Annotated in this window: 64 protein-coding genes, 1 tRNA gene and 2 pseudogenes; 41 read left to right on the forward strand and 26 right to left on the reverse strand. The window is 49.8% G+C overall.

Annotated features, from left to right (window positions below; all coding sequences use genetic code 11):
• Positions 1-57: 57 nt before the first annotated feature.
• A pseudogene (dhaR, locus tag BZJ21_RS06010) lies at positions 58-1,413 on the reverse strand (dihydroxyacetone kinase operon transcriptional regulator DhaR); the annotation flags it as partial.
• A gap of 330 nt (positions 1,414-1,743) precedes the next feature.
• Between dhaR and rluB the strand changes: the two are divergent.
• The 3 genes from rluB to BZJ21_RS06025 all read left to right on the forward strand — a co-directional run bounded on the left by rluB (position 1,744) and on the right by BZJ21_RS06025 (position 6,001).
• Positions 1,744-2,721: a 23S rRNA pseudouridine(2605) synthase RluB gene (gene rluB, locus BZJ21_RS06015; protein WP_021023931.1), complete on the forward strand. Its 978-nt coding sequence runs from the start codon at positions 1,744-1,746 to the stop codon at positions 2,719-2,721.
• Positions 2,722-2,862: 141 nt separating this feature from the next.
• Positions 2,863-3,786, forward strand: a complete 924-nt coding sequence (locus BZJ21_RS06020; protein WP_077461044.1) for an AraC family transcriptional regulator — start codon at positions 2,863-2,865, stop codon at positions 3,784-3,786.
• A 196-nt stretch (positions 3,787-3,982) separates the two neighbouring features.
• Entirely contained in the window at positions 3,983-6,001 is a 2,019-nt protein-coding gene (locus BZJ21_RS06025; protein WP_236719523.1) for a TonB-dependent siderophore receptor, read from the forward strand.
• A gap of 47 nt (positions 6,002-6,048) precedes the next feature.
• Here the strand turns inward: BZJ21_RS06025 and BZJ21_RS06030 are convergent, their stop codons facing one another.
• Entirely contained in the window at positions 6,049-6,792 is a 744-nt protein-coding gene (locus BZJ21_RS06030) for a YciK family oxidoreductase (protein WP_021023934.1), read from the reverse strand.
• Between the two features lie 125 nt (positions 6,793-6,917).
• Between BZJ21_RS06030 and sohB the strand changes: the two genes are divergently transcribed.
• The 3 genes from sohB to BZJ21_RS06045 all read left to right on the forward strand — a co-directional run bounded on the left by sohB (position 6,918) and on the right by BZJ21_RS06045 (position 12,069).
• Positions 6,918-7,970 carry a protease SohB gene (gene sohB / locus BZJ21_RS06035; protein WP_021023935.1) on the forward strand — a complete coding sequence of 351 codons (1,053 nt, stop codon included), beginning with the start codon at positions 6,918-6,920 and terminating at the stop codon, positions 7,968-7,970.
• A 410-nt stretch (positions 7,971-8,380) separates the two neighbouring features.
• Positions 8,381-11,011 carry a type I DNA topoisomerase gene (topA, locus tag BZJ21_RS06040; RefSeq protein ID WP_077669351.1) on the forward strand — a complete coding sequence of 877 codons (2,631 nt, stop codon included), beginning with the start codon at positions 8,381-8,383 and terminating at the stop codon, positions 11,009-11,011.
• Between the two features lie 134 nt (positions 11,012-11,145).
• Positions 11,146-12,069 (forward strand): TIGR01212 family radical SAM protein, encoded by a 924-nt coding sequence (locus BZJ21_RS06045; RefSeq protein WP_077661206.1) that lies wholly within the window; start codon positions 11,146-11,148, stop codon positions 12,067-12,069.
• 18 nt (positions 12,070-12,087) lie between these two features.
• Here the strand turns inward: BZJ21_RS06045 and BZJ21_RS06050 are convergent, their stop codons facing one another.
• Positions 12,088-15,216 (reverse strand): efflux RND transporter permease subunit, encoded by a 3,129-nt coding sequence (locus BZJ21_RS06050; RefSeq protein ID WP_077661207.1) that lies wholly within the window; start codon positions 15,214-15,216, stop codon positions 12,088-12,090.
• On the reverse strand, positions 15,209-16,357 hold the full coding sequence (locus BZJ21_RS06055) for an efflux RND transporter periplasmic adaptor subunit (RefSeq protein WP_077669352.1): 1,149 nt from the start codon (positions 16,355-16,357) through the stop codon (positions 15,209-15,211). The genes BZJ21_RS06050 and BZJ21_RS06055 overlap by 8 nt, the downstream gene beginning before the upstream one ends.
• Before the next feature lie 788 nt (positions 16,358-17,145).
• Here BZJ21_RS06055 and BZJ21_RS06060 point away from each other — a divergent pair.
• The gene (locus tag BZJ21_RS06060; RefSeq protein ID WP_077669353.1) at positions 17,146-18,159 is read left to right on the forward strand and encodes a porin; all 1,014 of its coding nucleotides are present in this window, start codon (positions 17,146-17,148) and stop codon (positions 18,157-18,159) included.
• 71 nt (positions 18,160-18,230) lie between these two features.
• Positions 18,231-19,049 carry a DUF2057 family protein gene (locus BZJ21_RS06065; protein WP_077669354.1) on the forward strand — a complete coding sequence of 273 codons (819 nt, stop codon included), beginning with the start codon at positions 18,231-18,233 and terminating at the stop codon, positions 19,047-19,049.
• On the opposite strand, the gene BZJ21_RS06070 is transcribed toward BZJ21_RS06065, so the two are convergent.
• Positions 19,046-20,470, reverse strand: coding sequence for an aminotransferase-like domain-containing protein (locus tag BZJ21_RS06070; protein WP_021023941.1), 1,425 nt, complete (start codon positions 20,468-20,470; stop codon positions 19,046-19,048). The genes BZJ21_RS06065 and BZJ21_RS06070 overlap by 4 nt on opposite strands.
• Before the next feature lie 150 nt (positions 20,471-20,620).
• Between BZJ21_RS06070 and BZJ21_RS06075 the strand changes: the two genes are divergently transcribed.
• The 8 genes from BZJ21_RS06075 to BZJ21_RS06110 all read left to right on the forward strand — a co-directional run bounded on the left by BZJ21_RS06075 (position 20,621) and on the right by BZJ21_RS06110 (position 28,460).
• Positions 20,621-21,985, forward strand: a complete 1,365-nt coding sequence (locus BZJ21_RS06075) for a cytochrome ubiquinol oxidase subunit I (protein ID WP_077669355.1) — start codon at positions 20,621-20,623, stop codon at positions 21,983-21,985.
• A gap of 9 nt (positions 21,986-21,994) precedes the next feature.
• Positions 21,995-22,996: a cytochrome d ubiquinol oxidase subunit II gene (gene cydB / locus BZJ21_RS06080; protein WP_077669356.1), complete on the forward strand. Its 1,002-nt coding sequence runs from the start codon at positions 21,995-21,997 to the stop codon at positions 22,994-22,996.
• On the forward strand, positions 22,996-23,130 hold the full coding sequence (locus tag BZJ21_RS06085; protein WP_077669357.1) for a DUF2474 domain-containing protein: 135 nt from the start codon (positions 22,996-22,998) through the stop codon (positions 23,128-23,130). Before cydB ends, BZJ21_RS06085 begins: the two co-directional genes overlap by 1 nt.
• Positions 23,131-23,370: 240 nt before the next feature.
• Positions 23,371-23,898, forward strand: a complete 528-nt coding sequence (locus BZJ21_RS06090) for a GrpB family protein (protein WP_077669358.1) — start codon at positions 23,371-23,373, stop codon at positions 23,896-23,898.
• Positions 23,899-24,006: 108 nt separating this feature from the next.
• Positions 24,007-24,093: transfer RNA gene (locus BZJ21_RS06095), tRNA-Leu, on the forward strand.
• A 312-nt stretch (positions 24,094-24,405) separates the two neighbouring features.
• Positions 24,406-26,355 (forward strand): methyl-accepting chemotaxis protein, encoded by a 1,950-nt coding sequence (locus tag BZJ21_RS06100; protein ID WP_158075507.1) that lies wholly within the window; start codon positions 24,406-24,408, stop codon positions 26,353-26,355.
• Between the two features lie 86 nt (positions 26,356-26,441).
• Positions 26,442-27,320: a LysR family transcriptional regulator gene (locus tag BZJ21_RS06105; protein ID WP_021023944.1), complete on the forward strand. Its 879-nt coding sequence runs from the start codon at positions 26,442-26,444 to the stop codon at positions 27,318-27,320.
• Positions 27,321-27,533: 213 nt separating this feature from the next.
• Positions 27,534-28,460, forward strand: coding sequence for a YeiH family protein (locus BZJ21_RS06110; protein ID WP_077461055.1), 927 nt, complete (start codon positions 27,534-27,536; stop codon positions 28,458-28,460).
• Positions 28,461-28,481: 21 nt separating this feature from the next.
• On the opposite strand, the gene BZJ21_RS16290 is transcribed toward BZJ21_RS06110, so the two are convergent.
• Positions 28,482-28,628 carry a hypothetical protein gene (locus BZJ21_RS16290; protein WP_158011433.1) on the reverse strand — a complete coding sequence of 49 codons (147 nt, stop codon included), beginning with the start codon at positions 28,626-28,628 and terminating at the stop codon, positions 28,482-28,484.
• A gap of 270 nt (positions 28,629-28,898) precedes the next feature.
• On the opposite strand from BZJ21_RS16290, the pseudogene BZJ21_RS06115 reads away from it, so the two are divergent.
• Positions 28,899-29,531 (forward strand): annotated as a pseudogene (locus tag BZJ21_RS06115) (cation transporter); the annotation flags it as partial.
• Positions 29,532-29,687: 156 nt separating this feature from the next.
• Here BZJ21_RS06115 and ubiT read toward each other — a convergent pair.
• Entirely contained in the window at positions 29,688-30,194 is a 507-nt protein-coding gene (gene ubiT / locus BZJ21_RS06120) for a ubiquinone anaerobic biosynthesis accessory factor UbiT (protein ID WP_158075508.1), read from the reverse strand.
• Positions 30,195-30,413: 219 nt separating this feature from the next.
• Between ubiT and ubiU the strand changes: the two genes are divergently transcribed.
• The 6 genes from ubiU to yqfB all read left to right on the forward strand — a co-directional run bounded on the left by ubiU (position 30,414) and on the right by yqfB (position 37,311).
• Positions 30,414-31,409, forward strand: coding sequence for a ubiquinone anaerobic biosynthesis protein UbiU (gene ubiU / locus BZJ21_RS06125; RefSeq protein WP_077576595.1), 996 nt, complete (start codon positions 30,414-30,416; stop codon positions 31,407-31,409).
• Positions 31,410-31,418: 9 nt separating this feature from the next.
• On the forward strand, positions 31,419-32,294 hold the full coding sequence (locus BZJ21_RS06130) for a U32 family peptidase (protein ID WP_077669362.1): 876 nt from the start codon (positions 31,419-31,421) through the stop codon (positions 32,292-32,294).
• Positions 32,295-32,584: 290 nt separating this feature from the next.
• Positions 32,585-32,983 (forward strand): VOC family protein, encoded by a 399-nt coding sequence (locus tag BZJ21_RS06135; protein ID WP_021023952.1) that lies wholly within the window; start codon positions 32,585-32,587, stop codon positions 32,981-32,983.
• Between the two features lie 194 nt (positions 32,984-33,177).
• Positions 33,178-35,361: a catalase/peroxidase HPI gene (katG, locus tag BZJ21_RS06140; protein ID WP_021023953.1), complete on the forward strand. Its 2,184-nt coding sequence runs from the start codon at positions 33,178-33,180 to the stop codon at positions 35,359-35,361.
• A gap of 174 nt (positions 35,362-35,535) precedes the next feature.
• A complete protein-coding gene (gene dcuC / locus BZJ21_RS06145) occupies positions 35,536-36,903 on the forward strand; it encodes an anaerobic C4-dicarboxylate transporter DcuC (RefSeq protein ID WP_021023954.1) in 1,368 nt (455 codons plus the stop codon).
• A 93-nt stretch (positions 36,904-36,996) separates the two neighbouring features.
• A complete protein-coding gene (gene yqfB, locus BZJ21_RS06150; RefSeq protein ID WP_077461063.1) occupies positions 36,997-37,311 on the forward strand; it encodes a N(4)-acetylcytidine aminohydrolase in 315 nt (104 codons plus the stop codon).
• A 79-nt stretch (positions 37,312-37,390) separates the two neighbouring features.
• Here yqfB and BZJ21_RS06155 read toward each other — a convergent pair whose 3' ends face one another.
• From BZJ21_RS06155 to budA, 3 genes are read right to left on the reverse strand one after another with little or no spacing between them, the layout of a single operon-like run.
• Positions 37,391-38,149, reverse strand: coding sequence for an SDR family NAD(P)-dependent oxidoreductase (locus BZJ21_RS06155; RefSeq protein WP_077461064.1), 759 nt, complete (start codon positions 38,147-38,149; stop codon positions 37,391-37,393).
• Between the two features lie 26 nt (positions 38,150-38,175).
• On the reverse strand, positions 38,176-39,858 hold the full coding sequence (gene alsS, locus BZJ21_RS06160; protein WP_077669363.1) for an acetolactate synthase AlsS: 1,683 nt from the start codon (positions 39,856-39,858) through the stop codon (positions 38,176-38,178).
• A gap of 41 nt (positions 39,859-39,899) precedes the next feature.
• The gene (gene budA, locus BZJ21_RS06165; RefSeq protein ID WP_077661217.1) at positions 39,900-40,676 is read right to left on the reverse strand and encodes an acetolactate decarboxylase; all 777 of its coding nucleotides are present in this window, start codon (positions 40,674-40,676) and stop codon (positions 39,900-39,902) included.
• Positions 40,677-40,856: 180 nt separating this feature from the next.
• Here budA and BZJ21_RS06170 point away from each other — a divergent pair, with 180 nt between their 5' ends.
• The gene (locus BZJ21_RS06170) at positions 40,857-41,750 is read left to right on the forward strand and encodes a LysR family transcriptional regulator (protein ID WP_077669364.1); all 894 of its coding nucleotides are present in this window, start codon (positions 40,857-40,859) and stop codon (positions 41,748-41,750) included.
• A 28-nt stretch (positions 41,751-41,778) separates the two neighbouring features.
• Here the strand turns inward: BZJ21_RS06170 and BZJ21_RS06175 are convergent, their stop codons facing one another.
• Both BZJ21_RS06175 and BZJ21_RS06180 read right to left on the reverse strand, forming a co-directional pair.
• Positions 41,779-42,834 (reverse strand): hypothetical protein, encoded by a 1,056-nt coding sequence (locus tag BZJ21_RS06175; RefSeq protein WP_077576601.1) that lies wholly within the window; start codon positions 42,832-42,834, stop codon positions 41,779-41,781.
• A 122-nt stretch (positions 42,835-42,956) separates the two neighbouring features.
• The gene (locus tag BZJ21_RS06180) at positions 42,957-44,006 is read right to left on the reverse strand and encodes a hypothetical protein (protein WP_077576602.1); all 1,050 of its coding nucleotides are present in this window, start codon (positions 44,004-44,006) and stop codon (positions 42,957-42,959) included.
• A gap of 332 nt (positions 44,007-44,338) precedes the next feature.
• Between BZJ21_RS06180 and BZJ21_RS06185 the strand changes: the two genes are divergently transcribed.
• Entirely contained in the window at positions 44,339-45,121 is a 783-nt protein-coding gene (locus BZJ21_RS06185; RefSeq protein ID WP_077669365.1) for a transcriptional regulator, read from the forward strand.
• 339 nt (positions 45,122-45,460) lie between these two features.
• Positions 45,461-46,951 (forward strand): aerolysin family beta-barrel pore-forming toxin, encoded by a 1,491-nt coding sequence (locus tag BZJ21_RS06190; protein ID WP_077669366.1) that lies wholly within the window; start codon positions 45,461-45,463, stop codon positions 46,949-46,951.
• A 75-nt stretch (positions 46,952-47,026) separates the two neighbouring features.
• On the opposite strand, the gene BZJ21_RS06195 is transcribed toward BZJ21_RS06190, so the two are convergent.
• The 4 genes from BZJ21_RS06195 to BZJ21_RS06210 form a co-directional block, all read right to left on the reverse strand.
• Positions 47,027-47,584 (reverse strand): sugar O-acetyltransferase, encoded by a 558-nt coding sequence (locus tag BZJ21_RS06195; protein WP_077669367.1) that lies wholly within the window; start codon positions 47,582-47,584, stop codon positions 47,027-47,029.
• A 105-nt stretch (positions 47,585-47,689) separates the two neighbouring features.
• Positions 47,690-50,152: a M9 family metallopeptidase gene (locus tag BZJ21_RS06200; RefSeq protein WP_077669368.1), complete on the reverse strand. Its 2,463-nt coding sequence runs from the start codon at positions 50,150-50,152 to the stop codon at positions 47,690-47,692.
• 124 nt (positions 50,153-50,276) lie between these two features.
• Complete coding sequence (locus BZJ21_RS06205) at positions 50,277-52,076, reverse strand: Na/Pi cotransporter family protein (protein ID WP_236719524.1); 1,800 nt, start codon at positions 52,074-52,076, stop codon at positions 50,277-50,279.
• Between the two features lie 198 nt (positions 52,077-52,274).
• Complete coding sequence (locus tag BZJ21_RS06210) at positions 52,275-54,293, reverse strand: M4 family metallopeptidase (RefSeq protein WP_077669369.1); 2,019 nt, start codon at positions 54,291-54,293, stop codon at positions 52,275-52,277.
• A gap of 211 nt (positions 54,294-54,504) precedes the next feature.
• Between BZJ21_RS06210 and BZJ21_RS06215 the strand changes: the two genes are divergently transcribed.
• The 5 genes from BZJ21_RS06215 (at position 54,505) to udp (ending at position 60,846) form a co-directional block, all read left to right on the forward strand.
• A complete protein-coding gene (locus BZJ21_RS06215) occupies positions 54,505-55,260 on the forward strand; it encodes a DUF2927 domain-containing protein (protein WP_269087436.1) in 756 nt (251 codons plus the stop codon).
• Positions 55,261-55,397: 137 nt separating this feature from the next.
• Positions 55,398-55,814 (forward strand): CBS domain-containing protein, encoded by a 417-nt coding sequence (locus BZJ21_RS06220; RefSeq protein WP_025744667.1) that lies wholly within the window; start codon positions 55,398-55,400, stop codon positions 55,812-55,814.
• A gap of 400 nt (positions 55,815-56,214) precedes the next feature.
• A complete protein-coding gene (gltS, locus tag BZJ21_RS06225; protein ID WP_077461076.1) occupies positions 56,215-57,441 on the forward strand; it encodes a sodium/glutamate symporter in 1,227 nt (408 codons plus the stop codon).
• 156 nt (positions 57,442-57,597) lie between these two features.
• Entirely contained in the window at positions 57,598-59,856 is a 2,259-nt protein-coding gene (locus tag BZJ21_RS06230) for a zinc/cadmium/mercury/lead-transporting ATPase (protein ID WP_077669371.1), read from the forward strand.
• Positions 59,857-60,084: 228 nt separating this feature from the next.
• Positions 60,085-60,846: a uridine phosphorylase gene (gene udp, locus BZJ21_RS06235; protein WP_077461078.1), complete on the forward strand. Its 762-nt coding sequence runs from the start codon at positions 60,085-60,087 to the stop codon at positions 60,844-60,846.
• A 103-nt stretch (positions 60,847-60,949) separates the two neighbouring features.
• Here the strand turns inward: udp and BZJ21_RS06240 are convergent, their stop codons facing one another.
• The gene (locus BZJ21_RS06240; protein ID WP_077669372.1) at positions 60,950-62,119 is read right to left on the reverse strand and encodes a Card1-like endonuclease domain-containing protein; all 1,170 of its coding nucleotides are present in this window, start codon (positions 62,117-62,119) and stop codon (positions 60,950-60,952) included.
• A gap of 236 nt (positions 62,120-62,355) precedes the next feature.
• Positions 62,356-64,617 carry a YccS family putative transporter gene (yccS, locus tag BZJ21_RS06245; protein WP_077669373.1) on the reverse strand — a complete coding sequence of 754 codons (2,262 nt, stop codon included), beginning with the start codon at positions 64,615-64,617 and terminating at the stop codon, positions 62,356-62,358.
• Between the two features lie 243 nt (positions 64,618-64,860).
• Here yccS and helD point away from each other — a divergent pair, with 243 nt between their 5' ends.
• Positions 64,861-66,936: a DNA helicase IV gene (gene helD, locus BZJ21_RS06250; RefSeq protein ID WP_077669374.1), complete on the forward strand. Its 2,076-nt coding sequence runs from the start codon at positions 64,861-64,863 to the stop codon at positions 66,934-66,936.
• A 65-nt stretch (positions 66,937-67,001) separates the two neighbouring features.
• Here the strand turns inward: helD and BZJ21_RS06255 are convergent, their stop codons facing one another.
• The gene (locus tag BZJ21_RS06255) at positions 67,002-67,457 is read right to left on the reverse strand and encodes a methylglyoxal synthase (protein WP_025744664.1); all 456 of its coding nucleotides are present in this window, start codon (positions 67,455-67,457) and stop codon (positions 67,002-67,004) included.
• Between the two features lie 314 nt (positions 67,458-67,771).
• Between BZJ21_RS06255 and BZJ21_RS06260 the strand changes: the two genes are divergently transcribed.
• Positions 67,772-68,257 (forward strand): hypothetical protein, encoded by a 486-nt coding sequence (locus BZJ21_RS06260; RefSeq protein ID WP_077669375.1) that lies wholly within the window; start codon positions 67,772-67,774, stop codon positions 68,255-68,257.
• Between the two features lie 29 nt (positions 68,258-68,286).
• Positions 68,287-69,402 (forward strand): endonuclease/exonuclease/phosphatase family protein, encoded by a 1,116-nt coding sequence (locus tag BZJ21_RS06265; RefSeq protein WP_101494556.1) that lies wholly within the window; start codon positions 68,287-68,289, stop codon positions 69,400-69,402.
• Here the strand turns inward: BZJ21_RS06265 and BZJ21_RS06270 are convergent.
• Together BZJ21_RS06270 and BZJ21_RS06275 are read right to left on the reverse strand one after the other, a co-directional pair.
• Positions 69,399-70,271 carry a (2Fe-2S)-binding protein gene (locus BZJ21_RS06270; protein ID WP_077669376.1) on the reverse strand — a complete coding sequence of 291 codons (873 nt, stop codon included), beginning with the start codon at positions 70,269-70,271 and terminating at the stop codon, positions 69,399-69,401. The two genes, BZJ21_RS06265 and BZJ21_RS06270, sit on opposite strands and share 4 nt — an antisense overlap.
• 193 nt (positions 70,272-70,464) lie before the next feature.
• A complete protein-coding gene (locus BZJ21_RS06275; RefSeq protein WP_077461083.1) occupies positions 70,465-71,067 on the reverse strand; it encodes a YitT family protein in 603 nt (200 codons plus the stop codon).
• A 229-nt stretch (positions 71,068-71,296) separates the two neighbouring features.
• Between BZJ21_RS06275 and BZJ21_RS06280 the strand changes: the two genes are divergently transcribed.
• From BZJ21_RS06280 to BZJ21_RS06300, 5 genes are all read left to right on the forward strand, one after another.
• Positions 71,297-72,010, forward strand: coding sequence for a GntR family transcriptional regulator (locus tag BZJ21_RS06280; protein ID WP_077661231.1), 714 nt, complete (start codon positions 71,297-71,299; stop codon positions 72,008-72,010).
• Between the two features lie 90 nt (positions 72,011-72,100).
• Positions 72,101-72,970 (forward strand): methylisocitrate lyase, encoded by an 870-nt coding sequence (prpB, locus tag BZJ21_RS06285; RefSeq protein ID WP_077661232.1) that lies wholly within the window; start codon positions 72,101-72,103, stop codon positions 72,968-72,970.
• Positions 72,971-73,084: 114 nt separating this feature from the next.
• Positions 73,085-74,236 carry a bifunctional 2-methylcitrate synthase/citrate synthase gene (gene prpC / locus BZJ21_RS06290; RefSeq protein WP_077661233.1) on the forward strand — a complete coding sequence of 384 codons (1,152 nt, stop codon included), beginning with the start codon at positions 73,085-73,087 and terminating at the stop codon, positions 74,234-74,236.
• A gap of 43 nt (positions 74,237-74,279) precedes the next feature.
• On the forward strand, positions 74,280-75,731 hold the full coding sequence (locus BZJ21_RS06295) for a bifunctional 2-methylcitrate dehydratase/aconitate hydratase (RefSeq protein ID WP_077669377.1): 1,452 nt from the start codon (positions 74,280-74,282) through the stop codon (positions 75,729-75,731).
• 46 nt (positions 75,732-75,777) lie between these two features.
• Positions 75,778-77,682 (forward strand): propionyl-CoA synthetase, encoded by a 1,905-nt coding sequence (locus tag BZJ21_RS06300; RefSeq protein ID WP_269087437.1) that lies wholly within the window; start codon positions 75,778-75,780, stop codon positions 77,680-77,682.
• A 156-nt stretch (positions 77,683-77,838) separates the two neighbouring features.
• Here BZJ21_RS06300 and BZJ21_RS06305 read toward each other — a convergent pair whose 3' ends face one another.
• Both BZJ21_RS06305 and BZJ21_RS06310 read right to left on the reverse strand, forming a co-directional pair.
• Positions 77,839-79,026, reverse strand: a complete 1,188-nt coding sequence (locus tag BZJ21_RS06305) for a class I SAM-dependent methyltransferase (protein WP_077661236.1) — start codon at positions 79,024-79,026, stop codon at positions 77,839-77,841.
• A gap of 185 nt (positions 79,027-79,211) precedes the next feature.
• Positions 79,212-80,585: a methyl-accepting chemotaxis protein gene (locus BZJ21_RS06310; protein ID WP_077576614.1), complete on the reverse strand. Its 1,374-nt coding sequence runs from the start codon at positions 80,583-80,585 to the stop codon at positions 79,212-79,214.
• 81 nt (positions 80,586-80,666) lie between these two features.
• On the opposite strand from BZJ21_RS06310, the gene yccX reads away from it, so the two are divergent.
• Positions 80,667-80,939, forward strand: a complete 273-nt coding sequence (yccX, locus tag BZJ21_RS06315; RefSeq protein ID WP_077461090.1) for an acylphosphatase — start codon at positions 80,667-80,669, stop codon at positions 80,937-80,939.
• 150 nt (positions 80,940-81,089) lie between these two features.
• On the opposite strand, the gene BZJ21_RS06320 is transcribed toward yccX, so the two are convergent.
• The 3 genes from BZJ21_RS06320 to BZJ21_RS06330 all read right to left on the reverse strand — a co-directional run bounded on the left by BZJ21_RS06320 (position 81,090) and on the right by BZJ21_RS06330 (position 83,774).
• Positions 81,090-81,419: a TusE/DsrC/DsvC family sulfur relay protein gene (locus BZJ21_RS06320; protein WP_025672953.1), complete on the reverse strand. Its 330-nt coding sequence runs from the start codon at positions 81,417-81,419 to the stop codon at positions 81,090-81,092.
• Between the two features lie 201 nt (positions 81,420-81,620).
• Positions 81,621-82,289 (reverse strand): Bax inhibitor-1/YccA family protein, encoded by a 669-nt coding sequence (locus BZJ21_RS06325; RefSeq protein WP_046073363.1) that lies wholly within the window; start codon positions 82,287-82,289, stop codon positions 81,621-81,623.
• Positions 82,290-82,496: 207 nt separating this feature from the next.
• Complete coding sequence (locus BZJ21_RS06330) at positions 82,497-83,774, reverse strand: NRAMP family divalent metal transporter (protein ID WP_077661237.1); 1,278 nt, start codon at positions 83,772-83,774, stop codon at positions 82,497-82,499.
• 581 nt (positions 83,775-84,355) lie between these two features.
• On the opposite strand from BZJ21_RS06330, the gene BZJ21_RS06335 reads away from it, so the two are divergent.
• Positions 84,356-85,564, forward strand: coding sequence for a NupC/NupG family nucleoside CNT transporter (locus tag BZJ21_RS06335; protein ID WP_077461092.1), 1,209 nt, complete (start codon positions 84,356-84,358; stop codon positions 85,562-85,564).
• Positions 85,565-85,821 lie beyond the last annotated feature (257 nt).

An 85,821-nucleotide genomic window follows, 5' to 3' on the forward strand; every position in this document is an offset into this window, starting at 1 on the left:
GATCTACATAACAGCATCAGGTGCTAAGGTCGGACTCAGCATCACCAAACTCACCGGAACAGAGGTAGCTAACCTCAACTCCAGGAGAGATACAAGGTCTGGCGATAGGTATTCCACTTTTTCTAAAAACAGAGTTCCGCCGTGAGCTAACTCAAACTTAGAAGGCATGCCCTGTCCTTCATCATAGCCCAAGGTCTCTTTCACCAGTTGTTCCGTATTGATCGAGCGGCAGTTGAGCGTAATGAATGGCCCATCTTTATAGCTACTCTCATTATGAATCGCCATGGCTAACGTCGCTTTTCCCACACCTTCCTCTCCAGTAATGAAGATCGGTGAATTCGATTTTATCGCCCGCTTGGCCATGGTAATCACGTGTTTCATCTTGCGTGAAATAACAGGCAACGTATTGAATGTATATCGTGCACTGCCTCCGATCTGCTGTTGAGCTAGTTCGCGAATTTTATCAATGGGGTGCAAGAACAGTAAATGGGTGCCGTCATTGAGCGCACGCAGCGTGATAATCGCTTCAACAAACTCGCCGCCGACTTCTATTGTGGTCAATTTACGCTTAATTGTTGTGCCAGACTCAATACTGTTGAGTACATTAGGTGGAAAACGAAAAACACAGAACACATCTTTTTCTAAGATATCGCTCGCCTCAATATTCAGTAACCGCTCAGATTGATGGTTAACCATGGTGATGTGATTGTCTCCATCCCATGCCAGGAGACCATCATCCATGGACTCTAGTGTGGCGTTGTGCGCGCAGGAAAGACGGTTAATATTCTCTTGTTCAGAATGAATATGTATCTGCAAACTGATTTCTCTCGCACTTGACGCGATGATGACTAAGCTATCTTTCTGGTAGTGTTCTGCGTTTTTGATCAAACACGTTGTCCCACGTAGCTTGCCAAATTGATCGAAAACAGGTGCTGCCACGGAGGCATAAGGATGTAAGTGACGATTAAAGTGTTCTGCGGCAAATACTTCACAAGGCATATGGGTGTTGATACAGAGATTGACTGCATTGGTACCAATCTTCCCTTCAGAAAGAAAGCAACCGTGTTTTATACCAAGCTCGTTCATCTCCTGCTTTATTACGTCATGCCCGACGAGAGAAAGAATGCAGCCATTGTTGTCAGTCACAATCAATAGCAAATTTTCTTCGCCTAACATATCGTAAGTATCTTCAAGCACTGTGGTGGCACATTCGATAAGATGCTCGTTGCGCTTCATCAAAGACGACAAGGTAAAACCAGAGGCAATGTGTGGTTTTGACCAAGTGTAGGGATTACATTGCTTTATACACCGCTCCCACGACTTAAGTACGGGGGTACGTGAGAATTCATGAGACACCCAGTGGTGTTTTTGGAAAAAGTCCCATTTGGTTTTATTGTCTTCGATCGAAAGCATGCTATACCGCTCTAGCACAAGTTATGGACTGTCGGCATGTTACAGGTACTTTAGCCCAGCAGCTGTGAGAACTTTCACGCCTCAGCACAGAGAGACGAAATGAGCGAGATAAAAGACGTATAAAAACTGACCGTTTTATCCAGTGGTCAGGGTGTATTTTTCTATGCGTGCGTGATGCGGTCGTGTATCATTAGGCACCTGTTATAGCGCCGCGCTTTATCTTGTTGGAGATGTTTCAACAAGTTTTACTAGGGGCGTATTATAACCAGCCATAACGTAGAGTTATTCCGTTTTTGACGCCTGTGAAGGCGACAGTAAGGTAAGACAAACATGAGCGAAAAATTACAGAAGGTGCTAGCGCGTGCTGGCACGGGGTCACGCCGCGAAATGGAAAGCTATATCCAAGCCGGCCGAGTGAGTGTCAATGGTGTGGTGGCCAAGCTGGGCGACCGTCTTGACGATCCGAGTGCGCTGGTGCGTGTCGATGGCCATGCAGTGCCGCTCAATGCGCCTTCTGAGTCAGTATGTCGCGTGCTGGCTTACAACAAGCCAGAGGGCGAACTATGTACGCGTAGCGACCCAGAAGGTCGTCGTACCGTGTTCGACCGGTTGCCAAAGCTCAAAGATGCTCGCTGGGTCGCTGTTGGCCGCTTGGACGCCAACACGTCCGGTCTCATGCTGTTTACCACTGACGGTGAACTGGCAAACCGCTTGATGCATCCAAGCCGCCAAGTGCAGCGTGAATATATGGTGCGCGTTTTTGGTGATGTGAACGAAGACATGGTGCGCAACGTGGTGGCCGGTGTCGAGCTTGAAGACGGTGTTGCCCGCTTTGAGGACGTGGTTTACGCGGGTGGCGAAGGGATGAACCACACCTTTTATGTTGTGATCACCGAAGGGCGTAACCGCGAAGTGCGTCGCCTTTGGGAAACTCAAGGTGTGACTGTGAGCCGCTTGAAGCGAGTGCGTTACGGTGACATTTATCTTGAGAAAGACCTGCCACGTGGTGGTTGGCGCGAGATGGAACTTAAAGAAGTTAACTATTTGCGCGAGATGGTGGAAATGAAGCCTGAATCGCAAACAGTGATCACGCCAGAAGACCAAAAGCGTAAAAAGTCGCGTCAGAAAATTCGTCGAGCAGTGCGCCGCTATGAAGAGCGTATCGACTCGAACGATAAGCCAAAGAAAGCCCGTCAAGCTCGCCGTGGTAATGCCCCGGCAGCAGGACCAAAAGGGTCGGGACCCAAAAAAGGTAGCCCACGCCCTGGCGCGCCAAGAGGGAAAGGGAAGCCTCGGACGCGTAAATAAAACGCTTTCAGCATTAATGAATGAAAACCCGGCCTTGTGTCGGGTTTTTTATTCAAGAGAGAAGAGAAGGGTATACATGATAACGATTATTATTTGTGTTATTGTCAGCTCAATTTATAGAACTATCGATATACGGAAATAATGACGATCGCTGCTGAGCCTTATCAAGCTGCCACCCGTTTGAATCGGATTGAACGTGTATTAGCCTACATCCATACCCATTTAGATCAGCCACTATTGGTTAGTGAACTTGCAGCAAAAAGTTGCTGGTCTCGTTGGCAACTGCAGCGCGTGTTCTCTGAGCAAACGGGGATGAGTGTTGCGCACTACGTGCGGGAGCTTAAATTGAGTGATGCCGCTAAGCAGTTACTGACTGGCCAACGTCGTATCATTGATATTGCCTTATCCTGTGGGTTTACCTCTGAGGCTAATTTTTCCCGCGCATTTCGACAGCAATATAATATGACGCCTCGAGAATATCGTCGACGAGGCATTATGGATGGTATTCGTACACCGTTACAAATTACCACTTTAACCACACCACAACCTCTGTGGTTATCTGTGCAGATTAAAACGCGACCTCAAGCCACAATCGCGGGAGACGTTGCACCGATATTGGGATTATTTGCGCCAGAGCCTGATTTTAATGATGTTGTGCCAGCGCTTTGGCAGCGAGCCTATGCGCGCGGCGTGATTGATCTAAACCAGCCAAGTATTGGTGCCATTGATGTAGCTAGCGCGGATACACTGCAATCACCGTTGCCATACCTTGCGGGACAACAGGCATTAGCAGGCTTTCAACATGACACCACAAGCTGGATCATTCCGGAAACGACCTATGCCGTTATCACGCACTCCGGGCCGGTGAGCGGGCTCCCTGATACATTGCAGGCGTTTATTTACGCTTGGCTACCAGACTCTGGCTATCAATGCACCGATGGTATAGAGCTTGAAATCTACCCCAGTGGTTACCAGCCCCACTCGAATAGCGCAGTAATGACATATTGGGTGCCACTCAATCCCGTGCATCGTGCTATCGATCCCGTGCATCGTGCACCAAAATGAACAGTATTTCCTCTATGTATCCATAAAATACGAATGATTCCGTTTTAGATTTATTGGTTCGTCATTAGAGGAAATCATGATGCATACAGGTTTTTCGTGCCCACGGCAGGCTATTGGGCGATTGTCGCCGTTGACCTTAGCTGTGATTAGCAGCGTGGTAACTGTGTCGGCTTACTCTGCTCCCCAAGAAGCCAACATGGAAACCATACAAGTCCTAGGTGACACGTACCGCAATACCGCCACCAAAACGGTATTGGCACCCGAAGAGACACCACAAGCGGTCACAGTGATTAACCGCGACACTTTGGAGCAGCGCCAAGCAAGCTCATTAAGCGAAGCCGTCCGCTACACCCCGGGCGTAAATACCGAACTTCGCGGTGGGGCCGTGACCCGTCTCGACCTTTTCAATATTCGTGGTTTTATCAACTATCAAAATTTTTACGACGGGTTAGCGATCCCTTATAACACCTGGAATTTACAGCCACAAATTGATCCGATCGCGATTGAGCAAGTCGAGGTTTTTAAAGGGCCTACATCCGTGTTGTACGGAAATATTCCACCGGGTGGCATGGTGAATATGATCGCGAAAACGCCACAGCGTGAAGCCGCGCATCGGGTTGGCGTCAGTACTGATACAGAGGCGTTGCGAGAAATATCAGTCGACAGCACCGGAGCGATTCAAGATACCTCGTTAGCCTATCGGATGGTGGCGCTGGCACGGCAAAAAGACGGGCAAGCCGGGCATTCAGAAGAAGAGCGTTATGTCGTGGCTCCGTCGCTAGATTGGCGTATCTCGCAAGATACCTTAGTGAATTTTAATCTTTATTATCAAGCGGACCCGGCTGCGGGCATTTATACGTCGCTACCAGCAAAAGGCTCAGTGCTGCACAGTGACCAAGGCAGCCTTTCCAGTGACAGTTTTTCCGGTGACAACAACTGGAATACCTACGACCGAGAGTTTTTAATGCTGGGCTATAAGGTGCAACACCAACTCGCTTCTGATTGGTCACTACTGCACACCGCACGATACACCGATGCCGATTTACTGCAAAAGAACATGTACCATCAAAAAAGCAGTGATGGCAGACACTATCCGCGTAATGCATACCTGACAGATGAAACCATGGAATCGTGGGTGGTTGATACTCAGCTTTCTGGCGATTTGCGCTGGGGGGCAGCGCAGCATTACACCTTGTTCGGCTTGGATTATCAAAACATGTCGTCCAATGTTGGCTATGACGATACCCTTGCAGGTGTGGTGCCGGCTATTGATATCTTTGAGCCCAATAATAACCAGGTTGACCCAAGTTCACTTAGCTTCGTTTATCAGGATCAGCATGACATTGAGGTCACGCAGACCGGACTCTACGCCCAAGATCAGATCCTTTGGAATCAATGGGTCTTTCTCGCTGGCGCGCGATACGATGAATATGAGTTAAAAGATAATCAGCAAACATTGTTTGCTGGGTCACCGAGTACCTCTGATAAAAACATTCGCCACTACAATTTGGCGTTTCGCGCCGGAGCCATGTACCAATTTGATAACGGTATTTCCCCTTATCTCAGTTACTCCGAGAGCTTTGAGCCGACAGACATGGATAATCGAGGTAATGTCTTTGATCCATCGAAGGGCGAGCAGTGGGAAGCAGGCTTGAAGTATTTATCGTTGGATGGGACGACAGGGCTCAACTTGGCGTTATTTGAGCTGACTAAGCAAGATGCCTTGGTCAACGATCCCAATGATTCTTACGCCAAAATTCAAACGGGTGAAATCCGTTCGCGAGGCGTAGAAATTGAACTGAATCATGCGCTGAGCCTAGATACCAATGTGGCCTTAACCTATAGCTATATTGATATGGAGATCACCGACGATCCTAACCTTGATGGCAAGACACCGGTTTGGGTGCCCGAGCAAACGGCCAGTGCTTGGGTGAACCATCAGTTAACCTCCGGATTAGAAGTGAGCGTGGGGGCGCGTTATGTGGGCGAGTCACAGGGTAACGCGAACAATACCTTTAAAGTGCCTGATTATACCCTGTTTGATACCGCTCTAAACTATGATCTTGCTCAGCTAGATACGTCGCTATCAGGAGCGAAATTGTCACTATCTGCAACGAACGTGCTGGATAAAACGACCTATAGCTGCTTCGACGAGCTGAACTGTTGGTATGGTGATGAGCGGAATGTAAAAGCAAAAATTACCTTTGATTTTTAAACCGCGTTTGTGAAAAACAACGCCCCCGTCAATGGGGGCGTTGTTGTTTATCGTTTGGGTTGCGCATCAATGCACTGGCCATGCACTTCAACACCTTCCGGGGCCATGAGGTAGACGTAGAGCGGAATAATATCGAGTGGCGTTTTTAATGTGTCGGGATCCTCGCCTGGGAAGGCGCTGGCGCGCATGCTAGTTCGCGTGCCACCTGGATTAATCGCGTTCACTCGTACCTTGGTGTCTGACATTTCATCGGCCAGTACTTGCATCATTCCTTCCGTGGCGAACTTAGAAATCGCGTAGCTGCCCCAGTAAGCACGGCCTTGATGACCCACGGTAGACGTGGTAAACACCACCCGCGCATCATCAGACTTTTTCAGCAGTGGCAGCAAGGCTTGTGTCATCAACATGGTGGCTTTGACGTTCACTTGCATCACATCGTCATGCGATTTTTCATCGATTTGATCGAAAGGGCTTAGCACACCGAGCAGGCCAGCATTATGGAGTACTCCGTCTAAACGACCAAATTGCTGGTCAATGGTATCCGCCATGTCGAGATAATGCTGCCGGGTTGCCCCCAGCATATCTAAGGGAATAATGGCAGGTTGTGGTGCGCCCGTGGCAGTAATTTCATCGTACACAGCTTCAAGTTTTTTCACGGTGCGGCCGAGCAAAATCACCGTCGCGCCTTTTTCGGCATAGCTCAGTGCCGCTTGACGACCAATACCAGCGCCGGCGCCGGTGACCAAAATTACACGCCCTTGAAGCGCGTCGGAGGTTACTTGATAGTCCACAGTACAAATCCTTATTTATTGTTAAACGTAGATTATTGTAAGGTTGCGGGTAATGTGTGACAACCAAGTGCGTGATGCACTGGGCTGAGGCATTGCAAACTCAGAGATAAAAAGAGGATACAACATTGGAATTCATTGCGGATTATGGGCTTTTTTTAGCGAAAGTCGTCACCTTTTTAATGGCAGCGGTGGTGTTAGTGGCACTGCTACGCGCGGCGAATGATAAAGGCGGACAGAAAGGCAGCCTGAAGCTTACCGATTTAACCGATAGCTTTAAGACCTACCGGCAGTCGCTCGAACATCATCTTTACAATGAGTCATCGTTAAAGGCGCGCGATAAAGACGAGAAAAAGGCGAAAAAGAAAGAAGAAAAGGCACAAAAGGCCGCAGCGAAGAAGCAAACGGCGCAGCCAACACAGCGCGATCCACAACTTTTTGTTCTGACTTTTAAAGGCAGTATTGATGCCCGCGAAGTCGAGGCATTGCGTGAGGAAGTGACCGCCATTTTGTCGGTAGCGACCGAACAAGATGAAGTCTTGGTTAAACTGGAAAGTGGCGGCGGCATGGTGCACGGCTATGGGTTAGCCGCCTCGCAACTGGCACGCGTTCGTAAAGCCGGCGTACCGCTGACTGTCGCGGTTGACAAAGTCGCGGCTAGCGGTGGCTATATGATGGCATGTGTGGCCGATAAGCTGATCGCTGCGCCTTTCGCAATCATTGGTTCGATTGGTGTAATTGCCCAGCTCCCTAACTTTAATAAGTTGCTCAAGAAAAACGATATTGAGTTTGAGCAGCTGACCGCAGGGGAGTTTAAACGTACCTTGACCATGTTTGGTGAAAATACCGATAAAGCGCGTGAAAAATTCAAAACCGAGTTGGAAGAAACGCATGGTCTATTCAAAGCGTTTATCACCGAGCACCGCCCTTCGTTAAATGTTGATGAGGTCGCAACCGGCGAGCACTGGTTTGGCAACCAAGCATTAGAACTTGGCTTGATTGATCAAGTCTGCACCAGCGACGAGTATCTTTTTGAGGCGGCCAACAAGGATCGTAAAGTGCTATCGGTCTCTTATCAGCAGCGCAAAAATATCGCTGAGAAATTAGCAGGGACCTCCGCTGAGGTGGCCGATCGTGTGTTACTTAAATGGATTAGCCGAGGCCAGCGTCCGCTGGTGTAAGCAAGCGCGCGTGCATGATACCGGTATATTGCACATAAAATAGGGCATCGTCGCATTGACTGCTGGCATGCCTTTGGCTTGGCGAAATCACGCTATGATGGGATAAATATCAAGAATAATGTGAGCCAAGCCAAAAATTACCGTATCCACTTAGCTATTTTACAGGCGGCAATGGTAATGATTAGCGCGCTTTTTGCCGAAAAGTGGCATAGCGAATAACCGATACACTACTATCACAATTGGTTAACAATTGTGGAAGGTACGAGCAATCAGCGTGTTTTACTGCGAATTTAGTTGATATTCGGCTAGACTCGCTCAATATTGTAAAACAGATAGCGGCATTCCAATATCGGAGTGCAACGCAACGAATTTTCGACAGTTTTAGCGCAAAGGGCGTCAATTAGGTCATTATGGGCAAATCTCTCGTTATCGTGGAGTCCCCTGCAAAGGCGAAAACGATCAACAAATATCTCGGCAAAGATTTCATTGTGAAGTCGAGTGTCGGGCATGTGCGTGATCTGCCTACTGGAGCGACCCAGGGCGGTAAAAAAGCTGCACCTGTGTCTACGAAAGGGCTCAGCGCCGAAGAAAAAGCGCAAATTAAGAAACAAAAAGAAAAGAAGGCGCTCATCAATAAGATGGGCGTCGATCCTTACAACGGTTGGCAGGCGAAATATCAAGTGCTGCCGGGCAAGGAAAAAGTCGTTGCCGAACTCAAATCACTGGCCGAGCAAGCTGACCATGTTTATCTCGCAACGGATTTGGACCGCGAAGGGGAAGCTATAGCTTGGCACCTGCGGGAGCTGATCGGTGGCGATGAAGATCGTTTTAAGCGTGTTGTGTTTAACGAGATCACCAAAAATGCCATTACCCAGGCGTTTGAAGCGCCGGGAGACGTCAACATTGATGGCGTCAATGCACAGCAAGCCAGGCGTTTTCTCGATCGTGTGGTGGGCTTTATGGTGTCACCGCTGCTTTGGAAAAAAGTGGCGCGCGGTTTGTCGGCAGGGCGTGTGCAATCGGTCGCGGTGAAATTGTTGGTCGAACGCGAGCATCAAATTAAAGCGTTTATTCCTGAAGAGTTTTGGGATGTGCATGCGGACACGCTCACCCCTAACGAGCAGGCGCTTCGATTGCTCGTTGCACAGCAAAACGGAAAAGCCTTTAAGCCGAAAAACAGCGATGAGGCGATGGCCGCGGTGGCCGCGTTGGAAAACGCGAGCTACGTGGTACGTGATCGTGAAGATCGCCCCTCAACCAGTAAGCCATCTGCGCCCTATATCACCTCAACACTTCAGCAAGCCGCCAGTACGCGGTTAGGCTTTGGGGTGAAGAAAACCATGATGTTAGCGCAGCGTCTTTATGAGGCGGGTTACATCACCTATATGCGTACCGATTCTACCAACCTCAGTAAAGAGGCGGTGGACGCAGCGCGGGGACATATTGCCAGCGAATACGGTGAACAATATTTACCTGAGTCGGCGAACGTCTACGGGGCAAAAGCCAATGCGCAAGAAGCCCACGAAGCGATCCGTCCATCGGATGTTGGCGTGACGGCGAGCGATTTGCAAGGTATGGATCCTGATGCGCATCGACTGTACGACCTGATATGGCGTCAGTTCGTGGCGTGTCAAATGGTACCGGCTAAGTACGACTCCACCACATTGACCGTAGAGGCCGGTGAGTTCTCTTTGAAAGCAAAAGGGCGGATTTTACGTTTCGATGGTTGGACGCGCGTACAGCGCCCGACGGGTAAAAACGAAGATCAAATCTTGCCTGCGGTGGAAGTGGGACAATCACTGACGTTGAGTCAGCTTGATCCGAAACAGCACTTCACTAAGCCACCGGCGCGATTCACGGAAGCGGCTTTGGTTAAAGAGCTGGAAAAAGCGGGTATTGGCCGTCCGTCCACGTATGCGTCGATCATTTCGACCATTCAAGATCGTGGTTATGTGCGCGTCGAAAATCGTCGTTTCTACGCAGAGAAAATGGGAGAGATCGTCACCGATCGTCTGACCCAGAGCTTTGCAGACTTGATGGATTACGACTTTACCGCCCGGATGGAAGCGTCGCTGGATAAAATCGCTGAAGGTCAAGCCGATTGGAAAGGCGTGCTTGACGACTTCTTTGCCGACTTCACCGCAGAGCTAGAGCAAGCGGAACAAGACGAAGAAGAAGGCGGGATGAAACCGAACAATATGGTCATGACGGATATCGATTGTCCAACATGTGGCCGTAAAATGGGTATTCGTACTGCATCAACTGGCGTCTTTTTGGGCTGCTCAGGGTATGCATTACCGCCGAAAGAGCGTTGCAAAACCACCATCAATCTGATGGATGAAGACGGCATTGTTAATGTCCTAGAAGAGGATGTTGAAACCGCGGATCTTCGTGCCATGAAACGTTGTCCGATTTGCGAAACGGCGATGGATTCATACCTGATTGACCAACATCGTAAGCTTCATGTCTGTGGTAATAACCCAAGCTGTGAAGGTTATGTGGTCGAAAAGGGTGAGTTTAAACCGAAAGGCTATGACGGTCCGGTCGTTGAGTGTGACAAATGTGGTAACGATATGGTGCTGAAAAATGGCCGCTTCGGGAAGTACATGGGTTGCACCAATGATGAATGTAAGAATACGCGCAAGATCTTGAAAAACGGTGATGTTGCACCACCGAAAGAAGATCCTGTGCATTTCCCTGAACTGCCTTGCGAAAATTCGGACGCCTATTTTGTGCTGCGAGACGGCGCCTCGGGGCTGTTTATGGCGGCAAGTAACTTCCCTAAATCGCGTGAAACTCGCGCGCCGCTGGTGGAAGAGCTCGATCGCTTTAGAGATCGTATCTCGGAGAAATTCCAATACCTTGCGGATGCACCACAACAGGATCCTGATGGACGACCGACGGTAGTTCGTTTTGCACGTAAAACCAAAGAAAACTACGTGCGAAGTGAAGAAGACGGTAAGCCATCCGGCTGGTCAGCTTTCTTTGTCGATGGTCAGTGGGAAGTCACTGACAAGCGCAAGAAGAAGGCCAAAGCCTAATGAGATTCAACCCGCCATCACGGCGGGTTTTTTTTCGTCGTTTTTAGCGGCCGTGATACCGACGTTTGATCTCTACCAAAGTGCCACTGGTTTGTGCTGCTAAGATGCGACTTTGTATTGAGCCACGAGGCACCATGGAGCTGCACCAGTTAGTTAATACACTTGGCCAAGATCTCAAGCACCGCTATGGCGAACGGGTGCATAAACTGACGTTGCACGGTGGTTTTAGCTGCCCAAACCGCGATGGTACGTTGGGACGGGGCGGTTGCACGTTTTGTAATGTGGCCTCGTTTGCGGATGAAAAAGCGCAACATGCATCGGTCAGTCAACAACTCAGTCAACGCGCCAAAGAAGTGGATCGTGCCCGCCGTTATTTAGCGTATTTTCAGGCTTATACCAGCACCTATGATGAAGTCGCCCGTTTAAAAGTGTTATACGAGCAAGCACTGGCCCAAGAGCACATGGTGGGATTATGTGTGGGAACACGTCCTGATTGCGTGCCGCATGCCGTGCTCGATTTGCTTGCAGATTATTATCAACAAGGCTTTGAGGTGTGGTTAGAGCTTGGCTTACAAACCGGCCATGATAAAACGCTCAAACGCATTAATCGTGGGCATAACGTCGCGGTATACCAACAGGTCGCAACAAAGGCCCGTGCCTTAGGGATCAAAGTGTGCACCCATTTAATTGTCGGCCTGCCAGGGGAGGAGATAACGGCCCATCAACAGACGATTGATACAGTGGTAAATACGGGCACCGATGGGATCAAGTTGCATCCGCTGCACATCGTTGAAGGAAGCACCATGGCAAAGGCGTGGCGAGCTGGGCGACAAAGGAAAATTTCGTTCGACGATTACATCGCTAGCGCCTCGATGATGATTCAGCGAACGCCACCAGAGGTGGTTTACCATCGGGTGTCGGCAAGTGCACGTCCACCCACATTGTTAGCACCTGCCTGGTGTGAAAATCGCTGGCTTGCGATGACAGCGATCGCCGAGACACTCACACAAACAGGCGCACAAGGGGCCGCGCTGGGCCACCCCTTTGTAGGGCGCTAGCCGATTGAATCTTTTGAACTAGCGGGGTTGATCCTCTGATGCCGTTGGCAAGACGCGTTGCATTAGTCTTTGCAACACTCTGCCAATATCTTGCAATATCAGGTACAAGCAAGGCACAAGAATCAGTGTGAGCAAGGTTGCGAACATCACGGCAAAGCCTAACGCCACTGCCATGGGGATCACAAACCGTGCTTGTAAGCTAGTTTCAAACATGATCGGCAGTACCCCGGCAAAGGTGGTGATGGAGGTGAGAGTGATGGCACGAAAACGCGCGCAGCCGGCGTCAATCACCGCTTGTTTGACTGCAACGCCCGCTTGCCGAGCCCGGTTGATGTAATCGGTCATTACCAGTGAATCGTTGACCACCACACCTGCCGCGGCAATTAAGCCAAAGGTCGACATCAAGCTCAAATCGATATCAAACCAATAATGTCCCCAAATGGCGCCGGTGAGACTAAATGGGATCACCGACATAATGATTAATGGCTGGGTGTAACTTTTTAATGGTACGGCAAGCAATGCATAGACCACGATCATGCCAGCGATAAAAAACAGCAGTTGCTCACTTTGCTGAGCTTGTTGCTCCTCAATCGAGCCACTGAGCTCACTGGTGACTTCAGGATAATCGGCCAACACATCAGGTATTATCGATTGTCGAATCGTTTCAACCACTTGGTTGGGTTCTACTTGCTCTTCATCAATGGCGCCATAGACGTAGACAGTGCGAAACCCTGCTTCACGGCGAAGGCTACTGATCCCAGGCTGTTGCTCAAAGTTGACCACATCACCCAGCATCACTTGTTGCCCCGTTGGCGTCGTAATCACGGCATAGCGTAGCGATGAGAAGGTTTCTCGCGTGCGCTTTGGATACCGCACCATGACTTTGATTTCTTCACCGTCTCGGATCAATCGCTGTGCTTCACCGCCATAAAAGCTGCCCCCAACTTGCTGGGCAATGGTCGTCAGATCCAGTCCCAGATCATGGGCGACGGGAGTGAGCGAGATCAGAATTTCCTGACTGCCAGAATCCATCGAAGAGGATATATCGAAAAGCCCTGGTTGCTGATTAAGGCGTGACATCAGCGCCCGCCCAGCGGCATTGAGGGTATCAATATCGGGGCCGAATAACAGGTAACCAAATTCATCACCTTGTTCTCCGCCGTTGACATCGTCTTGAATGGTGAGCTTTTTCACCCCCGGAATATCAGGCATGGCATCGCGCCAGCGCCGAGAGAGTTCAAAAGTGGTAAAGGGGCGAACGGCATCATCCACCAAGGGGATCACCAGCTGCCCAGCGGTTCGGCCCTCATTAAATACCAAGGTTTCTTTGATCATGGCTTGGCCGGTTTCCGCTTGAGTGTTGTTATCAACGTCGTAGACCATACGCTCGATAGCTTTTAGGGCAGCGATGGTTTGTTCGCTCGATGCGTTGTTATTCATCTCTAAACGAATATTGGGGAAGTCATGTGGTACTTTCGGCGTCGGCACCATACGAACGTGGCTGGCCACCACCAAAGCAATACTGATAGCCAATAGGGCAATGAATACGGTAAGTACAGACCAACGCCAGTGTGTGGCTCGGGTGACTGTACGGCGATAAGGGCCGTGAATGAATTGCTGAAAACGGCGGTTAAAGCGTTGGCGTAAGCTATTTGGTTTAGGGGTAGAAAAGTGGGTATGAGCAAGGTGTGCTGGAAGGATGAGTTTGGATTCAATCAAACTAAATACCAGACACAAGATGACAATGGCGGCGATACCAAAGAAGAAGGCACGCTCTGGTCCACTAGACATCAAAAAAGGGGCAAACACTGCAATGGTCGTTAATACCCCAAAGGTAGCGGGCGTTGCAACCCGTTGAGCACCGGCAACCACGTTATTCACACCACCGCCCTTATGCTCGACTTCGGTATAAACGCTTTCGCCTATCACAATGGCATCATCAACGACGATCCCCAACACCATAATAAAGGCAAATAACGACACAATATTAATACTGACCCCTATCACTGGCATCAGCATAACCGCGCCAAGAAAACAAACGGGCAGTCCAACGAGCACCCACATTGCTAGCTTGAAGCGTAAAAAGAGGGTCAGTAACAACGCGACGAGCACTGCCCCTTGCAGCAAGTTTTTGAGCATCATGTCCAAGCGCGCGTTTAAGTAGTGGGTCATATCAACCACGGACTTTAGCGCCAAACCGGCTGGAAGCGTGTTGTTTTTCGTCTCGATGTAATCTTTGACTGCGGAGGCGACGGTAACCATGTTTTGCGACGCTGTCGCGTTCACCGAGAGAAAGATGGCATTTTGCCCAGAGTATTTAAAATAGCGCTCACCTTCGGTAAAGCCATCTTTAATGGTCGCGATATCTTGCAGTCGTAGCCGGCTACCATTTGGACCAATTTTAATCGGGATCTGTCGAAATTCGTCGCCGCGATAGCGTTGGTTTTCCACGCGAATGGCGATCATACCGCTATCGGTGCGCACTTCACCGGCTGAGAAGTTGGCTGAATAGCGGGCTATGGCATCACTGACTTGACCCAGAGTGAGGTCGTATTTTCTTAATTGTTGGGGTGCAACTTCAATGGCGATTTCGTAGTTAGGGGCACTGAGCTCGACTAATGTCACATCGTTAAGTTGAAGTAACTCGTCTTCGATGTTTTGTGCGACGGGTTTTAGCTCGGTCAGTGGCTTGTCGCCCACCACCGCCATGCGTATCACTGTTTGTCGAAACTCAACTTGCGACACATTGAGCGGCTCCATAGACGCGGGCAGATTAGAAATGGCATCGACTTTCTGATTCACCCGATCCAACACCACATTGAGGTCTTCGCCAACATCCACTTCGATTTCGACACGGCCAAAGCCTCGGCGTGCTGTCGATACCACAGACTCAATGCCGGTGACATCTTTAATGGCTTCTTCCACCTTTACGAGGATGCTCTCTTCAACCTCTTGTGGCGAGGCGCCTGGGTAGTCAGCAGTGATATGGATATAATTAATTTCGATGTTGGGGAACATCTGACGTTGAATAAAGAAGTAGCTCGCGATCCCCATGATCAATACAAAAATCATGATCAGATTCGCCGCGACAGGGTTATGTGCAAAATACGCAATGAGACCACGAGGTGGCGTAGGGGCTTCATTCATCGTCGTCGTTCTCCTGCGCAACCTGCGATGCCACGCGTACCGTCATTCCCGCTTCAGGAAACTCGGGGGGCGTTGTCACAATCTGGTCATTGGCACTTAGCCCTTGGTCCGCATAAAGGTATTGCCCTTCGGCACGGACAATATTCAAGGCGCGAGATGAAAGTTGGCCCTTGCCATCGACCACCCAAACTTGTCGATTATTTGCCAAGGCTTGGGGAAGTTTAAATACTGCGTCTAATGTGGTGCCGTTAAAGGCCACCTCAACATAACTGCCGAAGGGCAGAGTTGGTTTAGGCGAACTGATACCGTAGGGATCATCAAGACGCACCACCACACGCATCATCCGTGTACTTTGTTCCACAATCCCTAAATCACGCACCACGGTGCCTTCGCGATGAATCGGCGATGTGCCATTTCGTGTCAGCGAGGCCTGAATACCTTCGAGTTGTTCGGGCAGAAATGCACTGTCAAACCCAGCCACAGGTACGTGGACTTCCGCCACTTCAACATTGTTGATCGTACCCACAGTCGTGCCTGCGCTAATATATTGACCCACACCGATATCGCGTGAGACCACTAGGGCATCATAGGGTGCAGTGACTTGACAGTTATCAAGATCGCGTTGAGCGCGTTTTAATGTCGCTTGGGCCGACTTCACCCGCGCCTTGGCTGTTAATAGTTGTGGTTTGCGTAAATAGAGATCGGTGACCTGTGTCGGAGGCAAGCTTTTTGCTTGGCGCTTTGCCACTGCGGCTTGCGCTTGTTCTTCAATGAGAGCGGCTTGCGCGCTGGCGAGATCGGCCTCTGCACTGAGCACCGCCGCCTGATAATTATCCGCCTCAATAGAGAAGAGCACGTCGCCACGTTTTACGATGCCACCGGCGACAAAATTCGGGTGCCAATCCATGACTTCTCCCGATACTTGCGCGGAGATTTGCGTGGTTTCCAGCGGCATTAATTCACCATGCCCCGTGATGACTACTTGATGTTGCGTAGGCGTGATGAACTGCGTATCGACGATCGGCGGAGGAGGAGCGGGATTATCGACCTGTGTCTCTGATTCCGTTGCCGCAATAGCAGTATAGCCAAGGTAGCCGAGCCCTAATACCACTAAGGGCAGAATCCAACGTAGTCCTTTCATTAATGATGAGTCCTTTCTGTGCGTCGCCATGTGTCGTGTGACAGCCGATTCGGGTTATATGTCTATTAACTAATTTATCATGTAACGTCAGTACTGTGATGACACGCTAACTGATCTTTTGAATTTCATCATTTTTTGTTGCACTCAACACGTTACGACTGAGTGTGTCCTCCCGATCGCCTCGTTTCGCTCATCCGGCATGTGTCTTTTGCTAAAACGCAAACCTGTTCTTTTTTTTCAATAGATAATTACATAGTTAGTTTTTATCTCACTTATTTTTACGTTTTTTACGTGATTTCTCTGAATTTGTTGGTAAAAAACAAGCGATCCACGCGGCTATAATCTTGTTATTTTCCACAATAAAAAAAGAAAGGGGCTTTTTTACGATTTTAACGTAGCGGCACAGGGTTTTATTGAATAAGAGAGGCTGTTTTATGTACCTATGGGAATAAAGATGGTTACGCTTGTTTTAAGGTATCCTTGTGAGATATAAAATAAAAAAATATAATATTCAAATACTTATGTTTTTAGTGTTGCATTTTGATGTCAGATCTATGTCATAAAAATGCCTAAAATATGCTCGCCGTCATATTATTCGTATTAAAAATTAAGTCGTGATTGATATTTTTCTCTGCGTATTTAGTCTGGAGATGTGGTTACACGAAATGTGTAAGCAGCGGGGTGAAAACATGACATGAATGTTTATGTTTTCGAATCGGTTTTGCACTCGATAAAACTTAATAACCCAACGGGGCAAGACCTCATCTTGCAGGCAGCAGGAGTATTTCATGAACAAAGTTTTTAAACACACACTTTTGGGCACACTGGTCGCTATTGGTTCAACAGGCGCGATAGCAGCTGATCATGACAATGTGGTTGGCGTGTTGAGTGATTATAATGTTGATATCTATGGTGTTGCTGCAATTTCCGCATTTTATCAAGAGGATAACAACGGTTACGATTACGAGAATGAGTCTCGAATTGGATTCCGGGCGGGAAAAGACTTCAATGAAGATGTTTATATCTTTATGCAAATTGAGTCAGGTTATGTGGGTGAAGATGGTACAGGCTCGACACTTGGCGGACGTGATACCTTTATCGGTATGAAAGGCGATTGGGGTCAGGTGCGCTTTGGTCGAATGCTTACGCCTTTGTATGAAGTGGTGGACTGGCCCTATTCAAACCCAGGGTTAGGCCGTGTCTTCGACTGGGGTGCGGACACTAAGTCGCATTATGATCGTAAAGGCGATATCGCACGCTATGACTCACCAGACTTCGATGGTTTTAGTTTCGATGTGTCTGTTGGACGTGGCGATAAAGATGTCAACGGCTCAAACCATTTTGGCGCTGCGGCACACTATACTGTGGCAGAGGCCTTTACGTTGCACGGCGGTTACGAATACAACTCGAACTACTCTGATGACATTGATACTCAAGCCTATTTAGCCGGGGTTGAGATCCCACTTCCTGGCGGATTTAAGGTGTCTGCAGCCTATAAATACAATGATGGTGTATACAAGACAGATGGTGTCAACAAAGATACTGAGGCAGAACAAGAACAAGTGTCAGTAGTCGGTGAATACTGGAGTGGTCCATGGGGCTATCGTCTTGGTTATGCAGCGAATGGTGACTCCGATCTTGATAATAACGCGAATGTTGATGACAGCGAATCAGTGATTGCGGGTCAATTAATGTATTCTCATAACGGTTTCTTACCGTATTTACGCGTTGGTCAACATGATGCCTATAACGCCGACGAGAAAAGTGCCTTTGCCCGTGTGGGGATTGAATACAACTTTTAGTCTACAGCTTTGCCTTTCTATTTTTCGCCGGCCAGGAAGGCCGGCTTTTTTGCTTCCAATAAGGGTGGTTTATGAACACTTATTTACGTCTGATTACTGCTTCTAGTTGTTTATTGATGGTTGGTTGCGCGAGCTACGATTCGTCTAGTCAGTTTGACGATGTGGTGAAATCAATCAAAGAGCGGCACCACTATGTACAAATCGCAACAAAATCGATCACGCCAGATACACAAGCGTTGGTAGGTGCCGATATTGTTAAAGCAGCGTCCCATTATGTGGGTAATTACGCTACCGGCGATGTGGATAAAGCTGAACTAGCTTCTTCAAAACTCATCACAGAAGTATCTTTTTTTAAAAATTATCAAGAGTTTAATTCGGTAACGATCAACGGAGAAGCCATTCAACTAGAAAATATGCGTGTAACATCAGAGTCTTGCACCGAACATTGTGTAACCACGCAATATGTTGCGTTCCCATTGTCTCCCGAAACCGTGGTGAACTGGCCTGAGTCAAACGTACGCTTTATCTTTAACAGTTCAGGCGGTGGTAATCGTGTGCAGTTTTCTATCCCTAAAGCGTATTTTACCGCCGCGAATCAAGAAGCGGCGCGGGTAGTGGGAAAAAGGATTAATCCGTCCTTGGTTGCTAGTGGTGCTGAAACGAGCGAAAAAGTGGCACAGCAGCCTGAAGCGATGATTGATTATTGGTATCAAAAAGCCAATGAATCTGACCGTAACGCATTTGCCGATTGGGCGTTTGCTAATCGTGATGGTAGTGGCACACTGCCAACCACCCAGAGTCAGCCTTTGCAGATGATGGGGTACTGGTATCAACAAGCGACACCCACCTCACGCAAAGCGATCCTCACTTGGTTGCTTAACCAGTCTTAGCTTTTTATCAAACCTTGAATGTGCTGTGCAATCAAATCGCACAAGGTTGCCAGCGCATTTTGATGAGCATGATCGAGCGGGTAAGACGCATTGAGCCGAAAGCAATGCGCAAACTGTGCGTGCGTGGCAAACATATTACCCGGTGCGATACTGATATGATGTTTGAGCGCAAGGTGGTACAGCGCGGTGGTATTACTGCCTTTGGGCAATGCAATCCATAAAAAGTATCCGCCTTGACTGTTGACTACCTCAACATCTCGGGGCAAGTGGTCAATAAGAAATTGATATGTCGCTTTTTTTCGCTTGGCGAGTGTGCGGCGCAGTTGCTTTAAGTGGTGCTCGTAGTTTCGGTTGTGTAAGTAGTGCGCGACGGCAAGCTGAATCGGGACGCTGGTGGTCACTGTGCTCATCAGTTGGAGCTTTTGTAGCTTCTGGGCTTGATCACCTGCCGCAACCCAGCCGAGGCGAAAGGCATCGACCAGCGTTTTTGAAAACGATGAGCAGTGCAAGACATGGCCACTGCTATCGAATGCTTTGGTGGGCAGTGGTTTGTGCTCACCCTCGTAGAGCTCGCCATATACATCATCTTCGATTAAGTAAACCTGATAGCGTTTAACTAGATCGGCTAGACGCGCTTTCTTCTCGTTTGACAGCGAATAACCCAACGGGTTTTGATGATTGCTCATTAACCAGCAAGCGCGAATCGGGTGAGTTTGCAAGACGCGTTCTAAGGCATCAAGGTCAATGCCTTCGGTGGGATGCGTTCTGATCGCCATCGCTTTCAGCCCCCTATTTTCAAGTGCTTGTAACGCGCCGTAAAACGCGGGGCTTTCTACCGCGACCCAGTCACCAGGCTGAGTGACCGCGCGTAAGCTAAGGTTGAGTGCATCTAGCCCGCCGGCGGTAATCACTATCTCATCGGGAGAGACTTGCATCCCCTGTGCCGCATAGCGCTGGGCAATCAGGTGGCGCAGTTGAGCATTGCCCGGAGGGAGATTATCGACCACGCTGTGAATGGACATAAAGCGTACCGCGGTGGTGAGCGAACGGTTTACTTGGTGGCGGGGAGCAAGCAGGGGATCGACATACGCATGCCCATAACTCGCCATGCCGGGGGAGCGGCTGGCTTGCAACACATCGAAAATGTAGTCATTAATATCCACCGATTCAGTAGGATGGATGGCACTGTCTGACCCATTCTGGGTAAGCTCGGCATGGGGGGCGACGCGGTAGCCTGAGCGGGACTGAGAAACAATCCAACCTTGGCTTTCTAGCAGTTGATAGGCTTGTAGCACTGTCATCATACTCAAACCTGAATAAGCGGCCTGTTTTCTAAGAGAGGGGAGCTTTTCTCCAACGTGCCAAATGCCGGTCTGAATTTGTTGTTTTATCTGTTCACTAAGCTGTTGATACTTAGACACGTTTTCACCATAGGGACGGCTGACTTACTGAGACTATAACACTGCATAAAGTAGACTGTTATAGTTTAATCTGATTCGTCTGTATATGGGCACATTGATCGTGGGCTTCTACCATGCGCGTTAGTCTAATCACTAAAGTGGACTTCACGTATGTTTGGTCTTGATGCATTTATGTTGGCCCGTATTCAATTTGCGTTTACGGTTTCTTTTCACATTATTTTCCCCGCGATTACCATTGGTCTCGCCTGCTATCTCGCGGTGCTCGAGGGGTTGTGGCTTAAAACGCGCGAGCGTGAGTATAAAACGCTTTACCTTTTCTGGTCGAAAATCTTCGCAGTAAATTTCGGGATGGGCGTGGTGTCTGGGTTGGTCATGGCGTACCAATTTGGCACGAACTGGAGTGGCTTCTCGGAATTTGCGGGCAGCATCACCGGCCCACTGCTGACCTATGAGGTGCTGACGGCTTTCTTTCTCGAAGCCGGCTTTCTTGGTGTCATGCTATTTGGCTGGCAGCGTGTTGGCGATCGTTTGCACTTTTTTGCCACCTCGATGGTCGCGCTGGGGACCGTGATCTCTGCCTTCTGGATTTTAGCCTCCAACAGTTGGATGCACACCCCACAAGGGCATGAAGTGGTTAATGGTCAAGTAGTGCCTGTGGATTGGTTCGCGGTGGTCTTTAATCCCTCTTTTCCTTATCGCTTGGCGCACATGGTCGTCGCGGCGTTTTTATCCAGTGCGTTATTTGTTGGCGCGTCGGCGGCGTGGCACCTGCTCAAAGGGCAGCGCAGCCCAGCCGTGAAGCGGATGTTTTCGATGTCGATGTGGATGCTGTTATTCACCGCGCCCATTCAAGCCTTTATCGGAGATTTACACGGCTTGAATACCTTGGAATATCAGCCCGCTAAGATTGCAGCGATGGAAGGGCATTGGGACAACAGTCATGGAGAACCCACGCCTCTCATTTTGTTTGGCCTGCCGGATATGGAAGATGAAACCACCCACTATAAAGTGGAAATCCCCTATCTGGGCAGTCTGATCTTACAGCATAGTTTGACCGAGCAAATTCCTGCGCTAAAAGAATTTCCTACTGAAGACCGGCCTAACTCCCCGGTAGTTTTCTGGGCTTTTCGCCTGATGGTGGGTTTAGGGCTATTGATGATCACGCTTGGCATATTAGGGGCGTGGCAGCGCTATAAAGGACACCTGTTTGAACATCAGGGATTGCTTCGTTTCGCGTTCTATATGGGGCCAGCAGGCCTAATCGCCATTCTTTCCGGCTGGGTGACCACCGAGGTCGGACGCCAACCTTGGGTTGTGCATGGTCTGCTACGCACCCAGGATGCGGTCTCTGCGCACGGTGATTTGCATATGAGTATCAGCTTGATCAGCTTCTTTGTTGTGTATGGCTTAGTCTTTGGGTTGGGGTATATCTATATGATCCATCAAATTAAATTAGGCCCGGATCAACATGATGACACGCCCCATGAACCGTTAACTGTCTCTGGCCGTGTGTAAGGGGGAAACATGGATTTAGCAATGATTTGGTTTGGCATTATCGTGTTTGCTACCTTGATGTACATCGTGATGGACGGGTTTGATCTGGGTATCGGGATTCTGATGCCGTTTGTCAGTTATCGAGAAGAGCGCGACTTGATGGTGAATAGTGTAGCACCCGTGTGGGATGGTAATGAAACCTGGCTGGTTCTGGGAGGCGCCGCACTATTTGGTGCCTTCCCGTTGGCGTATGCGGTCATTGTTGACGCATTGACGATTCCGCTGACCTTGATGCTGGTGGCGCTCATTTTTCGCGGCGTGGCGTTTGAGTTCCGTTTCAAGGCATTACCTGGGCATCATGGCTTTTGGGATACCGCCTTTATGGCTGGGTCTATTTTTGCCACCTTCTTTCAAGGGGTAACCGTTGGTGCTGTGATTGAAGGTTTTCCCGTTGAAGGGCGCGCCTTTGCCGGCGGCGGACTCGATTGGTTGGCTCCTTTCCCAATCTTCTGTGGCGTTGGACTGATCATTGCATACGGTTTATTGGGTGCCACTTGGTTAATCATGAAAACTGAGCATCAACTGCAAATGCGTATGTACCACTTGAGCCGTCGATTAGTGGTGTTGATGGCATTATGTATCGCGATAGTGAGTGTCTGGACACCGTTAGCGTATCCCGGCATTGCAGACCGTTGGTTTAGTATGCCGAACCTTCTTGCGCTGTCACCCGTTCCTTTGTTGACTGCTTTTTGTTTGCTGCATCTTTGGTGCACTCGTCCTGACCATGCCCATCATCGACCTTTCTTAATGGCGTTGTGTGTCACGTTGCTGGGATTCATTGGCCTGGGAATTAGTATTTGGCCGCACATTATTCCACCCAGCATTACGATCTGGCAGGCAGCCTCACCACAACAAAGCTTGCAGTTTATGCTAGTCGGCGCGGTGTTTATCATCCCTGTTATTTTGATGTACACCTACTGGAGTTACCGCGTATTTAGCGGCAAAGTGAATCCCGATGAGGCTTATCACTAATGGCTGACACCACAAAACCCACTTGGCAGCGATGGCTTTGGTTGGTCGGCATCTGGGTAGCAAGCGTGGCTGCGCTCGGAGCTGTTTCTTGGTTATTTAGGGTCTTGATGCAAGCGGCAGGATTCCAAAGCTAACGGCTCAAGGGAACTACCATGCAGCGAACCAGGGTGTTCTGCACCTTATAAACAGCACTAGAGAGCAACCAAGATGGTTCTAATTCGCCCTAGGCTGAAGGTACACATGGCACAGTGGGATGATTTGTGTGTACGAATGCCGATGGTACTATACGCGAGTAGCTTGGCACAGTGACTCGTGAGGCTCCGGTGCCAAGTTACAAGCGTTCATCGGCTTTTCTTTCTTCGCTAAGGTACATTATGATCACACTCGAGCCTTACCAATTAATCGACGCCAACTTCTTCCCATGGAGACCAATCTATTTGGACGTAGCCCAAGCGCTCTCTACCCAGATTTCTACATCTCGTATTGATGTGCTGCATTTTGGTTCAACGTCTGCCAAAGTTGGCGGTAAAGGGATCATTGATTTATCGATTCTGTATTATCAGGGAGAGCGCGAGAACACTGTGGCTCACCTCTACGCGTTAGGCTTCCAAGATCAGCACAGTGATCAGCCTTTTCCAGCGCACCGTCCTCGTAAAGATGCGTCAGTGACTTATCAAGGTGAACGTTTTTTGATACATGCACATGTGATTGAAAAAGACAGTGAAGAGTATCATCGCCAACTCGCGTACAAGCAACACTTGCTCGACAACCCAGATGTCCGGATTAAGTACGAAAACACCAAACATGCAATACTAGCCCAAGGAGTGCGCGATCAAGATGTTTATGTGAAGCATAAAGCACCCTATGTCAAAGATGTATTGGCTAAGTTAAACGTAAAGTGAGTGAAATTTAACCGGCTTGGGTGAATTGTCTACACTTGACACGGCACAAGAAAAAAAAGATTGATTTATATTGGAAAATCATTAAATTAAACCGCGTCTATGAGGTGCGCCCCGGTGGTGGAATTGGTAGACACAAGGGATTTAAAATCCCTCGACGTTCGCGTTGTGCCGGTTCAAGTCCGGCCCGGGGCACCATAGCACTCATAGCCTGTGACATCATCATGTCACATCCCTTCCAAGTTCCATTTCTGTTTTATCGAAGCACTCATTCATATTAAGCAACCAATCAGCCGTATAGCCATAATGTTGGTAGGCCATTAATTGTGCTTCTTATTCGCTTTTATCGTTCCTTATTGCTCCATTTTCTCCCATAAACTAGTTAAAAAGAAGCCTCATACGCTCATTAAGCGATATATTCTATTTTTTCTATCATAATCGGCACCGCTGTCTAGATTGCTGACTAATATTGATATGTTGGTTAGTAGTGATAATAAAAAGGGACAGTGTATGCGTTGGCAAACTCTTTCAATCAGAAAGCGGATTTATATCGTTCTCTCCACCATTTTAGTGCTCAGCACGCTGATTGCGATGGTGCAACAAGCGATGTTATCAGCAAACAAACAGCTTGATGATTTAAAAAATATCATTCTGCCTAGTCAGTTACGTGGGTTGGCATTTGAGATCAGTAATGAACTGCAGCCAGCAATTACGGGCTCTAACTTTCTTGCTCACCATTCGGGGCTAATCGATTGGGTGGATAATGGCGGAGACTTATCTAATCTCGCGCCAATTCATCAGGCACTTTCCAACGCGAAAACGCGTCTTGGTGCAGATAATGCGTTTGCGACGATAGACACAGAGCAAGGCAAGTATATTTTTACCTATGATGGTGAGCATCGGAGCAGCTCGATGCAGACCTACCCTTATCGTGATTTCTACCCCAATTTTTTGAATAAAAATCAACCTTATGAGCTGAATATGAATCGCGATGTGAATAACAGCGAGTATGTGATTTTTATTAATTATCGGAGTGTCCCTGTCAACGCTGCTACCGGTCAGCCTTATGTGGTGGCGGGTGTCGGCTTTAATGTCAGCAGTTTGGTTAATCTCGTGCAGGGTTTTCGCATTGGAGAGCAAGGGCGTGCGATGTTAGCCGCGCGCGACGGCAGCGTAGAGGTGGCACCAACGGACTCCGCACTGAATGCAGACAACGCCAATCGCTTTCAGCAAGCGGTGACGAAAGGAGCCAATAAACCGGTTATTAGCGAAGTTACTATTGATGATAAAGCATTTTTTGTTGGATCTTACTGGCTAGCAGATTTAGATCGCTTTGTGGTGGTTGAAATCCCTAAAGCACAAATAACGGAACCCATCTTGAATCAGTTTATCCAGTCTTTGTTAGTAACCTTGGTGTTTATTGCCATTGCGTTGCTTGTCACGCACTGGGTGATCAGTAATTTGACCCAACCGATCAAGCAACTCTCAACTGAAGTCGATGAAATTGCCAATAAACTCGATTTGGGTCATCAGATATCAGTAAAAGATCAAGCCGAAGTCGGACGTCTTGCCAATAAAATTAACGGTCTATTAGCGCGTATTCGTGACGCATTGCAGGCAGTGAACCATACCGTTGACGAGTCGCAATCCGCATTTGGGGTACTAAAACAACAAGCCCACGAAGTGAATCAGGCAGGGATGGTGCAGCAACAATCGCTGCAAACTATCTCTGCGGCCAGCCAAGATATTACTGAAATTACCACTGAGGTGACGGATTCGGCAAATCACGCCGGCGAGCTGTCCCAGGCTGGGAATGCGGCGCTTAAAGAGGCCTTAAGTGGTATGCATACCAGTTTGCGGCATATTGAACAACTGGGTGAAAACATGACCTCGAGCCAAACTAGCTTGGATGAGCTCAACCACCATATTGAGAATATTCTTCGAGTGCTTGAAGTAATTAGTGCCATTTCCGAACAAACCAATTTACTGGCACTTAACGCGGCGATAGAAGCCGCACGGGCGGGGGAGCATGGCCGCGGCTTTGCGGTGGTTGCTGATGAAGTGCGCTCGCTATCACAACGTACCGGTGAGTCGACCAGTGAGATCCAAGAAATCATCAATCAGCTTCGTGCCGCATCCGACAATGTAACCGGACAAATTAATCAAGTGAGCCAAGATAGTCAGAATAGTCTTGATACTCACCAAAAAGCGGTTGCGAATATGGACACCTTGGATAGCAACCTACAAAAATTATTTGAGCACAATGCGCGGATCGCTGATGGTGCTAATCGACAAAGCAGCGCCGTGAGTGAGATTAATCAAAGTATTGAAGAGTTAGCGCAGCAGGGAAGTCGCACCCAAGAGGTATTTGAACAAAGTGAACAAGCAGTGACCAGCTTTGATCAACGCATGAAGGAGTTAACCAAAAAAGTCAGTGCTTTTAATGGGTTGAGCAAGTAACTATACGAGGTGTCGCACACAAATGCTAACGCCTTTATTGCTTGTGTCTTTGCCGTGCTCCGGTAGGATAGCGCGAGGAGGGCGGCATGAATCTAACCCAAATTGATGCGTTTTGTGCAGTGGCAGACACCGGATCAGTGTCTGAAGCAGCACGTCAACTGGATGTGAATCGCTCACGTTTAAGTATGGCGATTAAAGCGCTAGAACAATCACTTAACGCCGAATTGTTCTATCGCACCGGTAACCGTCTAACACTGTCGGAAATCGGCAAAGCTGTGTACAAAGATTTCGAGAGCATATCGGTCACGGCGGCGCGTATTCGCCGTACTTGCGAGCAAGCGAACGCGGGATTTAATGCCGAAGTATGGATCGCGCGTGATGATGCCATTCCCGATCAACTTTGGCAGGATTGGGCCCATCAGCTTAACAAGCGCTTTACCGCGACCTCCTTTAACCTTGTGCTGGCCTCGAGCGGTGATTTGGCCAACTTGGTTGAAACCCAACAAGTCGACTTTGCGTTTGGGGTCGATTACGAGCGTATTGACGACCCACGTATCAACTACCAACCGCTGGGTAAAATTCGCATGATGTCTGTATGTAACAGTGAGCATCCGTTGAGTCGACTACGTCGGGTCAGTGATGATCAACTACGTAACGCCATGCAAGCGGTAATGGTCTACCTCAACGAAAAAGACAATCCCGAGCTTCAACCCTTCTCACGCCGCTATATTGGCTTTTCTAGCTTTGAATATATGCTCAATACCATTTTGCAAGAAGAGGCATGGGGCGTGCTACCTGAGCCGCTGATCCGCAAACACCTCCGCGAGCAGCGCTTGGCTGTGATCAAGCATACTTACGGCCTCACGCAAGAAGACTATTGCCTGTTTACGGCGTCTGGTATGGCCGAACACCCTGGGATCCAATGGCTGAACGATAGCATTACTAACTATTTGTTTGATTTCTAGATCTTGTTTAATTTCTAAATCGTCTATTAAAAGTGATTTATATCATTGTCTTAGGCTGCTTTTTCGGGCGTTTTTAACTGACTCGAAAAAGTTTAAGATTTTCTGAGCGCACACATAGCGCTAGAATGCTTGCACTTGATTTCATCAACCCGGCTGATTGTCATCGAGCCTACTTATTTTCATCTAGCCCACTTATTGTCATCGAGCCTAATTATGACTGCCTATCTTCGTTATCTGCCTTTTTCTCTCGCGGTCCTCGCGTGCTTAACCCCCTGGGTCACTTCGCCCATCGCTTTAGTACTCGGTTTTTTACTTACGTCTTTGGGCGGGGTACCCAGCGGATTACCGCTCACTAAGATCACTAAAAAGCTCCTCGCGTACTCTATCGTTGGACTGGGGTTTGGTATTCCTTTGCAAGAGGCGTTGGCGGTTACCGGCGATGGGATAGGGCTGATTATTGCCACCATTACGGGCACTCTGGTGTTTGGCACGATACTGGCCAAGCTGATCGGGTTGGATCGAAAAACGGGTCATTTAATTGCCTCGGGAACAGCTATTTGTGGCGGCAGTGCCATCGCGGCCGTCTCGCCCGCCATCAATGCCGATGATGAACAAATTGGCCTCGCGCTGGGCACCGTGTTTGTACTGAACTCGCTAGCGCTGTTTGTATTTCCGATGATTGGGCATGCGTTAGGGCTTGATCAGCATACCTTTGGGACTTGGGCGGCGATCGCGATTCACGATACATCATCGGTGGTGGGGGCGGCGTCTGCCTATGGTGAGCAAGCATTAACCACCGCCACGACACTCAAGCTTGCACGTGCATTATGGATTGTGCCTGTCGCCTTTGTCAGTGCACTGATGTTTCGTAGTCACGCCAAAAAAATCACTATTCCATTTTTTATTGTCTTTTATTGCTTAGCTATCGGCATCAGTGATGTGTTTGTGCAAGCACAACCGATTTACGATGTGATTTTCGCGGTGGCTAAGCAAGTGTTGGTGGTGTGCTTGTTCTTGATAGGCTGCAGTATCTCTATCGCCCAGCTACGTGCCGCAGGCCCCAAGCCCTTGTTTTTTGGCATTGCGCTATGGGTGATTATCTCTTGCTCGTCGCTTGCTTGGCTGCTCTTTGCTGCTTAGTTGTCCGGTTTTGCTTCAGGATCACTCGTGCGGTGTGTCCTGAGGCAAACGGAGTACCGCGACCAATAAAAAAGCACTGAGTGCCGCAGCAAACTGCCACCATCCCGTGCTGGTCATTGCGAGAAAAAGCTGCAAGGTAATGGCAGCAAGCAAAATACCTTTCCTCATCTTCTTAGTCCATAAAGAATCTAAATATGCGTTTAGTATGCGCAATAGTTATATAAGAGCAAAATGCGATTTTGCGCTATCTCATAACTAAAATGTGTTTGGTACACTGAGTGTCAGAAATGCTGACAGCTGATTTGTGTTATAAATTATTGAAATTAAATGCTTTTCATTTTCCACTTAACGGGATGATGAAAACGCCAGCAAGTTCGCATTTGTAAAGCGGCGCAGTAGCACCAAGAATGTGTGCGTGTTTTCTACTTTTGGTGTTTTATGTCTCCTCAAAACGTGATCAATGAAAAGTCAGTCTTAGTGTTTTCAGCCCTTTTAGCATTAGGGTTTGCCATCACCGGCCTGGCCGTAGGGTGGTTTGCTGGCTCTTTAGTGATTATGTTCGACGGTATCTACTCGTTGATTAGCCTAGTGTTAACTTTGTTGTCACTGGGCGCGTCATGGTATATCCACTCGCGCTATGCAAGGCCGATCACACGTGCGCTGCTCACTCCGCTTGTTGTCGCCATTAAAGGTGCCGTGATTATGCTGTTGGTGAGTTATTCCCTTTACGAAGCGGTATCATCCTTGGTCGAGGGCGGACGTGCGGTTAATCCGTCATTGGCGGTGTTATTTGGTATCGTCAACGTGGTGGGTTGCGGTTACGGATGGTGGATGATTGCGCGTAAAAATCAAGCAGGGCAAAGCCAGTTGGTGGAGGCGGAATCGCGCCAGTGGCAAATGGACACCTTATTAAGTCTCGCAGTCACCTTAGGCTTTTTAGGTGCTTGGTTAGTGGCGCATTCACCTTGGTCGGATTATGCGGTTTATGCGGACCCTATGATGATGGTATTGATGTCGTTCTACTTTATCAAAGTGCCGTTCATCATGGTGCGTAACGCGTTAAAAGAGCTCGCACCTGTCACGGTAAAGTGGTATCGCACCCGAACGATGGCGTAATCACTGCAATACATATGGCGGCAATTAGCCGCCTCTTTATGCCATCTAGGCGGTATATCTATCGCACCGTTATCAACAGCCTGTCGTGCACCCGTCCGAATAGCCAAGTCACTACAACGCGAGTTTAGTGAGGTAGTGATGGCTTAACGTCAGTGAGCGTGCCAGCGGCTTGGGTAGGGTGTCGATTTCGAGGCTATCGAGCAGGTTTTTCACATGCAGCCCGAGTTCGGTATCACCACTGATACTGAGTTGGCGCTGGAAAAACAGCGTATCCGGATCGCAATAGTGAGTCGCCATTTTCAAAAACGCTAACCAATCTCCCTCGATACTGGCGTCTTCCTCCCCAGACAAGCGCACCAATAATTGGTTGTCTTCGTTCAGTGACACGAACCAATTGGCGTTGAGATCGCGTAAACCAATCCGAATGGTACGGCCAGCAAGAAAGTCGAACTCTTCCTCCGCCAGCGGCACGGCAAAAGCGGTATTCATCAATTTAGTCAACACTTGGGCCTGTAGCCCTTGTGGCAACTTAGTGATCGCTTTTAGGCCTGGTGTAATCAGATTGGGCTGAGGCAGTGGCAGAGCAAGGGGTTGTTGTGTGATTGGGTTAACGAGCATTTGGCTTTCCTTTGGTGCCAATGGTTGAGTGCCACTAGAGTAGCGAGGTTGGAGGCGCTGCCATTGGATCCGAGTCAAAAATGAGGAGGATTTTTGTGGCAACAGCGTCATTTATCGCGATTTTTATCCTCATGGGGAAGTGAGCTTGATACATATCAACCCCCCACACTGGCAACGCCCTTATCTTAGCCGGACAATCATAAAATGGAATGCAATGTTATGGAGCTCCTTTGTCCGGCGGGCAATATTCCGGCGGTTAAAAAAGCGATCGAGCATGGCGCCGATGCGGTGTATGTCGGCTTAAAAGATGATACCAATGCGCGCCATTTTGCTGGGCTGAACTTCACCGACAGCAAATTGCAGCGTGCCAGTCAGTATGTGCATGACCACGGCAAAGACTTGCACGTTGCCATTAACACCTTTGCTCACCCCGATGGTTGGCGCCGCTGGCAATATGCGATTGATAGCGCCGCCGGAAATGGCGCTGATGCACTGATCCTTGCTGATATGGCCTGTTTAGATTACGCCGCCAACACCTATCCCGATTTGGATATACACCTTTCTGTTCAAGCATCCGCCACTAACGCTGGGGCGATCCGTTTCTATCAGCAGCAATATGGCGTTAAGCGAGTGGTATTGCCGCGGGTGCTGTCTATTCATCAGGTTAAACAACTAGCACGCGATACCGATGTTGACTTAGAGGTATTTGCCTTCGGCAGCCTGTGCATTATGGCCGAAGGGCGCTGCTATTTATCGTCTTATCTTACCGGCCAGTCGCCCAATACCGTGGGCGCTTGCTCACCGGCGGCATTCGTGCGCTGGCAAGATACTGAGCAAGGGCTGGAGTCGCGCTTAAATGGTGTCTTGATTGATCGGTATCAAGCCGACGAAAAAGCGGGGTATCCCACCCTCTGCAAAGGTCGTTTCTGTGTCGACGGCAACCGCTATCACGCACTGGAAGAGCCCACCAGTTTGAACACCTTAAGTGTCCTGCCTGAGCTTTATCGCGCCGGGATCAAATCGGTCAAAATCGAAGGTCGTCAGCGCAGCCCTGCATATGTGGAGCAAGTTGCACGGGTATGGCGTCAAGCGATTGATCGCTGTGTCGCAAACCCCGAGGCGTTTGATATTGCACCGGATTGGGCGCATTCGCTCGATAGCCTTTCTGAAGGGGTGCAAACCAGTTTGGGTGCTTACCATCGCAAGTGGCAATAAGGAATTATGATGCAATTTTCTCTCGGGCCAATCCTGTATTACTGGCCCAAGGCTGAGGTTGAAGCCTTTTATCAAGCGGCGGCAGACAGCCAAGCCGATGTGATTTATCTCGGTGAAACCGTCTGTGCTAAGCGGCGAGAGCTGAAAACCAAAGACTGGATCGGGCTCGCGCGTGAGCTGGCTGAGTCTGGTAAACAAGTGGTGCTCTCGACCATGGCGCTGATTGAAGCGCCCTCAGAGCTGACCATGCTAAAACGCTACTGTGATAATGATGATATTCGCATTGAAGCGAATGACGTGAGCGCGGTGCAATTTTTAAGCGAGCGTCGGCAGCCCTTTGTGGTGGGGGCGGCCATCAATTGCTATAACCCGCAAACATTAAAGCAATTTGTCGACCTGGGTATGACACGCTGGGTGATGCCGGTGGAGCTTTCGCGCGATTGGTTGGTGAATATGTTGAACGGCTGCGATGCACTGGGTATTCGCGATCAGTTTGAGGTGGAGGTGACTGGCTATGGTTACTTACCACTGGCTTATTCGGCACGCTGTTTTACCGCGCGCTCAGAAAACCGTGCCAAAGATGACTGCGAGCTGTGCTGCCTCAACTACCCCAATGGACGGTTAACCGAGTCACAAGAGGGTCAAGCGGTATTTGTGCTGAACGGCATTCAAACCCAGTCCGGGCAATGCGCCAATCTCGTTAACGATTTACCGTCGATGCAAGGGCTGGTGGACGTGGTGCGGTTAAGCCCACTGTCGCTTGACACCTTGCACTGGATAGACAAATTCCGTGCTAACCAAGCAGGCACCCAGCCGCAACCGCTCAACCACGATTGCAATGGCTATTGGCACCATTTGGCGGGCATGACACAAGTCATCGGGTAGTTGACTTTTCCTTTCAAGGTGCGGGATGAATCACTTCATCAACATGGTTTTTAAGGCATTGTCTACTATTATCGCTTAGCTAAATGGTTGCATCGGGCTATCGGGAATTAGGGCGACTCAACACTCGGATAGGAACACAAGGATGCAGGTGGGGCGTACCTCGGTTGAGGGCTTGGATGTAAATTTTGCCTGAATGTCCAAATTGGTGACATGCATCATCAACATGCGCCGCATCTGTTTGCAACGCCTGGCCAAGTAGTCGGGCGTTTTAAGCCAAAGGAGCCAACATAATGATTGATAAACATACCGTGATGCGGGTTGCGCGGCCAACTGATAACTTAGCCGATATTACGAATATGTATTGTGAAGGATTAGGTTTTGAGTTGCTCGGGACCTTCTCTGGCCACAATGACTTTGATGGTGCCATTATCGGTCATCCGCATCACAATTATCACCTTGAGTTTACCCACCACCGCGGCACCCATGTTGGACCAGCCCCCTCACAAGAGAATTTATTGGTTTTTTATTTGCCGGATCACTCGGCATGGCAAGCGGCGTGCAAAAAAATCGAAGCGGCCGGATTTACACCGGTTTCGAGTTATAACAGTTATTGGGATAAAGACGGCTGCACCTTTGAAGATCTGGATGGTTATCGTGTGGTGCTTCAAAATCGCGAATGGGCATGGTGAATGTGAGTTAGCGCGTCTCTCATCAGCTCATAAGTTATTGGCTATTAACATTATTGGCATAACAGATTAGCACTTTGTGTGATTGTCTATTAACGTTACTCATGTTTAGTTAGCAATAACTAATGATAGCGTCAGTGCGGCCTAGTCAGGTGTTTTAGCGTTCGCACTGATGGATAAAACATAAGGAGAAAGCAATGTCTCAGCAACGCTCAACGTCGGGCGGTCAATGCCCCGTGATGCATGGTGGCGCAACATCGGAAGAGATGGCACACAAAACCTGGTGGCCCAATGCACTTAACCTCGACATTCTTCATCAGCACGACACAAAATCAACGCCGTTTGATAACGATTTTGATTACCCGTCAGCCCTAAAAACCCTCGATATTGACGCACTTAAAAATGACGTTAAGTCGCTACTTACCGACAGTCAGTCTTGGTGGCCTGCAGATTGGGGACATTACGGCGGATTGATGATCCGCATGGCATGGCACTCGGCAGGGAGCTATCGCATTGCTGACGGTCGCGGTGGCGGCGCAACAGGTAACCAGCGTTTTGCACCTTTGAACTCATGGCCGGATAACGCCAACCTCGATAAGGCCCGTCGCCTTCTATGGCCGATTAAGAAAAAATACGGCAACAAAATTAGTTGGGCAGATTTGATCTTGCTCGCGGGCACGCTGGCGTATGAATCGATGGGGCTAAAAACCTATGGGTTTGCGTTTGGGCGTGAAGACATTTGGCATCCAGAGAAGGATACTTATTGGGGCGCAGAAAAAGAATGGTTGGCCCCAAGTGATGCAGAGAACAGCCGTTACTCTGGCGCACGCGATCTCGAAAATCCACTTGCCGCAGTGATGATGGGGCTGATTTATGTTAACCCTGAAGGGGTAGATGGCAACCCAGATCCGCTCAAAACTGCCCATGATATGCGTGTCACGTTTGAGCGCATGGCGATGAACGATGAAGAAACCGTCGCGCTAACTGCCGGTGGCCATACCGTGGGTAAATGTCACGGCAATGGCGATGCGAGCGTATTAGGACCTGAGCCTGAAGCGGCCGACGTTGATGAGCAAGGCTTAGGCTGGAACAACCACCAAGCGCGTGGCATTGGTCGCGATACGGTCACCAGTGGCATTGAAGGGGCTTGGACTACCCATCCCACGCAATGGGATAACGGCTACTTTTATCTCCTGTTTAACTATGAGTGGGAATTGAAGAAAAGCCCTGCGGGTGCCTGGCAGTGGGAGCCTATCGACATCAAAGAAGAAGATAAACCTGTTGATGTTGAAGACCCCTCGATTCGTCGTAACCCCATCATGACCGATGCCGATATGGCACTCAAAATGGACCCGGCCTATCGCAAAATCTCTGAACGCTTTTATCAAGACCCTGACTACCTGGCAGACGTCTTTGCCAAAGCCTGGTTTAAATTAACGCACCGTGATATGGGGCCCAAGTCACGTTACATCGGCCCAGATGTGCCGAGTGAGGATTTGATTTGGCAAGATCCCGTGCCTGCAGGACGTACCGATTATGACGTGGCAGCGGTAAAAGCAGATATTGCCAATAGTGACCTGACGTTGGCAGAGAAAGTGACCACCGCATGGGATAGCGCACGGACTTATCGCCAATCCGATAAGCGGGGTGGGGCGAACGGCGCGCGGATTCGCCTAGCACCGCAAAAAGACTGGCAGGGGAACGAGCCTGAGCGTCTGGCGAAGGTAGTCAACGTGCTGAGTAATATTGCTCAGAAACACCAGATTAGTCTCGCTGACACCATTGTGCTGGCAGGAAACCAAGGCATTGAAGAAGCAGCAAAAGCGGCTGGTGTGGTCGTCGACGTACCGTTTGCGCCGGGCCGTGGTGATGCCACGCTTGAGCACACTGATGTGGATTCATTCGAAGTACTAGAGCCGGTCGCAGATGGGTTCCGTAATTGGCTGAAAAAAGATTACAACGTTCAGCCCGAAGAGCTCTTGCTTGATCGCGCCCAATTGATGGGACTCACCGCACCTGAAATGACAGTACTACTGGGTGGTATGCGTGTGCTTGGCACCAACTATGGTAGTGCCCCGGAAGGCGTATTTACCGATCGGGTCGGTGAGCTGAGTCATGACTTTTTCGTCAACCTGACGGACATGGCGTATCAGTGGAAACCTGTCGGCCGTAACCGCTATGAGATCATTGAGCGTAATTCGGGGGCAGTGAAGTGGACGGCGAGCCGCGTCGACTTAGTGTTTGGCTCTAACGCCATTTTACGCGCCTATGCAGAGTTCTACGCGCAAGATGATAACCAAACCAAGTTTGTGCACGATTTTGTTGCAGCGTGGGTGAAGGTGATGAACGCTGATCGTTTTGATCTGGTCGCTAAGCAATGATTTAATCGTTACAAATTGTGGTCACCAAGCCGCCTTTCATTGATAGGCGGCTTTTTATTTGTCTTAAATCAAGTCAGGGCTTGGTTGTTGTCGTGCTACAGGCAGGGTTTTAGTACAGTGAGCTGAGTAAATTCCATCCAATTCTTTTATCTTTACCATCTGACGGAGTGAATTATGCTAGAACTTCTCATTGGGCTAGTTGTAACCGTGGCTGTGGGTTACTTTATTGTCAAAGGTTATCGTCCTGCAAGCACTTTGCTGACCGCAGGGATTATATTACTGATCATCACAGGGATATTAGGGCACAGTGTTCTGCCGGCTAAATTAACGTCGACGGGCAATCTTTTTACTGATTCGCTGGAATATGTGAAATACATGCTGCAATACCGTGGTGGCGGCCTCGGGATGCAAATCATGTTGCTGTGTGGTTTTGCGGCCTATATGTCGCATATTGGTGCCAACAACGTGGTGGTGAAGCAGTTCTCTAAGCCGTTGTCGGTGATCAAGTCGCCCTATGTGTTGTTGGTTGCAGCCTACATTGTCGCTTGTTTGATGTCACTGGCGGTCAGCTCTGCAACTGGCTTAGGTGTGCTTTTAATGGCTACCTTATTCCCGATGATGACTGCGATGGGCATTTCTCGTCCCGCCGCGACTGCAGTGTGCGCGTCTCCTGCAGCGATTATACTTTCACCCACCTCGGGAGATGTGGTGATTGCAGCGGAAAAAGCAGGCTTACCGCTCCACGTGTTTGCGGTCGAAACCGTATTGCCGGTCTCTATTTGTGCGATTATTGTGATGGCCGCCGCGGCGTACTTTTGGAATAAATACCTGGATAACAAAGAAAACACGCCGATGGAGCGTGTGGACGTCTCCGAGATAGAAACTCACGCGCCAGGTTATTACGCCGCCTTACCTTTTCTGCCTATCATTGGAGTGTTTTTATTTAACGGTGAAACCATTCCGGGCCTCTATCTAGATATCTACACCATTGTGGTGCTCTCTATCTTTTTAGGTGCGCTCGTCGACTTCGCCACCAAACGTTTTAATGGTCGCAAAACGTTAGAAGATCTGGATGCGTGTTATGAAGGGATGGCGGATGCCTTTAAAGGCGTGGTGATGCTGTTAGTCGCTGCAGGGGTATTTGCACAAGGCCTTATGTCAATTGGTGCGATTGACAACTTACTCGGCTTAGCAGAAAGCGCTGGGGCAGGCGGTATTGCATTGATGATGCTGCTTACTTTACTCACCGTCGCAGCCGCTGTTGCCACTGGCTCTGGAAATGCACCTTTCTATGCGTTTGTTGAATTAGCACCGTCTTTGGCAGCGAAAATGGGCCTAAATCCGGCATTTTTGATTATCCCTATGCTGCAAGCCTCTAACTTAGGCCGAACCATATCGCCGGTGTCTGGAGTGATTGTGGCGACATCTGGGATGGCAAAACTCAGCCCGTTTGAGGTGGTTAAGCGCACCTCGGTGCCGGTCCTGTGCGGGTTAATTACCGTGATTATTGGTACCCTTGTATTGGTGCCGATGATGGCGTAACGTCGCAAGGCATGAAACGCCCGCGTGCAAGTGCTCGCGGGCGTTTTTAATCGTATCGCGCCATAGACCAATACAGTTTTGGAAGCAAACAATATGACTGCCCCGACCAAAATCACCTTTTTCTCCACCTTGACGCCCATGGTGGCCGCCGGTGTTAAAACCATCACCATTCGCGATGAATCTGAAAGTCACTATCAACCCGGTTCGCGCGTCGCGGTACATCAGCTAGAAACTGATCATTATGTATGTGACATTGTGATCGACAGCGTTGCTCCGCTAGCGTTCGAGGACATTAATGCCCGTCATGCTGAACAAGAGGGGATGTCACTTACCGAGCTGAAGGCGCTGATTTTGCAAATCTACCCAGCGCGTCCCCCGTTGTTTGTGATTGATTTCCACCTTGCTTAAACACCCGCTATTTTACTGAGCGGCTCGCCTATAAAAAAACGCCCGATAATACGGGCGTTTGACTACTATGAGTGGTTGATTAAACAATTTTGGGTTGGCCGTCTGATGCTGTTGCACCACCGTCTACGGGCAAATTGACACCAGAGATAAACGACGCATCGTCACTGACTAGAAATGCCACGGCAGAGGCAACTTCCTCTGGTTCTGCTGGGCGTCCCAGAGCGATACGCTCATTAAACTTTTCTCGAACTGAGTCAGGCCAGCCATTGGTCATGTTGGTTTTAACCAAGCTTGGACAGACCGCATTGACACGTACTCCTTGTAAACCGTGGTCCAGTGCCATGGCACGCGTTAGATTCGCGACAGCGCCTTTTGCAGCACAGTAAAAAGCAGCGCCCCAATCACCGCCTAAACCCGATACGGAGGCCGTGTTTACCATAGAGCCTTTTGTTTTAATCAATTCAGGCATTGCATATTTTGCGCAAAAGACTACGCCATCAATATCAACACCAGACACTTTTTCCCAATCGGCTAGAGTGCCGTCAATAACAGAGCCAGGAGTATGCACGCCTGCGTTATTTATCAGTATATCAAGTTGCCCGAAGTGGTTAACAACGTCTTGTATCATTGCTTCTACTGCTTTTGGATCTGACACATCGACAGAGAGTTTCAAGACGCGATCAGCATCGTATTTTGCTGCTGTGTCATCTAGAGCTGTCTTGTTCCAGTCTGCAATCGCAACCTTTGCACCTTCTTGATAGAGGCGGTCGGTAATCGCTGCACCAATACCGTTGGCTGCGCCAGTAATTAACGCCACTTTTTGGTTAATACCTTTCATTGTGTTCTCCGTTTTTGTCTATTGAATTAAGCAAATACCGGATCCATGCTGCCGGCTTCTCGGGGGGCCATCAGCTTAAAGTTGTCGCTGTAGTCCACGGGAATGGCGATAACAGCTGGGCCTTGGGTATCTATGGCTTGTTTAAGTTGGGTGACTAAATCTTCTTGTCGTGTGACCGCATAGCCCTTGGCGCCAAAGGATTCGGCATAGGCTTTAAAATCAATCGGACCAAATTTCACCCCTGAATAACGCTGGTACTTTTTAACTTCCTGCATTTCCACCATGTTATAGGCGTTATCGACCCAGATGATGTGCAGCAAGTTACACTTGAGACGCACTGCCGTTTCTAGCTCCATACTGGATTGCATAAATCCACCGTCTCCGGACACGGACACCACTTTACGGTCGGGGTTGAGCAAGCTCGCGCCAATTCCCCACGGCAAGGCGACGCCCATGGTTTGTTGGCCATTAGAGACCAATAATTGCCGAGAGCGGAAGCAATTAAGATAGCGCGCAATCCAAATATGGAAGCTGCCCATGTCTAAGCACAAGGTGGTGTCTGGAGTGATCACATCCTGCATGGCTTTAATCAAATGCAGTGGATGCATGGCAAAATCTTGGTGTGAACGACTGTATGCTCGAATGGCTTGGCGCTGGTGGGCGACTTCCTCAAGTAAATCAACTGTTGATGCGGGCATCAGCCATTGATGATCGAGCTGCTCGGTGAGCGCATTAAGGGTGGGCTCAATCTGGCCAACGAGCTCCACGCTAGGGCGGTAATAGTGCTCAATTTCTGCTGGTGCCACATCGATATGGACAATATCGGTGTGTTGGGTGTTCCAAAGCTCTGGATCATATTCAATTGGGCCAAAACCAATGGTGACGATCAGATCAGCGTTCGCTAACAAGAGATCACCGGGCTGATTATTAAATAAGCCGACCCGACCCGCAAAGCGCTGATAGTAGGTGATGTCGACGGTACCAGCAGCCTGATAGGTCCCGATGACGGGAAGCTGAGTACGATTGAGTAGAGCGCGAATAGCTGCGGCATTTTCAGGACGGCTGGCTTGTAACCCTAGTAAGAATACCGGATTATGCGCCGCTTTGATTTTGTTGGCCGCTTCGCGGATAGAGCGCGTATCAGCCATCCCTAATGGTGCCGGGAATGAAGGCGCGAGCACGCCACTGTCGACCGGTTGGTTAAGAATATCCATAGGTAAACTCACAAACGCGGCACCCGGGCGACTGCTTTCCGCTGCACGAAAAGCGTTGGCAATGATTTCAGAGGTCGCTGAACCGGCTTGGACTTCGGCACTGTATTTGGTAACCGAATTGAAAATGCTGACGGTATCTAGGCTTTGGTGGGTTTGTTTTTGTTGATCGGCACGTTTCACCGCACCACCTAAAGCAACCACAGGATCGCCTTCAGAATTAGCAGTCGCCAGTCCAGTCACCAGGTTCGTGCAGCCCGGGCCGGACGTTGCCATGGTGACGCCCGCTTTACCGGTTAAGCGGCCAATAACACCGGCCATAAAGGCGCCATTCGCCTCATGGCGGACCGGGATCATTTTGATATTGGTATCTTCAATCGCATCAAAGAGGCGATCAATTTTTGCGCCCGGTATACCAAAAATATACTCGACGCCTTGGCGTTCTAAGTGGGTTGCGACCAGTTGTGCGCCTGTGTCCCAATGCGTTGTTGTTGTCATGTTGGGCTCCTCGTGAGGTTAGCTCCCTATGGGAGGTGATATTATTTTTCTGCTTGTTCGATAGCGGCGTGAATATTGTCTGGTGTTAAGTTCGCGCCCAAAAATTCCGCATTGGTGGGGAGGTCAATCACCAACTTGGAGACGCGGCCGATTTGCAAGGTGCCGCATGCCAACTCGTAGTCTTGGACATGGCCGCCGCCTGCGCGAGTGTCAGTGATAAAGTGCTCGTGATAGCCTGCAACATTGATGCCCTGGGTATATTGCGGGCTACGGAAACCAGCAATTACGCCATTAACGTGATCAAAACGAAATTCTGGCTGGGCACCGATGGCCTCGAGCATGGGCTTGTATGGCGGTGTTTGCTTGGGCACGGTGCGCGTACGCACATGCTCGAAGGCACCATCAATTCGAACGGCACAGAACAGATTGTCACTTGGTACCAGTGTGTCGATTACGTCGTGTAGCTCTTGGCGCGACATGGGATGATCAAACTGTTGTGTAATGTCTGGTTTGAAAAAGGTCATAACGGCGAATGGTGTTTTTTGCTCAGGATCCGCGCGCCTTGCCGAACCATCGCCGCGTAGTTGAAAAATCGTCTGATCAAAGGCGATGAGTTCACCGTCCAATTGGTTAAAGGTCCCTAGGCCAAAGTCGCCATGCTCGAGCAGGTCGGCCATGGTGGTCTCGCCCTCATACACGCCATCAATTAAGGCACTCATCAATGAGGTTTGATAAATCTCACCTTCTCCTGTTTGTTGGTGATGCTTGAGATAGGCGGCGGCGACATGTTCTGCACAGTGGCAGGTTTGGGTGCTCATAAAGCGTCCTTATAAACCGAAGTCAGTTAGGTTAAAACCGAGTCTTGATGATGCGAGGTTGAAGAAGGAGACACCAATACAAATAACGTTGGTTTTGATATCTAAAAGATATGGCACATGGAAAACGTGGTAAGATATTGAATCCAAACAGTTGATAATGCGCAGCATTAAGGCATGACGATGGAGTTTAGGTATTTACGGTATTTCGTCACAGTGGCCGAGTGTCAGCACTTTACGCGCGCGGCTGAGAAACTGGGTATTGCTCAGCCGCCACTGAGCCAGCAAATTAAAAAGCTAGAACAAGAGATAGGTGTGCCCTTATTAGAGCGCCTACCGCGAGGTGTGTCGTTGACACCAGCAGGAGCGGTGCTTTATCAAGATGCGGTAAAAATTCTCAGTCAGTTAGATCAAGCCGTGCAGCGCACAAAGCAGGTTGCCCGCGGGGAACGTAATCAAATACGCCTCGGTTTTGCCAGCTCGACGGTCGTCAGCCAACAAGTGTTAGCGCTGGTGCGAGGGTTACAAGAACATCATCCCGATATCGATTTTCAGCCGGTCGAGCAGCCCATGCCATCATTAGTGGAGACACTTCGTCAACAAGAGGTGGATTTAGCTTTCTTACGTTTGCCTTGTTATGCCAGTGAACATGTGGCGCATACCGCCTTATTTGATGATCCCTTTAAACTGGTTGTCGCGGCTGACCATCCTCTCGCGACATGTCACAGCGTGACGTTGTCACAGCTCGGCAATGATCCGATCATTCTCTTCCCTCGTGATATCGGGCCTGGGCTCCATGACGCGTTATCTGATGCATTAAAAAGCGCAGGATTGACACCATCTTCTGCATCGCTTGCGCCACAACTCCATTCCGCAACCGCAATGGTATCCGCGGGTTTTGGCGTGGCCTTGGTTCCCGCTTCGCTAACCACCCAGTTGAGCGACCACGTGTCTGTGCTGTCGCTGGTAGAGATGCCTTTGAGTAGCCAAGTGGTGCTGGCTTGGCAACGCACGAATACTGCCCAAGTGGTGCGTCGCTGTATTGCAACGGCACGCGAATGGGCGAATGCTCAGTAAGCCACCCAGATCGTCATCGCGTTCAACGCTAACGTGCGGCGTGTTGTAAAAATTCGAGTTGCATACGCTCTTGCTCGGACATTTGATAGGGTGTGTCCGATAATTGGTCAATGTCAAAGACGCCCAATGAATAGGTGTCTTTCGGAGTGATACCAAATTGTGCTCGCTCGCCGGGGGAGCCTGACATGCGTTCAATCACGATATTTTTTAGCTGCCACTGCTTATCGAAGCCGAGTAACGTTTGCTTAAACGCTTTTAATTCAACAGTGTGATCGCCTTCCTGAAGCCGTTTTTTGGTGGTGAGAAACGCAACGGGTTCGTCGTTTTGGGTGAACAGATTGGCGCGAAAACGATAGATTCCGCCCTTATCGACATTAAGTTGTAAAGGGATAATCATATCGGCATCACGACCAAAGACGGGGTTTATTTGCGCTAACTGGGCAATCGGCTGATATAGCCTAAAATCGGCAGTGAGCACATCATGCCCAGAATCAAAGTCTAGGATCGCCTTGAGACGTAACTCCATCGGCCAGCTTTCGTCTGGCTCAATCTGCCATGTGTCTCCCGACACGGTCTTTGTCTCAATCACCTGGTTGGTCCTGACATCAATAATCTCTAAGACGGTTTGATTAACAGGTAAAGAGGCAACCAATGACGCTTGGATCGGCTTGGGATAAAAATAGCGGTATTGACTTAATTTGAGCGCTGCTTTCTCGGTGCCATCAAGTATAGGAACGGGTGTACTGATATGCCGATTCCAGTGCAAATAAGGGCTTTGCGGCGAGGCGATGGGCATTGAATAAGGCGGATGTTGGATTTTTTCTGCATAATCCGATGCAATGTAGCTAAGCGAGTTTCGCATGCTAACCGGTACAATATCTGGCTCAGTGAGTTGGGTTTGTTGTGCGAACGTTGTGACCTCTTCGTCTGTTGTTTGGCTCGATGATGACGCACTCTGTTCGTTGGTACGCACTATCGTGTTGGTCGCCAGCGCCATAGACGCTGGTTCTGGTGTATCAAGCCACAAATAGCCGGTAATGCCGATAGCACTTATCAGAGTGACTGCCAGGATCAGTCTTGTCATTGCAACCCCTAATTAACGTGTAACGAACAAACTATCATGAGTGAGAAAAGTGAAGAAATCCGACAAGCTGCTTCCTCACCATAAAAAAGCAGCTTTGCCGATTTTGTCACAGTGTGTTGTGCTTATTGCGGTAGGGCGTACACGATCTCTGACAATGTGTCACGGTCCGAATCACGGACATATCGATATTTTTTGCCAAACCAACCATCCTTATCAAAGGTTTCAACTGAGATGCGTGATTGATCGCCAAGCTTGAGCTCTGGATCGGTGGCGGTAACTTTACCTCGATGCGCTGACTTAAAGATCGTGAGGTGGCTGTATTTATTCCCCATTAGCAACGGGTAGTGCATGGGGATAAAGCGTCTCACTCCTTTATGGACATAATCTAACTTGCCATCGAACTCAATCGCGGTCGAACAGCTATCAAATGCATCTACATCGGCAGCGCCACATGCAGAATGCGCGGCAACCACACCGTCATCACTGCCTGGAATAAAGGGAGATGTCGCCCCCAAGAAGTCAGAGCCATTGCCAACAAAGCGAATACGAGGGACACGGTTGTCAGGCCAGTTCGATAATTGGCGTGCGTTGGCGACTTTTAAATCGTTCAGAACGCCAATATTGTCTTTGTTCGGTAACTGACCCATCCAAAGCGATACCGCTTTTTTCATTGTGTGATTAAGCCAACCGCCTCCCTGTGCCACATTGACAGCAATGTCTGCCATTTCGACACCACCACCGGCACCGGCAAAATCGAAAGTCCCTACAATATTGAGCGGCTCAAGACCTGCGTTAATCAGCCAATTTTCTTGATTATCTAACAGGTAGCGTGCAACCAAATCGCCGGTAGAGTGGGTGACTAAAAGGCAGCCGGACAAACAGGTTTCTTGCTCTGAAAGGGTTTTTAGCGCAGGCCAAAGATAATCGGAGGCGATTTTTCCTTCAATACGCTCATTGGCCGGCCAATCTATACGTGCATCGGCGTACTGCAGCCAGTAATCTTGCCAATAGTTAGCGCCATCTTGCACGACTTGATCGTGATCGGGGCGGCTTTGTAGTTGATCAGGCTGAAAACCGTGAATCAGTACCACCTTATAGGGGCCGATTGCGGCGAAGGCTGAAGCGGAAAATATGGCCGCCAGCATGAGTAATGCGCGATATATATTTTTCATTGTTGTAGCCAACTTGTTTTGAGTAAACACTCAGTATTATATAGCGGATTGTACAATAAGTGCCACAATGATAATTTTTTCATTAATCAGTAATTTGACATTATTGAAAAATATTTGTCTGATTTATTTGTCTGTTTTGTATAGAGAATAGACACTTTTTGGCTATTTATTATCGTTTTTATCCATTCAATGGCTTGTTTTTAGTGTGGTTATTATTTTTTCTATTAATAGATTGGATCTCACTTTTATGTAAAGTGTGATCTTGTTTCTAATTAAAACGTTTACTATCGCAATGAATTATTGAGTTTTTTATAATCAAAAGAAAAAGGCCTATGATTTACTTCGATGCCGTTGCTAGGAAACTCCATCAAGACCACAAATCTACTCGACTTGGCTTCCGAGAAGCCTTGGTACTGGAATGCCTGCTGTTGCATGCGCCTGAGACCGTGTGTAAGCAAACCTTGATTTGTTATGCGTGGGGAAATGAATACATTGGTCAAACATCGTTAGCCAAATCGATCAGTGCGCTAAGACGAAGCCTCATGGCGATTAGCGCGGATCCGACTTTGGTAGTCACCGTACCCAAGCAAGGCTATCGCATGGTCGCTGGCATGGTAGAAACCAAGACTGTCGGCGAGTCACTAACAACCGTAGAGCAAACTAAGATAGCCCCCGTCACGACGAATGCGATAACGGGTCTCTCTGCTGCTGAGTCGAGGCATGATGCTGACAATAAGGCAGTATCGAGTAAACCGATACGCCAGTGTGTCATGATGGCGTTGATGTTATTGGCCTGTGTGGCGAGCAGCGTGTTTGTGGTAGGAAAAATCAATGGCTGGCGTTGGAGTGATGTGGTTCAGCGAGGCGGGCTGATACAGAAACGTGTCGGTAGCCTTTATGTTTTTTACCCTCAAGAAACACGGCTTGACTTTCCTATGGAGCAGTTTTTGAGCCACAGTCAATGTGATTGCCTTATATATGTAGAAAACAGGCACAAGATAGCAACGATGGTTTTTGTATCAAGAAAGACCAACCGTAGTGTGTTTATCCGCTATTCGCCTTTTAATATCAAGCATGCCACTAGTAAAATTGAGCAATTTCTTGCTGAGGCATAAAAATAGAGTATTTGCTTTATTTTTATGAGCCTTTTCGAGTGTGTTTTGCGACATCTTATTATTTAGACTCCCTCTCATAGATATTCTTAACCAAATAATAGAGCCTTAACTCTAATATATATTTTTTTGCTATGTTTTGCGTGATTTTTAGTTCTGAATAAACATCACGTTTTACTTTATGAGAATAAATATGAATTTAACCTAAAGTAATGAACTATAAGGGGAATTTAAATCATCGTTTTTCATTTTGTTTCTATTGTTGGCTATGGAAAGGTCAAAAAGGTCAGCTTTCGAATAGCTGGCAGACTCTAATAACACCTAACAAAAGGAAGACGTCAAATGGCGACAATCTCACGTACAACAACCTTGACTCTCTCTACCATCGCAGTGCTCGTCAGTGCGGGAGTTGCACAGGCGAGAGTCTATCCTGACCAAATTGTGCTTGATACCTTAGGCGATGACCAATGCCGGGCCAACTATCGGCCCTTAACGGCAGACGAGGCGAGTACCCACCGCCACTTTTTGAACGATCGTATGGGGAAATGGCAAATCGCTGGGCTCGAAGGCGATTGGGCGATCATGGGTAGCGGCTATAACGGTGAAATCAAACACTACGGTCAAACGAAAGATACATGGTGTTATCCCATCAATGATAAGGGCGATATTCCGGATTACGCCGCTCAAAGCGTACCAGAAGGGACTGAGCTCGATGTCCAATATTCTCTGGTCAATAATCGCAGTGAATTTGTCAAACCGCTGAGCTATCTCGCGCATTACCTTGGTTACGCATGGGTAGGTGGTAATCACAGTGATTACGTCGGTGAAGATATGAACGTTTGGCGTTCTGGCGACCAATGGTTGATTCAGGGCAATAATGATGGCGGGTGTGATGGCTACCGCTGTGGTGATAAAACCACCATCAAAGTGGATAACTTTGCTTATACCTTAAATGACAGTGATTTCTGGCATGGTGATGTGGTTGAGTCCGATAAACAGTTAGTCAAAACGATTTCTGCTGTCGCCCGCAACAACCTCGACGAGCCTCAACAAGTGGTCGTTGATCTCAAAGTCGATGAGGCCACTAATTGGTCGAAAACCAACACCTATGGTTTTGCGCAAAAAGTACAAACAGAAAACGAATTTAAATGGCCATTGGTTGGCGATACCAAGCTCACTATCTCGTTTGAGGCGAATCAGAGCTTTGCCAACAGTAATGGTGGATCGAGCAGTGAGCAGGTGACCTTACAGGCGCGTCCATTTGTTCCGGCGAAATCAGAGATCCCTATTCGCGTTGAACTTTATCGGTCGAGCATTTCTTACCCGTATCGTTTTGGCGCCGATATCAGCTATGACGTGATGTTTGACGGCTTCTTGCGCTGGAGCAGTAATGCGTGGCATTCGCACCCTGACAATCGTCCTACTTCACGACATACCTTTACCATAGGGCGCAGTAGCCAGCCTGAGCACGATATTGCTTACCAGTGGCATCACCGCTACATTCCTGGCGAAGTAAAATGGTGGGACTGGAGCTGGGCGATTGAAAAATATGGTCTAGAAAGCATGCAGTGGGCAACAGGGAAAAGCCTACGTCCGTTCTATTCCTACGTGTCGGGTGATTTTTATGCGGAATCCCAGTATGCAGGGACCATTGAACTTGGCCAAGCGAAGCCGATTGGCAAAACGGCTTCCTCTCGCGTCAAGCGCTCTATTTCGCCAATGACTACGACGGGCGAAGCGAATGGGGTAGAATTGATTTCTAACTTTGACTCCGATGAACTTGCGAGCCTCGGTTTCGACAATGCCGAATTGACCATCAAACCTGTGAAGTAAGCAGGAAGACCAAGCTGTCAGTAAAGAGGTCGCTCCCAAAGGTGCGGCCTTAATTGATTAGCCAGATTCATTTTTCTATCTATTGCCATTAAGTGCCTTTAGGAAACGTGCAGGGGTGCCGCCGTAAAGACTGTCAGGTGGCACGTCGTGTTTAACCACCGCATTGGCGGCGATGACGCTGCGCGCCCCGATAGTGACCCCTTGACAGATCACCACATTACCGCCAATCCACACATCGTCTTCTACCACAATGGGTTGGCACCATGTCTCCCATGCGCGGCGGCTTTGATAGTCGAGGGAGTGGGTAGGGGTGTAGAACTGCGTATTGGGGCCAATCAGCACATGGTTGCCAATCGTGATCGGTGCACCATCCAGCATAGTGACATTCATGTTGATTAAGGTGTTGCTGCCAACCTCAATGGTCTCGCCAAACTCACAATGGAACGGAGGTTGAATGACCGAACCTTCGCCGATGGTACGTAATAACGTGATAAGCAGTTGCTTTCTTGTCGTCGTATCTAGGCTTTGATTGAATGCTAATAAGGTTCGTGTGGCATGGTCTCGCCTGATATCAATGGATCCATCGCTGTCATCAAACACAAGCCCTTGGCACATCTTTTCCCATTCGGTCATTATTTATCTCCTTATCAACCCCAAAACGACGGATGTTGCAGTTCTAGGTGACGTAAAAAAGCGCCACCTAGGGTAGCGCTTGATAATATTATCGTTACTTAGTTACTATTGAAAGTAAACACGAACATCGGTTTGGCTCCGGCTGCCGTCGCCAGCGAGTAGCAAGTACAAATGTTGCTGGTTGCGTAAGTCGATCTCAATGTATTGATTGCTGCCGGGTCTTTCAGAGGCTGCCTGATTTTGCGCTTGCGTTGGCCAATACTCTTCAGCCGCAAACACGTTCAAATCACCTGTATCACCGTCTGCCATGACCCACACTTGCGCTTTGGTTGCGCCTTCAGGCACGTCGGCATACAGGTAACGGCGTTGATAGACGCTGATGCTATTGGGACTTGCGACGTTAAGCTGAGCCGGACGCAAGTCATCGGTGCCAGCCGGTGTTTCAGGCTGTGGCTCTGGCGTTGGCTCGGGATCGACTTGGCCTTCCGCATTTACCGCGACAGTGACATCGGTAAAGTCCCCGCGTCCGGTGACACTTAAGGTATACCGGCCTGGCTCCACATCGTTCAGGGTCACGGTTTCATTACTGGTTTGGTTCCACTCGGTGGTGTCAAAGTCATAATAGTGCGCCTGGCGGTCTTTGGCGACGTAGAGATCAGCATTGCCTTGGCCCGCGATGCTAAAGGTAAGCGCAGTGGCGGCACGGTTCAGGTCGATCTGATAGAGATGTTCACTGTATGCCTGCCCGCTAATGGTGACGGTTTGTCCCAGGGATAGGGTTGTAACGTCTGGGTGCTCAGGCTCAGGCTCAGGCTCAGGCTCGGGGTCAGGATCTGGATCTGGATCTGGACGAGGAGGCTCGCCCTCTGAACTATCCAGCGTCGTCAGCCATTGCGAAAATGCGGGGCCATATTGTTCACCATACTCTTTGGCTAAGCTTGCCCATTGTTCAAATTGTCCAGTTCGTCCGGCTGCGAGCAACGCATCTACCGCTTCTGGGTGCTTTTCAAACAAGAAGCGTACGGCCAAATACCCCCAACGATACACACGATTAACATCATGTTGGTAGGTGGTAGCAAACACGTCACTGAGTGAATAACCGCCTTCTTTGCCCAAGTGAATTGCTTCGGCATAGTCATCGCCATGAGCCATGTATTCAGCAAAGCCTTCCAGCCACCACACGGTATGACCATGACGCAGCACGTCGTTGAAGTCGCCGTACATGTTAAAACGACCATCAAGATAATGAACGTACTCGTGTTCGAGGTTCCAAATGGAGAGCGATTTCCCCTCGTCATTGCGGTAGGCAATAAAGCGAGCTTGGTTGTCAGGGCTTGCTGGGTCGCCCTCTAAGTACTGGCCGCCGTTATCGGTCGAGTTACCAAACAAGAACGATGAATAGGTTTTGTAGTCCGACGGGTTATCAAATACCACCACTTCAACACTGTCGTTTAGATCATCAGCCACCGCTTGATAACCGGAGCGAACGGTTTGATGAAATGCGTTTTCTTTTTGATGCAAGCTTTCACAGGCTTGTTGAGACTGCGCTTGTGTCATGCTTTGTGAGCGGATCACGGCAGGACCATCACATTGATAACGATAGGGAACGATTTTGGTGGCTAACGTCGATTTGGCATCGATGAGGCCTAACTCCTTCATTTTATCTGGGGCAAACGCATCGACCATTTCAACCAGTCCGACCCAAACGGCATCGTTGGCGCCACCCAGAGGAAAACGAGGCAGAAGATCACGGTAGTGGGTTAGAACCCGTGCACGGATACTTGGCTGAGGTGCCATGAGTAATCGGCCCATCTCGCGGACTGTATTCGACACCAATAAAGCACCGTTTTCAGTTTGTGATAACTGAGGATTATCAATGACAAACTGGTAGAGACGATCGATCAAAGACAAGTCAGCTGCAAGCACATCGTAGAAGGCTTGACGCGATTGGTGACCTGCCATGGCGACAAATAGATTGTTCAGCGCGTTGACATAGCCACGCTCTTGTAAGCGCGCTTGATTCAGGTTTTCCAGCAGTCGCAGTTGTAGGTTAAAGGTTTGTGGTAATTGCTTAATGCTATCGGCCATCAACGTCAGGCCATGTAATGCATCGGTTTGCGCACGGCCATCTTCGGTTGCAAAAGGGGATTGTAGAAACTGGACGATGGTATGCGCCAATGCTTTATCAAGCTTATCAGAATAATCAGCTTGGTCTGTGTCACCATAAAAGCGGACGTAATAAGCTGCGCGAATATATTCAGTGAGGTTGGCGATTTGGCGTGCTTGCGTTGCTTGACCTTGATATTGCGTGACGGTTTGCTCTAGTCGCTGAGCGACTTTGCGGACAAAGGCTTCTTGGTAAACGGAATCATAACGGCTTGATTGGGTATCGTACCAGCTTGTAAAGCAGCTGCGATCCGCATTCGCAATCACTTGGATAGGGCTAGCACTGGCTGCTAAATCGGCGACCTCGCATGACTCGCTAGCCCATGCACTGGTGCTACTTAGCGCGGCAAGCGCGATAAGTGCCGAAAGAGGCTTGGGACGGGAAGGAAATTCATAAGACATTTCAAGCTCCTAGTTTAATTTGGGCGGAGCTTTTATAACGATTTTCTCGATATTTTTGGCGAATTAAGCCCAAATATTAGGGCTTAGTTCCACTTTGTTTTTTTTATCAGCTACTTATTTATCATTACGTTTCTTTTTCACGCAGGTGCAACTTGGCAATACGTTTGGTCACGGTATAGACGCGCTTGAGCGATTCGGTCCACTCCATTTCAATACTAAACAGTTGAAGACGATTGGGGTTATGCTCGACCAAACGCTCTGCTTGATGAGCCAGTACTTTATCCAATAGCGCGTTAAGGGTACGTTTGGTGTTTAGTACCCGCTTAGCCCGTTGCGTATCCCCACGTCGAATCGCATTCACGCTATCAAGTAACGCATGCGTCACCTTATCTTGGATTTCATCAAGCGTTGATTGCATTTCAGGGCTGATGCTAATCTCCGCATGAAGTGATTTATCCATGATGGGAACTAAGGTGTCTTCAATCAGATCCGCAATGCTTTCGAGTTGGTCGGTCACACTGATCAGCATGATTTGACGATCACTTTGTACCTGTGAAAGTGGCTCTTTACGCAGTCGTCCTAAGTAAAACAAAATATGCCCATGTAGAATATCTACTTGTTGTTCTAGAGTCTCTATTTTCCCCAGCGCCTCCACGGCTGCGCTTTGCTCTTGCTGCGTGGCCAGTTTTGAGGTTAGAGGCGGTAGGGCATTCATCATGTTGCAAACTCTACGCCCAACGCGACCTATCTCAAGCTGTGCCTGGTCCATGGCAATGTCTGGCGTCATCAATAGTTCTTTCGACAAATATTTCGGTGCGACAATCGGCCGTTCGCTGATCGTTGGTTTAGGCGTTTTCGGTATGATTTTTTTTGCCAGCCAAACAAATCCTCCCACGAATGGCAGCATCACTAGCGTATTCACGACGTTAAATAACGTATTCGCATTCGCGATTTGGCGCGGGAGCTCAGCTCCTAATCGTTCAACGCCGGTTAAATTGGGGTGAATCGGCGAAAGCGCGACACTCCAATCACTGAGCGTGCTGATCATTGGCAACCAAATAAATACGCCAATAATGTTAAAGAGAATATGAACACTGGCGGTTTGCTTGGCTTCGCGAGATTTGCCGATGGCGGCCAATAATGCGGTGACGCACGTCCCGACGTTAGCCCCCATGGCAAGTGCGATCCCACTTTCCAACGAAATAAAGCCTTGTCCCGCTAATACGATCACAATCCCGGTGGTGGCCGACGAGGATTGTACTAATGCAGTAAACAAGGCTGCAAGCAAGATAGCGAGGAAGGGGTTTCGCATTTGGGCCATGGCATCAATAAATGGCTGATAGCCGCGCAGGGGTGACATCGCCTCACTCATCATATTCATGCCCGTAAAGATGAGACCCAAACCAAACAGCATCTTGCCGTATTGCTTGGTTTTATCGGCCTTGGCGGTAAATTGAATAAAAAAGCCAATAGCGACCATCAGATACGCGGCTTGGGTGATTTTAAAGGCCACAATCTGGGCCGTTACCGTGGTGCCAATATTGGCACCCATGATCACGCCTGTTGCTTGTGTCAGAGACATCAAACCTGCAGAAATAAAGCCGATTAATAGCACTGTGGTGACAGAGGAAGACTGGATGGTTGCGGTCACACCGGCTCCTGTGAATACACCAGCCACCCGGTTAGTCGTTAGTCGCGCTAACAAGGATTTGAGCCGACTCCCTGCGGCATTTTTAAGCGCATTGGACATCTTATCCATGCCGTATAAAAACAGAGCAAGACCTCCGAGCAGCCCCATGAGCATGGTCGGGTAATGAATCGACGATGTGTTTGCCTCAGCGGCCCAGACAGCGGTAGGGATGAGGAGAAGGAGCAGCGCGAGGTGATGCCAGCGTCCGATTGTGGGAAATACCTTTTTTTGCATCCAATCTATCCATAACTTAATTGTTACCAATAATCATTAACATAGATGTAATAAATCAGTAATGCGAGAGATAGGTACCATTATCGGCGAGAATCGCGCGGGGATCACAATACGTCATCGCTTCACTGGCAAGGGATGGGGCGCATGATCAGTAACAGACAAATGAAGCGGCTGGCATGATGCCAGCCGCCATGGAAACTAGCCTTGGCAACGACCTTGGTAGCGCCAAACCCATTGGTTGGACATAGGATCAATGCCCCAATTGTTTTGTGAGGCTTGGAAAAAGTGTCCTTGATACTGAACCTGTACGCCGGCCGAGTAATAATTGTATTGACTCCAGCTAGGCATATTGGCGCAGCGATTTTTTTCTACACCGCGGTCATCAACCCGGGCTAAGACATTCGTGGTGTAGTTACCATTACTGGTTACCGTGACATAAATGTCTTGGCCTTGAACTTGGCTAAAGCCACAATACTCATCGTTGCCCGAATTGGTTGAACGACAGTCATGATCATTCGCGCTTGCCGGGCGACCGACAGCGGCATATAAATCGACATCGCCTTGGCCGCGATAGGTTTGTAACCAAACCGTACCGCGTGGTGCGGATTGAACCACAAACTGCTGTGCGCTTCCCGCTGTGCCTTGAATTTGCACGGGCTGCTCTAAGGTGAGCGGTTTTAGCTGCGGCTCGGGTTGTGGTTCAGGCTCAGGCTCAGGCTCTGGCGTCGGTGTGCCACCGCCACCTTGGCAGTTTTGCATCTCGATACCGACTTCTGCAAAGGCCTGACTCACTGCCCCCGCAGGGTAGTTAAGATCTTTAGCTGCTTCGCAAACCCCATTCGCGCCTTGTTGGAAGCTCGCGTTAGGACGCCAGTAAAGTTGGTTAGCAGTTGCAAATGCGCGGAAGGCCTTTTTGATATTCCACTGTTCGCTGGTGGCCAAATGATAAAAGGCTTTGTTATAAATCCCCGAGCTTAAGTGGACATCAATGCCTTGATAGTAACGATCAACGTGACCAATAGAGCGACCGTCTTTACTGGGGTTAATGAAATAACGCATGGCTTCGCTATGCTTCATCACATCTTCACCCATTTTCCAGTTAAAGTCGCCGAATACATACTGGCCTAGCGCTGCGGCAGCGATATCTGAAAAGGCTTCATTCATGCCACCAGACATTCCGCGATACTCTAAGCCAGAGTTTTGCTCGGTAAAACCATGACTGACTTCGTGTGCAATCACATCCCAAGTGGTAAGCGGGTACATGCTGCGATTTCCGTCACCAAATGTCATCTGGCGACCATCCCAAAACGCATTACCGTAGCCTTGACCATAGTGAACACGCATTGTGAGCTGCTGGCGAATAGGGCGAACACCTAACCAATCTTGATACATGTTGAAAACTTGCTGACCAAAGTACTGCGCATCATTCATCGGGGCATAGGCGCCGTTGACTTGGCGATAGGTATTTTGAGGGCAATTAAATTGATGAACTTGTCCGCCCCATTCACGGTTGTTCATATTAATGGTTTTCACGTCGGGGCTGTCCATTTGGCAGCGACTATTCACTTGGAATCCACCGAGCTGCGTGTTCGGACCAAAGTTAAACCGACCACTTTTTTGGTTCCCTCCTGGGCCACTCGCTTCTAGGTGAGCGATGCCTTCCCAGCTATCTAAAACAGTGCCGGATTTCGCATCGATAATTTTAATCGGGCGTGACGGATGGCCATTATCGCTGGCTAAATAGTCGACTTTATACACCAGGCGCGCAGTTTGCTGCTCATCAAGCCAAATCAACAACTGTGTGTTCGCATCTGGTTGCTTAAATTGCCGCGCATTTGGGGTAGATTCGCCCTGTGCAATGGCAATAGCCTGTTGCTGATTCAACATCGGCAGCGTGTTGCCAATATCAGACTCAATACCGGTGACGACCTCGCCTTTTACATCCGGCGCAAAATTGCGCGCCGATGTGTTCTCAACCACCGAGTAACCATAAACAGGAATACCGTAATGAAGTTGTTGTTTGCGAACCAGAGATTGGCCACCAATGTTAAGGCGAGATTGCTCTTGGTAACTTAATGAAGAGCCAGTCACCATGGCACTGCGAGATTGCTCAGGTGCGAGTGCTTCGCTCAAATCAATACTGGTCGCATCGACAATATTGGCGGCATAAGCGGGCAACGCAAGTGGAATAAATAAGGCAAGTAACGTTTTACGCATAATATCCTCGTTAGATAGGAAAGATCCTGGTTACTATCCACAGCCATTGCTAGAGTAAAATGTGATTGGAGTCATAGTGTCGATCCGGTTCAAAATCTGTCTAGAAAAATGGTACATGGCTTCCATTTTTCTGTTGTTTTTGCAGCGACGCTGGATAACGTAATGAAAACAAAGGAGTGATGCTGTGTATCGCCGAGGATGGCTGGCTTTGATGTTGATAGGATGTTTATGGACCGTTCCGGCCGAGGCGAGTGATCAGGCGTGGCAATCGCCTGGTTATATCCTTGACGCTTTTTACCGAATAGCAATGAAAAGCGAATATATTGAAGGGGAGCAGGGCATCCGAAAGTGGCAAGTGCCGATTCGGTATCATATTGCCCATCCAATCAATAACAGTGAGCTACATGATAATTTAGTGGCGTACCATCTTAGTCATTTGCAATCAATCACTGGGGTAGCCTTTACCCCAACCGAAAGGCCTGAACGCGCCAATCTATCGATCGTATTTACTAATCACGCACGTTTTTTAGACGATGCACGCAAACAGTTTGCGACGGACGATGTCTCGCCATTAGAGAACGCGATATGTGCTGCCAACATTAAAGTGGATAGACACGGGGTAATTCAGTATGCGGCGGTGGTGATCCCCGTCGATCTCGCCCGATCAAAAGGTAAGCTGGTGGCGTGCGTGGTGGAAGAGTTGACGCAAGTCATGGGGTTACCCAATGACGATAACCGAGTCTATCCGTCTATTTTTAACGATCAGAGCTCGCAGCAGTTACTGACTGGACTCGATAGCCTACTGTTGCAGCTGTTATATCTCGATGCCGTAAAACCAGGGCAAAACTGGGAAACCACCCAGGCAATTATTCGGCCCGTGATCACGAAGTGGGCGCAAGATGGCACCATTAATAACGCCCATCGAGCAGTAAAAACCGGAAAACTCTATCCGCTACTCGGATGGTAGCCTAGCTGAAGATGCCAACGTGTTGATGATTGGTCTGCCCGATAACAAAAATTGTTGAAAGTGATTTAGACATTTCGCCAACTTAGACGACACTTAAAGGGCGGACTGATAATGTCATAACGATTTGGGGAGGCGACATGGAGTCGATCACAGTCAAAGATTATATGAACAAACGACCGGTTACATTCTCGCAGGACATGCCGTTGTCTAGTGCGCTCGAAAAGTTACTTCGTAGCCAGCAAACGGGAGGACCAGTCATTGATGCTAATAAGCGTTTGGTGGGCTTTATATCCGAGCAAGATATGTTGCAGCAGTTGTTACGAGACAGCTACCACTGTCAAGACTCACACACCGTCTCAGATTGCATGACGCCCAACGCGTTAGCGGTGGAATCAGAAGACAGTATCATTAAACTGGCCGAAATGATGGCACCGACCAAACCTAAACTGTATCCGGTCGTCGATGAAGGTAAATTAGTTGGGATCATCACGCGTCGTGACATACTGCGCGCCATTGGGATGCAGATGGGCGAATGTTTAACCCACCCTGTGTGACCACAGAACGATACGCACGCACCCTACTGAGCCGTCAGTAGGGTGGTTGGATTGAGCACCCTCTCTCGTTTTTCGTCTATTTTTTAATCAGCATACTCTGCTGTTATCCTGCCTTTTAATATTGATATTTCAATAACTAAAGCGATGATCGTGATAGATCGTGCGATTTTTGATGCCAGATTTAAGGTTTTCTGCTATTGTGCTGCCCATTGGCAAGCTGGTGGCCTGCCGTGCGGATACAGAGGTTAGCCCCTGTCATGCAGTGAATACGATAAGCAGGATGCGGGAATATCGTGGGTGTGGAGGCCAGCATTGACTTTACGACAATATCAAATGAGGTAGAAACAAAGGTTAAATTGGACGATCAGGGAGGACGAGGTGAGAGAAACAAAGAGGTTATATGTATCAACTCAATTCAATTGGTGCACTAGAATCATTCTTGATTGCTATTGGTGTACTTTTTCTAGGCCATTTCGTTAATTCAAAAATTCCCGCATTACGCAAGTTTAATATTCCCGAACCTATTGTTGGGGGGTTAATCATTGCTTGTGTGATTTCAGTTTTACATTATAACGGTATCAACTTTAAATTTGATCTACCGTTAAAAAACACCTTTATGCTAATGTTTTTTGCCACCGTTGGGTTGGCAGCCAATTATAAACAGTTAGTCAAAGGTGGGCTAAAAGTTTTCTGGTTTTTAGCGATCGCGTCTGTCTATATTATCATTCAAAATGCGATTGGCGTCAGTTTTGCCTCGCTGCTAGGCCTTGATCCGTTAATGGGCTTAGTCGCCGGTTCAATTACGCTATCAGGTGGCCATGGTACTGGCGCAGCCTGGGCACAGATATTAACCGATGAATATGGGATTCAAAGCACGCTTGAGATCGCAATGGCCTCAGCCACACTTGGCCTCGTTATTGGCGGGATTATTGGTAGCCCTGTTGCTCAGCGTTTGATTAATAAACACCAACTCGAATCTGAGTATGGACGTGGGACAACAACGCACGAAAAATATCCTGAATTAGTCACATATAATGAAAATGAAGAAGATAAAGTCACTGCTAAAAAAGTGATTGAAGTCTTGTTTATTTTGTTATTGTGTATTACAGGTGCAAGTCATTTATCTGAATGGGTTAGTCAGTTCAACATTCAGTGGCTTATGATCCCTGACTTTGTTTATGCGTTATTCTTGGGTGTGATCATCACCAATACGTTAGAGCTGTTTAATTTACGCAAGCTTGAATCAGAAACGGTTGATATGGTGGGGACGGTCTCTCTGTCTCTATTCTTGGCGATGGCTTTAATGACGCTGAAGTTATGGAATATTCTCGACTTAGCCGTGCCCTTTCTGATTATTCTGGCGATTCAATCGGTAGTGATTGGGTTGTTTAGCTATTATGTCACCTTTAAGCTAATGGGAAGCGATTATACCAGTGCGGTCATTGCCGGTGGGCACTGTGGTTTTGGCTTGGGGGCGACACCGACGGCAGTCATGAACATGGGCTCGATCGTTAACCGCTTTGGGCCAGCGCCTCAAGCCTTTATGGTCGTTCCTATTGTCGGTGCGTTCTTTATCGACATCGTGAATCTCATTATTCTGCAAGGATATATTTTTGTGATTCAGTAACTCATTGCGGATATGTCGCGGTAATTAGAATTAACGCCCAGCCATTCAACGGCTGGGCGTTTTTATAGTGATACATCCGTCCTTGACTCTGGAGTGGGCTCCAACCCTTATACTGTCCGTAAATGATAAACACAACGACCAGCAAAGGAGTCGATTATGTGTAAACACTGCGGACACCACCATTGTCACCAACCCCATCACCAAACCGTTTCTCAGTCCACAGAGGCGGTGACAAACACATGCCAAGAAACAAGTTGCTGTTCGAGTCATCAAGATGGCGAGGGCAATGCGGGTGACGACGATCCTGACAGGCATCGCTTTTCCTCTTCTGTGACTCATGAATGGGCGGTGACGGGAATGGACTGCCCAAGCTGTGCCGCCAAACTAGAGAAGGCGATTCACGCCACACCGGGTGTTGAAAGTGCGACAGTACTGTTTGCGACTGAAAAGTTACGGGTGTCTCTCTCCCACAATGCACCCGCTGATACGCTTGCGGCGATTCAGTACGCGGCCAAAAAAGTGGGCTTTCCACTGCTGGCATTAAATCAACCCGCTATAGAGCCTTCTGGCTGGCAAAAGTGGCGCGATGATGCACTACTGTTTGGATTGATTGGCAGCATGCTCATCGCCTGGGGCCTGCATTATTGGTCTCCCTCACTGTCAGACTGGTTATTTACCGGCGCCACCGTGGTCGGATTAACGCCTATCTTACTCAAAGCGGGCAGGCTGGCACGTCAGGGATCCCCGTTTTCCATTGAAACACTGATGAGTATTGCCGCACTCGGAGCCCTCTACCTAGGAGAAACGACGGAAGCGGCCATGGTGTTGGTACTGTTTCTCATTGGCGAGCGGCTGGAAGGCTATGCCTCGACGCGTGCCCGTGACGGTATTCAATCATTAATGGCGTTAGTGCCAGAAACCGTGACGCGAGTGGGCAAAAACGGTGAACGTGAAGCCGTTGCGGCGAGCACATTAACGCCCGGTGATGTGATTGAGATTAGCGCCGGTGAGCGTTTGCCGGCGGATGGCAAGTTGATGGAAATGGTGGCGAGTTTTGATCAAAGCGCCCTGACGGGAGAGTCGATTCCGGTCGATATTGAAGCGGGCAACACCGTGATGGCAGGCAGTTTAGCCACCGATAAAACGGTGACACTGACGGTGACTTCTGCCCAAGGTGAAAACGCCATTGACCGAATCCTGCATTTGATTGAGCAAGCCGAGTCAAAAAAAGCACCGATTGAACGCTTTATCGATAGATTCAGTCGTTGGTATACCCCGACGATGATTGGCGTAGCCGTGTTAGTGGTTGTCGTTCCACCCCTCTTTTTTGCGGCCAGTTGGCAAGAGTGGTTATACCGTGGCCTAGCACTATTATTGATTGCATGCCCCTGTGCGCTGGTGATTTCCACACCAGCGGCTATCACCTCGGGCTTGGCCACGGCAGCACGTCGAGGCGCGTTAATTAAAGGGGGAGCGGCGCTAGAAAGCTTGGCAAGTATCAACGCAGTATCCTTTGATAAAACGGGCACACTGACAGAAGGTAAGCCCATGGTCACGGATGTTTGCGTGTGGCAAGGCGATGAAACCACGCTGTTGCAACTGGCGACAGCGATCGAACGCGGTAGTCATCATCCATTGGCTAAATCACTCGTGCTCTACAGCACGGAACGCGGTCTTTCTATCCCCGATGCGACAGGGCTTCAAGCCAATGCAGGCCGAGGCGTAGAAGGGACAGTCGACGGCCAGCTTGTTCGGATGGTTGCGCTCGACAAACTCTCGGACGCCACGCTCGAGCATGCGCAGTATCAACAGGCCAGTCAGATCGCGGCACGCGGAGTCACCGTTGCGGTAGTGATGGTCGATGAGCGCCCTTATGGCATGATTGGCTGGCGCGATAAATTGCGCGAGGACGCACGTGAGGCGATTGAGCAGATCCGCGCGATGGGGATCCATCCTGTGATGCTGACAGGGGATAACCCGACAGCCGCTGCTGAAATTGCCGACGAGTTAGGGATTGATTATCGTGCTGGACTATTACCTGAAGACAAGGTTGCGGCGGTTGAAGCGTTCGCGAGTCAGTATCGGATCGCCATGATTGGCGATGGCATTAATGACGCTCCTGCAATGAAAGCCGCTCAGTTGGGGGTCGCGATGGGCAGTGGGACGGATGTTGCGCTTGAAACCGCCGAAGCAGCATTGAGCCATAATCGTTTAATTGAGCTGCCTCGCGTTCTTCAGCTCGCGCGCGCGACGCAAGCCAATGTGCGGCAAAACATCACGATTGCGCTAGGACTAAAAGGGGTGTTTTTGGTCACCAGTGTGTTAGGGATCACCGGTTTATGGGTGGCTGTACTGGCAGACAGTGGGGCGACAGCGTTGGTGACACTGAATGCATTACGCCTGTTGCGTGATTAGGACCAAAAATGAGGACACCCTATGTCTGCTTTTACCTTTATAAAGTGATGTCGATCTCTAAATCCTGAAATCTGTAAGAGATGATAGTGCAATATGTCGATTATGGTCACATAAAAAGGAGCAGATTTGGGTATCCTAAACACATAATCAATAACGAGTTCAGGCCTACCTCGGTAGGCCTTACATTATTTTAAATGCTGATGATAGCATCCAGCGAGGAGACTGATTATGTCTGATACCCCTGTATTCCACCTTGGCGTCACAAAAGCCGATCTACAAGGCGCAACCACTGCCATCATTCCTGGTGATCCTGCTCGCGTTGAAAAAATCGCGAACTTGATGGAAAACCCAACGTTTCTCGCCTCACAGCGTGAATATACCTTGTACCTCGGTTGGCTAGATGGCAAATCCGTGGTGGTTTGCTCAACCGGCATTGGTGGACCGTCAACGTCTATTGCGGTAGAAGAATTGGCGCAATTGGGCGTGAATACCTTCTTGCGTGTTGGTACTACAGGCGCTATCCAGCCTGACATTAACGTCGGTGATATGATCGTGACCACCGGCTCTGTACGTCTTGACGGTGCCAGTACTCACTTTGCACCGATGGAATTCCCAGCGGTGCCTGACTTTGATGTTGCGACCGCGATGAAAGCCGCCGTTGATGAAGATGGTGCTACCGTACATACAGGGGTGACCGCATCAAGTGATACCTTCTACCCTGGCCAAGAGCGTTATGACACCTTTAGCGGGCGCGTTGTGCGTCGTTTCCAAGGCTCGATGCAAGAATGGCAAGAGATGGGTGTGTTGAACTTTGAGATGGAATCGGCCACTTTGCTGACCATGTGTGCCAGCTCAGGCTTACGTGCTGGTTGTGTCGCGGGTGTGATTATCAACCGTACGCAAAAAGAAATCCCAGATCACGCGACCTTAAAAGAAACGGAAGCACGTTCGATCAAAGTGGTGGTGGAAGCGGCCCGTAAGCTACTATAAGCTAGCGCGATATCGTTATCCTTGAACGCGGTGCCCTGATGAGCACCGCGTTTTTTATTGCCGACAAGGTTGTCGAACGTGTCGTATCGCCTTGCGTAAGCGATTAACTTGTTCTTACTTCGATAGTACCGCCAGCGGCAATAAACCAATCGTAAAGATGGGTGCGTAAGTTGGCCAGCTGGTCAGGGCCGATCAAAGCTAAACCCAGATCTGTACCCCGCGTAATATCGTGATGACGTAATGGTCTAAAGCTGACCAGCATCGCACGTGCTTGCAAGCCACCCAGTAAATCGCGCAAAGACTCTAATTTATACAGGGTGTCATCACCGTCGCTAGACATGCCCTTTGTCTTGCACTCAATGATATGAAGCTTATTGTTAACCACCATGGCGACATCCAACTCATTGCGGACTTCTCGCTCGCCAATTTGGCGATAAACCTGCATAGAAAGCGCACTGTCTTGGATGGTCGGTAATTCTTTTTGGATAGAAGTGACCGTGTGGTGCACGTAGCTTTCCAGCCATTCTCCGTTGGCAAAACGTCGGGCTTCCTCACAGCTAAAAGTGAGCACACCATTTTCGTAGTGCGCTAATCCCGCATCCGATAAATCGTCGAGCAGCATCCCGAGTTCGCGATAGCCTTGCTGTTTTTCGCTCAATGCAACATCCAGGCACTGTTCTTTTCGGCAAGTGGTCGCTAAGTAATTTAAAGTGGCTAAGCCTGGGCCTAATTCATACGCATTGCTCGCCCATTTTTCTCCTAACCGATAAATATCATTGGTGAGACAGCCGGTTTCCTCTTCATCGTGATCTGCGCAACGGGCACCAAAAATCGTCATGTACTCGGTCAAACTAATATGATCTTCAACCTGTTGCTGTGGAAGACCGTCGGGATAGAGCCAGCACAATTCGTCGCTGTAGGGCTCAATCACATAACAGGGCCATTGATAGGTTCTAAACACTTCGTAAGCAGACAATAATTGGTGGCGTAGGCCACAGCTCGCATTAAAAAGAATGTCTTCAGAAGATTGGGTGAGCTGTTCGGCAAGACGCTTTACTTGGCTTTTGACTTCTCGGATATTGATATCATCCGAGATTTCAAAAAACTCCGTTTCAATGCCTTTCGGGGCTAACACACGAGTGAGTCGCTCAAACTCGAGATCTTGTTCAAGCGTACCAATCAATACCAACTTACTGACAGGCAATTGTTGATGTAAAACCGGGGTAACGAGTCGGACTGGATCCGAATCAATGATTCCTACATGAATAGCCATAAATGCTCCAGGCGGGCTATGCGGCGACAACAAGCCGCTAAATGATAAGTATAGTTGCCAGACTCAACAGATGACATGGATCTAATATCCGTCTTCAACGTCAGGCTTTCAACCGTAGATCGCGTAAATAAGTGTAATTTGACAGAGTGCTGACCTTGAGGCGTCAGTGTCAGTGTTTTAACCGCAAGCCCAGCCAACGACGGCTCGATAGCTGGGCACGTGCGTGTGAGGAGGCGCTAAGTCCGGCTTTGTTTGAGTGCTTGCTGACGCAATGTCGCAGTGAGCATATTTAACTCAGGGATCATACGCTGAATTAATGTTAACTGTTGCAGCACCATGCTTAACGGTGTGTTATCGACCCTATCATGAGCGGCGACGTTAGGCTCTGGGGTGTCGTGATACACAACGTCTGGGTGAGTGTCTGCCAGGTCGCCGGAGAGGGTTTTATCACCGGTTGATGCCACTTGAGTGGGTTGCTCGGTCGGCAGCTCGCGCCGGAGTCGTTCGGTTAACGTATTGAGTGATTGATGAATATCACGATGCAGTTGCGCCATTTTCTGATGATTAACCTCATCGTCCATGCGACGGCGGTGAGCCCCAAGCGCAGAAATATAGCTCAACATCGCATTGTTTAAACACAAAAACCGGAACGTCTCTTCAATGTTGGTGCGATAGCGTCCTGGCTCGACCAACATATTACTGATGGCGGTGGTGAGCTCGGCATCGGCATTGTGTGCATGGCGACGTGCGATTCGGTAGGCGAGATTATCGCGTTTACCGACACGATATTGTGCGATCACATGGGCAAGGTAATCACGATTGGCTTGTAACGCCTCGGTCATGATCCCACGCAACCGGTGCGCTTGCCAATCGGGGAGCACGTAACGAACGGCGGCGACAGCAATCAGGCAGCCGATCACGGTATCTCCCAGCCGTGGCAAGATAACCGCAAAGCCCTGACCAAATTGGCTAAAGCACATGAGTACCAGCAGGGTGATAAACAGGGTCGCGAGCGTATACTGCACGGTACGAAAAGCGAAAAAGAGTACCCCCGTGATCACCATTAACGCTAACTGGCTGCTCGGATCGGGGAACAAATACAAAGCGGGCACACCTAATAGCAAACCACCCACGGTCCCTAGGATCCGTTCTTTGAGTTTGTTTCGCGTCGCCGAGTAGTTTGTCTGACAAACGAATTGAATCGTCATTAAGATCCAAAACCCATGTTCAAGCGATAGCCCTTGAATCACCCCGTAGCCGGCGAGTAGTGACAAAGAGAGGCGCACCGCATGGCGAAAACGTAGCGATTTGACTGTCATCTGACGACGGATCCGATACACCATTTCGCCCAGAGAGCGCGCATCGGGGTCGGCCAGTTCACTTTCTTGTGTGCCATCATTGGCAGCTAAATCACTAAGGCTCGCCAACTGCTCCTCAACGGTCTCTAGGTTTTTATAGAGAAAATCGAGCTGATGAAGTAAGGCCATGCGCGAGGCATCTTGGGTTTGCTCAGCCAATAAATATTGCATCGATTGCTGGATGGCCAGTAACGCTTGCTGACCCGCTTTTGGGTGCTGGTAGCGCGCCCCGATCGATAACGCTTGTGCAACATCGCGACAGGCGCTGGCCTGGGCATTGAGCAAGGCCTCAAAGCGAAACAAGATATCAGAATGGAAAAACTGCGCGGCAAGATCTTGATAACGATAGTGCGAAGAGCTGACACGTTCATGGATATCTTGGGCAATAAAATAGGTTTGCAGCAACGCTTGATGCCGTTTAGTCAATCGCCCCCGTCGTGCACGGGCCAGCAAAGATGCCTTGGCTTGGTTGAGTGCGGCGACGACTTGGGCATTTCGGTTCGCGGCGGCGATGCGGGTCGGCTGGGGGACCAATTCTGTCACAGGGTGAAATAGGTTCGATTTGGTTTCCATATAGGTCGCGGTTTGGCGAAATACCGCCGCGAGCCGATGCTGTACCGGACGATGAGGCCAGATGACAATCCATATCAGCGACAAAAGGCCATACCAGACTGCCCCTGATAGCAGCATCATGGGTTGTAACCACATATCACTGCCTTGCTCCATGCCTAGCATGGTATAGACCGCCAACAGTAACGACGCAAACGCAATGGTGCCGTAGCGTTCACCAATGGCCCCTAACATGATAAAACCAAAACTCGACACGGTGAGGCCGAGAGCAAATAACCATGGCGTGTCATATAAGAGCTCGACGGAAAACGCCGCCACAGTAAAACAGACCAAGGTGACGCCAAGTGCGCGTACTCGGCCCCAAAAATGATCGTCCACTTCTGCCAGTGCCGAGGCGATGACGCCAAGGACGAGCGGGGTGACAATATCGGTACGTCCAGCATAACTGGCATACAAGGCAACGCCCATCAGCGCAATCAGCACACGAAGGCTGTCATTAATCCGGTGATTGGCCCAATACTCACGCAACGTGAGTGGCACGGTGGGAAAACGTGGCAGAGAAAAAGACATAAATAAACGTTATCGGCCAACAATGCTGGCAAGATACCAGAAACGGCCCGAGAAACTAACCCTGAATGCGTCTTTAAGCACCGCTTTTATCGTTTGGTTGCGGTAGGTCAATTCCTTAAGAGAATCGACGCTGAGAACAGGCTTTGTGGGCGATTGAATTGATTTATAGGATGGTGAGCAGTAGCATGCCAAGCATCTTTTAAAGGCCGCGCCTATCCCTCATTGGCTGACTAACGTATTGATATGAAACTCTCTGCAAATCGCTGGGCACAATGGCTTGTTTATGGCGATCATTATAGTTTACAGCTAGAAAATGATGGCTTACTGCTCGAATCTCGCCACCATCGTCAATATATTCCCTTTTCTGCCTGGAATGGACAGCTCACCATTTCGCGTGGGCTACTCTGGGGAACCATCTCGTTGACTGGCTTCACAGAGCAAGGAGATGCTTATCCATTTGATGTGTTTGGCCTGCCTTGGCGACGTGCTAAACAGGCCGGTAAAGCCATTCATGCGCGTTATCAAGCCTATGTCGCACGCTATCAAAAACAGTTAGCGCTCATTCGACCGAGCTTGCTGGCTGACTATGAGGCGCTGGTGAACGCGCCAGGATACGTTCGCATGGCGCAATTACGCACTGCCCAGCAAACGTTATTGGATACGCTAGAAAGCGAGGGGATCCCAGCTGCTTTCCTTTCCCAGTTAGATGAAGGCGTCGCCACCACGTTGATGCCGGTGTTGCAAGGCGATACCCATTGGCTGAAAACCCGTAATCAGCAATGGCAAGCGGCGATGCTCAACCAGTGGCAAACCTGGTTTGATCAGATTGAATCGTCACCACTGAATCCGGCGCAGCGTGAGGCTGTGCTTACCGATGAATCTCATACCTTGGTGGTGGCGGGGCCCGGTAGCGGCAAAACCAGCGTATTGGTGGCACGCGCTGCCTACTTAATTGAAAGTGGGCAAGCCAAGCCTGAGCAGCTTTTATTGCTTGCCTTTGGCCGTGATGCCGCGACTGAGCTTAAAACTCGGATCAAGACCAAAACCGGCCATGAGGTGAATGTCACCACTTTTCATGGCTTTGCCCGCCAGCAACTTGCTGAGCACCAAGGGCAGGCCCCTATCATTTCCTCGCTGGCCAGTGATGAGACCGCCAAAGCCGCCTGGCTGACTCAAGCACTCGCCGAGCAGTGGCAGCAGCCCAACACACATAAAGCATGGGAAAAACTGCATCAGCAGCACGCACTGCCGATTGATGATCAGGCCGAGCTCACCGCGTGTGCCCATGAAAGTCGGTTGCACAGCTGGGTTTGGTCGCGTCTCTCCCGGGTGATCCAAGCCAATACCACCAAGCGTGCGCTGACCGATAAACTGGCAAGTTTTGAGGAGCAGATCGGGTTAAAAAACGAACTGGCGGTGATTTGGCCGTTGTATCAAGCCTATAAACAAGCACTAAAAGCGGAGAACGCCGTTGATTTTGATGGACTGATCGCAAAAGCGACCAAGTTGTTCCAACAGCGAAAATTCGCCACGCCCATCCAGTTTGTGATGGTCGATGAATACCAAGACATTTCGCCGGCACGATTGGCGATGCTCGAGGCCTTGTGTCACGGCAAAACGGACAGTGAAATCTTAACGCCACGCGCCTCGTTATATGCCGTCGGGGATGATTGGCAAGCCATTTATCGTTTTGCCGGTGCCGATGTCAGTTTAACCACGGATTTTGCTCAGCGCTTTGGAGATAGTGAAATTTGCTGGCTGACCACCTGTTATCGCTATCCAGCAGCGTTGGGGGATATTGCGCAGCAGTTTATTTGCCAAAACCCCAAACAGCTCACTAAGCAATTGGATTACGCGCGCGACAAAGCATCGGCGAAAACGCCCAAAGTGATTAAAGTGATCACTGACGATAAGTTAGAAAAGACACTGGCAAGCCTTGCCAAAAAGCACGCCAAAACGACGCAAACCGTGACTGTGATGCTGATTGGTCGCACCCACTCTCGATGCCCTAACGATCTAGAAACTTGGCAGAAAGCTTATCCATCACTGGCCCTTCGCTATACCACCGCGCACGCCAGCAAGGGGCAAGAAGCCCACTATGTGTTTATTCTCGGCATGGATGAGGGAGTGTTTCCGGCCAAGCAACGCTCGCTGTCACTCGATGAGGCCTTATTAGGGAAAAATGAAGAGCCAATTGAACACGCGGAAGAACGGCGATTATGTTATGTCGCCCTGACGCGCGCACAAAAACAAGTGTGGCTAGTACATCAAAAAGGCCATGCCTCTCCGTTTGTGGAGGAACTGAAAGGAAACCTTTGAGGCGGTCTCCCACACTGTTAGCCATAGACGGCGTTAGTTATCGACAGACAGTGTGGGAAAAAAGATCACAAACGCTCGTCTAAGTACGCTTGATAATCAGGAATTTGGATATCGACATCCTGCCCGAATAGCGGCGACGTGATCATAAAGCGGGCGGTTGAGCGGTTGGTGGCAATCGGAATATTCCATACGGAACCGACGCGCAGTAGCGCTTTAACATCTGGATCGTGTGGGACCGCATTGAGGGGATCCCAGAAGAAAATCATCACATCGATTTTTTGTTCAGAAATCATCGCCCCGAGTTGCTGATCCCCGCCCATTGGGCCGCTCATCAAAGGTGTTATTTTTAGCCCCGTTTCTCTTGCAAGGATGTGGCCCGTGGTGCCGGTGGCATAAAGCGCGTGCTGGCTCAGTATTTCTTTATTTTCTTTTACCCAGTCGCTCAAGGCATCTTTATAGTGATCATGTGCCACTAACGCGACGTGTTTGCGTGCAAGCATGGTGCGAGACGTTTGTTTCATAATCGATTCCATCTAAAACAAGGCGATTAACGCCAAACTGCGAATGAACAGTGTATTGAAGCCTACGCCAATCTTGCATCGAATTATAGCGTACACCTGACAAACGCCGAACATAGGCTGTTAGAGTTATCACATTATCAATAAAAACTCTCCAAGCACATGAAATGAAGTGTGTTTTTACAGCCAGTTGTTAATCAAGCACGCAAAAGTGGCGCGACAGTCCATCGAAGTGACAACAAAAAGGCTACAGTTAACTAACTAGGCAAGGGAAGCGCCTCGTTATACAGGAGAGTTTATGAGCAAGGAGTACGCGTATGTGGGTGACACTGGATTTTGAAGCATCCGGTTTGTCGTTAATGTCTTATCCGATTGAGGTAGGATACGTATTGCCAAATGGCGATAGTCAAAGTTTTTTAATTGATCCCTCCACCGCCAGTGGCCATTGGCATCACTGGGACCGCGAAGCTGAATCCCGTATTCATGGTATCTCGCAAAAGACATTAGCCACAGAAGGCACCAGTGTATTGGCAGTATGTCAGCACCTTAACCAAACGCTCGCACCGTTTGAGCATGTATTGTGCGACAGCCAGTGGGACCTATTTTGGATGGGGCGGCTTTATAAAGCCTGCTATATGCGTCCTTCATTTACGTTAATGGAGGTAAACCAGTGGCTAAAAAAGCACAGTGATCTCGACCGACGTGATTTTAGTCGCGAAATGAAAGCATTGGGACCCGCCCCCCATCGTGCCGTCGAAGATGCATTACAAATTCGTCGTGCCCTTGAGAGCCTGTTAAAATAGTCGGCTTTTCAGCGCACGAGTAGGCTATCATGACAGCACCATCAACCCTGAGGTTTGCGCAATTTAACCTGTCTTTGGCAGGGCGCAAGGCTGGCGACATTAAATCGCAGATGCAGGCACCAACGCCGAGTCGGCAAATTAAAAACCTCGCGGCCACCTTACAGCGCGTGCGACCTGATGTGGTGGTGCTGTGTGAATTTGATCACCCAGGCGATGGTGGCGATGATGGTGCACTGGCCGCATTTTGTGAGCGCCACTTAGCTAAATCGCAAGACGGCGACCCCCCGATTGATTATCCGTATCGCTATTTGCCTGCCACCAACACGGGTTTAAAACTCACGGTGCCGGTCAGCGCGCATCCACGTTTAACGGATGCTCAGCAGTGTCATGGCTTTGGCGACTATCATGGTCAGTTTGGCTTTGTGATCATATCGCGTTACCCCATTGAAGACACCGCGATTTGCACTTGGCAACACTTTGCGTGGCATCAGCTGCCTCACCATCAAATTCCGTCTGACTACTACACCGAAGCGGCGAAAAAAAAGCTACGTTTAGCTTCGAAAAACCTGGTCTCTGTGCCGATCAGTATCGGTGATCAGCAGATACGCTTGGTAGCGTGTCACCCCACGCCGCCGGTGTTTGATGGGCCTGAAAAGCGTAATTGGCGGCGCAACAGTGATGAAATTCACCAACTAATTGGCCTTTTGGATAACGCGGATTGGCTGGTGGACGACAAGGGCGTCCACGGCGGGCTTTCTTCCGAGATACCTTTTGTGGTGATTGGCGATTTAAATGCGGACCCGAGCTACGGCGATGGGGATAAACAAGCCATTGGTGCCTTGCTTAACCATCCGCGTGTGCACCCTGATGTCGCCACTGGTGCGCAGGTGCCAAAAAGTGAGGCGGCCCAGTCTCACGCGTTTCGCTTTATCGATGGCAAAGGGCGGTCAATCGCTACCCATAACGGCGGGCTGCGCCTCGATTATGTCTTGCCTTCGCGAGAGCTGGCGGTGTTAGTCTCCGGCGTATTTTGGCCTGCCCCTGATGATGCCGACTACCCACTGATTTGTGATAAAAACGGCCAAGAACACGCGCGTGCCCACTCAGATCACCGCCTTGTTTGGGTCGATGTGGCGCTCAATTAGCGAGGCTGCGAGTCCAGCGCTACGCCTTCACGTTGACACGCGACTTCAGCGAGCCGTTTAGCTTGTTCGTCCGGTTTTAAAAAACAGCAAGTTGAGCAATAGCTGTGATCATCGACAGTAAAGATCCGGCAACAGCCGCCGCGCAAACGGAAGCTATGGGTTTGCAGCACGGTTTGGGTGTCGTTCGGATCGTAGACGGTGACATCGTGAAAACCACTGCGCTTGCTATAAAGCGGGGTGCCGCGTTGATGGACGATCGACAGCGCGGCTTCACGCGCGGCCTGCTCACAATCGCGATGCTTCCCTACCATTAAGAAAGCAATACAGATTGAATCCGCGATCACTTTCCATAGTGGCCCCTCACGCATACCACTTTGCTCGGCAATCGCATCGACGATGGGCGAAAAGTGATGCAATAAAGCACCATGCAAAATCACTCGCCAGTCCTGGTGATCTTGCCGTCTCCATCCCTCAAGGGCGCTGAGATAAAAATGCGGCTTGTGATAAACAAGCTCTTGGCCATTGGGTTTAGTGACGCGGGTAGGTTCGTATTTCACCTGCCAATTATCCAAGTCCAGTGATGGGAACTGCCCGCCCTGTAGCCAGCTTGCCAGCACCGGCAGCAGAAACTCATAGGCATAAGCCCCGATAAAAAGGGTACCTTGGGCACGGCTATCCGCATCGCCATAGGTGGCGTTCACTGCAGAAAAACAATGCGCCAGCCCTTGCGAGGTGGTGAGCTGCTTACGGAGCGAAACGCCTTTCACCGCATCAGGCACCATAGATAAGCCCAGGGCTGGCGGAAAAGAGGGCAGTGTCACTGTGGCGGGTAATGGTAATGCATCAACGGTAGGGTTAGCTGCGCTCATCAGCACTCCTTTGAGTTGGCGCCTAAAAAGAAGAATTTACCACGTGATATAACCAATTGTAAGAGTGATTCGTATTTGGTTTAAGAGTGTAGCTTGGCGAGAAAAAATGTAGCTTGGCGAGAAAAAATGTAGCTTGGCGAGAAAAGATGATCGGTGCAGCGGATCCGACTGCACCGATATAAGGGGTATGCGCCTATCCCGGCTGGACCTGATAGCGCCCAGGCTTGTGATTCATCGCCAGCACGAGGTTAGTGGTAATCGCCGCGGCGACAGATAAGGCAATTAGCCATGGTTCAACGACCATCAGTGACAACACCACAATCGAGCAATCTAGCGCCATTTGCACTTTCCCGGCGCGGATGCCGAATCGTTGCTGTAAGAACAGCGCTAGGGTGTTAAACCCGCCCAAACTGCATTGATGCCGAAACATCACCAGCATGCCCATACCAATGAGGCCACCGCCAATCAAAGCGGCATAGACGGGATGAATACTTTGAATGGTGAGCACGTGATGTAAGTGATCAGCACAGAAAGACACAATGCTGACGGCGACCAAGGTACTTAAGGTGAAGCGTTTACCCATTTGGGTGTAAGCGAGCCAATAGAAAGGTAGGTTGATCACGAAGAAAAGCTCACCAAAACTAAAGTCGGTGACACGTTGTAAAAAGAGTGCCAGCCCAGCGGTACCGCCGGTGAGTAGGCCTACTTGGTTGAAAAAGAAGATGCCAAGTGACACCAGACTACTACCAATGAGTAGCGCCAATGCGTTTTCACGCTTGGAATGATTTCTATCCATACTTGCGTTCTATCCCTATAAAAACGACCGCTACACAATACGCTGCTTTTCAATGAGGTCGAGTCAAACATCCGTTTGATAACAAGTGAATAACAAATCAATGCGTACATTATCATTTACGTTGTGGGCGAGATCACGACAAAAATACGGCGCTACAGACCAAAGTCTAATCTACATTGTCTACAATCTTATTATATTCTGGCTGTATTAAAGTTTTTAGGCGGTATTTATGTCTTTATTGTCGACAAATGACCAGGCTCTCGACCAACACACGCAATCGACTCCGGCTGAGTCACGTGAGCCCACCAAGTCAGCCAGCCTGACCGAGCAGCTTATCGAGGCGATAGTGAGCGGCACCTATCCAGCAGGCACCAAGGTATCGGAAGCGGGATTAGCCGCCGCGTTTGGCGTCAGCCGAGGTCCACTGCGCGAGGCGATGATGCGGGTCGAAGCCTTAGGACTGGTAGAGCGGGTGCCTCATGTGGGCGCGAGAGTGGTGACGCTGACACATCGCCAATTAGCCGAGATCTACGCAGTGCGAGAAGCCTTAGAGGGCATGGCGGCAAGACTGGCGTGCGCGCACATCACCGATGCCGAGATCGATCAGTTAAGTGAGGTGCTCGCCACCCACCATGCCTATATCGAGCGGGTGGAGGGGGCGGCCTACTTTCATCAACAAGGCGACTTTGATTTTCATTATTGCATCATCAAAGCCAGCCATAACCAGAAACTGATCAACCTGTTATGTGGTGAGTTATACCACTTGCTGCGTATGTACCGCTTTCAATCGCCCCGGGCGCATTCTCGCCCCCAGCAAGCGCTGCAAGAGCACATGCAAATTTTGGCGGCAATTCGCGAGCGCGATGCCGAGCTGGCGGAAATGCTGATGCGTCGTCACATTCAGCGCAGCCGCCAACTGATTGAACAGCGAATAGCAGATTGAATAGCAAATAGCAGATTGAATAGTCACTGACGAATTAAAAATAGTGCGGCGGCGATCCCCGCTAAGCCACGAATTTACAAGGAGAATACTATGAGTGCAGGTGCGCGTTTTCGCCAAGCGGTGAGCAGCAATATTCCGCTGCAAGTCGTCGGCACAATTAACCCCTATTGCGCCATGATGGCAGAGCGGGTGGGGCATCAAGCCATTTATCTATCCGGAGGCGGGATTGCTAACGCCTCTTACGGCTTACCGGATTTGGGGATCACGACTCTCAACGATGTGTTGGAAGATGTTCGCCGGATCACCGCAGCGACCGACGTGCCCTTGCTGGTGGATATTGATACCGGTTTTGGCGGCGCGCTCAATATTGCTCGCACTATTCGTGAAATGGAGCGTGCCGGCGCGGGTGCGGTGCATATGGAAGATCAAGTGGCGCAAAAGCGCTGCGGTCATCGTCCCAACAAAGAAATTGTCAGCCAAGCTGAAATGGTCGACCGCATTAAAGCGGCGGTGGACGCGCGCACCGACCCTGAGTTTGTGATCATGGCGCGCACCGATGCGTTGGCGGTGGAAGGCATGGACAGTGCCGTCGCCCGCGCCAGGGCGTACGTAGAAGCGGGTGCGGACATGATTTTCCCCGAAGCCATGCAAACGCTCGAGCAGTACCAAGCCTTTGTCGAGCAAGTAAAGGTGCCGGTGCTGGCGAATATCACCGAGTTTGGTCAAACCCCACTGTTTACCAGTCAAGAACTAGCGAGCGTGGGGGTCAGCATGGTGTTGTATCCGCTCTCTGCATTTCGTGCTATGAACCAAGCCGCCCTCAATGTGTATCAACACCTGCTGGAGGATGGTCACCAGAAAAACGTGGTCGACGCCATGCAAACCCGTGATGCGCTCTATGACTTCTTGGGGTATCACGCCTACGAACAGCAATTGGATCGCCTATTTGGCAAAGAGTGATCACAGACGCACACCAACGGTGTGAAAACGTCGGTTACACCACTGGAATTATCATCACGTTCACGGATTCATGCAGCGGTTGAATCTGATGGCATCAAAGGAAAGGAGCCAATCATGACAAATGTCGCCGTCGCACCTAACGAGAAACCAACCTCTGGCGCAGGCCTGCGTGGCCAAAGTGCCGGCACCACCGCCTTGTGTACGGTCGGGCAAACCGGCACTGGATTAACCTACCGTGGTTATGACATTACCGATTTAGCCAATCACGCCCAATTTGAGGAAGTGGCGTACCTGCTACTCAAAGGCCAACTCCCCAATCGCCAAGCACTGGCTGACTACACCGAAACCTTGGTTGGCAAGCGGGGACTGCCTGACGCCTTAAAAGCGGTGTTGGAACGGATCCCGGCCAATGCGCATCCCATGGATGTGATGCGTACTGGCTGCTCGATGCTGGGTAATTTGGATCAAGAAACCGACTTTAGTGAGCAAGCGGATAAAACCGATACGCTGTTGGCGATGTTACCGGCCATTATCTGCTATTGGTATCGCTATTCGCATGATGGCGTGCGAGTCGATACCTATCAGCCAGAGGTGAAAAGCATTGGCGGTTACTTCCTGAAAATGCTGACCGATGAAACGCCGTCGCCACTGCATGAATCTGTGATGCATTGCTCGCTGGTGCTGTATGCCGAGCATGAGTTCAATGCTTCGACCTTTACCGCCCGTGTGTGCGCGTCCACCTTGTCCGATTTGCACTCTTGCATTACCGCGGCTATCGGCAGTTTGCGCGGTCCATTACATGGCGGTGCCAACGAAGCGGCAATGGCGATGCTGGAACAGTGGCGGTCGCCTGACGAAGCCGAAGCTGGATTAATGCAAATGCTCGCCAATAAAGACAAGGTGATGGGCTTTGGCCATGCAATTTACCGTGAGTCAGATCCCCGCAATGCCCTTATCAAACATTGGTCGAAACAGCTTGCCGAAAACGCACCAGACGCTTGGCTTTATGACGTGTCTGAGCGGGTTGAGCAAGTGATGAAGCGCGAAAAAGGCTTGTTCCCCAATGCCGATTTTTATCATGCGTCGGCCTACCACTTTATGGGGATCCCGACCAAATTGTTTACCCCGATTTTTGTGATGAGCCGAGTAACGGGCTGGGCGGCGCATGTGTTTGAGCAGCGCGCCAATAACCGCATTATTCGTCCAAGTGCCGATTACGACGGCCCTGAACACCAAGATTGGCTATCTATCGATCAGCGCCCCTAATCGGCGCGCATTCACCCGATTGAAATTACAGAAGGAATTGACCATGAGCAACAACGTAGAACTGAACCAGCGCCCCGACCCCGATGCCTTATTGGTGCAAATTGCTGACTATGTCGATAGCACGCCGATTGCCTCGGCAGAAGCCTACAACACCGCACGCAACTGTTTGATGGACACCCTTGGCTGTGGCTTGCTGGCGCTACGTTTCCCTGAATGCACCAAACACCTGGGTCCACTGGTGCCGGGTACTACAGTGCAACATGGTGCGCGTGTGCCGGGCACCTCTCATGAGCTTGATCCGGTCACTGCCGCGTTTAACATCGGTTGTATTATTCGCTGGCTGGATTTTAACGATACTTGGCTCGCCGCCGAGTGGGGCCATCCGTCCGATAACCTAGGTGGAATTTTGGCCACTGCCGATTATTTAAGCCGTGTGGCCGTGTCCGAAGGCAAACCGCCGCTTACCATGCGCGATGTGCTGACTGCGATGATCAAAGCGCATGAGATCCAAGGCGTGCTTGCTCTTGAAAATAGCTTTAACCGCGTCGGGCTCGATCACGTTTTATTGGTGCGCGTGGCGTCGACGGCGGTGGTCACCAAAATGCTGGGCGGTAATCGTGACCAGATCATTGATGCCGTTTCACAAGCGTGGGTAGATGGTTGTGCACTGCGCACCTACCGCCATGCGCCGAACGCCGGTTCACGCAAATCGTGGGCGGCGGGCGATGCCACCTCCCGCGCGGTGCGTCTGGCGATGATCACCATGAAAGGCGAAATGGGAATGCCGTCGGTACTCAGCGCGCCCAAATGGGGCTATTACGATGTGTTGTTTAACGGTAATCCCTTTAGTATCAAACAAGACTTTGCCAGTTACGTGATGGAAAACGTGCTGTTTAAGATTTCCTTCCCTGCTGAGTTTCATGCTCAAACCGCGGTGGAAGCGGCCGTTACCTTGCATGCACAGGTTAAAGACCGGGCTGACGAGATTGAACGTATTGAAATCACCACCCATGAATCGGCCATTCGCATCATTTCTAAAGAAGGGGAGTTGGCCAACCCGGCCGACCGTGACCACTGCCTGCAATATATGGTGGCGGTGCCGCTGTTATACGGCAATCTGGTGGCTGAGCATTATGAAGATGCTTTCCATTACGCCGACCCGCGTATTGACGCGCTACGGCAAAAAATGGTGATCAAAGAAGACCCACGCTATAGCGCGGAATACCTAGAAGCCGACAAGCGCTCGATTGCCAATGCGATTCAAATCTTCTTTACCGATGGCAGCCACACTGAACAAGTCGCAGTGGAATATCCGATTGGTCATCGCCGTCGTCGCGAAGAAGGGATCCCCGTGCTGGAGCAAAAATTCCGCACCAACTTGGCGACCCGTTTCCCACGCGCACAGAGTGAAAAAATCGTTGCCTTGTGTAGCGATCAGGCGGCGCTGGAGAAAACCCCGGTGCACGAATTTATGTCGTTGTTTGTGATTAACTAAGCACGCGGAATGAATCCATTGCTTGCAAACGTATCGCCTGCCAAGGGTGGGCGATAAGGAGCCGCTTATGCAAGAAGCAAGTTACCAACACCATGCGGATTGGGCCAGTCGTGACCCCGAGGGATTTTGGCAGGCACAGGCCAAGCAGCTCGATTGGTTTACCTTTCCACAAACCATTCTTAGCAAAGACGATAATGGCATTGAGCGCTGGTTTGCCGATGGCACCATGAACACGGCATATATGGCACTCGATGCCCATGTCGAACAAGGCCGGGGCGAGCAAACCGCGCTGATTTACGACTCACCGGTTACCGATAAAAAAACCACCTACACTTATGCGGCGCTGCGTGACTATGTGGCGAAAGTGGCGGGCATGCTGGCAGGGCTAGGGGTTGAAAAAGGGGATCGCGTGGTGATTTATATGCCCATGATCCCAGAAGCAACCGTAGCGATGCTCGCTTGCGCACGGCTTGGTGCTATTCATTCGGTGGTGTTTGGTGGCTTTGCCCCGAACGAGCTGGCGGTACGAATTGAAGATGCGGAGCCCAAAGCGGTGCTCACCGCCTCATGCGGGATTGAAGGCGAGAAAACCTTGGCGTATAAGCCGATGGTTGATCAAGCCATCATGGACAGCCGCTACAAACCCGACCATGTGGTGGTCTATCAACGTGCGATGTGTCGTGCCAATTTAGACAATCCGCGTGATGCCGACTGGGCAGCATTATTGGCTGAAGCAAAGCCTGCAGCACCGGTGCCCGTCAATGCCACGGATCCTTTGTATATCCTCTACACCTCTGGCACTACCGGCAAACCCAAAGGCGTGGTACGTGACAATGGCGGTCATGCCGTGGCGATGAAGTACAGCATGAGCGCGATTTACAACGTTAAACCCGGCGAGGTGTTTTGGGCCGCGTCGGATGTCGGTTGGGTGGTGGGGCACTCGTATATTGTGTATGCTCCTTTGCTACATGGCTGCACCACGGTGATGTTTGAGGGCAAGCCCGTCGGTACACCGGATGCGGGTGCCTTTTGGCGCGTGGTTGATACATATAACGTCAGCATCTTATTCTCGGCGCCTACCGCCTTTCGGGCGATTAAAAAACAAGATCCAAACGGTGATCACCTTGCGCGCTATCCGATGACATCTTTACGTACCGTGTTTATGGCGGGCGAACGGCTTGATCCACCGACATTGGAATGGGTGGAAGAAAAGACCCAGCGACCCGTGGTTGATCACTGGTGGCAAACTGAAACTGGCTGGGCGATTGCGGGTAATCCATTGGGGTTAACTTGCTTTGCGACCAAGCCCGGCTCGGCAACCATGCCAAGCCCTGGCTATCAAGTGCAGATCCTTGATGAAATGGGCGAACTGGCGGCGCCAAACCAACAAGGATATATTGCGATAAAACGGCCCCTGCCGCCTAGCTGCCTGCCCACGGTGTGGCGTAACCACGATCGCTTTGAAGCCGGCTATCTCAGCCAGTTCCCCGGCTATTATGTGTCTGGTGATGGGGGTTACATGGATGAAGATGGCTACGTGTTTGTGATGGGACGGATTGACGATGTGATTAACGTCGCAGGTCACCGTTTATCGACCGGCGAAATGGAAGAGGTGTTAGGCAGCCATGAAGCGGTCGCCGAATGTGCGGTGGTGGGCATGCACGATGAGCTTAAAGGCCAATTGCCGCTCGGCTTAGTGGTGCTGAAAGACGGCTTTGTCTCAGTGAGTGGCGAGATAGAACGGGAATTGGTGCAGCGTGTGCGTGACAGAATTGGCGCAATTGCTTGCTTTAAACAAGCAGTTATCGTCGATAAGTTACCCAAAACACGCTCAGGTAAAATCTTGCGCCGTATTATTCGCCAAATGGCGGATGGCGAGTCGTATCAGGTCCCCTCGACCATTGATGACCCTAGCAGTTTGGAGGCGATTGCCTCGGCGTTGTCATCGTAAGCTTTGTTATTCAAGCTTTATTATTCAGGGCTTGTTATTCAGGGCTTGCTATTTAGAGCTTGTCATTCTGAGCGTGACAATAGGTGCGACAACGCGTGGTATCACAGCAATACCACGCGTTAAGATAAGAGCGCGCTTATTGAGTGATGCGCGGGCTTATTGAATCAAACACGCAAACCCTTTAAGGTAGAAACCTTCTGGATAAGCACTGTGAGTGGGGTGATCCGCGGCTTGTGCAAAGCGTTCGATAAACTGCACGTTTTTACCCGCATCTAATGCCGCGTCCGCCAAGATCTTTTGGAATAACCCTGAATCCATTAGCCCTGAGCATGAATAACTGAGCAGCACACCGCCTGGGTTTAGCAGCTGCATGGCGAGCATATTGATATCTTTATAACCGCGGCATGCGCCGTTCAGTTGTGATTTCGATTCGGCAAACTTGGGCGGGTCCATCACAATGACGTCAAACCGTTCGCCTTGTTCGCGATAAGTGCGCAGCAGCTTGAAAACATCGGCATTCACAAACTCAGCACGGGTGAGATCAAAGCCGTTACGTTCGGCATTGGCCTTGGCTCTATCGAGCGCAGGCTGTGACACATCCACATTGATGACCCGTTTGGCATTGCCTTTTTGCGCATACAAGCCAAAGCCGCCAGTGTAACAAAAGCAGTTTAAGACGCGTTTGCCATCCATATATTTCACCGCTTGTTCGCGGCTATCCCGTTGGTCGAGGTAAAAACCGGTTTTATGGCCATTGGTAATGTCGACCTCAATCGCAACCCCATTTTCTTCGATGATGACAGTGGCCGGTGGCTCGTCACCGTGTAATACGCCGATACGTGGTTTCAAACCCTCCTTTTTGCGAATCGCAACATCCGAGCGCTCGTAAATATGGCAGTCAGGAAATTCGCTACGCAGCGCGGTGACCAGGTGATCGCGTTGGGCATCCGCGCCGGCGCTCAGCAATTGGCACACTAGGTAGTTATCGTATTTATCCACGGTAATGCCGGGCACACCGTCTGACTCGGCGGCCAATAGACGGTAACCGGTTAAGCCATCACGCTCGGCGAGCATGGTACGTAGCGATTTTGCCGCACGAATACGGGCGAGGAAAAAGTCACTGTCGATGACGGTTTTCTCAAAGCACCACATGCGTACCCGAATTTGTGATTGCGGCGAGAATGCCCCTAGGCCTAAAAATTCGCCTTGATGATCACAAACAGTGACAGTGTCACCTAATCCGGGCTTGCCTTCAACGCGGGTGATTCCTCGCGAGAAAATCCAAGGATGGCGGCGTTTGATTGATTTATCGCGGCCTTTGGCGAGATACACAGTGGCAGTCATGATGGTTCCTAACAATGGGTGGTGCAAAACACGTCAAAATGCTGAGTGAAGCACCTGCATCATGACGTGACTTGCGGATAAAGCAAAAAGGGCGGGTATTGTCGAGCAAGGCTGACGGCATTGCAATAAAAACGCGCCCAGAGTAGGGCGCGCGATAAGGGGAATGATGGAATCAAACCATGGCGTTAGGTGCGAAGCCCTGCCACTAAGGTTTTAAGCTGGTGGGCTTGTGCGCCAAGTTCGCTCACTTCGGTAGCGGAATCACGCAGCATTTGGGCAACCTGGGTAGACTGGCTGCGTACTTGCTCCACATCTTGCGAAATCGTACCCGCAACATTACCTTGCTGCTCAGCAGCGGCGGCAATTTCGGTGCTGCGATCGGCAATGGTGCCACTGCGCTCAGCGATTTGGCTGATCTCAGTATCAATCTCTTGCACCGCCGCCTCACTGGCTGACGCATTTTCAACCGTGCCTTCCATCACCCGGCGTAGCTCGGCGGTGTGCGTTTGCAGTGACTCAATCATAGATTGAATATCAACCGTCGATTCCTGGGTGCGGCTAGCCAGTGTGCGCACTTCGTCTGCGACCACGGCAAAGCCACGACCTTGTTCGCCGGCACGCGCGGCTTCAATCGCGGCGTTGAGCGCCAGTAGGTTAGTTTGTTCACTAATACCGTTAATGGTGGTTACCACGGTACCGATTTGCTCGGCGTTTTTGCTCAGCTCGCTGACTTTATCTGCCGCTTGAGCTATCTCGCTGGCAAGACCATTAATCGCGCTCATGGTTTGCTGAACTTGCTGACGCCCCAGATTTGCAGCTTCTGTGGCTTCTTGTGTTTGGGTTGATGTCTCGGTGGCATGCGTTGCGACCTCGCGAATTGAGCTCGCCATTTCTTCGGTCGCGCTGGCCAGCGAATCAAGGTACTGACGCTGGCTCTCGCCCACAGCTTCGCTTTCATTGCTGCGCTGCTGCAAACTTGCGGACAGGCCGTCCATCATCTCTGCGCTTTCCTGGATCGCTTTTACCAAACTCTGTTCACGCTCGAGCACTTGATCGATAGTAACGGCAATTTGGCTAAACTCATCACGGACCGGGATAAAGTTCATCCGGTAACTTAGCTCACCATCTGCTAGCTTTAATAAAGCTTGGTTCATGGTGTACATGGCGCCGCCGATAAAGGTCATGATGTAGTAAATCAGCACTGCAATGACTAACACCATGCCAAGCAGCAGGCTCCAATCGGTGGCGCTCATATGGCTAAATAGCGAGCCGTCGAGCTGATAGATAAGCTCATTGCCATTGAACGTAAAACCGGTTTGCTGGCTATTGAGCAGGGTTTGCACCTCGCCTTTCGGGAGGTCGTATTTTTCAACCATGGCTTGAATGGCTTGGCCTTCCGCTTCCATCTTGTGTGCCACACGGGTATCCGAGGCTGCATCTAAGGTAAGCGCAATCACAACCATTGCGAGTAAGGGGAGGAAAAAGATAAGGTAAAATTTCTCTTGGAGCCGAAGGTGGATGAAATATTTATCAATCCATCGAAACGCAACTTCTTTCATGACGTAATCCTGTCAAACGACTTGTCTCATGTAGCGTTATACAGGTGTCGTTTTGCAATGGGAATACAGTAGAGGTGACCGATGTCTCAAAAATGTATTAGGGCCTATGTCACAGGTCACGTTCAGGGGGTTGGCTTTCGTTATCAGACCGCCCATGAAGCGATAAAGCTCTCATTGACCGGGTATGCGAAGAACTTACCGGATGGGCGTGTTGAGGTACTGGCATGTGGCCGCAATGAATCGGTGGATGCCCTCATGGCGTGGTTAGATAAAGGGCCGCCTACCGCGGGTGTTGATCAGGTCGATAAAGAAGACGTGGAGTGGCGCGCCGTAGATGGCTTCGCAATACTATAGCGACTCGATAGGACCATGTCGTCTAGGTAACAAGCCTAGGTAACAAGTCGTGTTTAGCTAAAAAACAGCGCCTAGGTAACAAATAGCAATTAGCTAAAACATGTAAGCGCCGCGGTGGGTAGTGCGGCGCTTATAGGCTGGGCATCGGTACTAAAGACATTTAGCCGGCTTAGGTAAACCTGCCAGTTTTGTTGCCTGTTTAGCGGGACCTTTCGGGAACAGCTTGAACAAATACTTGCTGTTGCCTTTTTCTGGGCCGTATTCTTTTTCCATCGATTTAACCAACAAACGCACCGCCGGTGAGGTGTTGTATTCTTGGTAAAAGTGGCGGACAAAGTGAATCACTTCCCAATGTGCTTCGGTCAACGCAATGTTTTCCTGTTCGGCAAGCAGCGGTACCAAGGCTTCGTGCCAGTCGTCCACGTTTTTTAAATACCCCTGCGCATCCGTCGCAATGGTTTCACCTTCATACACCAGCATAGTCTTACCTTTGTTCGTCATCTGATCGGACGTTATCGCTGTTATTAAAGCTGCAAAGCATAGCGAGCAGGGAGGGCGAGTGCAACTGGCGTTCAACCGTGACTCCGTGCTGCGCGCCGCACTGAGTAGGTGCGCCATTTAACGACAAAAAAGCCGGCGCGTGCCGGCTCTTTGTGTTTGTTACTGACGAGTCCCTAGGGTTTAGTCGTCGTTCATAAAGCCAAGAATGCTCAGCATATGAACGAAGATGTTGAAGATGTTCAAGTACAGCGACACTGTGGCGCGGATGTAGTTGGTCTCGCCGCCATTAATGATGTTGCTGGTGTCATACAGAATAAAGGCTGAGAAAATCAGTACCGCGATGGTGCTAATTGCCAGGCTCAACGCCGGGATCTGCAAGAAAATATTCGCGACCATTGCCACTAATAGAGCAATCACACCGGCAACCAAGAAACCACCCATGAAAGAGAAGTCTTTCTTAGAGGTAATGGCATACGCCGATAGGCCTAGGAACACCATCCCAGTGGTGGCAAGCGCCTGCATCACAATGCCTGGGCCGCTAGAAAGGCTCAGGTAGTAAGTCAGGGTTGGGCCGAGTGAGGCACCCAGCAAGCCGGTGAAGACGAATGTCCACACAATACCGGCAGAAGAGTTCATGGTGCGTGGTAGCACAAAGAACACGATCGCCAACGCACCTAGGGTCATACCTAGCGACATCATTGGGCCGATGCCGACAGCGATAGCGATAAAGGCCGCGATAGCACTGGTGATCAGTGTCATCGATAGCAGTGCATACGTGTTACGTAGCACCTTGTTTGTAGATAACGCACTCTGCTGTGACTGGCTGTGCGAAACGATACGATCGTTCATAACGTTCTCCCGGTTGGGTTAACAATCCATTTTTATATACGACAGTTATGCGGGCAGTCGTTCACTTTTTCAAGCTGCCCACGTCCTTAATCTAAACCACGACTGGCTTTTATAGGGTTAATAATACCTTATCCGCGCCTAACACCGATGGTGAAGTTGTAAAGGGATGTTAACCCAGCCCTTAAAGCGCGAACAAGGTAAAGTTTGTTACATCAACCACTTCCACCAGACGAACACGGCCAAGAAACCAAATAAATAGACCAGCCCGGTGATTGCCAATGCGCGCATCGCCTTGCTCATGGTCACTTCGGGTGGTAAACGGTGCTTGGTCACCAAAATATAGTTCAATAGCGCGAAAAAGGGCGTGGTGACAAATGCCGCGACCATGGCAAAATCAAGCATGGTCAGCAGCGCCCCAGTCCAAAATGCTACGATAGCCAGTGCCAACACAGCGATCAGTACCATCCAGCCTTGTGTAACTGCGGGTTTTGCTTCTGCTTCTGTTTGCTCGCGTAATAACCGTTGCGATTCGGACACCACCCGCGCATAGCCATCGATTACCGTGATGGTGCTGCCGAAGATACAGAAAAAGGCGACCACCGCAATCAAATAACGTGACCACTCGCCAATGGTGGCGGCATACAAACTCACCAATTGATGAGAAAAGCCAATACCGGATTGTTTCAGTTCCACCCCGCTGCCGTGCAGAAGCAGGGCACCCAGTGATAAGAACACAATCGCCAATAGCGCGGTGCCAATGTAGCCGACGTTAAAATCAAACAGCGCCGCTTGGGCATTGATTGGCTCAGATTGCGCTTTGCGCTTGAGCCACACCGATGTAATGCTAGAAATTTCAATCGGGGCGGGCATCCAACCCATGGTGACCACAATAAAGCCAATCGCTGCTACGGACCAAATCGACGGCGCATTAAAACTAGGCTCGACCGCGACTGGGTTACCGACCGCAACTGTAACCGCGACCAAAGTGGCGCAAGTTAGCGTTGCCATGATTACTTTAGCAAGCAGATCCAATGCCTTGTAGTGGCCAGCAATTAATATCACCAGGCAAGTGATCACAATAATGGTCGACAACACCGTTAGTGACAGATCAAACGGCACAAAATAGCTTAATAAGCTGGCGCTAAATAAGGTCAAGGCAGCGGTGTTAATAACACCAGACACGGCACTCAGTGCAACAAACAGCCACAAGTAAGGGCGGCCTAAGCGCGCATAGCCTTCTACCAGCGTTTCGCCAGTGCCTGCGGTATATTGTACGCCTGCTCGAAAAAAGGGGTATTTAAATAAGTTAACGAGCAGGATCAATGCTGCGAGCTGCCAGCCATAAATAGCACCGGCTTTGGTAGATGCAACAAGGTGAGATCCACCTACTGCCGCCGCGGCCATCATTATCCCTGGCCCCAATGCGCGTAGACGTTGCATCACCGACAAGCTAGAGCCTGCCTGATGCGAAGAGACGGTTTGCATGTGTGTTTCCTTTATAATAATTGCGTTGTTGTGTTTGCTTAATTTTATGATTTAACGCTATTGCTTTTATATTTTACGCGTAAGGCCGATTTTTATCGTTTTGCCTTCAGTGTTTTTGTCAATAGCTACCCATGAATAGCATATGAGTTAAACGTGTCAACCAGTCTTGCCATATTTATTCAGAGTAGGCGTCACGCTGGGTGCGAATGACCAACACCGCTAACCTGACATAAATATAAAGCGATAAACATCCGACCATTGTCTGAGAGAGCAGACAGCGCCGGAAAAGATCTTAGCAGGGTGCAATCAGGGCTGAATAAGTGTGATCTAAGATCAAATTCTGCTGGAAATGAGACTCCAATCACAATAGAATGCTCGCCCAACATGCGCTCTTTGCTCAGTGATAGGCAAAGAGTGGCTGTGTCGCGATTCGCGGCTGAAGAAAAAGCGTCCAAGGTAGGGCCCACCTTCACCGAACCCGCGGTACGATGTAACGCATGATGGAACCTCTTGCCTCCCCGGCAGCGTGTCGTACTCATCCGTACCGCAAGTGCAATACAACACGGCAAGGTAATCTATTTATGCAACTCCTCTATAGTGCGGCAGGTCTCGTCGCTCTGGTTCTGTGCGCGTGCGCATTTTCCACTAACCGTAAAGCTATCAATTGGCGTACCGTGCTCGGCGCGTTTGGTTTGCAAGCCGGTTTCGCGGCGTTAGTGCTCTATATCCCCTTTGGGCAAGCCATGCTGGGCTCAATGAGCAATGGCGCGGCTAAGTTGTTATCGTTCGCCAACGAAGGCATAGAATTTGTATTTGGTCCGCTGGCCAATGATGGATTTATCTTCGCTGTTAAAGTTCTGCCGTTAATCATTTTTATCAGTGCGCTGATTTCTCTCCTTTATCATCTCGGCATTATGCAGTGGGTTATTAAATTGCTCGGCGGGGGCATACAGCGATTACTCGGCACCAGTCGAGCTGAGTCGCTGGTAGCCACCAGTAACATCTTTCTTTCTCAGGGCGAATCTCCTTTGGTGGTTCGCCCTTTTCTTAGCAAAATGACTCGCTCAGAGCTATTTGCGGTGATGGTCGGCGGTATGGCCTCGGTGGCCGGTAGTGTGCTTGGCGGTTATGCCGCGATGGGTGTAGATTTAAAATACCTGATTGCGGCGAGCTTTATGGCGGCACCGGGTGGGCTATTGATGGCCAAAATCATCGTCCCAGAGACCGAAACACCGGCCGAGCAAAGCCAGGTTGAGATCAGCGATAGCGACCAAGCAAACGCGATTGATGCATTGGCTAGCGGTGCGATGAACGGCATGAAAGTCGCGGTTGCGGTCGGCACCATGCTGGTGGCCTTTATCAGTGTGATTGCGATGCTAAACGCCGGGCTGAGTAGTTTAGGGGAGTTGGTCGACATTGACGGCTTAAGCCTAGAAATGTTGTTTGGTTACCTATTCTCACCCCTGGCGCTGCTTACCGGTGTACCCGTGCATGAAGTGTTTGATGTCGGCAACCTCTTGGGACAGAAGATTGCGCTTAATGAGTTTGTCGCCTTCTTATCCTTTGCCGATATTAAAGCCAACCTGTCGGTGCAAAGCCAGGTGATTGTGACTTTTGCCTTGTGTGGCTTTGCCAATATCGGCTCGATTGCCATTCAACTTGGCTCCATCGGTGCCATGGTGCCAGAGCGCCGCAAAGATGTGGCAAGCTTAGGCGTGCGCGCGGTGATTGCTGCCACCTTTGCCAACCTAATGAGTGCGGCATTGGCGGGTATTTTTATCGCGCTATAAACATTGCGCGGTAACGAGACTTAGTTAAAGTATCTCAGTAAAAGCAGGGCGATTGGCGGCAAGCTAATCGCCTTTTGCTAACATATTCGCCAAGCTGATCACAGCTTGAGCGAACAGACAAAAAGCGGCAAATAAAGGGTTTACAACCCACAGCGAACCCAATAATATACGCCGCGTTCCGGAGAGATGGCTGAGTGGTTGAAAGCACCGGTCTTGAAAACCGGCAAGGGTTAATAGCCCTTCTAGGGTTCAAATCC

It is taken from the genome of Salinivibrio costicola subsp. alcaliphilus (assembly GCF_001996185.1).
Classification (GTDB): Bacteria; Pseudomonadota; Gammaproteobacteria; order Enterobacterales; family Vibrionaceae; genus Salinivibrio; species Salinivibrio costicola.

Excerpts from the sequence above, each read along its gene's own strand:
- rluB (WP_021023931.1), top strand. The coding sequence starts at position 1,744 with ATGAGCGAAAAATTACAGAAGGTGCTAGCGCGTGCTGGCACGGGGTCA.
- BZJ21_RS06020 (WP_077461044.1), top strand. The coding sequence starts at position 2,863 with ATGACGATCGCTGCTGAGCCTTATCAAGCTGCCACCCGTTTGAATCGG.
- BZJ21_RS06025 (WP_236719523.1), top strand. The coding sequence starts at position 3,983 with ATGGAAACCATACAAGTCCTAGGTGACACGTACCGCAATACCGCCACC.
- topA (WP_077669351.1), top strand. The coding sequence starts at position 8,381 with ATGGGCAAATCTCTCGTTATCGTGGAGTCCCCTGCAAAGGCGAAAACG.
- BZJ21_RS06045 (WP_077661206.1), top strand. The coding sequence starts at position 11,146 with ATGGAGCTGCACCAGTTAGTTAATACACTTGGCCAAGATCTCAAGCAC.
- BZJ21_RS06050 (WP_077661207.1), bottom strand. The coding sequence starts at position 15,216 with ATGAATGAAGCCCCTACGCCACCTCGTGGTCTCATTGCGTATTTTGCA.
- BZJ21_RS06055 (WP_077669352.1), bottom strand. The coding sequence starts at position 16,357 with ATGAAAGGACTACGTTGGATTCTGCCCTTAGTGGTATTAGGGCTCGGC.
- BZJ21_RS06060 (WP_077669353.1), top strand. The coding sequence starts at position 17,146 with ATGAACAAAGTTTTTAAACACACACTTTTGGGCACACTGGTCGCTATT.
- BZJ21_RS06065 (WP_077669354.1), top strand. The coding sequence starts at position 18,231 with ATGAACACTTATTTACGTCTGATTACTGCTTCTAGTTGTTTATTGATG.
- BZJ21_RS06075 (WP_077669355.1), top strand. The coding sequence starts at position 20,621 with ATGTTTGGTCTTGATGCATTTATGTTGGCCCGTATTCAATTTGCGTTT.
- cydB (WP_077669356.1), top strand. The coding sequence starts at position 21,995 with ATGGATTTAGCAATGATTTGGTTTGGCATTATCGTGTTTGCTACCTTG.
- BZJ21_RS06085 (WP_077669357.1), top strand. The coding sequence starts at position 22,996 with ATGGCTGACACCACAAAACCCACTTGGCAGCGATGGCTTTGGTTGGTC.
- BZJ21_RS06090 (WP_077669358.1), top strand. The coding sequence starts at position 23,371 with ATGATCACACTCGAGCCTTACCAATTAATCGACGCCAACTTCTTCCCA.
- BZJ21_RS06100 (WP_158075507.1), top strand. The coding sequence starts at position 24,406 with ATGCGTTGGCAAACTCTTTCAATCAGAAAGCGGATTTATATCGTTCTC.
- BZJ21_RS06105 (WP_021023944.1), top strand. The coding sequence starts at position 26,442 with ATGAATCTAACCCAAATTGATGCGTTTTGTGCAGTGGCAGACACCGGA.
- BZJ21_RS06110 (WP_077461055.1), top strand. The coding sequence starts at position 27,534 with ATGACTGCCTATCTTCGTTATCTGCCTTTTTCTCTCGCGGTCCTCGCG.
- BZJ21_RS16290 (WP_158011433.1), bottom strand. The coding sequence starts at position 28,628 with ATGAGGAAAGGTATTTTGCTTGCTGCCATTACCTTGCAGCTTTTTCTC.
- ubiT (WP_158075508.1), bottom strand. The coding sequence starts at position 30,194 with ATGCTCGTTAACCCAATCACACAACAACCCCTTGCTCTGCCACTGCCT.
- ubiU (WP_077576595.1), top strand. The coding sequence starts at position 30,414 with ATGGAGCTCCTTTGTCCGGCGGGCAATATTCCGGCGGTTAAAAAAGCG.
- BZJ21_RS06130 (WP_077669362.1), top strand. The coding sequence starts at position 31,419 with ATGCAATTTTCTCTCGGGCCAATCCTGTATTACTGGCCCAAGGCTGAG.
- BZJ21_RS06135 (WP_021023952.1), top strand. The coding sequence starts at position 32,585 with ATGATTGATAAACATACCGTGATGCGGGTTGCGCGGCCAACTGATAAC.
- katG (WP_021023953.1), top strand. The coding sequence starts at position 33,178 with ATGTCTCAGCAACGCTCAACGTCGGGCGGTCAATGCCCCGTGATGCAT.
- dcuC (WP_021023954.1), top strand. The coding sequence starts at position 35,536 with ATGCTAGAACTTCTCATTGGGCTAGTTGTAACCGTGGCTGTGGGTTAC.
- yqfB (WP_077461063.1), top strand. The coding sequence starts at position 36,997 with ATGACTGCCCCGACCAAAATCACCTTTTTCTCCACCTTGACGCCCATG.
- BZJ21_RS06155 (WP_077461064.1), bottom strand. The coding sequence starts at position 38,149 with ATGAAAGGTATTAACCAAAAAGTGGCGTTAATTACTGGCGCAGCCAAC.
- alsS (WP_077669363.1), bottom strand. The coding sequence starts at position 39,858 with ATGACAACAACAACGCATTGGGACACAGGCGCACAACTGGTCGCAACC.
- budA (WP_077661217.1), bottom strand. The coding sequence starts at position 40,676 with ATGAGCACCCAAACCTGCCACTGTGCAGAACATGTCGCCGCCGCCTAT.
- BZJ21_RS06170 (WP_077669364.1), top strand. The coding sequence starts at position 40,857 with ATGGAGTTTAGGTATTTACGGTATTTCGTCACAGTGGCCGAGTGTCAG.
- BZJ21_RS06175 (WP_077576601.1), bottom strand. The coding sequence starts at position 42,834 with ATGACAAGACTGATCCTGGCAGTCACTCTGATAAGTGCTATCGGCATT.
- BZJ21_RS06180 (WP_077576602.1), bottom strand. The coding sequence starts at position 44,006 with ATGAAAAATATATATCGCGCATTACTCATGCTGGCGGCCATATTTTCC.
- BZJ21_RS06185 (WP_077669365.1), top strand. The coding sequence starts at position 44,339 with ATGATTTACTTCGATGCCGTTGCTAGGAAACTCCATCAAGACCACAAA.
- BZJ21_RS06190 (WP_077669366.1), top strand. The coding sequence starts at position 45,461 with ATGGCGACAATCTCACGTACAACAACCTTGACTCTCTCTACCATCGCA.
- BZJ21_RS06195 (WP_077669367.1), bottom strand. The coding sequence starts at position 47,584 with ATGACCGAATGGGAAAAGATGTGCCAAGGGCTTGTGTTTGATGACAGC.
- BZJ21_RS06200 (WP_077669368.1), bottom strand. The coding sequence starts at position 50,152 with ATGTCTTATGAATTTCCTTCCCGTCCCAAGCCTCTTTCGGCACTTATC.
- BZJ21_RS06205 (WP_236719524.1), bottom strand. The coding sequence starts at position 52,076 with ATGCAAAAAAAGGTATTTCCCACAATCGGACGCTGGCATCACCTCGCG.
- BZJ21_RS06210 (WP_077669369.1), bottom strand. The coding sequence starts at position 54,293 with ATGCGTAAAACGTTACTTGCCTTATTTATTCCACTTGCGTTGCCCGCT.
- BZJ21_RS06215 (WP_269087436.1), top strand. The coding sequence starts at position 54,505 with ATGTTGATAGGATGTTTATGGACCGTTCCGGCCGAGGCGAGTGATCAG.
- BZJ21_RS06220 (WP_025744667.1), top strand. The coding sequence starts at position 55,398 with ATGGAGTCGATCACAGTCAAAGATTATATGAACAAACGACCGGTTACA.
- gltS (WP_077461076.1), top strand. The coding sequence starts at position 56,215 with ATGTATCAACTCAATTCAATTGGTGCACTAGAATCATTCTTGATTGCT.
- BZJ21_RS06230 (WP_077669371.1), top strand. The coding sequence starts at position 57,598 with ATGTGTAAACACTGCGGACACCACCATTGTCACCAACCCCATCACCAA.
- udp (WP_077461078.1), top strand. The coding sequence starts at position 60,085 with ATGTCTGATACCCCTGTATTCCACCTTGGCGTCACAAAAGCCGATCTA.
- BZJ21_RS06240 (WP_077669372.1), bottom strand. The coding sequence starts at position 62,119 with ATGGCTATTCATGTAGGAATCATTGATTCGGATCCAGTCCGACTCGTT.
- yccS (WP_077669373.1), bottom strand. The coding sequence starts at position 64,617 with ATGTCTTTTTCTCTGCCACGTTTTCCCACCGTGCCACTCACGTTGCGT.
- helD (WP_077669374.1), top strand. The coding sequence starts at position 64,861 with ATGAAACTCTCTGCAAATCGCTGGGCACAATGGCTTGTTTATGGCGAT.
- BZJ21_RS06255 (WP_025744664.1), bottom strand. The coding sequence starts at position 67,457 with ATGAAACAAACGTCTCGCACCATGCTTGCACGCAAACACGTCGCGTTA.
- BZJ21_RS06260 (WP_077669375.1), top strand. The coding sequence starts at position 67,772 with ATGTGGGTGACACTGGATTTTGAAGCATCCGGTTTGTCGTTAATGTCT.
- BZJ21_RS06265 (WP_101494556.1), top strand. The coding sequence starts at position 68,287 with ATGACAGCACCATCAACCCTGAGGTTTGCGCAATTTAACCTGTCTTTG.
- BZJ21_RS06270 (WP_077669376.1), bottom strand. The coding sequence starts at position 70,271 with ATGAGCGCAGCTAACCCTACCGTTGATGCATTACCATTACCCGCCACA.
- BZJ21_RS06275 (WP_077461083.1), bottom strand. The coding sequence starts at position 71,067 with ATGGATAGAAATCATTCCAAGCGTGAAAACGCATTGGCGCTACTCATT.
- BZJ21_RS06280 (WP_077661231.1), top strand. The coding sequence starts at position 71,297 with ATGTCTTTATTGTCGACAAATGACCAGGCTCTCGACCAACACACGCAA.
- prpB (WP_077661232.1), top strand. The coding sequence starts at position 72,101 with ATGAGTGCAGGTGCGCGTTTTCGCCAAGCGGTGAGCAGCAATATTCCG.
- prpC (WP_077661233.1), top strand. The coding sequence starts at position 73,085 with ATGACAAATGTCGCCGTCGCACCTAACGAGAAACCAACCTCTGGCGCA.
- BZJ21_RS06295 (WP_077669377.1), top strand. The coding sequence starts at position 74,280 with ATGAGCAACAACGTAGAACTGAACCAGCGCCCCGACCCCGATGCCTTA.
- BZJ21_RS06305 (WP_077661236.1), bottom strand. The coding sequence starts at position 79,026 with ATGACTGCCACTGTGTATCTCGCCAAAGGCCGCGATAAATCAATCAAA.
- BZJ21_RS06310 (WP_077576614.1), bottom strand. The coding sequence starts at position 80,585 with ATGAAAGAAGTTGCGTTTCGATGGATTGATAAATATTTCATCCACCTT.
- yccX (WP_077461090.1), top strand. The coding sequence starts at position 80,667 with ATGTCTCAAAAATGTATTAGGGCCTATGTCACAGGTCACGTTCAGGGG.
- BZJ21_RS06320 (WP_025672953.1), bottom strand. The coding sequence starts at position 81,419 with ATGCTGGTGTATGAAGGTGAAACCATTGCGACGGATGCGCAGGGGTAT.
- BZJ21_RS06325 (WP_046073363.1), bottom strand. The coding sequence starts at position 82,289 with ATGAACGATCGTATCGTTTCGCACAGCCAGTCACAGCAGAGTGCGTTA.
- BZJ21_RS06330 (WP_077661237.1), bottom strand. The coding sequence starts at position 83,774 with ATGCAAACCGTCTCTTCGCATCAGGCAGGCTCTAGCTTGTCGGTGATG.
- BZJ21_RS06335 (WP_077461092.1), top strand. The coding sequence starts at position 84,356 with ATGCAACTCCTCTATAGTGCGGCAGGTCTCGTCGCTCTGGTTCTGTGC.